This window comes from Bradyrhizobium sp. WBOS07, assembly GCF_024585165.1.
Taxonomy (GTDB): Bacteria; Pseudomonadota; Alphaproteobacteria; order Rhizobiales; family Xanthobacteraceae; genus Bradyrhizobium; species Bradyrhizobium japonicum_B.
This window is the reverse complement of sequence record NZ_CP029008.1, coordinates 56,724-170,830: the sequence shown is the minus strand read 5'-3', so window position 1 is coordinate 170,830 and position 114,107 is coordinate 56,724. Positions and strand designations below refer to the sequence as shown.

Genomic DNA, 114,107 nt, shown 5'->3' with positions numbered 1-114,107 from the left:
AAACCTGCTCCATGCCGTCACTGAGGCCCGTCAGGCCATGATCGCCCTGAACGAGCGGAACAACGCGACCGGCCGTGCGCCGCTGAACTACGGCATCGGCGTTCACGTCGGCGACGTCATGTACGGCAATATCGGATCGGCCAGCCGGCTCGACTTCACCGTGATCGGCCCCGCCGTCAACATGGCCTCGCGCTTGGAAGCGCTGACCAAGCAATTGGGACGCAAGGTGCTGCTGTCGCGCGATTTTGCGGAGCTGGTGCAGCCGAAATTCGAGCTGGAGCATGTCGGCAAGCACGAGGTGCGCGGCTTCAGCGATCCGATCGAGCTGTTTGCATATCATGGCTGAAGCGGCCATTCCGGGCGATGGACGCCGCGGGCCGAAGCCGGGCTTCCGAGCCGAGGCTCGTCTGTTGCAAACGCGGGAGTGTGCAACTACGCTTCACCGCGACCAGTCCATGGTCCCCGCGATCAGCTGCACACATGCCCAAATTCCTTCGCATCGGAGTCCATCAGTCGAACGTATCGGGGTACACGTCGAAGGCGTGGTGCGTCCGGCGGGTTGGTTCGGCCGTGTTCCTGAAGTGGGGCGCCGTGGAGGTTCATGGTGCGGGCGATGGGCGAAGGGTCTACTGGGCGCGGCTGCCGCAGGAGAAGACGGTTCGCTGCGGCACGGCGCAGCGCGCCCAGGATTACGCAAAGGCCGCGATCGCCCGGCGCCGCAATCATCGCTATGAGCCGCTGACTGGGCCGATTGCGCCCCGGCGCCGGTCGGCCGAGCGCAGTGCCGAGCTCAAGCAAGCGCGGGCCACGATCCTGATCGTCGACATCGTCGGCTCGACTGCAAAAGCCGCGAAGCTCGGCGATGCGCGCTGGACCAAGATCATGGGCCATTATTACGCCGCGGTCCGCAAGGAGCTGAAGACGTGTGGCGGCAAGGAAGTCGTGACGACGGGCGACGGCGTCTTGGCCACGTTCAGGAAACCAGACGGCGGCATCGCCTGCGCGGCTGCGATTCGGAAAGCCATGCGCACGCTGGGCCTCGAGATCCGGATCGGCTTGCACGCCGGCGAATACACCATCAGCGCCGGCGAGATGGTCGGCCTCGCCTTTCACATCTGCACCCGCGTCGCGGCGAAGGCGCGCCCCGGCGAGGTGTTGGTGTCGAGCGCGGTCAGAGAGCTGATGAAGACCCAGCCTGCGATCAGCCTGAAGGATCACGGCGTGCACCGTCTCAAGGGCGTGCCGGAACGATGGAGGCTGTGGCGGGTCGCGGGGTGAGGGCCGCGGTCACCTCATCTGCACCACGACCTTTTAAGATGGGCAAGCGCCGCGATGTTCCCGGCTGGGAACAGCGGCGGTTCCTTGTATCCAGCGATTGCGGCAGTCGCGTTAAGGGCAAAGACACCAAGCGCCTTTACGGGTCCTTCGCCCCTCTGTCCTAGCGTTTGACGTGGCTGGGACAATCTCGATGGGTTTCTTCGCGCGGCTTCGCGACGCTTTCGCGATCGGTGATACGACCGATCCGCTCGGCCGTTCGCTGCTGGTCGAGCAGTTCCGCGTGCTCCGCAAGCAGGTGCCGGTTCTCTATGCCGCACTTCTGGTCAACAGCATCAGCGTAGGGCTGCTCCTTCCGAACACGGTGTCGGCATGGCTGCGATTTGCCTTGCCGGCCGCGCTCCTGGTGGCCTGTCTGTTTCGGTTGGTGCAGTGGCTGCGGCTGAAGAAGGAGGACTTCACCGCCGAGGAGGCTTACCGAGAGCTCGTAAGGGTTCGTCTCGCCACCGTGGTGATCAGCTCCAGCTTCGTGATCTGGATCCTGGCGCTGTTCATGGTGGTCGATCCCGGCCTGCGTGTGTCGGTCTCCCTGCTGCTCTTCATGGGTTGCGTCGGGACTGCCTATTGCCTCGGCAGCTTCCCGCCGTCGTCCCGGCTGACGATGTTGATTGCCGGTGCACCGATCGCGACGCTCCTGCTGCTGTCCGGCGACGGGATGCTGATCTCGGTCGGGATCAATCTGCTGGCGCTGCTCGTCCTGCTCGCCCGGATGATCAACACCAATTTCCGCTCCTTCGTGAAGCTGGTCGAGACTCTTGCACGGCTGTCCGAGGAAGGCGATCGCGCCCTGGCCGCCAAGCAGACCGCGACCGCCTTCGCGGAGCGCTTCGACCGGGCGCTCAATAACATGTCCCAGGGGCTCTGCTTCTTCGATGCCGATCAGCGCCTGATCGTCTGCAACCGGCAATACCTCGAGATCTACGATCTCGATCCGAAACTGGTTCGGCCGGGCATGAAGCTGAGCGAGATCGTCGATCTCCGCTATTCGGCCGGCAGCGCCCCGAGGATGTCCAAGCAGGATTATCTGGTCTGGCGCAACAGCGCTCCGGTGATCGCCGAGAACTCCGATACGACCGTGGAGCTGACCAACGGCAGGATCGTGCGGATCCGGCATCGCCCTGAGGGAAAAGGCTGGGTCGCAACCCACGAGGACATCACGGAGCGCCATCGCACCGAGAGGGCCCTCGCGGAAGCGGAAGCCTCCTTCCGCCTGCTGTTCGAAGAGAACCCGCTTCCGATGTGGGTGGTCGATGCGAAGACACATCGGCTCATCGCCGTAAATGGTGCGATGTGCAGGCACTACGGCTATTCCCGGCAGGATCTCCTCGCCATGTCCGAGCATCAGCTCGCCCATGCGGAGCAGCAGGCGACAGCCGAACGCGACTGCGAGTTGCACAGGACGGCCGACGGCGAGGTGATCGAGGTCGTGATCGAATCCCGGCCGCTGGTCTATGACGGGCAGTCCGCCCATGTCTGCGTCGGCTTCGACGTGACGGAGCGGAACAAGGCCCAGCAGAGGGCGAGCTATCTCGCCGGTCACGACGCGCTCACGGAGCTGCCCAACAGGGCCGCCCTGGGCCAGCATCTCTCCGCCGCGATCGAACGCGCCGAGGTCGCCGATGGCGCCTTCGCCGTGCTCTGCATCGATCTCGACCACTTCAAGGCGATCAACGACCGCTTCGGTCACGCCGTCGGCGACGCCGTGCTGCGCGAGGCCGCAAGACGCCTGCAGGTTGTTTCGCAAGGATCCTACGTCGCGCGCGTCGGTGGCGACGAATTCATCGGCATCATCGATGAAGCGCCGCTGCCGGCAACCGCGGAGCTGCTCGCCACCAGGATGCGGGCACAGTTCGAGCAGCCGGTCGAGGTCGACGGCCATGCCCTGAAGATCGATCTCTGCGTCGGCGTCGCGCTGTATCCGAGAGATGCCGGCGATTCCGTTGCGCTGCTGGCGAATGCGGATGCCGCGCTCTATCGCGCCAAGCACGAGGGCAGGGGAGCCGTCCGCCTGTTCACCAGCGCAATGGACCAGCAATTGCGGAACCGCCGCGAGCTCGAGCACGATTTGCAGGCCGCCGTGGAGCGGGGCGAGCTCTATCTGGAGTACCAGCCGCAGCAGCATCGCGATGGCACGCTGATGGGCTACGAGGCGCTCGTGCGTTGGCGGCATCCGGTGCGCGGCATCATCCCGCCGGGCGAGTTCATTCCGATCGCGGAGCGAAGCGGCTCCATTGCGCAGATCGACGATTGGGTCCTGATGGAGGCGTGCAGGGAAGCGGCGTCGTGGGACGAGCCGATGCGGGTGGCCGTCAACGTCTCGGCGGCGCAGTTCCGCCGGGAAAACCTCGACCGGCAGGTCCGCCGGTCGCTGCGCGACAGCGGGCTTCCGGCCGCGCGCCTCGAGCTCGAAATCACCGAAGGCGTCCTGATCGAGGACATGCAGCGCGCCAAGAGGACGATGCAGTCGCTCAAGGCGCTCGGCATCCTGATCGCACTCGACGATTTCGGAACGGGATATTCGTCGCTGTCATATCTCGAAGCGTTTCCGCTGGACCGCATCAAGATCGACCGCTCCTTCGTCGCCTCGCTCGGCCAGAGCGATCGCTCGCTCGCCATCGTCCGGGCCGTGATCGGCCTCGCTCATGGGCTCGGGGTGCCGGTCCTTGCCGAAGGCATCGAGACGGAGGAACAGATGTCGCTGCTGATGCAGGAAGGCTGCGACGAGATGCAGGGATATTTGATCGGGCGGCCGCGGAGCCTCGTGTCCTCCCGGCCGAGCAAGAAGGCCTCAAGGCGCGCGGCTTCCTGACCGGCGGAGGCAGCGCGCTCTAGCCGGCCGGATCGGCCCGATCGCATTTCGGGCATCGCCCGTCCGCGGCGATCGCGAGTTGCCGGCCGATTTCTTCCCTGAGCGCGTCCGCTTCGAAAGGCGTCCCGTCGCTCTTCAGGATTCGCTTGGCGCGTTCGTAGGCATGGCTCTCGGCGGCATCATCTCCGACGCGGATGATCACCTCGCCGTGGAACGGGCAGACCGTGGTCGCGCGCGTCGTCTCGAGCGCGTAGCGCACGGCCGCAGAGAGATCGTCGAGCTTCGCGGACATCATGGCTGCTCCCCTGATCGAGGCGGTCCCGATGGTGGCCTCTTGCCGGCGGCGGCATTGGGTGGCGGGCCGGCCGGGCGAAATCAATCAACCCCGGCTTCCGAAGAGCCGGCGAAGCCTCCCCTTGCGGAGCCGGCTCCCCGGTCGCGGACGCTTGCATCCTGTCTTGCGAAGCGGTGCCCGGAGTGCCTAGGAGTCCGGGCTCCGCTTCGTGCGGCACCGGAGCGACGGCGCGTCCGATGTCGTGCAGAGAATAGTAGTTGGCGGGCCCTTCGCATTGACCCATCGCAAACCTGGGAAAGGCCCGTAAGGAATCGTCCGCAATTTCGCCGGCTCGGGTTCGGGCGCATGAAGGAAGCATGCAGCGCCAGATTCTCTTCAGGTGCCCGCGCACCGGCATGAACGTCCAGCAACGGATCGACGACGAGCGGCCCGAGGGTCGCGCGCCGGCGGACAGCTATGTCCCGGTGAGGTGCCCGGCCTGCATGTCGCTGCATTTCGTCAACACCACCACCGGCCGGCTGCTGAACGAGCCGAACGGACAGCCTGGGTCCACGCCGCGTTCCGCCTGATCCGCCCCCGGCCGATTGCGCCTGCGAGGTTCCGAAGGATGGAGCGGCCGGTGGTTCGCCCGGCATGGCCTGCCGGCCTCAGCCGGCTTGAACCATAGCCTGGCGCGCGATCACAATTCGCATGGACCGCATCGCGCTCACGCCGACCAGCGGTCCTGCTCCTCCCGGTGCGCTTGCTCGTTGAGCCGCTCGGCCAATTCGTCGGCAATCTGCTCCGACTCGGCCGAGGCCACCGGCTCGCCCTTGTGCGTCCTGAGCTTGTCCTTGTCGGCTTCGAGCGGGAAGTCGTCGGGTGTCAGTTCGGTATCCTTGTCGGTAGGCTTGGTCATGGCGCGCCTCGCTGTGTGCCCCGGAACAACGCCAATGAGGGCTGATTGTTGCGGCCGGGATGAAGCGACCGCCAGCCGGGAATTTGAATGACCGGCCGGGAACCGGGTCTTCATCCTGAGGGCCTGCCAACGGCGGGCGTCTCGAAGGATGGCCACAGGCTAGATCGGCCCCATATGCGGTTGCCCTGCCCGGGCCGGGTCGAGCTATTTCTCGACGGCCCCGGTCCAGTCCTTGAAGCCGCCGACGTTATAGACCTTGTCGTACCCCATATCCTTCAACACCTTGCCGGCCAGCGCCGACCGGCCGCCGGATGCGCAGTACAGGATCACGGACTTGCTCTTGTCGAACGCCTTGTCGTGATAGGGCGATTCCGGGTCGGCCCGAAACTCCAGCATCCCGCGCGAGACATGCAGGGCGCCTTCGATCTTGCCGCTGGCGGCAACCTCCGGCGCATCGCGCACGTCGAGGACGAGGGTGTTGCCGCTCCTGATCATCTCGGCGGCCTGGTCGGAGGTGATCTTGGGCACCGCCGCGTTGGCGGCTTCGAGCATTTGCTTGACGCTGGTGGGCATGGGGGGGCTCCGCTGGTGGCTTCGGCGCGGAGGTTAGCACATTGGCTGCGCTTGTCTTTGAGTGAATCCTTGCACGAAACCTTGCGCCGCTAATCCTGCCCCTGAGAGAACCGAACGCGATAATCCTGCGGCAGCACATTCAGGCGGCGGCGAAAGGCGCGCCGCAAATGCTCCTCGCTCTGAAATCCGGCGCGGGCCGCGATTTCCTTGATGCTCGACGCCGATTCTTCCAACGCCCGGCGGGCGGCCTCGACGCGCAGCTCTTCCACCGCCTTGCCGGGCGTGCGCCCGGTCTTCTGCCGGAAAACACGCGCGAAGGTGCGGGGGCTCATGCCCGCTCTCTCGGCCAGGCTCTCGACGCGCAGATCGCGGCTGAGATTGTCCTGCATCCAGGCCGCGATATTCTCGAAGGCCCTGTCTTCGGAGGTTTGCAGCGACAGCGGAACGCTGAACTGGGCCTGTCCGCCGGGCCGTTTCAGGAACACGACCATGCGCCGTGCGACGCGCATGGCCTCGCGGTGTCCGAGATCGTCTTCCAGCAGCGTGAGCGCGAGATCGATGCCCGCGGTCACGCCGGCCGACGTCCAGACTCCGCGGTCGTGGACAAACACAGGGTCGACCAGGACCGAGACGTCCGGATGTTGGGCGCGCAGCAGGTCGCAGGAGCTCCAATGGGTGACCGCGCTTCGTCCGTGGAGCAGGCCGGCCGCGGCCAGGACGAAGGTGCCGGTGCAAACAGAGCAGACGCGCCGGACCTTCGGCGCGGTTGACCGAAACCAGTCGACCAATCCGGCCTCGGCAGCAGCGCGATGGACGCCGGGGCCGCCACCCACGATGAGGGTGTCGATATCCTTGCGGGCACAGTCGGAGAGCGCAGTCGTCGTCACCTCCAGGCCGGACGAGGTTTTGACGGGGCCACCCTTCAACGAGCAGACCTGCCAGACATAGGGCGCGCGCCCGGCCTCCGACGTTTCGCAGGCAAGCTCGAAGGCTTGCAGCGGCCCGGCGAAATCGAGCAGCAGGCAATCCTCGAACAGGACGAAGACGACGCGGCGGGCGGCAGAACGAGCCATCAGCGAGCCTTGGCAGGAATTGCGTGTGTTCTGACATTTCGGCAAACCGGCCGGCCTGTCAACATGCCTTCGTTTCAAAGAGGAGAGCGATGCATGTCCGGCAAGCGGATCGAGATCGGAATTCTGTATTATCCCGGGATGACTCAACTGGATGTCACCGGGCCTTTCGAAGTCTTCGCCCGCCTGCCGAACGCTCGGGTGCATCTGCTGTGGAAGCGCATAGAGCCGGTCGTTAGCGACGTCGGCCTGCCGCTGCTGCCGACCACGACGTTCGCCGACTGTCCGGATCTCGACGTGTTCTGCATCGGCGGCGGGCCGGGGCAGGTCGACACCATGGATGATGACGAGGTGATCGCCTTCGTTCGCGACAAGGGTGGATCGGCACGCTACATCACCTCGGTCTGCGCGGGCTGCCTGATCCTCGGCGCCGCGGGCCTCATCGACGGATACAAGTCGGCCTGCCATTGGCTCATGAGCGACCAGCTTGCCGCCTTCGGCGCGATTGCGGTCGACGACCGCGTCGTGGTCGACCGCAACCGCATTTCCGGCGGCGGCGTGACTGCAGGAATCGATTTCGGTTTTCAGGTCGCCGCCGAGCTCTGCGGCGAGGACGTCGCCAAGAACCTCCAGCTCATGCTGGAATATCAGCCGCAACCGCCGTTCGACATCACGGTGCAGAATGCGCCGCCCGAACTGGTCGCCCGCATGCGCGCAGACGCCGAGCCCTGGCTTCGCAAGCGCGCGGCGGCCGTCCAGAAGGCGGTTGCGAAACTCAAATCAAGAGCGGCCGCTTAAGCTCGCTCGTCAGTGGGAGGAAGGCCCCAACGCCATCATTGGAAAGGTACTCGCATGAACTGCCGCGTCGCTACACTTCTGATTTTTGGGGCCTTCATCGGATCGTGCGTTCCCGCCACAGCGGGCGAAATCTCCGGCGGCGTCGTCCGGATCGGCATCATCAATGACCAGACCGGACCGCTGTCCGACTTGTCGGGACCGGGCTCCGTCACTGCCGCCAAAATGGCTGCAGAGGATTTCCAGAAAGCGGTCCCCTCGATCAAGGTCGAGATCGTGGCCGCAGACCACCAGAACAAGCCGGATATCGGCGTCGGCATCGCCCGCAAATGGTTCGACGTCGACGGCGTCGACATGATTGCCGACGTCTCCAACTCCGCGGTCGGACTGGCGATCCAGTCGCTGGCACGCGACAAGAACAGGATTGCGGTCTATGCGGCGGTGGCGACCACCGAGCTTGCGGGCAAGCAATGCGCGCGCACCGGGCTCGCCTGGCTCCACGATTCCTATAATCTGGTGTCGGGACCGATCCGCACGCTGCTCTCGCAGGGCTACGACACCTGGTACTTCATCGCCGCCGATTATGCGTTCGGCAAGAACATGGTGTCGGAATCGCAGCGCGTGCTGGCGCAAGCAGGCGGCAAGTCTCTCGGCGCCGTGTATCACCCGATCGGAAACGCCGATTACAGCTCGTTCATCCTGCAGGCAAAGGCATCCGGAGCCAAGGTCATCGCCTTCGCCAATGCCGGCGAGCAGCTCGTGACTCTCATGAAGCAGTGGAACGAGTTCGGCATGAATACGGGGAGCCAGAAGCCCGTGGCTCAACTGATGTTCATCAGCGATGTCCATGCCATGGGCCCGCAAACCGCCAAGGGCCTGACGACGCTCACGGCCTGGTACTGGGCCTTGAACGAGGAGACCCGGGCCTTCGGCGAACGCTTCTACAAGCTACGGGGCACCATGCCCACGGCGCCGCAGGCCGCAGTGTACTCCGGCGTGAGCCACTATCTGAAGGCCGTTGCAAAGGTAGGCACCGATGCAACCGATCCAGTGCTGGAGAAGATGCGCTCGACTCCGGTCGACGATTTCTACGCACGCGGGGCGACGGTGCGCGAGGACGGAAAGCTCGTGCACGACTTCTACCTCGTCCAGGTGAAGGAGCCTTCCGACGTCAAGTCGAACTGGGAATATTACAACGTGCTCGGAAAGATCCCGAGCGGCGACGTCTATGCGCCCTTGGCCGACAGTGAATGCCCGCTGGTCAAGCGGGGGCTTTGAGAATGTGGCGACCATCGGCGAAGAGCGTCAACTTGTCGGTCCATCGTGGAACAGCCTGACCTGATTGTGCGTCGTCGATTTGCCGCGTTTCGTTTGGGTTCGATCGTTTCTGGTGCGAAACTGGTGTGGTGTTGAGTGGCCGGAATCAGTTTCGGTTCTCGCATCGCGCCCAGCCGCATTTGAAATCTGACGATGAAGCGACCGCGGTTGTTGCTCTTGGTCCAGAAGTTCTGCCGTCCGCCTCGATATGGCCGATCGTGATGTTTCGCGCTCAGCGCTCGAGCGACAAGCGGCGCGGAAGTAGGTGGGGCTAATCTCGCCGCGCTCGAACGGCGCCAAGGCGGCGGCGAGGGGTGTTAACCACCCCATCTCTCGTACGGATTATAGCCTGGTTCCGGTCGATCATCATAGCGCGGGGTGGGTTGATGGCGGTCCGGCCGTGCCGGTGAATAAGCCCAGGCCGCAGCGGTCCCAGTCGTCAAAACACGAGAATGCGCCTTCGCATGGTGCCGATGGACCTGACCTGCCATTGCGGCGCTGACGGGTGCACATAAGACAATCAAAAGGCTCAGAACGACACCTGATCGCATGGTGGTTTCTCCGATAGACCGATGATGAGGAGTTAGATGAGCCTCGGTCCACGCCCTCGCAATCGACCACGCCTGCAAGATTGGTAACGTCCTCGGCATTACGCGCCGGTCGGCGGTCGAGTTCGTGCGAATCTGTAAACGCCGCACTCGGCTTCATGAGCTCGCATGGCTTCTGCACTCAGCAGCCGATTCTGGAGCGACTTTGGCGAATGTGTCCGATGTGACGCGACTTCGATATGCGGGGACGGGGTGTGCGTCACGCAATGATGAGCAAACCGGTTTGCCATTCGCGCAGCCGTGATTGTTCACCGTCTTTTTTGCGCCGAGCGCATACCCACTTAATGTTCATTCAAGAAGTTCGAAGGAAACGCATTCAACAGAGCAGCCGATACGAACCAGCGCGAATGCTCCGCACGAAAACAACAGCCGTTTGGAGCACGACCATGACTGGATTCAGGACCTTTGTTGTTGCAGCGATGATGTCGATTGGCGCAATGAGCTCTGCAAGCGCCCAGTGCCCATTGTGGGCGACTCAACATCCAGATTCGTTTCAGGCGCAATATCCCGATCGGGATGTGTTGAACGACTGCGAACTGACGCCGGCAGGCAGAATGGGCCTGGAACGCCCTGGCGGCGCGGCTCCCTTGTTTGGGCCCGGCAGCGCTTATGAGACAACGCCTGGCGTTGCCCAACACCACGGCTTTCACCACCGATCGCGGTGAGTGTCTGAAAACAGACGGTTGGTCGGATTCCGGCGGAGCCACGTTCGCCCTGGAGCAGATAGCCAAGCGCAGCTTCAAGCAGTGAGCGCGACCCCGCCATTCCAATGGATGTCCGCGGAATCGAAGGTTCGTCGCGCTTTGGTGGCGCCGAACCGGGGGCGATTGCGGCCGGGAACAAATCGGATCAGCGAACGTCATCTGGTCAGCATAAGGGAGCGGCCCAAATGACCACGACGCGGAACCGAGTGCCTCTGCATTCGTCCGAGATCGACAATCGTCGCATCAGGCGCACGATGCAGGCCAACGTCGCCTATTTCGCCGAACACCGCGATCAGATCGGCGATCGCTTACGTGAAATCGACCGGGAGTGGGATATCGAGAGAGCCATCGAGGCGAACGCAGCGGTGGTCGGATTCACCGGCACCGTGCTGGCGGCCACCAGCGACAGGCGTTGGCTCGCGCTTCCGGCGCTGGTCACCAGCTTTCTGTTCCAGCACGCCGTGCAGGGGTGGTGCCCGCCCGTTCCGGTGGTGAGGAAACTGGGCTTTCGCACCTCCTACGAAATCGAGGAGGAACGCCGCGCCCTCATGGCGCTGAGAGGCGATTTCGGCCAACGGGCCGAGAACGCGGATGCGGCCCTTCGCGCCTCACGAGGCACTGCCAACGCGCCCTTGCCGGCGTAGTCCGTCTTCGTCGTTTGCGGTCGGCTCTGGCGAATGGCGAGTCCGATCTCGCGTGTGCAAGCGCGCGCCCGATCCAGGCAGGTTTCCTCCGAGGAACCTGATGCCGAGAGGTGTCTTATGTCCCCATCAGTCTCGGAGGAAAAGCCATGGCCATTGATGCGTTCGCCGGCACCACGCCGGTGTTTCTTCCCGAGCAGTTCTTCGTCGGTCGCCTGGAAGGTTGGGCGGTGGTCGAAAGCCTCGTCGGCGGGCTTCTGAAGCGCGCGTCGATCACCGCTCATGGCGAACTGGACGCGGACACCGACACCGTCGTCCTGACAGAAACCTACACCTTCGATGACGGCCATAGCGACACGCTGCGCTGGACGATTCACAAGCTAGGCGAAGGCCGGTACACCGGCCACGAGAATCGCCTCGAAGGCGACGCCACCGGCGAGCAGGCGGGTTGCGCGTTTCATTGGACGTACACGCGCGACACGCCCCAGGGCGATGGAAAGTCGTTCAAGCTGAACTTCGATGATTGGTTTTACGCGATCGATGAGCGGGCGTGCATCGTGCGGGGAAGCGCCGGGCGTGCGGGGATTCCATTTGCGACGGGGCATGTGACGTACAGGAAGCTCTAAGTTCGCCCGACGCGGGCTGCAGCCCCGCTCGCTGCGCGCCCTTCTTCTTCACGATTAACATTTTTGAATCGCGAACGCAGCGAAGCAAACTACGGTGAGCGTTTCGCGGGAGGGGATCTTCTGGCGCTGGTTGACCAGCGCGGGGGCGGGGGCGTGAATTTCCAGGTTACGGTTCTGAAGATCCTGGTGAGCTATCCGGACGGCTTTGCCGTCATGGAAGACCTCAAGCGCGACATGGCCATCCTGGCAAGCAGTGGCCGCGATTGGGCCGACCGGACGAGGCGCCTCGCCAGCCGGGTGCCGGACCTCGACATCTTTTCACAGGGGCTGGTCGAGCGCATCAGCGGTGGCTGGAGGCTGACCTCCAAGGGGCGAGACCTCCTGGCATTCATGGAAGCCCGCCCGGCACCAGGCGAGCCAGGCTTGGCGTCCTTGGTCAGCGAGACTTCCCCACCAGTGTTAGAGATTGCCCCGGTTCCTCCGCTGCCGCGGCCTGCTGACCGGGCCAAGCCGCGGCGCGAGCGGCGAAAGCGCCGCCGCGAGGCGCGCGAGCTGGCGAGGGCGAACGCTTCCTGAACCGGGATTGGGGTCCGAGCCGAGCTAGGGGTCGATCGGGATGGACACCTGCACCTGGCAACTTCTTGCCCCGTAGAATCCGGATCGCGGCCGTCTTTCCCTGATCATCAGCCACGCGTTCATCAAGGAGACCCAGAAGACCCCGCCGGACAATCCAGCCCTTCCGGCGCAGAGGCCGCGAGCTCGAGAAATGAAAACTATCTCCCTCGCCGTCGTTCGCGAGCCCTACCAAAGTCGCTTGGCTATTGATTGCAGAGCATAAGGCAAGCTTGCCGAGTAGCAGCCCACAACGGGGATCTGCGTCCGATCCTGCCCGGCCGTCATCGTAAACACCGTCAAGAGACTAAGAAGTCACGACGGCTTCGGTTTGGTCAATGTCGTTTGAAGGAGACTGGCTGATCCTGAATCAGTCTCGGCCCATTTCCTCCTGTATAGTCAGTACGCGTTCGACCAGGCCATCAAACTCCTCAACGTGTCTAATCCCTTCGATGTGGACTGAATGCCTCAACAGCTTGTTGATCTGCTCTCGAACTGGCGGAGCAATTTCACGCCGCCCGTATTTACCGGAGAAATACAATTCGCCAAGAAACAGGCCACTAAGTGTCGCTGTAAGATTGTTTGAACTTAAGATGTTCGCTATCGCTTCGACGCGGTCGAACTGAAGCCCATCGTTGCTCGAAAGACTAACAAAAAAATCGAACACGGTACGTTCTCTCAATGGGGGGACGTACCGGAAAATATCTCCCTGCAAATAGCTGTCGATGCTGAACTCGGCAAAGTCGCGGTCAATCTTGAACGCTTGGTATAGGTCTAGCAGCCTTGCAAAGATCGCGATAGCGGCTCCTGAGAGTTCTTTCAGCTCTGAATACCGTGAAAGAAACCAGCCGGAGCCAAGCTCAAGCAATTGTTCGTCGGGTCTCGACAGTTTGTCGAGCCGGAGCCAGCCGTATGGAAATCTGAAGTCATTCCGATTTTGAGTCAGCCAAAGGCGCAGCCGAGTCAGATCCATCTCACCGAAAAAGGCATCTTGATTGAATGTCGCCGACGAGACGCGGGTAGACATCTTGATGCCATCCCAAATCTGCTTCTCGGAACCTGACGTCTTCATTTGGGAGTGCAGATAAATTTGCCTTGCCTGTTCGTCTCTAATGTATCTGTTTGCAAATTCGCGCCAGATAATGGTTTGCTCGCCTATGGGCCGCTGCAAAACGCGAGCAATATGTACCCTGGTAAGGGTTGGGAGCGAACCGATGTGAACCAGAACATTTTCCTCGAGGCCGGCAAATCCGATCCTCATCTCATCCAAGTCGGCTTCAATTAGACTTCCAGAATGATCAAAATAGGCCAGAGGGCAGTAATCTCCGACTCGAAACTCTTTGCGAGTCTCGGACGAAACGGAAAAGAAGTGTTCAAGGTCGAGGGCCTCAACGAACTCAGCGATGCGATAGTCTTCGTCAATCTGTTGGACATAAGGAATATTGTGCGGAGCCAAGCTGAATACTGGATACAGCAAGCCGGTGAATTTCGGGGATAGGGTAATGTAGTGTGTGATTTTGTAGGACGGCAGCATGACTATTTGATCCATCCTTTCGTTTGGTAAAATTTCGAAACGGCCTCATACATCGCGTAATAATAGAATTCTTTCTTCAATGGGAATGTTTGGTAAGGCAACGGGGTTGCCTTTAGGTCGTTTTCGACCCATCCCATGAATTCGTCGCTCTCGCAGTATTCTTCCGGAAAGACGACGCCGAAGACGTTGTCTGTTAAGGCTACTGTGTGTTCTGACTGCACTTCAATTGAGAAGCGTCGATCGTCATACTTTCCTGTCTTGGAAAGTATCAACTTGTATAGGGCCTTGATTTCCTCGTCCAAGATCCCGACGTCAAATCTGCGCTCGAAATCGTTGGCTGATCGCGGTCGAAGTTTGAAGTAGTTCGACGGCGAAATGAAGAAGGACCCGATGAGTCGCTCAGGGGCGTCGGAAGTATTGGTTGTCTCGAAGTCGCTACGATCCATGATCCTTATGAATTCCGGATACATGTCGAAAGCGCCAGTGTCGAAAGGATAGATCCTCTTTATTGAGACGCTTCGATAGTCGAGAATGACACAAGCCGGAAGCTCCCAATAGTCTCCCTCAACTTCGTGTTCTCGTTTGTAGGCGGGGCGGCCCACGAAGAAGTAGTTAAGCTTCTCTCCTTTAAACACGTTGCACTCGCTCTTCGCGATTATTTGCTTAGTTTGAACTATGCGGCGGATTGTGTAGGCAGCGGCGCTGTGAACGAGCGGAAGCGACGCTGCTGGTTTGATGGAGTTTCGTTGCAGAAATCGATCGAGAGGGGTCATTGTTTCAGAGCCTCAGATCAGTCCAACTACTTGGAGATGACGGCAACCTAAGCGTTTAACGTCCGAAACGGAAGAGGCGGGCGCGACTCATGCTCTGGCCAGGAATGGCCGCTCCTGGTCATAACGCGGCTTCTGAGGGCTATGAGTGTCGATACTAAAGCATGGGCGCGGACTAGGTGACAAAGCCATCATCGGTGGGCACTTCGGCGTTTTGCGAAATCCAGTCGGCCTTCGCCCTGCGGGCTTCGGCTCGACAGCCTTCGTTCGCTCCGCAGGGAATTCGTGGCGCTGGCTCGCCGAGCCGAAGCGCGCGAAGCGTGGTGGGCCCGGCAGGACTCGAACCTGCAACCAGACCGTTATGAGCGGCCGGCTCTAACCATTGAGCTACAGGCCCCGCCGCGAGGCAGCTCGCGGGAACGCGGCCGGCAACGGTGCGCGGTCCGTTTACAGGGATGGAGGCGGGGGTGCAATGTTGGCTGTGGCGGATGGAACGCGCCCAAGCGGCATCGCGGGTCAGTTTCAAATAACCGAAATCGGCGATGATGCCTGTATACTCCTGTTTTGCCCGACGAAGCAAAACCACCCCGTCGAGGCCCGTTTTTCGGGTCCGCTAACCCATTGAAATTACTGGCCTCGTCTACTGTGCATGGGGTTGTTTTGCGACTTTTGAGAGGAGGGGCCCTTCTGAGCCCCTCCTGGTGTCGTGCCGGCGGTGCCGCCAAGTCCTTCGCTAATCCACCGAGACGCCGGCGAACTCGACCACCTTGCGCCACTTCGCGGTCTCGTCGGCGACCAGCTTGCCGAACTCGGCAGGCGTCATCGGCTTGGGGATGCCGCCGGTCTCGGCGAGCTTGGCCACCAGCTTCGGGTCCTTCAGCGCTTCGCCCACGGCCTTGTTGAGCGTCTCGATCACCTCGGGCGGCGTGCCCTTCGGCGCGGAGATGCCGTAGAAGCCGACCGATTCGAAGCCCGGCACGGTCTCGGCGATCGCGGGCACGTCGGGCACGCTCGGCCAGCGCTGCGGCGAGGTCACGCCCAGCGCGCGGACATTGCCGCCCTTCACCTGCTCCATGGCCGAAGGCAAATTGTCGAAGATCAGCTGTACCTTGTTGGAGATGATGTCGGGGAAGGCGATGGCCGAGCCGCGATAGGGCACGTGCACCATGTCGCACTTGGTCAGCACCTTGAACAGCTCGGCCGACATGTGCACCGAGGTGCCGTTGCCGGACGAGGCAAAGGAGATCTTGCCGGGATTGGCCTTGCAATAGTCGACGAACTCCTGGACCGTCTTGGCCGGGAACGCGTTGGACACGACCAGCATGTTGGTGAGCTGCATGATGCTCGCGACCGGCGCGGTGTCGCGCAGGAAGTCGAACGGCAGCTTCTTGTACAGCGAGGTCGAGATCGCGTTGTTGGGCGCGACGAACAGCAGCGTGTAGCCGTCCGGCGGCGCATTGATCGCAGCGGCGGCGGCGATGTTGCCGCCGGAGCCGGTGCGGTTCTCGACGATGACCTGCTGGCCGAGCCGCTCCGACAGCCATTGCGCCATGATCCGCGCCACGATATCGACCGGGCCGCCGGCGGAAAATCCGATCAGCCAGTGGATGGGGCGGTCGGGATAGGCGGCGAAGGCTGGAGGCGTAGCGCTGAAAAGACCTGTGAGGACCGCGAGCCCGACAACACCGCACCGCAAAATTCGCAACATGATATCTCCCTATTGTTCTATTGTGCTTGGGGGCATGCTTTCACAGAATCGGGCCGCTGCCTACATCGCCGCAGGTCGCTGTTGACGCGGGCCCTTCAGGGACGACCATGCGATTTGCGATCATCCTCGTCAGCGCGGCGCTGCTCTCGAGCCCGCTTGCCGCTCAAACCGGAGCCACGGCCATTCCGACCACGACACTCAGCCTCGGCACCGCGACGCCGGGCGGCGGCTTTCCGCTTTACGGCAATGCCTTCGCCGAGGTGATGAACGCGGCCGATCCGCACCTCTCGATCGCGCCGCGCAACACCAAAGGCAGCAACGAAAACATCCCGTTGCTGGAGAAGGGCGAGCTCGATCTCGCGCTGGTCGCGGGCGAGCCGGCCTACGAGGCCTTCGCCGGCATCGGCCGCGCGCCCGTGCGCCTGAAGATCCTCACGGCGATCTATTCCAACCCCGGCATGTTCGTGGTGCGCGCGGACAGTCCCTACAGGACGATCCGCGATCTCGTCGGCCAGCCTGTCGCGTTCGGCGCCAGGGGCTCGGGCCTGCCGATCCTGGCGCGCTACGTGCTCGACGGCATCGGCCTGAAGCAGGACGAGGACTTCAAGGCCGTCTATCTCGACCGCGCCGGCGACGGCTCCGCGATGGTCGAGGACGGCCGCGTCGCCGCGCTCTGGGGCGCCGGCATCGGCTGGCCCGGCTTTGCCGCGGTGGCATCGAGCGCCGCGGGCGCGCGCTTCATCGCGCCCAGCGTTGAGGAGATGACGCGCATCCGCGCCAAGCATTCGTTCCTGAAGCCGCTGCTGGTGCCGGCGCGCAGCTATCCCAAGCAGGACGCGCCGATCGCTTCGCTGGGCTCGTGGAGCTTCGTGCTGACGCGCGAGGATCTGCCCGACGATCTCGCCTATCGCCTCGCGAAGACGCTGCACGGCGTTGAGGCGACGTTCTGCAAGAAGCTCGCCCAGGCCTGCGAGACGACCGCGTCAAACACCGTCGCCGCCGCGCCGAGGCCGGAGCTGATTCATCCCGGCGTGATGAAGTATCTTCGCGAGATCGGGATGGTGAGATAGCTCTCTTACTTCCCTTCTCCCCTTGCGGGAGAAGGTGGCGCGGAGCGCCGGATGAGGGGTTCTATCCGCGCATGCCAATGAGATTTGGACTCGCGGAGAGCACCCCTCACCCGGCTTCGCTCCGCGAATCCACCCTCTCCCACAAGGGGAGAGGGGGCACCGTCATCGCGGCCTCATACTCGCCGAGCCTATTTCTTCACCAGCGGGCACGCCGGGTCGGGCGGGCCGAACGCCTTGTCGCCGGAGATCGTGGTCAGGATCTTGTAATAGTCCCACGGATATTTGCTCTCCTCCGGGGTCTTCACCTGCACCAGCCAGAGGTCGTGCACCATCAGATTGTCCTCACGCAGCTTGCCGTTGCGGGCGAAGAAATCCTCGATCGGCTTCTCGCGCATCTTGGCGGCGACCTTGAGCGGATCGTCGCTGCCGGCCTCCTTGATGGCGTTGAGATAGTGCATCACGCTGGAATAGACGCCGGCCTGCCACATCGACGGCATCTTGTTCATCTTGGCGAAGTAGCGCTTCGACCATGCGCGGGTCTTGTCGTCCATGTCCCAGTAGAACGAGGTGGTCAGGAGCAGGCCTTGCGCAGCCTGCAGGCCGATGCCGTGGATGTCGGTGATCAGCGCCAGCAGCGCCGCCATCTGCTGGCCGCCCTTGAACACGCCGAACTCCGAGCCGGTCTTGATCTCGTTCATGTTGTTGGGGGGACCGGCGGCGATGCCGATGATCTTGGCCTTGGAGGCCTGCGCCTGCAGCACGAAGGAGGAGAGGTCCGGCGTTGCCAGCGGCGGCCGCACCGAGCCCAGCACCTTGCCGCCATTGGCGGTGACGACCGCGGAGGCGTCGCGCTCCAGCGAATGGCCGAAGGCGTAATCGTCGGTGATGAAGAACCAGCTGTCGCCGCCGCGCTTGACCACCGCGTCCGCGGTGCCGACCGCGAGCGCGCGGGTGTCGAACACCCACTGGATCGCGTAGGGCGAGCAGAACTTGCCGTGGAAGTCCGCGGTGCCGGTGGAATGGGTGATGAACAGCCGCTTCTTCTCGTTGGCGACGTTCTGCACCGCGAGGCCGACCGCGGAGACCGGCACGTCGACGATCAGGTCGACCTGCTCGACATCGTACCAGCGCCGCGCGATCGTGCCGCCGATATCGGCCTTGAGCTGGTGGTCGCCGATCACGACACTGATCGGCTTGCCGAGCACGGTGCCGCCGAAATCGTCGATCGCCATCTGCGCCGCCGTCACCGAGCCCTGGCCGGTCGGCGCCGAGGCCGGGCCGTTCATGTCGGTGAGCACCCCGATCTTGACGACGTCGTCGGATAGCTGCGCCATGGCGGCGCCCGACATCAGCGTCGCCGCCAGGAACGTTGCGGCAAAGCCGGCCGCGGCCGGCAGTCCAAATCTCGTTGGATTCACGCGTCTCCTCCCCTGGTCCGGCGCGTTGGCCGGTGTTGCCCCGGCTGTGCCGCCGGCTGAATTGGTTTCTTTTGCAACTATTTGGGGGCGGGCGTCAATGTCAGGCTGCGAACCGGATCTGGCCCGCGGCCGAGGGATCGTAGCCGGTTAGTTCCTCGGCGCGCTGGCGCAGCCGTCTTTCGCCGAGAAACCGCAGCAGGGCCTGCATGGCAGGGCGGAAATAGCTGCGGTGCCGCATCGCGAGGTCGAAATTCTCCCAGACCAGCGGCACGAAATCGAGCCCCGCCGAGCGCGCGGCCGCACGCGTCGCGATGCCGCAATCGGCCTGGCCGGCGCGGACCAGCTCGGCAAGGTCCGGGCCGGTGAGAGCCGGTGTCTCGACCCGGCGCAGATCCCGCGTCGTGGCGCCGGTGCGCTTCAGCAGCACGTCGAGAAGCATCTGCGCCCCGGTGCCCTGTTGCCGCATCGCCATCCGGGCGCCGAGCGCGAGCACGTCGGCCAGGCCGTGCAGCTGCTTGGGATTTCCTGGCGGCAGCACGAGCCCCTGCTCCCGGCGCACGAACGCCACCAGCACCGCATCATGCAGGTCGGGAGCCGCGCGCACCGCTTCGACACTGGCATCCCCGGCGACATCGTCGGAAGGGTCCCGCCCGTGAAAGTGCACCGCCGCCGCCATCACCTCGTTGCGCTGCAGGCGCTCGAGCCCGCGCACGCTGCCCTCGCTGATCGATCCCAGGCCCGAGCCGGATTCGCGCAGGCTCCAATCCAGGAGCTCGTCCTGGCTGCCGCCCACCACTGGCGGCGGCTCCGCGATCAGCATGCCGGCCGGACGCGCGAGGCCCGACAGCACCCAGAGATCGAGTTCGTGTCGCGGGAAGAGCCACTTTCCGGTCACCTTGGTGCAGGGGATCGCGCCGGTGGTGACGAGTTCATAGAGCTTGCGCTCGCCGAGCCGAAGATAGTCGGCCGCTTCGCTGGTCGTCAGGAATTCCATCCTGCATTCCTATGCAAATTCTTGCTTCTTCTTGACGTTCGACGCAGGTCGGAATTCTGCATTTCAAGAGTTCGCGGGAACCATGCCCGATCATCTCGCTGCTTTGCAACACATGCTCGCATGCGATTTCTGCTTTGGTGAATGATTCAGAAGCGCGCAGCCTTGCCGAAATTTCCCGGATTGGAGCGCGCGGAGCGCGCCAACGCGTCACGAGTGCGGCGCAATCGATCCGCATCATGATCGCGTCATAGCCAATGGGAACCTGATCATGGGCCGCCTGTCCGTTGCATTCGCGCTGTTCTGCGGCCTCACCGTGGGCGTTGCGGCGTCATTCGCCGAGGACCGCAGCATCGTCCTCGCCACCACGACCGCGACCCAGGAATCCGGTCTGCTCGACTATCTGCTGCCGATCTTTCGCGACAAGACCGGCATCGAGGTGACCGTGATCGCGCGGCGCGCCGACGAGGTGCTCGACGGGCCGCGACGCGGCGAGGCCGACGTCGTGCTGATGCATTCACGGCCGCAGGAGGAGAAATTCGTCGCCGACGGGTTTGGCGTGAAGCGTTTCGACGTGATGTACAACGACTACGTTCTGATCGCGCCGAAGAGCGATCCCGCGGCGGTGAAGGGCAAGGACATCGCCACCGCGCTGAAGGCGATCGAGGCCAAGGGCGCGCCGTTCGTGACGCGCGGCGATCGGTCGGGTACCCACGCCGCGGAGCTCGCGCTCTGGATCGTCGCCGGTATCGACATCGCGGCCGCCAAGGGCGCCTGGTATCGCGAGGCGGGGCAGGGCATGGCCTCGGCCCTCGACGCCGCGCGCGCCGCGAATGCCTATGTGCTGTCGGATCGCGGCAGCTGGATCTCGTTCAGGAATCGCGGCGATCTCGACATCGCCGTCGAAGGCGACCGGCGGCTGCTCAATCAGTATGGCGTGATGCTGGTGAATCCTGCGAAGTTTCCCAACGTGAAGAAGGATCTCGCGCAGAGCTTCATCGATTGGCTGACCTCGCCGGAGGGCCAGGCTGCGATCGCCGCCTACAAGGTCGACGGCCAGCAGCTGTTCTTCCCGAATTCGGACCGGTCCGGCGGCTGAGGCCGACATCGTCGGCGGTTGCCAAAGCGGGCGATGCATGGTCCATCATGGCGCATGACCCAGCGCCTGCCGCCTTCGCTGACGCCGCTCGACACCGCGCTCGCCGCATTGCTGAGGGGGCTCGCGCCGCTTGCGCCGGTGGAGTTGCCGCTGCGCGAAGCGGCCGGGTGCATCGCGGCGGGCACGCCGTTGCTTGCGGCCCATCCGCGGCACGACATTGCCGCGACGGACGGCTGGGCGCTCCGCGCCAATGATCTGGTCGGCGCGTCCTCTTATTCGCCGCTGCCTTTGACGACAGCCCCGGCATGGATCGAGGCCGGCGACGCGATGCCGGCGGGATGCGACTGCGTGCTCGATGCCGACGCGATGGAGGTGTCCGGGCCGCTGGTGCAGGCGCTGGCGGAAGCCGTGCCGGGGCAGGGCGTCAGGCGCGCCGGCAGCGACATCGCGGCGCGCACGCCTGCGGGGGTCGAGGGCTCTCCGGTCGGTGCGGCCGATCTGCTGCTCGCACGTGTTGCGGGCCTGGCGAAGCTCGGCGTGCGGCGGCCGCGCCTGCGCATCGTCAATGTCCCGGGTGCAACGGCAACGATGCACATGATCGCCGGCCTCGCGCGTTCAGCAGGACTGGACGTCGAACCGCGCGAAGCCGGCGGGCGCGATGAAGCATCGATTGCCGACGCGCTTGACGCCTCCTCGTGTGATCTCGTGCTGACCATCGGCGGCAGCGGCGTCGGCCGCCGCGACGCCGCCGTGCTGGCGCTGGCCCGGCGGGGCGAGGTGAAGGCTCACGGCCTTGCGCTTCAACCTGGACGTACTGCCGCGGTCGGTCGGCTCGGACCGGTTCCCGCCGTCGCCTTGCCCGGCTCGCCCGATGCCGCGCTCGCGGCCTGGCTCGCGCTGGTGCAGCCGCTCGTCGATCGCCTGGCGGCGCGCCGGACGCGCCGACGCATCACCTTGCCGCTCGCGCGCAAGATCGCATCCAGCGGCGGCATCGCCGAGGTGGTTCTGCTGGCCGAGGAACGTGATGCCTGGACGCCGCTCGCAATCGGGGAATGGCCGTTCCACGCCATCGCCGGTGCCGACGCATGGCTGCTCGTTCCCGGCGACAGCGAGGGATTTGCGGCGGGAGCGCCGGTCGATGCCTATCTGATCCGGGAGTGATATGGGTTCGGCATGACGATGATCCCCCAGCCGCAAGACCGCAGCGCCTTCGAGCAGGCGCAGTTCCTCAAGATCCTCTCGCGGGAGGACGCCCTGGCGCGCTTCGAGGCGGCGTTGTTCCCGCGTTCGATTCCAGCCGAGCCGCGCAAGCTGGCCGATGCGCTCGGCGCAGCGCTCGCCGAAGACGTCACGGCGCCGATCGACGTTCCCCCTTTCGACCGCTCCAATGTCGACGGCTTTGCCGGGCGCTCGGCGGATCTCGTCGCGGCAGGCGAAGGCAAGCCGGTGCGTCTTGCATTGAACGGCGAAACGATCCAGTGCGGCACCGCGCCAAGGCTGCAGGTTGCATCGGGAACCGCGACGGCGATCGCCACCGGCGGTCCGCTGCCGCGTGGCGCCGACGCCGTCGTCATGGTCGAGCACACCCAGCCGGCAGGCTCCGACGCGATCGAGGTTCGCCGTGCCGTCTCGCCGGGGCAATTCGTATCCTATGCCGGATCCGACATCGCGCGCGGCGAGGCGCTGCTGCGGGCCGGCACCATCATCGGCTCGCGCGAGATCGGCATGCTGGCGGCCTGCGGCATCGCCGAGGTGCAGGTCGCGCGCAAGCCGCGCGTGGCCGTGATCTCCACCGGCGATGAACTGGTCCAGCCCGGCCAGAGGCTCGCCCCCGCCGGGATCTACGACACCAACGGCGCCATCGTCGCGGCCGCGATCGACGAGAACGGCGGCGAGGCGGTCTTCCTCGGCGCCATTCCGGACGACGAAGCCAAGCTCGAAGCTGCCATGCGCGGCGCGCTCGCGGATGCCGACATGCTGGTGTTGTCAGGCGGCACCTCGAAAGGCGCGGGCGACCTGTCCCATCGCATCATCGGCCGGCTCGGCGAGCCCGGCATCATCGCGCATGGCGTCGCGCTCAAGCCCGGCAAGCCGCTGTGCCTTGCGGTGTGCGACGGCAAGCCGGTGGTGATCCTGCCGGGCTTTCCGACCTCGGCAATGTTCACTTTCCACGACATGATCGTGCCGGTGCTGCGCAGGCTGGCCGGCCTGCCGCCACGCTCCGATGCGAAGGTGAACGCGACGGTGCCGGTGCGCATCGCGTCCGAGCTCGGTCGCACCGAATTCGTCATGGTCTCGCTGGTCGAGGGCAGGGATGGCCTGATCGCCTATCCCTCCGGCAAGGGGTCCGGCGCGATCACGTCCTTCGCGCAGGCCGACGGTTTCTTGCGCATCGACGCGCTCGCCGACCAGATGCCGGCCGGGACCGCAACCGAGGTGACGCTGTTCACGCCGCATGTGCGGGTGCCCGATCTCGTCATCGTCGGCAGCCATTGCACCGGCCTCGATCTCGTTACGGCCGGGCTCGCGCATGCCGGCCTGACCGTGCGCTCGATCGCGGTCGGCAGCCTCGGCGGACTCGCGGCCGCCAAGCGCGGCGAATGCGATGTCGCGCCGATCCATCTGTTCGACGACACGAGCGAGACCTACAACACGCCCTATCTCGTCGACGGCCTCGAGCTGGTCCCGGGCTGGCGGCGGATGCAGGGCATTGTCTTCCGCAAGGGCGACCGGCGTTTCGAAGGCCTGGACGTAAAGCAAGCGGCCGCTGCTGCGCTCGCCGATCCCGCCTGCATCATGGTGAACCGCAACCAGGGCGCCGGCACGCGCATCCTGATCGACCGGCTGCTCGGCGGCGCGCGCCCGGAAGGCTATTGGAACCAGCCGCGGTCGCATAACGCGGTCGCGGCGGCGGTCGCCCAGCACCGCGCCGATTGGGGGATGACCATTGCGCCGGTCGCCGCTGCGGCCGGTCTCGGTTTCATTCCGCTCGCGGAAGAGCACTATGACTTTGCGCTGGTGACGGCGCGCAAGGACCGTCCAGCGGTGCAGGCGTTTCTCGACGCCCTCGGCTCGGATGAGGCGCGTGCGGCGCTGGAGCGGGCCGGCTTCCGGCCCGCGTAGACACTCATGAACTTGTGTGACCGCCGTCGCGACCAAGGAGCATGTGCCAAGTCGTGACCGCGCCCGCATCCCTCAATTTCCGCAAGTTCGCTGCCATCGTCGCGGCGATCGGTACGCTGTTCTGGCTCTACACCTTCTATCACATCGCCAACGTCCCGCAGGGAGACCGCAGCGGCTTTCAATGGCTCGCGGTGTTTCCGCTCGGCATGGTCTTCGGGGCGTTCTTCCTGCCGGCCTGGCTGCTGGTTGCGATCGGCCGTCTGCCGCGATTCACCACGGCCCTTGGCCTTTGCGGCTTGATCGCCTTCGCGATCATCTGGGCGCAGCTTCTCAACGAGTTTCCGAAATCGTAACGCCGTTAGGGCGCATCATCCAGCGCGGCCCGCCGCTCGGCTTCGGCGATGTCCTCGACCGTGTTGGCGTTGAAGAATGGATCGAGTGGCTCGGCCGGCCACGTCACCGTCGCCAGCGGATAGCGGGCGGTCCAGCGGTCGATCTTGCGGAGGTCTTCGACGACCAGCGCGTGGCGCAGCTCGTCGCGCAAGGCAACCTGCCACAGGCCGATCACGGGATGCGACTGCTCGCCTGACGCGGCGACGGCGAGCTGGGCGTTTTCGCGCACGCGTGCCTCGTGCAGGCGGGCAACCAGATCGCGCGGCAGGAACGGGCAGTCGCCGGCGGCGCTGAGCACCCATTCGACGCCTGTCCGGTTCGCCGCGGTCCAGTCCAGCGCGGCGAGGATGCCGGCGAGCGGGCCGGGAAAGCCGGGCACGTCGTCGGGGACGACCGGCAAGCCGAAGGCCGCGAAACGCGCGGGATCGCCGTTCGCATTGAGGATCAACCCGCTGCATTGAGGCTTCAGGCGCGCGATCACGCGGTCCAGAATGGTGCGGCCGCCGATGGTGCGCATCGGCTTGTCGCCGCCCCCCATGCGGCGGGCGAGGCCGCCGGCGAGCAGCACACCTTGCGTGGCCGGAAATTCAGTCGTCACCACCTTCACCCTTGCGCTTGTGCTTCGCCGATTCCTCCTCGACGTAAGCAAGGTTCTGGTCGTAGACGATGCGCTCCTCGCCCGCGAGCACGATGAAGCGCTTGCCGCGGGTGCGGCCGACCAGCGTCAAGCCCACCTGCCTTGCAAGATCGACGCCCCAGGCGGTGAAGCCGGAGCGCGACACCAGGATCGGAATGCCCATGCGGACCGTTTTGATCACCATCTCCGAGGTGAGGCGTCCCGTGGTGTAGAGGATCTTGTCGGAAGCGTCGACGCCGTGGCGATACATCCAGCCGGCGATCTTGTCGACGGCGTTGTGGCGGCCGACGTCCTCGGTGTAGCAGAGCGGTGTGCCCTCCTTGCACAGCACGCAGCCGTGGATCGCGCCGGCCTCGAGATAGAGCGAGGGCATGGTGTTGATGGTTTGCGTCATCTGGTACAGCCAGGATGTCCGCAGCTCCGCCTTTGGCAGCGCGACGCTCTCGACGGCTTCGAGCAGGTCGCCGAAAGCGGTGCCCTGCGCACAGCCCGAGGTCTGGGTGCGCTTCTTCAGCTTGGCTTCGAAATTGGTGTGATGTTCGGTGCGCACCACGACCACCTGGAGATCGTCGTCGTATTCGACGTCGGTGACCGCGTCGTTATATTTCAGCATGTTCTGGTTCAGCAGGTAGCCGAGCGCCAGATATTCCGGATAGTCGCCGATCGTCATCATGGTGACGATCTCCTGGGCGTTCAGGTAGAGCGTCAGCGGCCGCTCCATCGGCACCTTGATCTCGACCCTGGCGCCGGTCTGGTCGGTGCCAACCACGCTCTGGGTCAGGCGCGGGTCGTCCGGATTGGGGACGATCAGGGGCACCGGAGCTTTGTCGATCTTCATCATGGCGGCGAGGTTAGCATGACATTCGGGTCAAGCCGATATAAGCATGGGCGAGAATAGGTAAATGCCTCCGCTCGTCATTGCGAGCCAACGGGTCCGCGCGAAGCGCGGCCCGATGACAGGCTCCGCGAAGCAATCCAGGATCTTTCCACGGAGCCAGTCTGGATTGCTTCGCTGCGCTCGCAATGACGGGGTTGGACCGGCGGTTCCACCCAGGGACTGAGGCGTGCGCAGCGATGGAGCTGGAATGAAAGTCATCGGCCTTGCAGGCTGGAGCGGGGCGGGCAAGACCACGCTGTTGGCGCGGCTGATCCCGCATTTCAACGCGCAGGGCCTGCGCGTCTCGGTGATCAAGCATGCGCATCACCGGTTCGATGTCGACGTGCCCGGCAAGGATTCCTGGCGACATCGCGAGGCCGGCGCGGCCGAGGTGCTGGTTGCCTCGTCGAACCGCTGGGCCCTGATGCATGAATTGCGCGGCGCGGCGGAGCCGCGGCTGCCGGAATTATTGGGCAAGCTGTCCGCGGTCGATCTCGTCGTGGTCGAGGGTTTCAAGCGCGAGCCGCACCGCAAGATCGAGGTGCATCGCGCGGCCAACGGCAAGCCGCTGCTGTTTCCCGACGATCCCGGCATTGCCGGGATCGCGACCGACGCCGCCATTGACACGCACCTGCCGACTGTCCATCTCGACGACATCGAGGCTGCTGCGGCGCTGCTGCTGCGCGCGGCGATGCCGGTCGACGAAGTGGTGGCGGCAAGCGCCGCGATACGCTGACGAGGCACCATGGCGCAACTCTCGGACGATTGCTTTGCCTTCGGCGGCCCGATGATGTCGGTCGACGACGCCGTCGGCCTGATCACGGCGCGCGTCGCCGCGATCGCCGATCTGGAGACGGTGGCGCTCACCGACGCAGACGGGCGCGTGCTCGCGCGCGACGTCGCGGCGCCGCTGCCGTTGCCGCCCTTCACCAACTCGGCCGTCGACGGCTATGCTGTGCGCGACGCCGATCTTCCTGTTGGCGCCGAGCAGGCGTTCCCGCTGGATGGCCGCATCCAGGCCGGCGGGCTCGCCCAGGCACCGATCAAGCCCGGCCACACCGCGCGCATCTTCACGGGCGCGCCGATGCCGCCCGATGCCGAGACCGTCTTCATGCAGGAAGATGTCCGAGTCGATGCGGCCGGCAGGATCGTTCTGCCGCCGGGGCTGAAGCGTGGGGCCAATGTCCGGCCCGCAGGCGAGGACATCCCGCAGGGACATGTCGCGCTGCGCGCGGGCCAGCGCTTGCGGCCGCAGCACGTCGCGCTGGCGGCGGCGTTCGGTCTGACCAGCCTCGACGTGGTCAGGCGCATTCGCGTCGCGGTGTTCTCGACCGGTGACGAGCTGGCTTCGCCCGGCGAGCCGCGCGCGCCCTCGCAGCTGTTCGATTCCAACCGCTTCATGCTGATGGCGATGCTGCGCCGGCTCGGCTGCGAGGTCAGCGACCTCGGCATCCTGCGCGACGAGCGGACCTCGCTGGCGAACGGCCTGAAGCAGGTGGCGGGTCGCCACGACCTGGTCCTCACCACCGGCGGCGTCTCGACCGGGGAGGAGGATCACGTCAAGGCGGCGGTCGAGAGCATCGGCTCGCTGGTGCTGTGGCGAATGGCGATCAAGCCCGGCCGGCCTGTGGCGATGGGCATCATCGACGGCACGCCGCTGATCGGATTGCCCGGCAATCCGGTCGCGAGCTTCGTGACGTTCGTCCATGTGGTGCGGCCGACGGTGCTGGCGCTGGCCGGCGGCTCGCCGGAGCCGTTGACGCCGATCCCGCTGCGCGCGGCGTTCACCTACAAGAAGAAGGCGGGCCGGCGCGAATATGTGCGCGTTTCCCTGCGACGCGCGCAGGACGGCCGGCTCGAGGCCATCAAGTTTCCGCGCGAGGGCGCGGGACTCCTGTCCTCGCTGGTCGAGACCGAGGGCCTCGTCGAGCTCGGCGAGAGCATCACGGGCGTCGAGCCGGGGCAGGATGTCGGCTTCTTGTCCTACGCCGATCTGCTGTAGCGGCCTTGCGTTGACGCCATCGCTTCGTCCCGCCATGTTGCGCCCATGACCAGAACGATGCTCGATCTCACCGGACTGAAGTGTCCGCTGCCCGCCCTGAAGACGCGCAAGGCGCTCAAGCCATTGCAGCCCGGCGATCAGCTCGAGGTTCATTGCACCGATCCCCTGTCGGTGATTGACATTCCGAATCTGATCCGCGAGACCGGCGACAAGGTCGAGATCACCGAGCGCAACGAGGCCCGCATCGTGTTCCTGGTCGAAAAGGGCGCTGGCTCGTAGAAAGGTGCATATTCACGGCGGCGGCGTTTGACTATGCTGCGCCGTGGGGAGAACGGCCGGGTTTCGCTGCAATGCGAAAGGCGCCGGCTGTGGCGTGGATGGTCTCAAACCTAAGACATCGGGCATGACTTTCTCAACATCGAGGGCAAGCGCAGCCGCACCTGCCGCGGCGGGCCGCGAGCCTGCTGCCAAGCCCGGCAAGACGACTGCAGGGCCGGAGTTCGGCGCGCTGGCGCAGGCCTCCATCCTGATCGTCGACGATGAGCCGGGCATGCGCAATTTCCTGGTGCGCACGCTTGGACCGCGCTGCAAGCTGGTGGACGAGGCGGCCGATACCGACCAGGCCTCGCGCAAGCTCGATTCAAACCGCTACGACGTCGTCATTCTCGACAACATCATGCCGGGCAAGAACGGCGTCGATTGGCTCGCCGAGCAGCGCGCCGTCGGCTTCTTCGCCGATGCCATCCTGATCACCGCCTTTGCCGACCTCGACACCGCGATCCAGGCCCTGCGCGCCGGTGCGGCCGATTTCGTGCTCAAGCCGTTCCGCTCCAACCAGATCCTCAACGCGGTGGCGAGATGCCTCGACCGTGTCCGCCTCCAGCGCGAGAACTACGTCCTGCGCTATGCCTTGCAGGCCTCGTCCGACCGCACCTTTCTGCGCGACAACCTGATCGGGCAGTCGGCACCGACGCTGCGCGTGCGCGAGACCATCGCGCGGGTCGCGCCGCTGCCGACCTCGGTTCTCCTCACCGGCGAATCCGGCACCGGCAAGGAAGTGGCGGCGCGCTCGATCCACTCGCTGTCCGACCGCGCCGACAAGCCGTTCGTGCCCGTGAATTGCGCAGCGATCCCGCCCGACATGATCGAGGCCGAGCTGTTCGGACACATCAAGGGCGCCTTCACCGGCGCCGATTCGGGGCGTGAAGGCCTGTTCCTGCACGCCCATGGCGGCACGCTGTTCCTCGACGAGATCGGGGAACTGCCGCTGCCGATGCAGAGCAAGCTGCTCCGCGTGCTCGAAGACCGCCGCGTCCGCCCGGTCGGCTCCGAGCGTGAGGTTCCGGTCGATCTGCGCTTCATCTTCGCGACCAATGCCGAGCTTCAGAAGGAGGTCGAGAGGGGCCGTTTCCGGGCCGATCTGTTCTACCGGCTCAACGTGGTGCAGATCCGCCTGCCGCTCCTGAAGGATCGCGGCGACGACGTGCTGGAGCTTGCCGGCATCTTCATGAGCAAGCTGTCGGTTCAGCTCGGCATGCCGCCGGTGCCGATCGACGCCTCGGTGCGGGCGGCGCTTGCAAGCTATGACTGGCCGGGCAATGTCCGCGAGCTGCGCAATCTGATCGAGCGTACGCTGATCCTCGGCGCCTTCCCCGACGATTTCGCCGGTCCCCGCAACGACGGTCAGTCGGCGCCCGCCGACAGCCTCGCCGAGCTCGAGCGCCGTCACATTCTCGGCGTGCTGAAGGAGGTCAACGGCAATCGCGAGGAGGCGGCCCGGCGCCTCGGCATCTCGCGCAAGACCATCGACCGCAAATGCGCGTTGTGGGATGTCTGATGCTGCCGGCCGCAGCGGCGAGCTGGTGCGGGGACGCTCCGTCCGCTTCCGGCTGCTTGCGATCGCGTTGCTGCCGATGCTGGTCATCCTGCCGCTCCTGCTCGGCGTCGCCATCTATCGCTGGAACGCGAAATTCGACGCGACCCTGATCTCCAAGGTGAACGGCGATCTCACCATCGCCCATCAATATCTCGCCCGCATCCTGGAGAAGACCGGCGTCCAGGTCCGCGCGCTCGGCCTGTCGGCCCGCTTTCACGAGGTGCTGGCACCGGATGCGCGCGGTTCCTTGCGGGATCTGCTCGACGAGACCCGCAAGGAGATCGGTCTCGACTTCCTGTATCTGACCAACGATCGCGGCGAGGTCCTGGCTTCGTCGCCGCCGCTGCAGCATCAACCGCGACGCGACTGGCCGATCATCACGTCGGCGCTGTCGGGCCAGGTCGCTGCGACCGGCGTCGACATTTTCGGCAATGACGAGCTCGCCGCGATTTCGCCGGCCCTGGCCGAGCGCGCGCGATTGGACCTCGTGCCGACCCCGAACGCGGTGCCGACCGACCGCAGCACGGAGACGCGCGGCATGGTGGTGCATGCGGCGAGCCGGGCGATGCTGCCCGACGGCAGCGCCGCGGCGCTGGTCGGCGGCACCCTGCTCAACCAGAATCTCGAATTCATCGACACCATCAACGACCTCGTCTATCGCGCCGCGAGCCTGCCGGAGGGCAGCCAGGGCACCGCGACGCTGTTCCTGGACGACGTGCGGATCTCGACGAACGTCCGTCTGTTCGAGGGACGGCGCGCGCTCGGCACGCGCGTGTCGGCGGCGGTGCGCTCGGCCGTGCTGGGCGAGGGGCGCACCTGGCTCGACAGCGCCTTCGTCGTCAATGACTGGTACATCTCCGCCTACGAGCCGCTGGTCGACAGCTATGGCAAGCGGGTCGGCATGCTCTATGTCGGCTTTCTGGAGAAGCCGTTCAGCGAAGCCAAATACCAGACCTTGCTGATCATCATCGCGGCCTTCATCGCCATCACCGCCGCGACCGTGCCGATCTTCCTGCGCTGGGCGAGCTCCATCTTCATGCCGCTGGAGCGCGTCACGGCGACGATCGCCGAGGTGGAGCGCGGCAACCTGGCCGCCCGCACCAAGATGCCGGCGTCGGGTGACGAGATCGGCCGCGTCGCGGTTCATCTCGACGGCCTGCTCGACCAGATCCAGGAACGCGACCGGCAGCTGCGGGAATGGAACGAGGAGCTGAACGTCCGCGTGCTGGAGCGCACCCGGGACCTCGAGCACGCCAATCTCAAGCTCGAGGCCACCACCAAGCAGCTCGTCATGTCCGAGAAGCTGGCGGCGATCGGCGAGATCACCGCCGGCGTTGCCCACGAGATCAACAATCCGATCGCGGTGATGCAGGGCAACCTCGACGTCATCCGCAGCGTGTTCGGAGCCGATGCCGACAAGGCCAAGGTCGAGTTTCGCCTGCTCGACGAGCAGATTCACCGCATCAGCCAGATCGTGACCAAGCTGTTGCAGTTTGCAAGGCCGGAGGAATATGCCGGCTATGTCGAGCGCCATGCGCCGGCCAGCGTCATCTCCGACTGTCTGCCGCTGGTGCAGCATCTTCTGAACAAGACCGAGATCGCCGTGGTCAGGGACGATCGCGCCGATCGGCTCGTGCTGATGAACCGGAACGAGCTGCAGCAGGTGCTGGTCAATCTCATCGTCAACGCGATCCACGCCATGCCGGATGGCGGGACCCTGACGCTCCGCTCCTTCGATGCCGAGCGCGACGGCCATCGAGGCGTCGCCATCGAGGTCGCCGATACCGGCATCGGCATGAGCGAAGAGGTGATCGAGAAGATCTTCGATCCCTTCTACACCACGAAACGGCGGCAGGGCACCGGGCTCGGCCTCTCCATCAGCCAGACGCTGATCAAGCGCCAGGGCGGGCAGATCACGGCCGAAAGTCACCTCGGTTCCGGAAGCACATTCACGATGTGGCTGCCGGAAGCGAGCTGATCGGACATTTTGTCCCGGGATGTCGGACATTCTGTCCGGCGCGGCACATTGCGCTGCGGGAAGTCGTTGAATCATCACGATGTGATTTCTGGCACGCGCGTTGCTCATCTCAAGACAGGGTGTTGAGGGGGGACGAGGGCGCATAGCCGTCGCTGCAACGCTGCTTGCGAAGCGAAGAGACATCGCCCGCGACCAGTTGCTTGCTCGGCGCACATGAGGCGATGCGCGCCAGACGATTCCACTTCGGCATGAAATCCGACCGGTCATGCGCGGCTGCCAAGCCCCGCACGCGACCGGTCTTAAACCGATGTGCCCGCAAAGGCCGCGCTTGGGAGGAAATGTTGATGACGACTGCCGATACCGTCTATGCACCGGTTGGTGCTCCCGGCTTGCTCGATCGTGAACGCACGATCGCGAAGGCCGGTTTCAATCGCTGGCTGGTGCCGCCGGCCGCGCTGTGCATCCATCTCTGCATCGGCATGGCCTACGGCTTCTCGGTGTTCTGGCTGCCGCTGTCGCGCGCGATCGGCATCTCGCAGAGCAAGGCCTGCGCCGACATCTCGCTGTGGCAGGAGCTGTTCACCACCACTTGCGACTGGAAGGTCGCAAGCCTCGGCTGGATGTACACGCTGTTCTTCGTGCTGCTCGGCGTCTCCGCCGCGATCTGGGGCGGCTGGCTGGAGCGTGCCGGCCCGCGCAAGGCCGGCTTCGTTGCGGCGCTGTGCTGGGGCGGGGGCCTGTTGGTCGGCGCTTTCGGAATCTATGTCCATCAGCTCTGGATCATGTGGCTCGGGGCCGGCGTCATCGGCGGCATCGGGCTCGGCCTCGGCTACATCTCGCCGGTGTCGACGTTGATCAAATGGTTCCCCGATCGCCGCGGCATGGCGACGGGCATGGCCATCATGGGCTTTGGCGGTGGTGCGATGATCGGCGCGCCGCTCGCCAATCTCCTGATCAATTACTTCAAGAGCGCGAGCGACGTCGGAGTCTGGCAGACCTTCGTCGTGATGGGGGTGATCTATTTCGTCTTCATGACGATCGGCGCCTTCTCGTATCGGGTGACGCCGCCCGGCTGGCAGCCCGAGGGCTGGACGCCGCCGAGCGAGAAAAAGTCGATGATCACCGAGCACCATGTGCACCTCAACAACGCGCACAAGACGCCGCAATTCTGGCTGATCTGGTGGGTGCTCTGCTTGAACGTCTCGGCCGGCATCGGCGTGATCGGCATGGCCTCGCCCATGCTCCAGGAGATCTTCGCCGGTAAGCTGATCGGGCATCCGGAGCTGAGCTTCAGCCAGCTTTCGGGTGAGCAGAAGGCTGCGATCGCAGCGATCGCCGCCGGATTTGCCGGTCTGCTGTCGCTGTTCAATATCGGCGGCCGCTTCTTCTGGGCCTCGATGTCCGACCTCATGGGACGCAAGAACACCTACTACACGTTCTTCATCCTCGGCATCGTGCTCTACGCGCTGGCGCCCACCTTCGCGGCGATGGGCTCGAAATTGCTGTTCGTGCTCGGCTTCGGCATCATCCTGTCGATGTATGGCGGCGGCTTCGCCACGGTGCCGGCCTATCTGGCCGACATGTTCGGAACCCAGTTCGTCGGCGCCATCCATGGCCGGCTGCTGACGGCCTGGTCGACGGCCGGAATCATCGGTCCCGTGGTGGTCAACTACATCCGCGAGTTCCAGCTCGCTGCCGGCGTGCCACGCGATCAGCTCTACAACACGACCATGTACATCCTGTGCGCCATGCTGATCGCCGGTCTGATCTGCAATTACATGATCAAGCCGGTCGATCCGAAGTGGAACATGAGCCAGGAGGAGGTCGCCAGATTGCAGGCGGCGAGCGCCAAGAGCGCGGCGTCGATCCAGCACGGCTCGTTCGGCATCGGCAAGGGCGGTCTGGACGCCCGTGCCGCAATGTTCTGGGCCTTCGTCGGCGTGCCGCTGGCCTGGGGTGTCTGGAAGACGCTGGAAAGCGCGGTCAAGATCTTCTGATCGCACATTCATCGCGTGCTGGAGCGCGCCAAGCGCGCTCCAGCAGCTCATTGCTTGTAAAGGGGCACGTGTAGTCTCGGAGCGAAGTTCGATACGACTTCGCTATCGCAGCATAGGAAGCCTTTATTGATCTCCGGACCAATTCAGGCTTCGTTCTATCGATTGGCGCGTTGGATGAACGCAAGGCCTTGTCCGGGCAGCGATCCAGGCTGGCTTTTGGACTGCTGTTAACTGCTTCGGCGAGCATGATAATTTTCTTGGCATCTGGCATGCCAAGAGCTAGAACTGGACCTGTTCTAAAGACGAGATCGAGACGAATCGATGAGCCACGACGTGCATGAGGTCCGCCCATTCGAGCATCCCGGTGAGGGGCGCCGGCGCGCCAAGGCTACGCCCAAGGGGCGCCAGGTCGATCCGACCGCCGCGCACGAGATCGAGCAGCTGCTTGGCGACCGGCCGCGGCGCCGCGATCTGTTGATCGAATATCTGCACCTGATCCAGGACAAATATCACCAGATCTCGGCTGCGCATCTGGCGGCGCTCGCCGACGAGATGAAGCTCGCCTTCGCCGAAGTGTTCGAGACGGCGACCTTCTATGCACATTTCGACGTGGTGAAGGAGGGCGAGCCTGACATCGCGCCGCTGACGATCCGCGTCTGCGACTCCCTGACCTGTGCGATGCTCGGCGGCGAGAAGCTGCTTCAGGACCTGCAAAGCGCGTCAGGTCCCGGCATCCGCGTCGTGCGCGCGCCCTGCGTTGGGCGCTGCGATACCGCGCCTGCTGCGGAGGTCGGTCACCACTTCGTCGATCATGCGACGGTGGCGAAGGTGATGGCCGCCGCGAAAGGCGGCGACACCCACGCCCATCTGCCCAACTATGTCGGCTACGATGCCTATGTCGCCGGCGGCGGCTACAAGCTGCTGGGCCGCCTGCGCTCGGGCGAGCTGTCGACCGACGACCTGTTGAAGTCGCTCGACGACGCCTCGCTGCGCGGGCTCGGCGGCGCCGGCTTCCCCACGGGGCGCAAATGGCGCGCCGTGCTCGGCGAGCCCGGTCCGCGGCTGATGGCGATCAACGGCGACGAGGGCGAGCCCGGCACGTTCAAGGACCGCTATTACCTCGAAAGCGACCCGCACCGATTCATCGAGGGCATGCTGATCGGCGCGCATGTGGTACAGGCCTCCGACGTCTACATCTATCTGCGCGACGAATATCCGGCCTCGCGCGAGATCCTGGAGCGCGAGATCGCAAAGCTGCCGCCGGGCGGACCGACGCTGCATATGCGCCGCGGCGCCGGCGCCTATATTTGCGGCGAGGAATCCTCGCTGCTCGAGAGTATCGAAGGCAAGCGCGGCCTGCCCCGGCACAAGCCGCCTTACCCGTTCCAGGTCGGCCTGTTCGGCCTGCCGACGCTGATCAACAACATCGAGACGCTGTGGTGGGTGCGCGACATCGTCGAGAAGGGCGCCGACTGGTGGAAGGGCCACGGCCGGCACGAGCGGCACGGCCTGCGCAGCTTCTCGGTCTCGGGGCGGGTCAAGAATCCCGGCATGAAGCTCGCGCCAGCCGGCATCACCGTGCGCGAGCTGATCGACGAATATTGCGGCGGCATGGCCGACGGCCATCAGTTCTACGCCTATCTCCCAGGCGGTGCGTCCGGCGGCATTCTGCCGGCATCGATGGACGACATCCCGCTCGATTTCGGCACGCTGGAGAAATACGGCTGCTTCATCGGCTCTGCCGCGATCGTAGTCCTGTCGCAAAAGGACAGCGTGCGCGCGGCGGCGCTGAACCTGATGAAATTCTTCGAGGACGAGAGCTGCGGCCAATGCACACCGTGCCGCGTCGGAACCCAGAAGGCGGCGCAGCTGATGCAAAAGCCGGTTTGGAACCGGGCGTTGCTGGACGAATTGAGCCAGGCGATGCGCGACGCCTCGATCTGCGGGCTCGGACAGGCGGCATCGAATCCGCTGTCCTCGGTGATCAAATATTTCCCTGACGAGTTCAAGGAAGCGGCCGAATGACCAAGATTACGTTCGAGCTCGATGGCAAGCAGGTCGAGGCTAAACCCGGCGAGACCATCTGGCAGGTGGCCATGCGTCAGGGCCGCGAGATTCCCCATTTGTGTTATTCGCCGGCGCCCGACTATCGCCCCGACGGCAATTGCCGCGCCTGCATGGTCGAGATCGAGGGCGAGCGTGTGCTGGCGGCGTCCTGCAAGCGCACGCCGTCGGTCGGCATGAAGGTGAAGACCGAGAGCGCGCGGGCGGTGTCGGCGCAGAAGATGGTGATGGAGCTGCTCGTCGCCGACCAGCCGGCGCGTGAGACCAGCCACGATCCGGATTCAAAATTCTGGCACTGGGCCGAGACCACGGGCGTGACCGAGAGCCGCTTTCCCGCGGCCGAGCGCTGGGCGACCGACGCCAGCCATCCGGCGATGCGCGTCAATCTCGATGCCTGCATCCAGTGCGGTCTGTGCGTGCGCGCCTGCCGCGAGGTTCAGGTCAACGACGTCATCGGCATGGCTTATCGTAGTCACGGCTCGAAAATCGTGTTCGACTTCGACGATCCCATGGGCGAGTCCACCTGCGTCGCCTGCGGCGAATGCGTGCAGGCCTGCCCGACCGGCGCCTTGATGCCCGCCGTGATGCTGGACGAGAAGCAGACCCGCGTCACCTACGCCGACAAGAAGGTGGACTCGCTGTGTCCGTTCTGCGGCGTCGGCTGCCAGGTCACCTACGAGGTCAAGGACGAGAAGGTGATCTATGCGGAAGGCCGCGACGGCCCCGCCAATCACAATCGTCTCTGCGTCAAGGGCCGTTTCGGCTTCGACTACATCCACCATCCGCATCGCCTGACCAAGCCGCTGGTGCGACTGCCGAATGCGAAGAAGGATGCCAACGATCAGGTCGATCCGGCCAACCCTTTCACCCATTTCCGCGAGGCGAGCTGGGACGAAGCGCTCGACATCGCCGCCAAGGGCCTGGTCAAGATCCGCGACGAGAAGGGTGTGAAGGCGCTGGCGGGCTTCGGCTCGGCCAAGGGCTCGAACGAAGAGGCCTATCTGTTCCAGAAGCTGGTGCGCACCGGCTTCGGCTCCAACAATGTCGATCATTGCACCCGACTGTGCCACGCCTCGTCGGTCGCGGCGCTGTTCGAAGGCCTGAGCTCGGGCGCGGTGTCGGCGCCGTTCGCCGCGGCGATGGACGCCGAAGTCATCATCGTGATCGGCGCCAACCCGACCGTGAACCATCCGGTCGCCGCGACCTTCATCAAGAACGCGGTGAAGCAGAACGGCGCAAAACTGTTCGTGATGGACCCGCGCAGGCAGACGTTGTCGCGTCACGCGACCAAGCATCTGCAGTTCAAGCCGGGCTCCGACGTCGCCATGCTGAACGCGATGATCAACACGATCATCACCGAAGGCCTCACCGACGACCAGTACATCGCCGGCTACACCGAAGGTTTCGAGGACCTCAAGGAGAAGATCAAGGAGTTCACGCCGGAGAAGATGGAGCCGATCTGCGGCATCCCGGCGCAGACGCTGCGCGAAGTGGCGCGCACCTATGCGCGAGCGAAGTCGTCGATCATCTTCTGGGGCATGGGCATCAGCCAGCACGTCCACGGCACCGACAATGCGCGCTGCCTGATCGCGCTGGCGCTGATCACCGGCCAGGTCGGCCGTCCCGGCACCGGCCTGCATCCGCTGCGCGGCCAGAACAACGTGCAGGGCGCCTCCGACGCCGGCCTGATCCCGATGTTCCTGCCGGATTATCAGCCGGTGAGCCGCGACGATCTGCGCAGCAGCTTCGAAAAGCTCTGGCAACAGGATCTCGATCCCGTCCGCGGCCTGACCGTGGTCGAGATCATGAACGCGATCCATGCCGGCGAGATCAAGGGCATGTATATCGAGGGCGAGAACCCCGCGATGTCGGATCCCGATCTGCAGCACGCGCGCCACGCGCTCGCCATGCTCGATCATCTCGTGGTGCAGGATCTCTTCGTCACCGAGACCGCGTTCCACGCCGACGTGATCCTGCCGGCCTCGGCCTTTGCGGAGAAGGACGGCTCGTTCACCAACACCGATCGCCGCGTGCAGCTCGCGCGCCAGGTGATCAAGCCGCCCGGCGATGCGCGGCAGGATCTCTGGATCATCCAGGAGATCGGCAAGCGCATGGGCCTGCCGTGGAATTATTCCGGCCCCGGCGACGTCTTCACCGAGATGGCGCAGCTGATGCCGTCGCTGAAGAACATCACCTGGGAGCGGCTGGTGCGCGAAGGCGCGGTGACCTATCCGGTCGACGCGCCGGACAAGCCCGGCAACGAGATCATCTTCACCACGGGCTTTCCGACCGCGAGCGGCCGCGGCAAGATCGTGCCGGCCAAGGTCATCCCGCCGGACGAGATTCCGGACGACGAATATCCGATGGTGCTCTCGACCGGCCGCGTGCTGGAGCATTGGCACACCGGCTCGATGACCCGCCGCGCCCAGGTGCTCGACCAGATCGAGCCCGAGGCGGTCGCCTTCATGTCGCCAAAGGACATGCGCAGAAAGCAGCTCGCGCCCGGCGATTTCATCCGCCTGGAGACCCGCCGCGGCGCAGTCGAGGTCAAGGTCCGCTCCGACCGCGACGTGCCGGAGAACATGGTGTTCATGCCGTTCTGCTACGCGGAAGCAGCCGCGAACCTGCTCACCAACCCCGCGCTCGACCCGTTCGGCAAGATCCCGGAGTTCAAATTCTGCGCGGCCAGGGCCGAGCGGGTGGAGCTGCGGGACGCGGCGGAGTAGGGGAGAACTCCTCCTCGCGGAGCTTGGCGACACAGCGTCTCCAAGCTCCGCTGTCGTCCCCGCGAACGCGGCCTGCCACAGAAGGCGCTGTCATGCCCCGGCTTGACCGGGGCATCCAGTACGCCGCGGCCCGTGTGGTGAGAGCGAGCTCTGCAATGCAGGCCTCTGGAATACTGGATCGCCCGGTCGGAGCCGGGCGATGACACCGAGGGTGTGGTTCGCATACGTGCCCACGCCGTCATTGCGAGCGAAGCGAAGCAATCCAGACTGTCACCGTGGTAGGATTCTGGGTTGTTTCGTCGCTTGCGCTCCTCGCAATGACGGCGCAGAGATACGCGCATGTCCAAAGTCACCCCAGCCACGCGCGCGCTGACGGCGGCCGGTGTTGCCTTCACCGTCCACGCCTACGACTACGATCCTGACGCCGAGAGCATCGGGCTGCAGGCGGCCGCCGCGCTCGGTGAGGACCCCGCGCGCGTGCTCAAGACGCTGATGGCGCTGGTCGACGGCAAGCCGGTCTGCGTGGTCGTGCCGTCGGACCGGGAAGTCTCGATGAAGAAGCTTGCCGCTGCGGCAAGCGGGAAGTCGGCGCAGATGATGAAACCGCCCGAGGCGGAGCGCGTCACCGGCTACAAGGTCGGCGGCATCAGCCCGTTCGGCCAGCGCAAGGCGGTGCGTACGGTGGTCGAGCAGAGTGCGCTCGCGCAGGAGATGGTCTATCTCAATGGCGGCCAGCGCGGCTTGCAGGTGCGATTGAAACCAGCCGACGTGCGGGATGTCCTTAAGGCGGTCGTTGCGGATGTACTGGCGTGAGCAGCATGGAGCGGGGTCATGAGGCGGCTGCTTCTGCCGTGGCTCGCGGTGCTGCTCGGCATCGGTCTTCCGGCTGAGGCGCATCAGGTCAATCTCGTCACGGCACGCGTGGCGCTGGACGCCGATCGCACGGTAAGCGTCGAGCTTGGATTGAAGGGCAGCGATGTCGATCGCCTGATCGGCACGAGGATCTATGATGCGAGACGGGACGCGGTCGATCCCGCCGCGGTCGAAGCAGCCAGGTCCGCCATCCTCGCCTATATAAGCACGCACCTGGCTGTCACGGGCGGCGCCAAGCCCTGTGTGGCCCGAGATGCGGCGATCCTGGCCGACGGCGACGGCATTCTCTATCGCAACGGGTTTGCCTGCGCTGATGCCGCCGGCGACATCGTCTATCGCTCGACGGTGCTGACCGAGAAGGATCCGACTGCGCGTCAAATCGTACTGATTGCGCAGGGCCGGTCGGAGGCACAGGCCTTGCTCGACGCCGGCAATACGACAATCACGCTTTCAACAGCGCCGCCGTCGCTATCGTCGACCCTGCAGCGCTATCTGTTCACCGGCATCGAACACATCTTCCTCGGCTACGATCACGTCGCATTTCTGGTCGCCGTGGTGCTGTGGGCGAGACGGCTCGTTCCCGTCGTCAAGATCGTGACTGCCTTCACGATCGCCCATTCGATCACCTTGTCGCTGGCCGCGCTGGATGTCCTCGTCATCCCGAGCCGCATCGTGGAGCCCGCAATCGCGGCCTCGATCGTCTTCGTCGCCGTGGAGAACTTCTTCTCGCGCGACGTCGACAGGCGCTGGCGCGTGGCCTTCCTGTTCGGCTTGATCCACGGCTTCGGCTTCGCCGGCGTGCTTCGCGAGATCGGGCTGCCACCGAACGCAGTCCTGCCCGCGCTGGCAGCTTTCAACATCGGCGTCGAGATCGGACAGGTCGCGATCGTCGCGATCGCATTGCCGATCCTCCGTCTGGCCGACCGACCCAGTGTTGAAGATCGGTTCGAACCAGTGAGGGCGCCGGCGTTGGTTTACGCGCTGTCCGCGGTCATCTGCCTGCTTGGCAGCTATTGGCTGCTCGCGCGCGTTTTCGAGGCCTGATCCCGAGCCGCCAACTCCTGGCACAAGTGCCCTCCTGTTGAAGCCCCCCGCGACGGCATCGGCTCCTTGAGCATCATACCCACTTGAGTTCGGGCGGAGGCCCTGTATAGATCTGGACAGAATAGAATAGCGTTCTGAACAACAGAACAAGGGGGGTGAGGCGATGCAATCCAATCTATTTCCCGACACCGATCCACCGGGGCGGTTCGCGCCCGATGCCGTCACCGCCGCCTTCGCGATGATCCCGGACTTGCTGGCGCGCGATGCTGCTCTGATCGTCCGTGGACGCTGGCTCGACGTCGACTGCCTGCTCGGCCCGAGCACCCAGCCCTTTCACGTTGCCATCCGCGCCGGGCAGATCGTGGACATGACGCCGGCACCTGTCCTGATGCGCTCCTGGCGGTTCGCCTATCGTGCGACGCCGGCTGCCCTTGCCGCCCATTGGCAGCAGATGCCACCGGCCGGCTGGCATGACCTGCTCGCGCTGAGCAAGCGCGGACAGGCAACCCTTGAAGGGGATCTGCATCCTTTCATGACGCATCTTCAGTACTTCAAGGATCTCTTGGCGCTGCCCCGACAGAACGGTTTTGGAGGGGCGTCATGAACGGCTTCATCGAGCCGATCGTCGGGCGCTACGTGCACGTCGAAATCAACGGAGAGACCAGCCGGATCTATTTCGAGGAGAACGGCAGCGGCATTCCCTTGGTCTGCCTCCACACCGCCGGTTCTGACGCGCGGCAATGGCGGCATTTGCTGACCGATCCCGAGCTCACCAGACATTTCCGCATCGTCGCCTTCGACATGCCCTGGCACGGCAAGTCCAATCCGCCCGACAGCCAATATGGCACCGAATACCGACTGACCACCGCAAGCTACACCGCGACCATCCGCGCGTTCTGCAACGCGCTGAAGCTCGAGCTCCCGGTGGTGATGGGCTGTTCGATCGGCGGCCGTATCGTGCTCAATCTCGCCATCGAGCACGCGCGCGAGTTTCGCGCGCTGATCGGGCTCGAGGCCGCGGACTTCCAGCAGCCCTGGTACGACACGGCTTGGCTGAACCGGCCCGATGTTCATGGCGGGGAGGTCTGCGCCGCGCTGGTGTCCGGGCTGATCGCGCCCAACGGTCCAGAAGCCTCGCGCAACGAAACGCTGTGGGGCTACAAGCAGGGCGGCCCCGGCATCTTCAAGGGCGATCTTTACTTCTATCGCGTTGACGGCGATCTGCGCGGGCGCACCTCTGACATCAACGTCAACCAGTGCCCGCTTTATCTCCTCACCGGCGAATACGACTTCTCCTGCACGCCGGAAGACACGCTGCGCACCGCCGCCGGCATTCCCGGTGCCAAGGCAACCGTGATGGAGCGGCTCGGCCATTTTCCGATGAGTGAGAACCCGGAACAGTTCCGGCGCTACATCGCGCCTGTGCTGCAAGACATCCTCGATAAGCAGAATAGTTAAAAGGGAGCGTATGTTATGAAGTTGCGTTGGATGATGGCGGCGATTTTGGCTGCACAAGCGAGCACGGCGCTTGCAGCCGACAATGTGATCAGGATCGGCGTGCTCAATGACCAGTCGGGTGTGTTCGCCGACAATGGCGGGCGGGGTTCGGTCGCTGCCGCAAAGCTCGCCGCAGAGGATTTCGGCAACGAGCTGCTCGGCAAGAAGATCGAGATCGTTTCGGCCGACCACCAGAACAAGCCGGATATCGCATCGGCCACCGCGCGCAAATGGTTCGACAATGAAGGCGTCGACATGATCGCGGACGGCGCGGCCTCCTCGGCCGGGTTTGCCATCCTCGAAGTCGCCAAACAGAAGAACAAGATTTTCGTCATTTCCGGTCCAGGTTCATCCGACTTCACCGGCAAGGCCTGTTCGCCGGTCAGCTTCCATTTCAACTACGACACCTATGCGCTCTCGAAGCTCACCAGCGACGCGATCACGCGGGCCGGCGGCAAGACCTGGTACTTCGTGACGGCCGACTACGCGTTCGGTCACGCGCTTCAGCGCGACGCGACCAAGTTCATCGAGGCGGCGGGCGGCAAGGTGATCGGCTCGGCCGCGCATCCGCTAGGCACCGCCGACTTCGCGTCGTTCCTGCTGCAGGCGCAGGGCTCCAAGGCCGACGTGGTGGGCCTGGCGACGTCGGGTGCCGACGTGCAGACCGCGATCAAGCAGGCCGGTGAATTCGGCATCGTCGAGGGTGGCCAGAAGCTCGCTGGCCTGCTCGTTTTCATCACGGACGTGAACTCGCTCGGCCTGAAGGTCACCCAGGGTTTGCAGGTGACGACCTCGTTCTATTGGGATCTCAACGAGCAAACCCGGGCATGGTCGAAGCGCTATGCCGCCCTGATGGATGGCAAGGTCGCGAGCATGGTGCAGGCCGGGGTCTATAGCGGTGTTCACCACTACCTTGCCGCCGTGAAAGCGGCCGGCACCACGGACGCGACGGCCGTTGCCGCCAAGATGCACGAGTTGAAAGTCAATGATATGTACAACAAGGATGTCGCGATCCGCCCCGACGGGCGCGTGCTGCACACCATGCATCTGGTCCAGGTGAAGAAGCCGGAAGAATCCAAGTACAAGTACGACTATTACCGGGTCGTCAGCTCCAAGCCGGGCGAAGAGGTGTTCCGGCCGATGAGCGAAGGCGGCTGCCCGCTGGTGAAGTAAGCGCGGAGGCCGGGCGGGCCGCCATCCGCCCGGCCGCAGGATTTCGAGGAGAGTATGGAATGTCTGGTTCGATTGGGTTCATCGGTCTCGGCGTCATGGGCGAGCCGATCTGCCGCAACCTGTTGCGCAAGAGCGGCCGGCCGGTGTTGGCGTTCGACCTCGCCGCAGAGCCGTTGGCGCGGATCTCGGCCGATGGAGCGATGGCGGCGAAGTCGGTCGGGGATGTCGTCGCCGGCGCCGAGACGATCTTCCTGTGCCTGCCCAGCGCCAAACATGTGGTGTCGGTCTTCAAAGGCATCTTGCCGACCATCAGAAGCGGCCAGACCGTGATCGATCTCGGCACCTCCGATGTCGGCCAGACGCGATCATTCGCCCAGCAGCTGGCTGACAAAGGCGCGCTCTGGATCGACGCGCCGATCGCGCGCACACGTCAGGCCGCGCAGGACGGCACGCTCAGCGTCATGGTCGGCGCCACGCCCGAGCAGTTTGGCCGGGTCGAGCCGCTGATTCGCCATTTCGCCACGGACGTCACCCTCTGCGGCGGCACCGGGGCCGGGCAGGTCACGAAGATCCTGAACAACATGGTGCTGTTTGAAACGGTCAATGCGCTGGCGGAAGCCGTCGCGATCGCCAAGCACAACGGCGTCGAGCCGAAGCTGCTGCTTGAAACGCTGTCCAAGGGGTCCGCGGACAGCTTTGCCCTGCGCAATCACGGCATGAAGGCGATCGTCGCCGAGGAATTTCCGCTGCGGGCCTTCTCGACCGAATATGCGATGAAGGATCTCTCGTATGCGCTGGAGCTGGGCGCACAGGCCGGGCTGAGCCTGCGCGGCGCGGCGCTGATGCGCACGATCTTCCAGGAGACGATCGACAAGGGCATGGGCGATGCGTACTTTCCCGTCATCGCCAAGCTCATCGATCCCTCTGGATTCCCTGACTAGGAGCCTGCATGCCCGGTGTCGCCGCCGTCGACCGCGCCCTGACCATCCTTGCAGCCTTCGAGGAAGCGCCGGAGCCGATGACGCTGGCCGAGCTCGCCCGGCGGACCGGCATGTACAAGAGCACGCTCTTGCGGCTGATGGCCTCGTTACAGGAGTTCGGCTATCTCCTGCAGCTCGCCGACGGCCGCTACCATCTCGGGCCGACGCCCTTCCGGCTCGGCGCGATCTATCAGCGCGGCAACAACCTGTATGATCGCGTGATGCCGATCCTGCGCCAGCTCGTGGCGGACGGCACCGAAAGCCCTTCCTATCACGTGCGTCATGATGCCAAGCGCCGGCTCTGCGTCTTCCGCGTCGACTCCCAGCATTCGACGCTCGACCGGGTCGAGGCCGGCATGCTGCTGCCGCTGGACCGCGGTGCGGCCGGACGGGTCATCCTGGCCTTCGACGGTGAAAAAGGCGACGGCTATGACACGATCCGCGAGAGCTGCGTCGCCTTGTCTTTTGGCGAGCGCGATCCCGATTGCGCCGGGCTTGCGTGCCCGGTGTTCGGCCCCGGTGGCAAATGCGTCGGCGCCCTGTCGCTCTCGGGGCCGAAGCCGCGCTTCACGCGGGACAATATCAAGGCGATGACGTCGTTGTTGCTGAAAGCCGCCGCCCGCCTGACGCGCGCGCTGGGTGGCCCGACCGAGCTGCTCGACAGTGCTTTATCGGCCTCGTCTGAAGACGCGCGTCCCGCGCGCAGGGCGAGGCGCTAATTGTCGACAAAATGCGCAACGCTGGAAGGTCGAGCATGCCACTGACGGACGGAATTTCTCCAATCTCGCGTGCCGTCGGGCGGACCGCATGAGCAGCAGATACGACGTGCTGGTGATCGGCGGCGGCAATGCGGCGCTGTGCGCGGCGATCGCGGCGCGGCGCGGCGGCGCGTCGGTGCTGGTGCTGGAGGGGGCGCCAAAATTCTATCGCGGCGGCAATACCCGTCACACCCGCAACATGCGCTGCGCCCATGACGCCGCCACCGAGATCCTGACCGGTCCCTACACCGAGGAAGAATTCTGGGAGGACCTGCTGCGCGTCACCGGCGGGCAGACCGACGAGGCGCTGGCGCGCCACATGATCCGCGAGTCCAAGGACATCCTGGACTGGATCGTGGAGCAGGGCGTGCGCTGGCAGCCCTCGCTCGGCGGCACGCTGAGCCTCGGCCGCACCAATTCGTTCTTTCTCGGCGGCGGCCGGGCGATGCTGAACGCGCTGTATCTGACCGCCGAGCGGCTCGGCGTCGACGTCGAATACGATGCCGAGGTCACCGACCTCGTGATCGAGGACGGCATGTTTCTCGCCGCACGGCTGAAGCGGCCGGTCAGAGGCGAGACCGAGATCCGCGCCACCTCCCTGGTCGCCGCGGCCGGCGGGTTCGAGGCCAACATCGAATGGTTGAAGCAATATTGGGGCGAGGCCGCCGACAATTTCCTGATCCGCGGCACGCCCTATAATCGCGGCGCGATCCTGAAGATGCTGCTCGACAAGGGCGTGCAGGAGGTCGGCGATCCCACCCAGTGCCATGCGGTCGCGATCGATGCCCGCGCGCCGAAATTCGACGGCGGCATCATCACGCGGCACGATTCTGTCGTGTTCGGCATCGTCGTCAACAAGCACGCGCAGCGCTTTTACGACGAAGGCGAGGACATCTGGCCGAAGCGCTACGCGATCTGGGGCCGGCTGGTGGCGGCGCAGCCCGACCAGATCGCCTACATCATCTTCGATTCCACCGTCGTCACCAGCTTCATGCCGACGTTGTTCCCGCCGATCGCCGGCCAGACGGTGGCCGAGCTCGCCGGCAAGCTCGAGCTCGATCCGGCCGCGCTGGAGAAGACCGTGACCGAGTTCAACGCCGCGGTGCGGCCAGGAACGTTCGACCACACCATTCTGGACGATTGCGTGACCGAGGGCATCACGCCGCCCAAGACGCATTGGGCGCGCAAGATCGAGACGCCGCCTTTTCTCGCCTATCCGGTGCGGCCCGGCATCACTTTCACCTATCTCGGCACGCGCGTGAACAAGGAGGCGCGGATGCTGATGAAGGGCGGCAAGCCGTCAGGCAACATGTTCGCGGCCGGCGAGATCATGGCCGGCAACGTGCTCGGCAAGGGTTACGCCGCCGGCATGGGCATGACCATCGGCAGCGTGTTTGGACGGATCGCGGGACGGGAAGCGGCGAAACATGCACGGAACTAGAATTCTCGACGAAGCCGACCGCCTGATGACGGTCTGCAATTCCTGCCGCTATTGCGAGGGCCTGTGCGCGGTGTTTCCGGCGATGGAGATGCGCCGCGCCTTCTCCGACGGCGACCTCAACTATCTCGCCAATCTCTGCCATTCCTGCGGCGCCTGCTATGTCGACTGCCAGTTCTCGCCGCCGCACGAATTCAACGTCAATGTCCCCAAGACGCTGGCGGTCGCGCGCGCGGAATCCTATGCGGCCTATGCCTGGCCTCAGGCGCTGTCCGGTGCCTTCGCGCGCAACGGTCTCATCATCAGCGTCATCGCTGCGCTCAGCATGGCGGCGTTCATCCTTGGCTTTGCCGCCCTCAACGATCGCAGCGTGCTGTTCGGCGTGCACACCGGTCCCGGCGCCTTCTACAAGCTGATGCCGCACAACGCGATGGTCGCCCTGTTCGGCGCTGCCTTTCTCTATGCCGTTCTCGCGCTTGTCATGAGCGTGCGCGCCTTCTGGCGCGACATCGGCCCGCCCATTGACGGCCGCGCCGATGGCGGCTCGATCTTCCAGGCGATCCGCGATGCCGGCGAGCTGCGCTATCTCCATGGCGGCGGCGTCGGCTGCTACAACGAGGACGACAAGCCGACCGACCGGCGCAGGCTGTATCACCACCTGACGTTCTACGGCTTCATCCTGTGCTTCGCCGCGACGTCGGTGGCGACGCTGTATCATTATCTGCTCGGCCGCGAGGCGCCGTATCCGTGGTGGGACCTGCCCGTCGTGCTCGGCACGCTGGGCGGCATCGGCCTCATCGTCGGGCCGATCGGTCTGTTCGCGGCCAAGATGCGGCGCGATCCGGCGCTGCTCGACGAGCTCAGCTACGGCATGGATGTCGGCTTCATCGCCATGCTGTTCCTGACCGGCCTCACGGGCATGTTGCTGCTCGTCCTGCGGGAGACCGCCGCGATGGGGCCGCTGCTCGCGCTGCATCTCGGCGCGGTGTTCGCGCTGTTCATCACCATGCCCTACGGCAAGTTCGTGCACGGCATCTATCGCTTCGCGGCCCTGGTGCGCTATGCGCAGGAACGGCGGACGGCGGCGTGACCGGCGTGACGGATGAGGCGGGGTCGGCTCAACGATGAAAGTGCGCTCCTTCCCCCGCTTGCGGGGGAGAGGGTGTCTCCGCGCAGGGATTATTGAGAATAATTGAGGACGCCCCTGCGCGGCGAGAGCCCTCACCCGCCGCGCTCTGCGAGCGCGTCGGCCTCTCCCGCAAGCGGGAGAGGCGGACGAGCCGCGGCTACGCCACCTCGCGCTCCGGCGCCGAGGCCTGCTCGCGGGCCATCGTCGTCGCGGTGACGTAGTCGGTCTTGCCGGTGCCGAGCAGCGGCACCTTGTCGACCACCATGATCGCCGCGGGCACGGTCAGCTCGGAGGCGCCGATCGCCTTGGCCTGGGCCTGCATCGCGCTGCGCTCGGCGGTCTTCTCCGTGGTCAGCAGCACGATGCGCTCGCCCTTGCGCGGATCGGGGATCGACACCGCGACCGACGCGGCCTGCGGCCACAGCGCCGCTGCGATGGATTCGACCGCGGACAGCGAGACCATCTCGCCCGCGATCTTGGCAAAGCGCTTGGCGCGGCCCTTGATGGTGATGAAGCCGGCGGCGTCGATCGAAACGATGTCGCCGGTGTCGTGCCAGCCCTCGGGCAGCTTTTCGAGCACGCCGGGATTTTCGGCCCTGAGATAGCCGAGCATCACGTTCGGGCCGCGCACCGAGAGGCGGCCGCCTTCCTCGATGCCGGGGACCGGATCGAGGCGGCATTCCATCAGCGGCGAGAGGCGGCCGACGGTGCCGGGACGGTTGGCCATCGGCGTGTTCATCGCGAGCACCGGCGCCGTCTCGGTGACGCCGTAGCCTTCGAGGATGCGGATGCCGTAGCGCTCCATGAACACCTGGCGCGTGCGGTCCTTGACCGCTTCGGCGCCGGCGATCACGAGGCGCAGGGTGCGAAAGTCGTAAGCGTGCGCCGAGCGGGCGTAGCCGGTGAGGAACGTGTCGGTGCCGAACAGGATGGTGGCGCCGGTCTGATAGATCAGCTCGGGCACGATGCGGTAGTGCAGCGGCGAAGGGTACATGTAGATCGGAATGCCGGCCAGCATCGGCATCATCATTCCGCCGGTGAGCCCGAACGAGTGGAACACCGGCAGCACGTTGAACACCTTGTCGTTGGCGTTGGCATCGACCCGCGCGAGCGCCTGCGCCGCGTTGGCGAGGATGTTGCGGTGGGACAGCACCACGCCCTTCGGCGTGCCTTCCGAGCCCGAGGTGAACAGCACCACGGCGGGATCGTTGGCCTGGCGGGCGACGCGGGGCTTGGTGCCGGCGAGCAGGCCCTTGATCTTGTCGGCCGCGCCGATCGAGGCGCGAACGTCCTCGAGATAAACGACGCGCGCCTCTGCGGAGATCGCGGTCATCAGCTTGTCGAGCTTGCCCTTCTCGATGAAGGCCTTCGACGTCAGCACGGTCCTGACCTGCGCGGCCTTCATGGCGGCGAGCACGTTGACCGGGCCGGCCGAAAAGTTGAGCATCGCCGGCACCCGGCCGCTGTTTTGCAGCGCCATGAAGACAACGGCGACGCCGGCCGAATTCGGCAGCAGCACGCCGACATTCTCGCCGACGCTGGTGCCGTTCTCCAGCTTGCGGCTCAGGACCTGCGCGCCGAGGATCAGCTTGCGATAGGTCAGCTTGGAGCCGAGAGCATCCTCGATGATGACCTTGCCGGTATCGCGATCGCGATAGGCGTGTCCGAGCGCCTCGAACAGCGAGTGATCGAGCATGGCGTTCTTGACCAGGGCGTCGATCATCACGTCCTGGAGCGCGGCGCCGGCGGCATTGCGGCGCGCCTTGCCTTTGAGCGCTTCATCGACCGGGAGCTTGACCGGCGGCAGGATGGTGACCGTCACGCGCGGAAACCACGACCGCTTGATCTGGCTAGAGGTGAGATAGCTGAGATATGAACGCTGCGCGCCTTCGATGCGAACCGGCACGACCACGGCGTCGGCCTTGTCCGCGATCATCGCGGTGCCGTCATAGACCTTCATCAGCGATCCGGAGACGGTAATGCGTCCTTCCGGGAAGATCACCACGGGCTCGCCCGCGGCAACGAGCTTGATCAGGTCGCGCGCAGCCAGCGGCTTGGTCGGATCCATGGTGTAGTGCTTGACGACGCGCAGGAACGGCTTGGCCCACCACGCCTTGGCGATGCCGGTGTCGACCGCGAAGCTGGCGTCGATCGGCAGCACGGCGTGCAGCAGCGGGCCGTCGACCAGGCTGACGTGGTTGGGCGCGATCAGCATGCGCGTGCCCGGAGGCGGCAGGTTTTCCAGCCCGCGCACCTCCGTGCGGAATAGCGCGCGGAACAAGAGGCCGCCAGCATCGCGCACGCCTTCCTTGCCCCACTTGGTCAGCACGAACCAGACCGCGCCGAAGCTGGCGAGCCCGAGGCCGAAGAAGATCCAGCCGATATGGAGGCCGGCCGCCTGCAGCAGCGCGACGAACAGCGAGCCGACCACCATGAAGGCAGCCTGCAGCACGTTGCCGGCGGCGATGATGCGGGCGCGTTCGGAAGGTTGCGACCAGGCCTGGACCGCGGCGAAGGAGGGAACGACGAACAGGCCGCCGCCGAATGCGAAGGCGACGAAGTCGGCCAGCATGCGCAGGCCGGCGAACGAGGTCGCAAAGCCGAGCGCGGTGATGTCCTGCCCCTTGGCGGTGACGCCGATGGCCCAGGCTAGATCGAGACCGGCGAAGCCCATGATGATGGCCCCGATCGGCACCAGCGCCAGGTTCGGGCGGACGTGGCTGAGGCTTGCGGCAAACAGCGAGCCGATGGCGATGCCGATCGCGAAGATGGCAAGACACAGCGTCACCACGCCTTCGGTGCCGCCGACGACATCCTTGATCAGCGCGGGCAGCAGCGACAGCACGATGGCGCCGACCAGCCAGAACCAGGACACGATCACGGTGCCGTCCCACAAACGATGGTCGGCGTGCAAGGTCCTGAGCAGGCTGACCGTCGAGGTCCAGGGGTTGGCATCGACGGGGAGGTCGGGCGCGGAGGGCGTCGTCTGCGGAATGCGAGCGGCGATCGCCCAGGACAGCAGCGCCAGCGCGACCACGGCGGAGGCGACCCAGCCCATATGCGCGGAGCCGGCCACGAACTGGCCGCCGGCGACGGTGCCGAGCAGGATAGCCATGAAGGTCGCGCCTTCGACCAGCGCGTTACCGGTTGCGAGCTCGCCGAGCTCGAGCTGGTCCGGCAGCATGGCGTATTTCACGGGACCGAACAGCGCGGCGATGGTGCCGAACAGCGCCAGCGCTGCGAACAGCAGCGGCACCGAATGCAGGAAGAAGCCGGCGGCGGCAAAACAGGCTGCGAAGATCTCGACGAATTTGAGCCGCCTTGCGACGACGGATTTGACGTATTTGTCGGCGAGTTGGCCGCCGAGCCCGGACAGGATGAAATAGGGGAAGATGAAGACGGCGCCCGCCACCGTCACCAGCGCATCGCCGTGGCCGGTTGCGGCGCTGTAAAGCAGAATGATGACGAGTGCGTTCTTGAGCACGTTGTCATTGAGCGCCGAGAAGAATTGCGCCCAGAACAGCGGCGCAAAGCGGCGTGACGACATCAATTCCCTGATCATGACTAGTCCTGTCTTGGAAAGGCAGCCTGAGGTTGTTACCGGTGAGGTGTCACGACCGGAAGCGTATCGGGCCGACGAGTGCAGGGGACGAAGTTGCCTGCCTGCTCTGTCCCGTCCGTCCTTCCGATCCTGTTGGTCTCCAAATGGTCTCGTTAGGTTCGCAACTATCTGGTCGTGGCCGCGCCACCACCGACGGACGAGCCGCGCTGACCCGGGTCCAGGCGATGAGAAAACCTGAACCGCTTCACGAAGGTAAGCGAGATCGACCGCGAATGTCCGGTCATGGTGAGTCCTTCGTTGCAACCAGGTCCGGGATTCGGGCCGAACTTGAGGGGCGCGACTGCATTCGCCTCAGGTGAGATGGGAGAGGTGGCGAAAGGGCGAGAAGCGGCCGAGAACGCTAAACCTGCGTCCTTCGGAGCGTGCACAGTCGCGGCTGGCGCGCCACATCCGGAAGGCGGCCCGACGTTCGGCGAGCACGCCGGCGACGTCGCAGGCGTTGGCGATGCGATTGATCGGCGCCGTGGCGAACCGCAGCAGGGCTCGGCCAAAGCCGGTCACGAGAGCGGCGGCGTCATCGACGAAAGTCGTGGCGATATCAACAGCGAGGGTTTGCATTTTGCAGGTCTCCAGGTTAAATTGAACAATGTTCACATGAGTAGCTTGAAAATGAACAATGTTCAAGAAAAATCGCCGCGAGACCGGAAAAAAAGTCGACGGCGGCTCCAGATCCTGGAGATCGCGCGCGGCATTATCGCCACTAAGGGATTGAGATCATTAAAGGTTCGGGACGTCGCGGAGGCCGCCGGCTGTTCCGTCGGCAGCGTCTATAACGAGTTCGGCGACTTCGACGGCGTGATTCTGACCGTCAATCGGGAGACGGTTCAGGCCCTCACGGCCCGGCTTCGCGGCGTTCCCGCCGATGACCCCGTGCGCCAGCTCTACGGACTTGCCGCGACCTATCTCGACTTCTTTGCCGGGCACGCCAACCTGCTGCGCTCGCTGTTCGAGCACCGGATGGAGGATGACCGCCCCTATCCCGACGACATCCTGCAGATGGTCATGGACGCCTTCGCGTTGATGCATGCACCCCTGGTGCGGCTGCTGCCGGATGCGGATGACGTGAAGATCGCGCTGCTGTCGCGCACGCTGTTCTCCGCCGTGCACGGCATCATCTCGCTCGGTCTCGAGGAGCGCATGGTGGCCGTGCCGCCCCAGATGCTGCGCCAGCAGGTCGACCAGTTCATCGACGTGCATCTCGCCGGCCTCGGGATTCTGCCGGTGGGCGCACCGCCATCTCGATGAGGGATCGCCGTTACCAGGCGTATCGAAGGCTCGCAGTGCCGGAATATGTGGTGCTGCGGGCCGCGAACTCGCCGTCGAACTTGGCAGACAGGGAAACACCGTTCGAAAACTTCAGCTCGGCGCCGGCAGATGCGAGCGCGGCGTCCTTCGCCGGCGTCGCACCATTGACGATGAAGCTCGCGGCGGGGAGCCCCTGGAACGCGGCGAGGAGTGCCGGATCGCTGACCCAATCATGCGCCCAGGCCGCGCGGCCGCGCAACGTCAGGACCGCATTCGGTGCGATCAGTGCCGCCCGATCGAAGCGTGCGCCGAGCTCGCTCCTGGTGTGAGAGGCGGTACGGCCCTGATACGTCAGCCCAAGACCGCCGCCCGCCAGATCAGCCTCGGTGTAAGTCGGCGTGTGAAACGCCTGCGCCTGTGCCGCTGCGTAGGGCGTGAAGCCGCCGATCGGCGTCGCGAAGCGATAGCCGCCCTCGATGCGGCCGCCGAAGGTCTGCGCGTTGAATTTCGCGGTGAGCTGATTGCTGAACGGCGCGAGGCGGTCTGTCGACATCCAGTGGTTGGCCACGGCGAGCGAGGCGGCGAAATAGGCCGAGCCGGTACGCAACGCGGTATAGACGCCGGCCTGCAGCGCATCGCTCTTGCCGCCGCCCAGCGCCTGCGCCAGATCCCATTTGGTGCCGCCGCCGGAGAGCGCAAAGCCGACGATCGCGTCACGGCTGACATGATAGTCGGCTCCGGCCGCGACGCCGCCCGCGCGTGCGCTGAGGTCGTGGCTGCCGATCACGACGGGATCGCCGCCGGTGCGGTTGGCGCCGCCGAACGCCGTTCCCCAGGCGGTCCAGCGCTCCGCAAAGGTCGGCGCGGCCGGTGCGCCCAAGACCTTGTTGTAGGCCAGCGCAATATCATGGGGAAACGCGGCGCGCTCGGGGTTGAAGCCGAGCACGGTGTCGCCTGTGGCGCTGCCCAAGGTCCCGCGTCCGCTGACGAATGGATCGAGCATGAGGCCGAGGAACTGGCCCGTGAACTGGAAAGCGCCCTGCTGGGCTGCCGTGGCGGCTTCCCCCGAAAGTTGGTCCATGCTGGTGCGCAGCTGGGCATCGCTCTGGCCGGCGAACGATGCGAGGAAGGGCAGGTTGGGGCCGAACGCACTCAATGCGCCGGCCACCGCCTTCTGGTTCTGCGTTTGGGCGACGGATTGGAAGACAACCGTGTTGTAATTGAGCGTCAGGAATACGGAGAACCCGTCGTAGCTAAGGGTGGGGGTGAAGAACTGCGGGTTGTATCCGCTCAGCGTGACGTTTGCGAAGGATCCGGTGATACCGCTCGTCGTGCTGAGGATCGTGTATTGCGTCGAAGGCGCGTAGGCGCCCGCAAGCGTGGTAACTGCGACGGTGCCACCGTTCAACGTGGCGCCCACGGCGGAAATCTTGTCGGATTGACCGGCCGCGTTGACGGAGATCGCGTAGGCCGACCCGGCGTTGAATGTGGCGTTGCCGTACGCCGTGAGCAAACCAAAGCCGCCGGGCGCGACCCTGCCGCCCGACAGCACGGTGAGATCGCCGATCGCACCGTCTCCCCCGATCGTGCCGCCGCTGCTGACCGTCGTCGCAACATTGGACATTGCGCCGCTGACGACGAGGATGCCGGCCTGGACATTCATCGTCGCCGTATCCGTCGTCGAGCCCGTCAATGTCCAGGTGGAGCTGCCGGTCTTTTCCAGCGCTTCGAACTCCCGGAACTGCTGGGCCGCACCGAATGTGCCGAGATCAAAAGAGCTATCGGCTGTCCCGCCGAACCGCAGCGTGTCCGTTCCGTTACCGCCGAGGACCGCGCCCGTGATGTTCGATCCGGCATGCAGCGCGAAGACGTCGTGGCCGTCCTTGAGGTCCACGGCCGTGCTGGCGCCGGTCATGATCGTGCCGGAGTTGATGACGGAATCCTGATTGGCCGAGCCGAGGATCGCGGCGCCGGAAGCACTCGAAATCGTCCCCGCGTTGTCGATGGTATTGCCGGCGCCCGCGCCGTTGAGATCGATAGCGCCGACATTGCTGGATTGGACCACCCCGCCCAGCAGGATGTTGACCTGGTTGCTTGCCGCTCCAGTGCCGATCCCAATGCCGCTCGTTAAGGGCGCGGCGCTCCCGACCGTTCCCCCGATGACGACGATGTTGTTGCTGGAATTGGACAGGGCGAGTCCCGACGCTCCGACGGACGACGACCCGACGACGGCACCCGCATCTATCGCGATGACGTTGTTGTTGCTGCCGCTGACCAATGCAATGCCGTCGCTGTTGGCGGACGTGATCGACGCGTTGCCGGAAACATTGATCGCGCCATTGGATGCGGCTTCGAAGATGACGCCCGCAAAGGCGGGATCGTTCACGGACGTCGCGGTGCCGTCGCCGATGTTGGCGGTGACGCCGCTGACCCCCGGTGCCGTCTTGACGAGGGTGTTTCCCGCCCCGGTGCAGGTGATCGAATCGCCCGATTGAAGCGCCGTCTGCGAACCGCCACCGGTGATCACGCAGGCCGCTACTGCCGGCGCGGTCAACCAGGGCAGTGTGGCGCCTGCGGCAAGGGCACTGATCGCGGTGCTCAAGAGGAGCGCGCGTCGCGGGCGCGTGGTTGCAGCGCTGACATGCGGCGAGGTCATCCGATCATTCCAAGACAAAGCAAACTCCGTTCACAATGCGGCCCGGACGGAATCCGGCGGCAACGCGGGGCAGCTGCAATGCTTAGTGATGGAGGCCTCGGCCTTCTTGGACCGGCGCGCAAGGCGAAGTGTCGGAATGCGAAAGACGCAACGTTTTCGGGAATGATGTGGCCGGGGGACCACAACCGGGTCGTTGCGGCCTTGGCGCCTTACGCACAAACTGCTCAGGAGGCAGTTTATGCCTGGAGCGCGGCTGGTCCTCGTGGCCGGAGCGGAAGCGGCTCGCAGGCGGCGATCAGCCTCGCCCCGCCACGGCCTCGCGCGGCCGGGCTGCAACGAGCACGACGTCGGGTCTCCCGCCGTCGACCTGGACCCGGTTGCGTCCCTTCTCCTTGGCGCGATAGCAGGCGGCATCCGCGCGCCGCATCGCGTCCTCGAGCGTGGTGGTGCTGTCGGCGATGCAGGCGACGCCGATGCTGGCGGTCACCGCAAAGCAGCGATCGTCCCAGGCGAAGGTGAACATCTCGATCGATCGCCGCAGCCGTTCGGCGGTATCGACCGCGTCGTAAGGCGAGCACTGCGGCAGGATGAGGCCGAACTCGTCGCCGCCCAGGCGCGCCACCAAATCGTGCGGACGCCGGTCCTGTTGCAGCAGACGCGCGACCTGGCAGAGCAGGCGATCGCCGGCAAGATGCCCGCAGCTGTCGTTGACATTCTTGAACTGGTCGAGGTCGAGCAGGATCAGGCTGAGCGAACCCGCTGCCGCAGCGTCCAGCTCGCCCTGCAGTCGCGCCTCGAAGGCGCGGCGGTTGGACAGGCCGGTCAGCCAGTCGTGCGAAGCCAGGAAGGCCAGACGTTCCTTCTCGGCATGCAATGCGTTCTCGAACGCCTGTCGTTGCAGCACCAATCGTCTGGTGTGCCAGATCAGCAGCAGGGCGAGCACGGCGGCGGTGACGATGTTGATGCCGGTCAGCGTCAGCTTGATGGCGCGGGAGCCTTCACCGAGGACGGCCGAGAACCGCTTGGCATGCACCGTGAACTGGGTGTTGAGCTCGGAGAGCCGCGACGACAGGGCTTGCACGCGGCTTGCGTCCTGAAGAGGACCGTTCTGCCACTCGGACCGAATGACCTCGCCGAAGACGCTCAGCTCCAGCAGCATGGGATCGGTGGCTCTCCACTCCCGGATCGCTTCCTGGAGGAAGCTGACGCGGTTGAAGTAGCGAAACAGCCAGATCAATCCCGGGACGTCATCGGGATGGTTGCCGCCTTGCAGGAAGCCGATGCGGGCCGCCTCGACGTCGACCGGATCGCGCTCAAGCGCCCAGCGCGCGAACTCGTCGCCGATGGGGACGGCGAGCGAGGCCTGGTACTGCGCGAATTGGCTGGGCTCGCCGGAATGCAGATAGAGATTGAGGAAATAGACGGCGTTCTTCTGCGAACGCGACCAGAATGCTTCGCCTGCGACATAGGCGCGAACCGACGACATCACCTCCAGGCTGAATCCCGCGATCGCCGCCTGGAGCACGACGACCATCACGAAAGGCGAGACAAGCTTGATGACGTGAAGGAAGCTACGCCTCTTCATCGACGTCGCTGTTCTGCGAAACACCCTGGCGTTCCCCGAATCGCGCGCTGCCCCTAACGGAGCGCCGCGCCTGCAATGCGAAGTAGAAGCGATGGTTGCTTAACTCGGCCTGAAAGGGGCGGAGGACTGCGTCGCAGGGTAAAGGCGTCGTGAAATGATCGCCTGCAGATTGCGTCAAATGCCGTCAAATCGCCCGACCGAATTGTCGGATTCGTCGTGTGCGCCCTGCTTGGGCGAGGACGGACGTGTCCCGGGCTACACCAGCACCGGCTTGCGCACGCGCCCGGCGTCGCCGAACACGCGCAGGTACCGCTCGATCTCCGAGGGGATGCCGGTCGCCTTCTCCGGATTATCGGAGAGCTTGACGGCGGGATGGCCGTCGACCGACGACACCTTGCAGACCAGCGAGATCGGATCGAGGTTGAACGAGCCGTCCGGCGTGCAGCCGACGAAGTCGTTGGTGAGGTTGGTGCCCCAGCCGAAGGAGAGCCGCACCCGGCCGGCAAAGTGGTGATAGGTCTCCTCGATCGAGCCGACATCCATCGCGTCGGAGAAAACGAGCAGCTTGTCCTTGGGGTTGCGGCCCTTCTTCTCCCACCACGCGACGATTTCCTCGCCGGCCTGAATCGGCGGCGCGCTGTCGGGCCGGAAGCCAGTCCAGTCGGCGACCCATTCCGGCGCATCGCGCAGGAAGGCCTTGGTGCCGAAGGCATCGGGCAGTGCGATCAGGAGGTTGCCGCCATAGGTCTGGCGCCACTGGTCGAGGATGCGATAGGGCGCCCAGCGCAATTCCTCGTCGTCCTTGGCGAGCGCGGCCGCGACCATCGGCAGCTCATGCGCATTGGTGCCGATCGCCTCGAGGTCGTTGTCCATCGCCAGCAGCACGTTGGACGTCCCGATGAAGGACGAGCCGAGGCCCTCCTTCACCGCCTCGACGCACCAGCGCTGCCAGAGGAAGCCGTGACGGCGGCGGGTGCCGAAGTCGGACAGGCGCAGGTTTTCCAGTTTGCGAAGACGCTCCACCTTGGTCCAGAGCTTGGCCTTGGCGCGGGCATAGAGCACGTCGAGCTCGAAGCGGCCGCGGCCCTTGATCGCCGCACGGGAGCGCAGCTCGTTGAGGATGGCGAGCGCCGGGATCTCCCACATCGTGGTGTGGGTCCACGGCCCGTGGAAATGCAGCTCGTACTGGCCCTCGACCTTGCGCAGCTCGTATTCGGGCAGGCGGAATTCGGCCAGCCAGCGGATGAAGTCCGCCGAGAACATGTGGGTCTTGCCGTAGAAGGTGTTGCCGGCGAGCCAGATCAGCTCCTTCTTGGTGAAGCGGATGGTGCGGGCATGATCGAGCTGGGCGCGCAGCTCGCTCTCGTCGATGATCTCGGCGAGCCGCACATGGCGCGAGCGGTTGATGACCGAGAAGGTCACCTGCTGACTCGGGTAGGTCTCCCGAATCATTTGCAACATCAATAGCTTGTAGAAATCGGTATCAAGCAGGCTGCGGATGATGGGATCCAGCCGCCAGCTGTGATTGTAGGTCCGGCTCGCAATGTCGGTCACTGTCATAAACCAATTCTAGCGTGGCGGCCCGCGCGCAACCAGTGGAATTGGCCAGAGCTGGTCTTCCGAAAGACGGTATCGTTATCACGGCTTGATCACGCCTTGGCGGCCGTCGCTGCCACGGTCTCAAGCTGGTTCCTGACCCAGCGATGGGCCGGGTCCTTCTGATAGCGCTGGTGCCAGACCATGAACATCGGCAGCTCGGCCAGCGTCCGCGTGCGGGACGCCAGCGGAATCCGCGTTTGCGCGAAATCGCGCATGATCCCGGACGCCAGCAGGCTCGGCATGCTCGCCAGCATCTGCGAGCCGCGCAGGAACGACGGCACGCCGGAGAAGCTCGGCACCGAGATCGCGATGTCGCGATGAAGACCGTTGGCCGCCAGCCGGCGGTCGAAGTCGAGCCGCTCATTGTCGGTATAGACGACCGTGATGTGGCGCGCCGCGAGATAGGCGCCGCGGCCGGCCGGCGCGGTGCGCATCCTGGGATCGAAGTAGCAGACGTAATGATCGCTCAAGAGGCGCTTCTGCACGATGTCGATACCGGACGGCGGCAGCGGCGTGATCAGGACGTCGCAGCGGTTTTCGCGCAGCATCGCGGGCGAGGGCGACTGCGAAGGGATCACGCGCAGGCTCAGGTCCTTCACCTGTGCGGCGACATGAGCGAAGAACCGCGGCAGCAGCAGATCGCGCTGGAAGTCATTGGCGGCGATCGTCAGCGACAACTGCGCGCGGGCCGGCTCGAACGTGACGCCACCGGCAAAGCTCCGCATCTCGTCGATCAGCGCCCGCGCCTTGGCGGCGAGGGCCTGCGCATGCGCGGTGGCGACGATGCCGCGGCCGGATTTCGCGAACAGCGGATCGCCTGCGATCCGCCGCAGCTTGTTCAGCCCGTGGCTGACCGCAGATTGGGTCAGGCCGAGCCGGGTTGCCGCCGCGGTGACCGATCCCTCCTCCAGCACGGCTAGGAACAGTTCGAGCGCGTGGCCGTCGAGCGCCAAATGATCGATTTCTTTCATGCAATATATTATAATCGATCTATTTATCCGGGGAATAGACCGGGCCATGATCTCCCGATAAGCCGCGCGTCCGGACCGGGCGCCCCAGGGAGAGACACGATGAATGCCCAGGCGCCAACCTTGCGGGATGCCCGCCTCAACCGTCCCGAGCCCCTGACGCCGCCGCTCGGCGACGGCGGTTTCTTCCAGCGCGACCGATCCATCCATCCGCCGGCGCATGCGCCAGGCTACAAATCCTCGGTGCTGCGTTCGCCCCGGCAGGCGCTGCTGTCGCTGGAGGGCTCGATCTCGGAGATCACGGGGCCGGTGTTCGGCCACAACGATCTCGGTCCGCTCGACAACGACCTGATCCGCAACTACGCCAAGGACGGCGATCCGATCGGCGAGCGCATCGTCGTCCACGGCCGCGTGGTCGACGAGACCGGCCGCGGCGTGCCGAACACGCTGGTCGAGTTCTGGCAGGCCAATGCCGGCGGCCGCTACCGGCACAAGAAGGACACGTATCTGGCGCCGATCGACCCGAATTTCGGCGGCTGCGGCCGCGCGCTGACCGACGACACCGGTTACTACTACTTCCGCACCGTGAAGCCGGGGCCCTATCCCTGGCGCAACTACGTCAACTCCTGGCGTCCCGCCCACATCCATTTCTCCGTGTTCGGCTCGGGCTTCGCGCAGCGGCTGATCACGCAGATGTATTTCGAGGGCGATCCCCTGATCCCGATCTGCCCGATCCTGACGACGATTCCGGACAAGGATGCGCTCGACCGCCTGGTCGCACCGCTCGACCTCAACGCCTCGACGCCGTTCGACTCGCTCGCCTACCGCTTCGACATCGTGCTGCGCGGCCAGCGCTCCACCTATTTTGAAAACCGCACCGCGGGGAACTGAGCCAGGAAATCCAATCATGCCGCAGCCGCTCAACTATCTCAAGGAAACCGCCTCGCAGACGGCCGGACCCTACGTCCATATCGGCCTGATCCCGGCGATGGCCGGCTTCGACATCTTCGAGAAGAACTTCTCGAACGTGCTGACAACGCCGAACACGCAGGGCGAGCGCATCACGCTGGAAGGCAAGGTGCTCGACGGCACCGGCACGCCGCTGCGCGACGTGCTGCTGGAGATCTGGCAGGCCAATGCCAGCGGGCGCTACAACCATCCAGCCGATCGTTCGGCCGGCGCGCCGGATGAGGAGTTTCGCGGCTGGGGCCGCGCCGGCTCCGACTTCGAGAGCGGCCTCGTGACGTTCGAGACCATCAAGCCGGGCGCGATCGTCGACAAAGCAGGCCGGACATGCGCGCCGCACGTCAATGTCTGGATCGTCGCGCGCGGCATCAATATCGGCCTCAATACCCGGCTCTATTTCTCGGACGAGGAAGCCGCCAACGCCGCCGACCCCGTGCTCAATTTGATCGAGCAGCCGTCGCGGCGCTCGACCCTGATCGCAAAGCGCGGCGAGCGTGGCGGCAAGGTCGTGTATTCCTTCACGATCAATCTGCAGGGGCCGGAGGAGACGGTGTTCTTCGATGTGTGAGGCTTCAGGTCTCTTCGCCATGGAGCTGCGCGCGGAAGGCGCGCGGCGACACGCCCGTGGCTGCGGCATAGACGCGGCTGAAATAGGCGGGATCCTCGAAGCCGAGCGTGTAGGCGATCGTCGAGACCGGCAGATTGGTGTAGACCAGGTTCCGCCGCGCCTCGCGGATCAGGCGGTTGAGGATGAGGTGCGAGGCGGTATCGCCGGTCGCCGCCCGTGTGATCCGGTTGAGATGGGTCGGCGTCACCGCCAGCGCCTCGGCATAGTCGGCGACGCTCCAACGCTCCAGATGGTGCTGCTCCAATAGCGCCTCGAAGCGGCGGAACAAGCCGGATTCGACCGCATTGTTCACGCCGCTCTCGCTCGTGAGCGCGCGTGCCACCAGCCCGATCATGGCGGACGACAACGCGCGCAGCACATGCGCGCGGCCGAAATCGCGTGCGGCGTGCTCGGCGAAGATCTGCTTCATGATGGCGCGGATCTGCGGCGTGCCGCGCACCACGGCCGAGCGCGACAGCGCGCCGCGAAGGCCCTCGGCGGCGAGCAGCGCCTCGTCCAGAATCTCCGCGGCGATGGTCAGCACCCAGCCTTGCGTGTCGGGCACGAAGCGGAAGCCGTGGACGTGGCCGACCGGCACGTTGACGACCTGCATGGGCCTCAGCGGCACCACGCGTCCGTCCAGCGTGGCCTCGCCGCCGCCGCGCTCGATCAGTAGCACCTGGTGCAGCCGGGCGTGGCGGTGCACGGCCAGGGTCCAGTCATGCAGCACCGAGCGTGACGCGATGGTCTCGCAATGCACGACGTCGGGCAAGTCGCCGGACTCGCCGAACAGGTTGTAGATCCGGATCGCGGGCGCAGGGCCTTTCATGTTCGAATAGTACAAGACAATGACGAAACCCTCCATCGGTCCGCGGCATCAAATCTGCAAAAAAGTGCCGACGGGAGGACGAAAAAATGAAAGTTCAGGTCTGTATCATCGGCGGCGGGCCGTCCGGGCTGCTGTTGTCCCAGCTGCTGCACCTCAAGGGCATCGACACCATCGTGCTGGAGAAATACAGCCGTGATCACGTGCTCGCCCGCATCCGCGCCGGCGTGCTCGAGCATGGCTTCGCCAAGCTGATGCGCGAGGCGCAGTGCGGCGAGCGCATGGACCGCGAGGGCGAGATCCACCGCGGCTTCGAGATCGCGCATGACGGCGTGCTGTCCAAGATCGACCTGCACAAGCATTCAGGCGGCAATTCGGTGCTGGTCTACGGCCAGACCGAGCTGACGCGCGATCTCTACGAGGCGCGGGACCGTCTCGGCGGCAAGGTCGTGCACAATGCGGAAGACGTGGCGCCGCACGATCTGACGTCGGACCGGCCCTACGTGACCTATCGCTCGAACGGCGAGACGGTCCGCGTCGAGTGCGACTACGTCGTCGGCGCCGACGGCTTCCACGGCGTCAGCCGCAAGTCGATCCCGAAGGACATTCTGCGCGAATATGAAAAGGTCTATCCGTTCGGTTGGCTGGGCGTGCTGTCGCGCACCAAGCCGGTGTCGCCCGAGCTGATCTATGCCAAGCACGCACGCGGCTTTGCGCTCTGTTCGCTGCGCTCCCAGGTGCTCAGCCGCTACTACATCCAGGTGCCGCTGACCGACAAGGTGGAGGATTGGTCGGACGATGCGTTCTGGGCCGAGCTGAAGCGGCGCCTGCCGGATGAGGTGGCCGGCCGCCTGATCACGGGGCCATCGATCGAGAAGAGCATCGCGCCGCTGCGCAGCTTCGTTGCCGAGCCGATGAGCTATGGCCGGCTGTTCCTCGCCGGCGATGCCGCGCACATCGTGCCGCCGACCGGCGCGCGCGGACTGAACAGCGCCGCGTCCGACATCTACTATCTCTACCACGCTTTGCTCGCGCATTATCAGCGCGGCGATGAGTCCGGCCTCGAAGGCTATTCCGCCAAGGCGCTCGCCCGGATCTGGAAGGCGCAGCGCTTCTCGTGGTGGATGACGATGATGCTGCACCGCTTCCCCGACCGGATCGACTACGAGGATCGGCTGCAGCAGACGGAATTGGACTATCTGCTGTCGTCCGAGACCGCGCAGCGCCTGCTCGCGGAAAACTACGTGGGCCTGCCGTTTTAGAGACATTCGACTTCACCCTCCCCTGGAGGGGGAGGGTAGTGCCGCTACTTCCCCTCCAGCGTATTGACCGGAGTCCAATCCAGCGGCGGTGGGTTTGCGGTGAACGCCTGCGCGCGCTTGGCGAACAGGGCCGATGCCGGATCGGCCTCTGCCATCTGCCCAAAAACGTCGGTCGCCTTCGCGAAGTCCCGCGCGCGCCAGCAGGCGAGCCCTTCCGCATAGACGGCAGCCACCTTTGCCTGCTGGCCGCTCTCGGCGCCCGTCTCGGCCAACGGCTCGAACACCTTGATGGCCTCGCCGCGACCCAGCACCCTGATCGCATCGAGCTCGCGCCAGGCGAAGGCATCGCCGGTCTGCGCCATCGTGGTTTCCGACGCCATGATTGCCGTGCCGTAATATTTGTTGGCGCCCTCGAGCCGCGAGGCGACGTTCACGGTGTCGCTCATCACGGTGTAATTGAAGCGGCGGCGCGAGCCGATGTTGCCGACCACGGCCTCGCCGCTGTTCAGCCCGATGCGATGCGACAGGCCGCGCCCGGCGAAGGCAGGGTGATCGGCGTTGAGCTCCGCGAGCTTTTCGTGGCATTTCAGCGCGGCGCGAACGGCCTTGGTTGCGTGTGCGGGATCGTCGGCCGGCGCGCCGAACATGGCGACGATGGAATCGCCGATATATTTGTCGACGTAACCGCCGTGGCTTTCGATGATATCGGTCATGGCGGACAGATATTCGTTCATCAGCGTCACCAGCTCGCCCGGCGTCATGGTCTCGGCGATGGACGAGAAGCCGCTGAGATCGGAGAAGAACATGGTGACGTTGCGCATCTCGCCGCCGAGTGCCGGCATCTTGCCGGAGGCGACCATGGTCTCGATCACCTCGGGGGCGAGATAGAGCGCAAAGCTCTTGCGCAGGAACCGCTCGTCGCGCTCGGCCAGCACGAAGCGGTAGCCGATCATCATCGCGATCGCGGCAAGGCTCGCGAGCGCCGGTTCGGTCAGCGGCAGCGCCCGGGCGTGAACGAAGGCCGCGACGGCAATTGCGGCATAGACGGCGGTGAGCACGAACCAGACGATCACGGCGCCGCCGGGTGCGAGCGCGCAGGCCGCGCAGGCAATGATTGCCGCGAACGCGATCGTGACAACGGCCCGCATCGGAAAGCCGAGCTCGGTTACGGCGTCATGCTCCATCAGGTTCCGGACCGCCGTGGCGTGGACGAACACGCCCGCGACGTCGCTGCGGGATTTCTGCGGCGTGCTTGCCGGCGCGGGCAGGGCGCATCGCGCGGCCGGCGTGCCGTCACGACCGCCGGACAGGCGCATCGAGGTGAGCTTGCGGTCCTCGAAATTCAGCACGGTGCCGAGCAGCACGACCTTGCCGTCGAAAGCGCGGCGAAAGAAATCGCGGTCGCCCTTCTCGACGCAGGCGCGCAGGTCGACGAAGGAAAAGGTCGGGATGTCGCCTCCGAGCCCGCGGAAGTTGAGCGTCATCGTATTCGGCACCGCGCTCGGGATCGCGTAGCCGGACAAAGCGGTCGCGCCGGAAGGCGCAATCTCGGGCTTTGCGCCGGTCGCGCGCGCAGCGAGCTCGACCGCCATCGCGGGGACCGGCCGTCCCTCGATGGCGAAGCTCAGCGGCATTCGCCGGATGACGTCGTCCTGGTCGGTGTGGACGTTGAGTGCCCGGACGGTGTTGCGCACGGCCACTTGCTGGGCGCGATAGGGCACTTCCGGATGGTCGTTGCTGAGGATTTCGCCAAGCACCAATTTGCCGCTGTCTGAGATTTGCCGCAGCGCGAGCAGATAATCCCGGTCGAATCCTTTCATGCGGCCGCCAAGTGCGGTGTCGCCAAAGGGAATCTCCGATTGCTCGATCGAGTTCTTGAAGATGACGTCGAAGCCGATCACCCTGGCGCCGCCTTCGGTGATGCTGCCGAGCACGCGGCCGATCTCGCGCGTCCAGGTCTGCGTCGGCGATCCCTTGAAGGGCGCCGTCTCGTAGGTTTCATTGTCGATCGCCACGACGACGACCGGCGAATTGGCGGGATCGCGGCGGTCGCCGATGAGCTTGCCGCGCAGCGCCGTGAGGACGTCGAGCGAGAGGCCTTGCAGGACCTGAAGCGGCGGCGACGTGAAAATTGCGCCCGCGAGGAGCGCAATCAGAATCGCTGCAACGATGTCCCGCCCCCCGATCCGCCGCATCGCCCCGTCGCCAATTCCGCTTATTCGAGTCCGCTATTCGAGCCGCAACAGGCGGCCGATGATCGGGGTCGGCGATGCGGTGGCGCTGGCGTCGACCTGGAAGGTGTAACGCTTGCTGCCGAGGCTCGCGAGATAGCTGCCGCCCGGGGTCAGCGACTTTCCGGCCTTGGCGAAATCGTAAAATTTGCCGCGGGTCATGACGTCGCTCTTCAGCGGCACGCTGATCGTGGGCTCCTTGCCGTCGGTGCGCTCGATCACCAGCGTGCTGCCGGTCTTGGCCTGAATGAGCGGCGCGACGCCATAGATCGTCGGCAGCCTGGACGGGGCGGCCTTGGCATCGGACCGCACGGTCCGAAACGTGGTCGCGGCACTCTGGTTCGCTTCGCGCTCTGAGAGTCGCGCCGCCTTGGTGTCGCACGGCACCTTGGCGCGCTGCACGTCGCCGAGCTGCACGGTGCTTTGCTCGGCGCCGACCAGCACGACGCCTTCGCTGATCGTCTCGCGCAGGCAGGATTTGAGATAGCTGAGCGTAATGCTGGCCTTCGGGCCGAGCTTGATGATCTTGCCCGCCGCGACATAGTCCATGAATTCGATGCCATCGACCTTGCCTTGCACATCCTCGACGATGGCGGCAGGGGTCTCCGCCAAGGCGGGGGCCGCGACAAAGAAGGCGCCGACAGCAGCGCCGATCAGGCTTTTCATGCGAATTCTCATCCAGTTCGACCGACGGTATGGGTCCCCGTCCTGGTCCGGTGCTTAGCACTAGCGGTTCCAGGCAAGTGTGACCAGAATCACTGTTTGGTGTTGGTGCCATTCTAGCAGGAACAGGTTCAAGCCGGCGACCGGAGAAACCAGAGCCGCGGCAAGCTGTTGCTCGAATGGTCAGGCCGCCGGGACGGGCTCGGCCGGACGGCTCTCCGCTGCGCTCTCTGAATCGGGAACGAGCGGGGCTTCGGTCTTCTGAAACGGCGTGGCCTGCTGCCCCGCGGCGATCTCCACGACCTCGTTCCAGCGCGACAGAAACGCATCGATGCAGGCCGGGTCGAATTGCCGCCCCCGGTGCTCAATCAGGTAGTTGCGCGCCGCCTCGAGCGGCATCGGCTCCTTATAGGGTCGCCGCGTCGTCAGGGCGTCGAACACGTCGGCGACCGCGACGACGCGTGCGGCCACCGGAATCTCCTGCGCTTCGAGCCCGTTCGGATAGCCCGCGCCGTCCCAGCGCTCGTGATGACCTGCGGCAATCTGCGCACCGAGCTGAATCAGCTCGCAGCTCGAATCCGCCAGGATCCGTTCGCCGATCGTCGCATGGGTCCGGATCACCGCCATCTCCGCGTCGGTCAGCCTGCCCGGCTTGAGCAGGATGTTGTCGGGAATGGCGACCTTGCCGACATCGTGCAGCGGCGCGGCCAGATAGATGTCGCGGCAGAGCCGGGCCGGCAGGCCGAGCTGCTCGGCGATGATGCGGCTGTATCGGGCGACCCGCAGCGTGTGCTCGCCGGTGTCGTTGTCGCGATACTCGACCGCGAGCGCGAGCCGCAGGATGATCTCCTCCTCGCGCTCGCCGAGCTTTCGTGTCGCTGCCGCGACTTCACTGGCCAGATGCGCGGCACGATCGCTGAGCTTGCGCACGGCTGCACCAAGCTGAATCAAGTTCCGCAGGCGCACCGTCATCTCGACGCTTTGCGGTTGCTTGGGCAGGAAATCGGTTGCACCGGCCTGCAGCGCTTCCATCTTGACGTCGTCGGTCTGGCGCGAGGTGATCATCGCGATCGGAATGTCGGCACGGCCGGGCAGGGTACGGAAGAGGCGGATGAAGCTGATGCCGTCCATGTGCGGCATCTCGTAGTCGACCAGCACGAGGTCGAAAACGCGCTCGCGTGCGCAGGCCAGCGCTTCGACGGGATCGAGGAAGGTGGTGGCTTCGACCAGACCTTCGGCCTCGATGTGACGTTTCAGGAAGTTGAGGACGGAGCGGCTGTCGTCAACCAGGAGCGCTTGGGTCAGCATCGGTGGCCGGGGCTCTCTTCGCTGGCAAAGGCACGGACCCCACGCATAACCCGGCGGATTTAACGCGAAGCAAATGCGCTACGGCCCGCGTCGCTGGCTGTCATTTAAGCAGGCTGTGCATGCCTGCATATAACCTGCGCGAGTTCCGACCGAATGTCACCCGTAGTTGTACGGATCGTCGCGTTAGGAGTTTGCTCATGGGATTCGCGTCAAACGTGTAGCGGAATTTTAGCAAAGGCGGGGCTTTGATGGCGCTCGATCCGACGGAGCCGAAATGGTCGCTGCGGTTACCCGCCGATTGCAGCATCGCTGCTGTTCGCAGCGTTTATGATCTCATTCGCGAGGCCTTCCGGCGCGAGCAGCGGCTCGAGATCGACTGCTCCAGCGTCGACAAAGCCGACGTGACCTCGATCCAGCTGCTGCTGTCGACCGCCAAGACCGGCGAGGCCCAGGGCCGGCCGGTGGTCCTGACCTCCTTCTCACAGTCTCTGCGTACCACCCTTCGTCGCGCCGGCTTCGCCAGCGAGGCGATGATCGATCAGCATTTCCCGCAAAGGAAAGATGGCACCTGATGGCCACGATTCTCACGGTCGACGATTCCCCCAGCATCCGCCAGATGATCAAGGTCGTGCTCGAGCCGGCCGGCCACAGCGTGATCGAGGCGGGCGACGGTGCGCAAGGGCTCGCCAAGGCCCAGGCCGGCAAGCTCGACCTCGTGATCACCGACCTCAACATGCCCGTCATGAACGGGCTCGAGTTGATCCGGGCCCTGCGCAAGCTGCCGAGCGCGGTCGGCATGCCCATCGTATTCCTGACCACCGAATCGAACGACACCGTGAAGCAGGAAGCCAAGAGCGCCGGCGCCACCGGCTGGATCACCAAGCCGTTCAAGCCGGAGCAGCTGCTCGCCGTGGTCGGCAAATTGGTGCGCGCATGAGCGCGATGGACCCGACCGAGATCTTCCGTCAGGAAGCCAGCGAGCTCTTCGAGGTGCTCGAAGGAGCCCTGCTCGATCTCGGTCTGCGTCCCGACGACCGCGAGCTGGTCGATTCCGCCTTCCGCGCCCTGCATACGATCAAGGGCTCGGGCGCCATGTTCGGCTTCGACAAGGTGGCGTCCTTCACCCACGAATTCGAGACCGCTTTCGACCGCGTCCGCAAGGGCGAGATCAAGCCGACCCAGGAGCTGATCTCGGTCGCGCTCGCCGCCAAGGACTATATCCGCGCGCTGATCGAGGATCCCCAGTCGACCGACGACGTCATCGGCGAAGCCATCCTCGACGACCTCAAGCGCTTCGTCACGGCCGACCAGCCTGCCGCTCATGTCGTGGACATCGCCGAGGCGCCGCCGCTGGCGCCTGGCGCGAGCAAGCAGGCCGGCTGGCACCTGTATCTCGAATTCGAATCCCACATCCTGCGCAACGGCTCGAACCCGCTCGATCTCCTGGAAGATCTCTGCAAGCTCGGCCCCTGCTTCGTCGTGCCCGTCACCGACGGCGTCCCGTTCCTGGACGAGATGGATCCGGAAGACTGCTATCTGAAGTGGGACGTCAAGCTGCACGCGGCCTGCGACAAGGACGCGATCGACGACGTCTTCATGTTCGTCCAGGACGAGATGAAGCTGACGCTCTCGCCGCTCGAGCAGGCCGAGGCGCCCGTGCCGGCGCCGCTGTTCCAGTTGCTCGACGAGGAGCCGGTCGTCGCCGAGACGGCTGCGCCGGCGGTCGAGCCTGCGCCGGTCGTCGAACAACCCGTCGCAAAGGCGGAAGTCGAAGTCGCGCCCGAACCCAAGCCCGAGATCAAGCGTGAGGCGGCGCCCGCGCGCCGCGAGGAGGCCAAGCAGGATCGCGGCATCGCCACCGTTCGCGTTCAGGCCGAGCGCCTCGACGAGTTGATGGACCGCGTGGGCGAGCTCGTCATCGCGCAGGCGCGTCTGACCCAGCTCGCTTCGTCCGGCTCCGACCTCTCGATCAAGATGATCGCCGAGGAAATCGAACGTCTCGCCTCGTCCTTGCGCGATACCACGATGGGCGCGCGCATGGTGCCGATCGGTTCGCTGTTCGGCCGCTTCCGCCGCCTGGTGCACGATCTCTCGCGCGATCTATCGAAGCCGGTCGAATTCGTCACCTCGGGCGAGGACACCGAGCTCGACAAGACCATGATCGAGTGCCTCGCCGATCCGCTGGTGCATCTGATCCGCAACGCCATCGACCACGGCATCGAGGACACCGCGACCCGTGCGGCCAATGGCAAGACCGAGCAGGGCCGCATCGAGCTCGCCGCCGTGCATTCCGGTGCACAGGTCTTGGTCACCGTGAAGGACAACGGCGGCGGCCTCAATACCGCGCGCATCCGTGCGAAAGCGGAAGAGCAGGGCCTAATCGCGCCCGGAGCCGTGCTGACCGATCACGAAATCCATCAATTCCTGTTCCACCCCGGCTTCTCGACCGCGCAGACCATCTCGGCGCTGTCGGGCCGCGGCGTCGGCATGGACGTGGTCAAGCGTACCATCGAGAACATGCGCGGCTCGATCGACCTGTCGACCAGGCCCGGCGAGGGGACCACCGTGACGCTGCGTCTGCCGCTCACGCTCGCGATCATCGAAGGTCTGCTGATCCGCGTCGGCGAGGGCCGCTACATCATTCCGCTGTCCGCGGTGGAGGAATGCATCGAGCTGACCGCCGAGGACGAACGCTCCCGCGGCCGAAATTTCCTCAATGTGCGCGGCAATCTGGTGCCCTTCCTCCGGTTGCGCGAGATCATGACCGCATCGGGCGCGCCCGACCGGCACCAGAAGACCATCATCATCTCGACCGGCGAGACCCATGTCGGTCTCGTCGCCGACCAGATCATCGGCAACCACCAGACCGTGATCAAGTCGCTCTCCAAGCTGCACTCGGACGTCACGATGTTCTCGGGCGCGACGATCCTGGGTGACGGCACGGCGGCGCTGATCCTCGACGTCGCGCAGCTGGTCGCGCTGGCGCAGTCGAAGGTCGAAAAGCAGCACATCAGCGAGGCGGCGTGATGAACGACGGTTTGACTGACGAGCGTCAGACGGGCGCGATGCAGGTCGTCATGATCGGCCTCGGCGAGGAGAAGTTCGCGCTCGATGCCGGCCTCGTGCGCGAGATCATCGATCCCGTTCCCGTGACCAGGGTTGCGGGTGCGCGGGCCTTCGTTCCCAGCGTGATCAACGTGCGCGGCAACGTCATTCCGCTCGCCGACCTGCGCATCCGCTTCGGCATGCCGCAGCTCGACGACACCGCCGATACGCGCATCGTCGTCATCGAGCTGGAGCTCGACGGCGAGCCGGTGCTGGTCGGCGTCACCGCCGACAAGGTCTACGAGGTCACCGAGATATCGCAGACCGACGTGCAGCAGACGCCGCGGGTCGGCATGCACTGGAAGCCGGAGTTCATTCGCTTCATCGCCAAGTGGCGTGAAGAGTTCGTCATCGTTCCGAACATGGAACGCATCCTGAATTGAAGTTGGGGTCTCGGGGCGAGACCTGTGGGGGCTGGAAATGAGATTTACGGTCAAGGCCAAGCTGGCCAGCGCGTTTGGTGTGCTCCTGGTGCTCTCGATGGCGGCAGGCGGCCTCGCCTATGTGAAGCTGACCGAAATGATCGAGACTGCCGATAATCTGGTGTCCCGCGCCGGCCGGATGGAGCGTGCGGCCGAGATCGAGAGGGGGATCCTGACCCAGGTTCGGTCCGAGAAGAATCTGCTTCTGGCGCCCGATAGCGAAGCGGATGGCTTCGTCGCCGAGATCGCAAAGCAGCGCGAGGCGCTTCTCAAGCTGAAAGAGGAGATTCACGCCGCAGCGTCCCCGGAAGGCAAGAAGCTGATCGAGAATTTCGCCGCCGCCTACGCCCGGATGAATGCCGTTCAGGACGACGCGCTCAGGACCGCCCGAACGAACAGGCCGAAAGCCGTCGAGCAGTCCGCGGTCGAGGTTCGTAAGGCGGTCCGCGAAGCGATGGACGCCGCCCACGTTTATATCAGCAACGTCAAGAAGAACATGGCGGACCGGGCCGCCTTGGCGCATGAGGACGGCAATCGCGCCCACGTCATGCTGGTCTCGGCGGTGGGTGCATCGCTCGTGATCGGCCTGATCGCAGCGATCTGGATCTCTCTCAGCATCTCCCGCGGGCTCGGCCGTGCGGTCGGCCTCGCCGGTGCCGTGGCGGGCGGCGACCTGACCCAGACCATCAACGTCGCCAGCAATGACGAGATCGGTGATCTCGTGAAGTCGCTGAACACGATGGTCGCGAAGCTTCGTCAGGTCGTCGAGGAGGCTCTCACCGCGGCCAGCAACGTCTCCGCCGGCAGCCAGGAGCTCTCCGCCAGCGCCGAGCAGCTCTCGCAGGGCGCGACCGAGCAGGCTTCGTCCGCCGAGGAAGCCTCTTCCTCGATGGAGGAGATGGCCTCCAACGTGAAGCAGAACGCCGACAATGCCAACCAGACCGAGAAGATTGCGGCGCAGTCGGCCAAGGACGCCGAGGCCAGCGGCGTTGCCGTCGGCCGTGCCGTCGAGGCGATGCAGACCATCGCCGAGAAGATCACCATCGTGCAGGAGATTGCGCGTCAGACCGACCTGCTCGCGCTCAACGCGGCGGTGGAAGCCGCCCGCGCCGGCGAGCACGGCAAGGGCTTTGCGGTGGTCGCTTCCGAAGTGCGCAAGCTCGCCGAGCGCAGCCAGGCGGCTGCGGCGGACATCGGCACGCTCTCGACGGAAAGCGTCAAGGTCGCGCAGGAGGCGGGCCAGATGCTGTCCAAGCTCGTGCCCGACATCAAGAAGACCGCGGAGCTGGTGCAGGAGATCACCGCGGCCTGCCGCGAGCAGGACGTCGGCTCGGCCCAGATCAACCAGGCCATCCAGCAGCTCGACAAGGTCGGCCAGCAGAACGCGAGCGCCTCCGAGCAGGTGTCCTCGACGTCCGAGGAGCTCGCCTCGCAAGCCGAGCAGCTGCAATCGACCATCTCGTTCTTCCGGATCGAGGACGCCGTGCGCAAGGACAAGGCGGCTGCCGAGCCGATCGACCGCGCCGTCGGCCAGCTCCGGGCCAAGGCCGCGCATATGGCGGCGGCCGACCGCGGCACGAAGAAGCCGGTGCCTGCCCGCAAGCCGGCGCGTGCGATGAAGGTCGCCGGCGGCGGTGGCTTCGCCTTCGACATGGATGACGGCGACGACGATCGCGACGCCGAGTTCCAACGCTGATCAACCGGTCCGGCCTCGTGCCGGACCGCGCTCATTTCCAATCTTCGGAACCCCGGACCGCATCATGGCCGCAACCTCGCAATATCTGACGCTCGGGCTCGCCGGCGAGACGTTCGGCATCAGCATCCGCAACGTCCGCGAAATCCTGGACATGCGGCCGATCTCGCGGCTTCCGCACGCGCCGGACTTCCTGCTCGGCATGATCGACGTGCGCGGCAGCGGCTATCCGATCGTCGATCTCCGCACCAAGCTCGGCCTGCCGGCCGTGGCCGCCACCGAAGCGACCCGCATCATCATCCTGGACGTGCCGATGAAGGATCGTCTGGTCGGCGTCGGCTTCGTCGCCGACTGCGTATTCGAGGTCACCGACATCGACGAGCAGGCGATCGAGCCGGTGCCCGAGGTCGGCGGCAAGTGGCAGTCCGACTATGCCGCCGGCATCGGCCGCAAGGGCGAGAAGTTCGTCGTGATCTTCGATCTCGCCAAGCTGATGGCGAACGACAAGTTTCCGGAAGGGCGCGCCGCCGGCGCGGATGCGCCCCGCGCCGCCTGAGTTACGAGCGTAAAGCGTTGCCGAATAGCAATCCCAAATTTGAACCGATGAGATCGACCATGAGATTCACCGTCAAGGCCAAGCTCGCAAGCGCGTTTGGCGTCGTCATTCTGCTCTCGATGATCGCAGGCGCCGTCGCCTATCTGAAGCTCAACGACACCGTCAACACGGCCGAGCATCTGTCCCAGCGTGCGGCCCGTCTTGCAAAGGTTGCCGAGCTGCAGGAGAGCGTGCTGCTCCAGGTCCGGGCGGAGAAGAACGCGATCCTCGCGTCGTCTGAGGCAGACCAGGAGAAGTTCACCAGCCAGATTACGCAGCTTCGCGAGAGGGCGCTGAAGGTCAAGGACGAAGCCTATGTCGGCGCGAGCGAGACCGGCAGGAAGATGATCGATGCCTTCGCCACCACCTATGCTGCCTCGAATACGGTCCAGGACGAAACCCTTCGGATGGCGCGGCAGGAGAAGGCCAAGGCCGCCGAGCATTCGATGAATCAGGGCCTGAAGTCGACCACGCTGGCTCTGAATGCCGCGACCGATTACATCAACTACGTCAAGAAGTCGATGGCCGAGGAGAGCGCCGAAGCGCGGCATGAAGGCAGCCGGGCGATCATCATGCTGCTTGCGCTGGTGGCCACATCGCTGCTCATCGCAGTGGTAGCCGCGGTCTGGATTGCCCTCAATATCAGCCGCGCGCTGGCACTTGCAGTCGGACTCGCCGATGCCGTTGCGATTGGCGATCTCTCGCAGAAGATCGAGTCATCCAGCAATGACGAGATCGGCGATCTGATCAAGTCGCTCAACACGATGACCACAAACCTGAACCAGACCGCGGCCGTCGCCAACGAGATCGCGCAGGGCAATCTCACGGTCGAGGCCAAGCCGCTGTCGGACAAGGACACGCTGGGCCTGGCGCTCGAGCGCATGGTGGAGAAGCTCCGCCAGATTGTGTCGGAAGCTCTGACCGCGGCGCAGAACGTCTCGGCCGGCAGCCAGGAGCTCTCCGCCAGCGCCGAGCAGCTCTCGCAGGGTGCGACCGAGCAGGCTTCGTCCGCCGAGGAAGCCTCCTCCTCGATGGAGGAGATGGCCTCCAACGTGAAGCAGAACGCCGACAACGCCAACCAGACCGAGAAGATCGCCGCGCAGTCGGCGAAGGACGCGGAAGCTTCCGGCGCAGCGGTCGGCCGCGCGGTCAACGCGATGCAGACCATCGCCGAGAAGATCACGATCGTGCAGGAGATCGCGCGCCAGACCGATCTGCTGGCGCTCAACGCGGCGGTCGAAGCCGCCCGCGCCGGCGAGCACGGCAAGGGCTTTGCGGTGGTCGCCTCCGAGGTGCGCAAGCTCGCCGAACGCAGCCAGGCCGCCGCGGCGGAGATCGGATCGCTGTCATCCGAGACCGTGAAGGTGGCGCAGGAGGCCGGCGCCATGCTTGCCAAGCTGGTTCCGGACATCAAGAAGACCGCCGAGCTCGTCGAGGAGATCACCGCGGCCTGCCGCGAGCAGGACGTCGGCTCGGCCCAGATCAACCAGGCGATCCAGCAGCTCGACAAGGTCGGCCAGCAGAACGCCAGCGCGTCCGAGCAGGTGTCCTCGACCTCGGAGGAACTCGCCTCGCAAGCCGAGCAGCTGCAGTCCACGATCGCCTATTTCCGCATCGAGCAGGCCGCGAAGAGCCAGGCGCCGGCGCCGATCGACCGGGCGGTGAGCCAGTTGCGCGCCAAGGCGGCCACCATGGCCGCTGTCGAGCGCCCGGCGAAGAAGGCCGTGCCGGCCAAGCCGGCGCGCGCCGTGAAGGTGGCCGGCGGTGGCTTCGCCTTCGACATGAACGACGGCGGGGACGATCGGGACGCCGAATTCCAGCGCTAGATCGCGACTCCCGCGGACCGGCTCACCGCACGGCGGGTGAACCGGTCCGCCTACAACGACTTCGCCAACGCTTAGGATCGAAGATGGCCCGTACGGCCCGACATTCAGGACAGGCGGCCATCCCGGACCGGGGCACGCGGCCATGATGCCCGCCGTGCAGGATACGGCCGTCCATCTGTCGGACCGGCACTTCCGGACCATCGCCGAACTCATCGAGGGGCAGGTCGGCATCAAGCTGCCGCAGGGCAAGCGGCTGATGCTGGAGGGGCGGCTGCACAAGCGCGTGCGCGCGTTGAACTTCTCCGACCTCAACGAATATGTCGAGAACCTGTTCGAGCCGGATCATTTCGACAGCGAGCTCACCCATCTCATCGATGTGGTGACGACCAACAAGACCGACTTCTTTCGCGAGCCCCAGCACTTCACCTTCCTGCGCGACGTCGCGGTGCCCGCTCTGCTCAAATCCCATCGGCGCAACAACGCGAAGCTGAAGATCTGGAGCTCGGCAAGCTCCACCGGCATGGAAGCCTACACGACCGCGATGGTGCTGGACGACATGACGCGGAACGGCTCGCGCTTTCAGTACCGCGTCCTCGGGACCGACATCTCGACCGCCGTGTTGCGGCTCGCCAAGACCGCCATCTACACCAGGGACGTGCTCGCCCCGGTGCCGGAGCCCTTCGTGAAGCGATATTTCCTGTCGTCGCGGGACAAGTCGCGCGGCGAGGTGCGGGTCGTGCCGGAATTGCGGCGGATGACGCATTTCATGAGAATGAATCTCATGGACGCGTCCTATCCGGTCGACCGCGACGTCGACATCATCTTCTGCCGCAACGTCCTGATCTATTTCGAGCGCGAGACGCAGCGCAAGGTGATCGAGCGGTTGTGCAGCCATCTGCGGCCAGGAGGCTATCTCCTGGTCGGCCATTCCGAATCGATGATTCACAGCGCCGTGCCGGGTCTGAAGCAGGTCCAGCCCACCATCTTCCAGGTTTGATCGGAGCGCCGCACACAATGCCGAAGGAGAAAGTTCGCGTGCTGATCGTGGACGATTCGGCGTCGGTGCGCCAAATCCTGCAGACGATCCTCAACGATGACCCCGATATCGAGGTGATGGCAACGGCCTCGGATCCGTTCGTGGCGGCGCGTCGTCTCCAGAACGAGATTCCCGACGTCATCATCCTCGACCTCGAGATGCCGCGCATGGACGGCATGACGTTCCTGCGCAAGATCATGGCGCAGCGTCCGATCCCGGTGATCATCTGCTCCTCGCTGACCGAGGAGGGCTCGAACGTGATGTTCGAGGCGTTCGAGGCCGGCGCGGTCGACATCGTGCCGAAACCGAAGATCGACACGCGGCAGGCGCTGCTCGAATGCTCGACGCGGCTCCGCGAGGCCGTGAAGTCGGCGGCGCGCGCGCGGGTGCGCCCACGCGCGGAACGCCGGGCCATCGAGAAGAAGCTGACCGCCGACGCCATCATCCCGCCGCCGGTGCAGAGCCGGGTGCGGCCGACGACGGAGCGCATCGTGTGCATCGGCGCCTCGACGGGCGGGACTGAAGCGCTCAACGACGTGCTGGAGATGCTGCCGGCGCACTCCCCGCCGCTCGTCATCGTCCAGCACATGCCGGCAGGCTTCACCGCGGCCTTCGCCAGGCGGCTCGACGGCGTCTGCCAGATCAGGGTCAAGGAGGCTGAGGACGGCGAGCCGGTGCTGCCGGGCAGCGCCTATATCGCGCCCGGGGCCCGGCACATGCTGCTCCAGCGCATCGGCCTGCGCTATCAGATCGCGATCAAGGACGGTCCGCCGGTGTCGCGGCATCGCCCCTCGGTCGACGTGTTGTTCCGCTCGGCGGCCCAGCATGCCGGCGCCAATGCGCTCGGCGTCATCATGACCGGCATGGGCGATGACGGCGCGCGCGGGATGCTGGAAATGCGCAAGCTCGGCGCCTCGACGCGGGCGCAGGACGAAGAGAGCTGCGTGGTGTTCGGCATGCCCAAGGAGGCCATCGCCTATGGTGGCGTCGAGAAGGTCGTGTCGCTGCATCAGATCCCGCGCGAGATCATGCACTGGTATCAGGCCGGGCACGCGGCGGTGGCGGGTTGATGGCCATGTCCCTCGTTCCGGCCAATACGCTTGCTGAGGCGACCGCGGCGATCGAGGACGTCTCCTCGCGCATCGAGGAGGTCTTCGCGCGCGTCGGTCACGACCTCGGGCGCGGCCACCTCATCTTCCAGGAACTGAACCAGGGCTTGGCTGCGCTCTCGGGCGAGCTCTCCGGCGCCGAGATCGAGGGCGCCGCGACGGCGCTGCAGGAGATCGCCGCGCGGCTGAGCGAGCTGGCGCGGGCGCTGCCGGCGGAAAGCGCGCTGCTGGAGACGATCGGCAAGAGCGCGGCGGAGGCGTCTTCGCTGCTCAAGCCGCTGTTCAAGCACATCCAGATGATCACCATCATCGCGCGCAGCGCGCGGATCGAGGCTGCCTCGCTCGACGGCGACCGCGAGGGCTTTCTCGCCTTCACCCAGGAAGCCTATGATCTCGGCAAGGCCGTGCAGGGCTCGATCGAAGGCTGCGCGCGGGACCAGCAGCGCCTGTCGGAAGCGGTCGCCACCGCCTCCGGACGGCAGAGGGAGTTCGAGAGCCGCTACCGGGCCCAGCTGATGTCGGAGAGCGCCGAGCTCGGCGCCGCCCATTCCGGCCTGCGCGACCAGCGCAGCAAGAGCGGCCATCTGGCCGAGCGCGCCAGTTCCAGCACCCGGAAGATCGCCGACGCGGTCGGCAGCGCGATCATCTCGCTGCAGGCCGGCGACAGCACGCGTCAGCGTCTCGAGCACGTGTGCCACGGTCTCGGCCTCGCGCCGGCCGCCGCGCCGAGCCTCGTTCCGGAGCCTGTCCCGGGCGACGACGTCATGCGCGCGATTTGCCGATTGCAGGCGGCTCAGCTCAGGGATGCCCAGCGCGAGTTCGGCGGCGACATCGGCCAGATCGTCGGCGCGCTCACCGCCATCCTGCGCGACGCGGGCAGCGTCGCCGGCCATGGCCGTACGCTGTTCGGCGGCGAGGAGGACGGCTCGTCGTTCCTGACGCGCGTCAAGCAGGCGCTGGCGCACGCGTCGAACCTGATCGCCACCTGCGACAGTGCGGGCCGCTCGGTCGACGAGGCGCTCGCGATCCTCGAGGACACGCTGGCAAAATTTCGCCAGGCGATCGCCGGCCTCGCCGAGGCGACGGTCGACATCACGCTGATCGGAATGAATGCCGGCCTCAAGGCGAGCCATCTCGGCAGCCGCGGCAGCGCCTTCGTCGTCATCGCCAACGAGCTCAAGGCCACCGCCGATCTGGTCTCGGCGGGGGCCGCGCGTCTGAGGCCCGTGCTCGACGGGATCGAGCGCTCGGCCCGGGAGCTCAAGGAGCTGCGCGTGCAGGGTGATCCCACGCAGCTTGCCAAGCTCGAGCCGCAGATCCTGCTGGCGCTGCGCGAGGTCGAGGCCGGCAATGAGCGGCTCGGCAAGCAGATGAGCCGGCTCGTGAACGAAGGCGCGGAATTCGAGAGGCTGATGAATTCGGCCCAGGGCCTGATGACCACGCTCGGCGAAAGCTCGGCGGCCTTGCCCGCGGTCGCGACGCGGCTGGAGACGGCGGCGGCGGGTGCGCAGCGGCTTCAGGTGGAGGTGCAGGATCAGGCAATCCTGGACGATCTCTTCGCGCGCTACACGATGGAGCGCGAGCGCGACGTTCATCGCGACTTCCTGCAAACGATCGGGCTTGAGTCGGCCGCCGCATCGCGCCGGGTCGAGGCGGCCGAGACCGCGGACGACGGCATAGAATTGTTCTGACGTGCCGCAGCGATCGTCTCGCGCGGCAAGGTCAATTTGACGGGTCGGCTTTGCAGGGCATTAACCGTGGCGGAATGCTCGCCGCATCGGTCATTGTCGCGCCGCAGACTTGGGTTGCAGATACCGGTGAAATCTACGGTGGATGCTTCCATGATGCGAGACGGCAAATACGCGGCCTGGTTCAGGACCCCGCGCGGCCAGGGCACGGGCATCGTGCATCTGGCGGATGGACGGATCTTCGGTAGCGACAGCTTCTTCACCTATGGCGGCTCCTATCGGTTCGCTGACGACCAGCACTTCACGGCGGTTCTGACCACGCGGCGATATGCCGAGGGCCCGCCGACCGTGTTCGGTCCTGATGAGGTCGAGGTCGAGCTCGCGGGCGTGTGCAGCGGCGCGCTGGCGACCTGCTCCGGAAAAGCCAAGCAGGCGCCCGACGTGCTATTCGAGGTGACGCTGATCTTCTGCCAGGAAGACGCGCCGGCCGTGGAAACGCGGTCCGCTGTCGTGAAGCTCAATGACAAATTGCCCAAGGGGCTCGACAGCCGTTCGCGGTCGCGCCAGTTCCCGCTGCCTCCGAGGCCTCCCGCGTCTTAGCCTTGCGTTGACGCTATCGCAGCGAAGCGGGCTGCGAATGCGCCGCGGCAACGGTGCATTTAGGGGCGGAACGTTACGATGAGGCCGCAATGAAGGACGGACGAACATGCCTCAGATCTGGATGACATACGACGAACTGGCGACGCTCAGCGATTGTACGCCCGCGGAAGCCAGAATGCGGGCCATCCATCTGTCGCTCGACCGCCGCAAGAGCCGCGACGGCGCAACGCGCGTCAAGCTTGACCTGGCGCTGACGGCCAAATTCTTCGCCTCCGTCCGCGAAGCGGATTTCGATCTCGACGGCGCCATCGCCGCGCTCCAGAGCACCCACAGGCAAATGGCCGAACTCCTGACACCGACCGGGTTCCGCGAACGCGGTGCAGCCTGAGCGCTGCGCCTTATATTGCCGGGCTCACCGCAAGAGCGGCGCCCGTTGATCTCCGCTGTCTTTTCGAATCAGGCATAGTCCTGTCTCCGGAATTTTGAGCCGGGGGCCGGGGTTTCAACCGCAACGGGCCGTAGAGCCCGCGAGGAGAATGCCATGAGGAAAGCCAAGGATCGGATCGGCGTGACGCTGTGGGGAACGGCGCTGCTCGGTGGGCTGCTGATGGTCGCAGCCGCGCCGTCGCGTGCGGAGATCGTCAAGCTGCAGGCCGAGCTCAAGGGCAGCAATGAAGTCCCGCCGAACAATTCCCAGGGTTCAGGCAGGGCTGAGGCCACGTTCGATAGCGAGACCAAAGTCCTGACCTATACCGTCACCTTTACCGATCTGTCGGGGCCGGCGATGGGTGCTCATTTCCATGGTCCGGGTGAAGCGGGCAAGAACGCCGGCATCGCTTTGCCGTTCAAGACGGTTCAAAGCCCGATCCAGGGCAGCGCCACGCTGACGGACGCTCAGGCGGCCGATCTGTTGGCCGGGAAATGGTACGCGAACATCCATACGGCCGCCAACCCGGGCGGCGAATTGCGCGGACAGATGATGAAGTAGGGATGATGTCCCGGCGGCGCTGAAGAGGTTGTCGGCGCCGCGTTCGTTCAGGCTGGCGGCCGGGGCAGGAAGGCCAGGATCGTCTGGGCGAGGAGGACGCCGACGGTGCCGCCCGCCGCCTTTTGCAGCACGTCGAGGAAGCCCGGATCGCGATCGGGGATCAGTGTTTGCAGGACTTCCAGCCCCATGGCGACGGCCACGACGAGCGAGCAGGCCAGAGCGAGCCGGCCGGGCAACAGGAAGGACAGCAGGAATCCCAACAGGCCGTAGGCGCTGAAGCGCTCGATCACGACGATCCAATAGGCCTCGTGATGCCCCATCAGCGCAGGCCGTCCCGCCAGCCTTGCCAAGGTGGCATAGACGATGAGGGCGAGGCAGATGGCCGCGGCTGCGATGAGGTGATTTCGACGCATGGCCTACCATAGCCGCCCGGATGCGATCCCGCCTTCGAAAGACGCGAACATCGTTAAAGCGCCTGGTTGGGCGCCGGCGGGGATGGTCAGGCGACCAGGACGTCGCCAGCCGGTGCCGCGGCTGCGGAATGGCGGCGCGACTCGACCAACTCGCTGAACTTGCCGAATGGGAGCGGGGCGGCGACGAGATAGCCCTGTCCTTCTTCGACACCGGACGCGATCAGGGCGCGGCGCTGCTCCTCGGTCTCGATTCCCTCCGCGACGACCGTCATCCGAAAATCCCTGGCGAGCGCGACCAGCATCTCGACGATCGTCGTGGTCGATGCATCCACGGTGATGGTGTCGACGAAGAACTTGTCGATCTTGATTGCGCTGGCGCCGAGCCCCTTCAGCCGCGACAAGCCGCTATGGCCGACACCGACGTCGTCGATGGCGACGCGGAAGCCATGGTCACGCAGCTCCGCCACCACGGTCGCGGCGTGCGCGAGATCGTCGAGCTCGTCGCGCTCAGTCACCTCGACCACGATCTGGCGTGCGGAGATTCTCGCCGTCAGGACCGTGCGCCGCAGCGTCTCGACGAAGCCGGCGCTCAGCAGGTGCTTCGGCACGACGTTCACGGACATCTTGAAGCTCTTGTCCGCTTTCAGCACGACTTGCAGATCGGCGAGCGCCGATCGCAGGATCTGCCAGGTCATCGCCTGGATGCGCCCGCTGGATTCGGCCAGCGGAATGAAGTTCACCGGCGGCACCACCGAGCCGTCCTTCCGGACCCAGCGCGCCAGCACCTCGCATCCGGTGATACGGCCGGTCCTGAGGTCGAAGATCGGCTGGTAGTACGGCTTGAATTCGCCGGCTGCGAGGGCGCGATCGAGGTCGGCGACTGGCCCTTCCGTCCGGCGGCTGCGTGCCAGCAGGATGCCGAAGAGTGCACCCAGCCAAAGCGCGACCGCGAGCGCCGGCCAATACGCCTCGCTGTTCCAGCTCGAAAGCACCGCCTGCTCGAGCCGGATCGTGGCGTGAAGCGGCAGGCGCGCGGACCGCCTGTCGAAGCTGATCGGCCCGGGCAGCGGCTTGTCGGCATCGAGCCGGAACTCGCCGAGCTTCTCGCCATTGCTCAGGGCGAGGATCACCTCGCTATGCGCGCGCAGCTCGGCGGGCATCAGATCGAACAGGCCGGAATTGATGCCGACGATCGCGACCAGTGCCGAGTTGGGATTGACGTCCCTGAGCACCCCCAACGCGTCACCGCCGAACTGCTCGACGCGGAATAAAGCGAGCTGCTTGTCCTGCGAGGGCAGCATGTCGCGGCGATCCGCCCATCCCTTGTCGAACTCGAGCGTCTCGGAATAGGCCGAGCAGATCACCGATCCGTCCGGATTGACGAGACGGACGTCCTTGATCGCCGAGCGCTGGTAGACGTGGAGCCGGATGGCTTGCAGCGCCGCCGGCGCGCAGCTGGCAAGATCGCGCTTGGCGAGCTCGTCGAGGCTTGCTGCGGCGAAATCAACCGCAAGTTCGGATCGGCGCAGAACCACCTCGGTCAGCTCGTTCAGCTGGTGCACCTGCTGGTGGCGAATGACGGCCTCTGCCGCGAAATGGCCCGCCAGCCCAAACGCCATCATGCTCGCAAGCACGAGCGCCACAAACGGAAGGTTCGGTCGCTGGTGTCTCATCCGGTCCGGGCGGAATTCAGGAGAGGCAGGGACTGATCTTGGCAATGACCTTGAGAATTATCTTGGGAATTGTCTTGGCAATTGATCCTAGCCAGCGAGGGCTAAGATAGGGTTTAACGGGCGGACGGCCCGGAAGGGCGACCGCGTAACTTGCCTGACCGATGGCCGGCGCGGCCCAAGCATGAAAGTTGAGCAGTATGATCAGGACGTTAAGCCTTCTCCTGTCGTTGGTCCTCGGAACCGCAATGGCCTCCGCGCAGGGGACCAAAGACCAGCCAGCGGGCAATCAGCCCACCAGCCGCAGCGGCGCTGCGACGAATTCCGGCTCGGACAGCATGGGCGGAGCTTTCAAGGGGACGGGGACACCGAACTACGGAACCAGCCCCGGGATGGGCTCCCAGAAGAAGACGCGCAACTAGGTCTGAACGGCCGGGCGGACTGAAAGACGGGACGCTTGGTCGCGTTCACCGGAGGCGGGCGGAGACGGCCTCCGGCTGGTTGCCTTGGTTCCGCCCCTCACGGCGAGAACTGCACGGCGTTCGGAAGGAAGGAGATGCTGCGCTGGCGGGCAAAGCTGCCGTCGGCGGCGAGCTGTTTCCAGGACTAGCCCTTCTTGCCGGTCTTCGACTTCAACGAAAGACCAAGCCGCAAAGCCATGCGCTTGATCGCATCCGGCGAGCGGCCGAGAAGTTTCGCCGCCTGCTCCAGCGAAGCCGAAGACTTGGCCAATTCCATGAGTCGGCGGTCTTCCTTGAACGACCAGGGCTTGCGCGCCATAACCGAAATGATCCTCTTGTCGACACAATGACAAAGCCGCCAAGCGACCCATGTTCGCTCGACGGCTTTGCTTGGGTGGGGCCAGGCTTGGGGGAGCCCGGTGCGAAGATGGATATGCGTTTGGTGAGACTTCGCAACAAACAACGCGGATTAAGCTAACCGCTCAACCTTACCGCGACAAAATCGGCGGCGAGGCACCGTATGACTCGGGTGAACGAGGGTTCATGGTGTCGGCGGGTCGAGCTCTGGTAAGAAGAACTGGAGCCTCTTCACCGCACTCGTGCCGATCAATCTTCAAGCACCACGTTGCACAAACTTCATCTTCGTCTGACGAAAGTTTCGGCGCTGCCGATCTTGAAGTCGGCGCAACGAAAAGATGAAAATGAGCGCGGGAGGAACGTTCCGGCAAACGTGGGACATTCCAAATGACGGCAGTCTTGGTCTTGGTTTCGATTTTCGCGGCGGGCTTTGGTTGCGGCTATGGTGTGAGGGCATGGCGCTCGCGGAGGCGATCGGCGCGATATCGTCTTTACGCGCCCTATACCCCCGCCTCGATGGCGACCGGCCGAACCCAGCCGCCATCATCGTAGACGACGCGCGCCCCAACTCGAAAGTCGTGGCGAATTCGAAATAACCATGTGCGGTTAGGTTAACTCGTCGCCTTCCTTGAGCGTTTCGGAAAGGCAGCCTAAGACGGGGCAATTCATGGCGAGCGTTTGGCCGCCTCTGTTTTTTCGGAGGCGCGCAGGTGGACATAGATGACGTATCTCATTGCGTTGCTGGGCGCGACGATCTGCGTCCTCATGATTGCGTTTGTTTGTAGTTATGGCCGGCATCTGAAAGATCTTTCAGGTCCCTGGATCATGAACGAGAGTCGTTCGAATGATTGATCAACGGCACAACGCGCCTCGCAGGTATTTCGTCGACGCGCGGGGGCACCGCGTTCTGGTCGGCCTTTCGCTGGAGGAGACGGCGGAATTCGAGGCGCTGGATCTTGCGCCGACGGAGACGGTGCAAATCGCGGCCGAAGCCGGCTTCGGCAAGGGAACGGGTGCGGTTGACGACGTTCGGTGGCTCGAGCTCTATTCCAAGCACGAAGCAGCCTGGCGGGCATGGATCGCACGAAGCCAGGCAGCGGCCGCAGGATTTAGCCTTTGTTAACTATGCCTGACCGATGGTAGCGGCTTAAATCTCGAATATGGGGATAGCCCAAATGTTTCAGCTGTTCCTGAGAGCGCGCGCGCATAATCTTCTCGGCTCTCGCCGCGAGGACAAAGGGTTCAAGGCGCGCTCCGTCGAGCGCGATGCCGAGACCGACCGGGTCCGGATCGGTGCGGTCCTGGCGGCGATCGAAACGGCATTGCAGGAGGCGGAGCGGGAGCAGGCCGGCCTCAACCGGCGCGTCGATGACGCACTTGCACGTGCATCCGTCACCTTCGGAAACGGCACCGACGAATATCTCGAGCGGGAGGCGCTCGACAATCATCACCAGGACCTGTTCGCCGCCGACATCTCCAACGGCCAGCGCCGGCTCAAGGAATTGGCGAGCAGCATTGCGCATTTGAAGTTCGTCAGGACTGCAATGCTGACGCGCTTCCCGGATTTCAAGCCGCCGCAGCTCAACAGCTAGACTTGAGGGCTGCGCGCTCTGCGGCCATCCTTCGAGACGCGCTCTTCGAGCGCTCCTCAGGATGAGGACCGATTGCGTTGCCCCAGATTGAACGAGTACCGATGCCGCTTAGCCTCATCCTGAGGAGACCGCGAAGCGGTCGTCTCGAAGGACGAGGCGCGCGCTCAGGTCGAGCAGCACGCGAGGCAGGCCGCGTAGCAATTTCGGCACCGCTTTGCCGTTTGGCGCCTCCATCCTTTTTGCTATGGTCCGCAAACGTTCACGGTTCGAAGGAGCAACGACGTGCCGGTCAGAAATATACGAAGGTTGATCGGATTGGCCTGCGTGCTGACGCTGGCTGCGCCGGCGACGGCGTCGGCCATTACCGCCGAAGTTGCGCGCGCATGCGACGCGGCGGTGGCCAAGGCCTTTCCGCCGAGGCAAATCGGCAACCCGGCGGCTGGTACCCTGAAGGGCACCGCGAAGGACAAGCGCGAATACTACCAGAAATGCGTCGCCAACAACGGCAAGGTCGATGATCCTCCGGCGGAGGCATCCAAGGACAGCAAGCCGGCCAAATAGGAAATCGAGGCTCGCTAGCGACGCGGCGGCGGACAGGGCGAGTAGAACGCGCCGTTCGCCGCATTGATGCGTTCGACGCATTGATTGGGATCGGTGACCGTCCCGGCCACCGTGAAGTCGTAGCCCATGCCCTTGATCACCACGACGTAGCGGCCGGGAGCGAGCGTGAAGCCATCCTGCTCCGGTTGCAGCAACAGCATTCTCGGCTGGTCGTCGACCGGGCCTACCTTGTAGGGGTAGGACATGCTGCGGATGACCCAGGAATCGCCCGCGCTGACCATGGAGGCTTTCCCGCTGGCATCGACGCCCATGGCTCGCGAGACCTTCGCGACGACCCGAACTTCGGTCCCGGTTGCATCGACACCGCCGTCGGGTCTGAACACGATGAACCTGACGTCGCCGTCCATCAACGTGGTCGCGCTCGGCGTGGTGATGGCCGCCGAGATCGCGACGCGGCGGTCCGGAATCTTGCCCGGCACCGACTTGAGCTCATGGAGCTGGCCCTCGCTCAAGGCGTAGACTCCGAACGTCGTCGGCAGAGGCATCGAGGGTTGTGGCGCTTGCGCCGGCTCTTTCGCGCTATCCGGCGTCCGTTCGACCGCCTCGCCGACGGCGGCAGGCGGGCTGGGGCTCGGTTGAGATCCCGGGCTGCTCGGTGCCCGCTCAGGCGGCGGCGCCATCTGCGACAATGCGGTCAGTTGCGACCGCAGCCGAGGCCAATAGACAGCCGCGGTCACGCCTGCGCCAATGAGCAGAAGGATGACCGCCAATCGAACCAGAACGGTGAAGGCGCTGCCGCGTTTGCGTGGATCGGGCGATTGCGGCGCTGCCACGGGACGGCGCGGTGCTCCCGCGTCCTTGGCGGTCGGTGTCGCAGCGGAAGCGGATGGCGACGGAATGGGCGGAGGAGAGGGAGTTTGGACCGGCGGGGGCGCCGGGACGGCGGTTGCCGCCACACCATTCTGTGGCTGCGAGGCGGCGCTGCGCGCGAAGGAACTTTCCACCTCCTTGATGGCGCGTTCGAGCACCTGCAGAAGCTCGCGGGATTCCCGCGCGTCGGCGTGCGTGAATTGCTCGAGCAGCTTGACGCGTGCCAGCTCATAGACGATCTCCCGCATCTGCTGGGGATCGTCGGAGACGGCGCGGATGCGGCTCGACAGGAGACGGATAAACCCGGCCTTGATCTGTTGCGTCGAGGGGGCGTTGGCCGCAGTTTCAGCGGAGTCGGTCATCAAGGGCGACCAAGTAGCCCGAATGAGGCCATTTCGCTAGGCTTTTCCGCTCAAGATGCCACGACCGAGGAAGCCCTCCCGCTGGTTGCCGGGTCTGTCCGCGCCCCTATCGGTCGTTCGAAGGCGCTTGCTTTTAGGGGAAAACCTGTGACATTTCGCGGAGCTCCTCATTCCGGTGTTCGATCATGCGCGGCGTTCTAGCAGTCCTCACGGCTTTGACATTCCTGGCTTCGCCTGCCGTTGCGCAAGGGACCAAGGATCAGGCCAACACCACGAGCTCCAGCATCATCACGACGCCCACGAAGAAGGCGCAGACCAATCAGCCGGCGTCGCGGCCGACCGCCGTTCGAAACCTGTCAGGCAGCCTGCCCGCTGGAAAGTCGGCGCAGGGCGTCTGGCGCGACGGCAAGCTGGTCGCCGTTCCCCGCTGAGGCGGCCCAACGGAACCGTGAAGGAACGGTGATCGCCTCCCTGACGTTATTGCTCGGGAGATAATTATGAAACGACCAGTTCTGATCGCCATCGCGTTGCTCATGCCCGCCGCTGCCGGGGCCCAGGGCGTCAACGATCCTTCGACGCCCAACCGCAGCGTGACCATCGTCAATCCGTCGCAGCCGGCACCCCCCAACGCGACGCGGAACATCCCGAGCAGGATTGAGCCCCCCGTGACGACGCGGGGACACGCGCGGCCCTATTACGGGAATAGAACCCGGGGCAGCGGGTCGAGCCACCGCTAGCCCTTGTTCACCGGGCGGCGACCTCCTCGGCTGTGCTATTGCGGGTTGACCTCGACCTCCAAGGTCGAGGTCCCCGCGTCGTGTCGGTTCTTGCCCGAGATCAGCAGCGTGAACTTGTCAGTGCCGTGCGTCTGGCTCTCGGCCGAATAGCGGAAGCCGGAGCCGACCACGGCCAACTGGCCGCGGGAAGGTCCGCTCACGACCGATACGTTGAAGATCTGCATGTACGACCAACGCAGGCCCTGGATGCACTCCGCGCCAGGCGCGATCGACATCGTCCATCTCACCGTATCGTGCGACAAGGCAAACGGTGTTCGCTCCTTGATGCAGAGCGGGCTGGCGTGAGCCGCGACGCCTGACATTGCGGACGCGGCAACGCCCAACAGCAACAATGATCCTGCACGCATGGTCGGCCACTCCAGAGGGGAAACCAGAAGCTAGCAGCAATGAGCTAATGAGGTCTTAGATCGAGCTTTGTTCCCCTGCGGTCTTCTGGCGCGGATATCGAGCAACAGCACTCATCCGTCGGTCGAGTTCGGAACGATGCGATGCTTTGCCCGACCAATCAACCTGTATTTCGGAAAATTCGCAAGTCTTTGATTTGGTTGGGGCCGGCTACTGTGCATGGGGTTGTTTTTCGATTTTTAAGGGGGCTCGAAGGTCCAAGGGCCGATGCAACCGACTGCGAACCACCTTCTTGCAATTCGGAACCTTATGAGCTGAAGTTGCAATGGCCTCTGACCGCTGTGGCCCAACCTTGGAGACATCGGAGTGCAACCCACTCGCCGCAATTCCGTGTCAGGTCGCCGGATACCGGGGGATGCATCGGTCAAGGTGCTGTTGGCTGCCGCTGTCGGATTGGCCGTGTATGGGGCCGGTCCGCTCGCATGTCTTGCCCAGAGCGAACCCGAGCCCTCGCTCAGCGACTATCTTCCGCCAAGCGAGCCGGAAGTCTCGCGCGATGAATGGCGGCAACGCATCGAGGACGCGCGGCGCCGGGCCAAGGAGGTCTCGCGCGAGCGGCGGGAGCATCCCGAGCTCTACAAGCCGATTCCCGAAGATCGGGACCTGGTCGCGACCGAACGTCTGCTCCGCGACGACAGCCTGCAGCGCGGCGACATCGTCACGACCAAGAAGGGCATGTTCGTCTACCAGGGCAGGTCCGACCAGCCGCGCCGCGATCAGGACTTCGTGCCGGTCGCCCCGAAATCGGTGCGCTGAGTCAGTAGCGCCGCAAGATCTCGTTGAACTTGGGATCGGACACTTTCGTGGTCTCGAGCAGCAGCGACTTGCCTTGCGGCGTTGCCTGCACGTAAGCCGAGACCAGCAGCGGCTCGTATCGGGAGCGATTGGCGAGCGCGGAGCGGATGTCGGATTGCGCCAGCAGCCTGATCTCCTCGTCGCTCGCGGCGGCGCCCGAGGTCACGGTCCGGACGCGAGACATCGCAACGTCGATCGGCACCGCTCCGGTCAGGTAGGACATCTTTACCGCCGGCGTCGCCGCTTCGCCGGACTGGGCCTGCAGGGTGCCGAGCGTGAGCCAGAGCGCAGGCCTGATCGGCGAGACTTTCAAGGCCGCGACGACGGCGGCTTGCGCGGCCTTGTTCTCGCTGGCCCTTCCGAGCGCATCGGCCGCAGGACGATGAAGAACGTCAGTGGCCATCGCCGCTGCATAATTGGCAAGCAGATCGCCATCCCATGAAAAGGACGCCAAGCCGCCGGCGGCTGCCAGCTTGGCCTTGTCGGGCGGAATCTCGCCCGAGAACAAATCGCTCGCGCGGAAGTTCGGCCGGACCAGATCGGCATAGAAGCTCATGCTGGCATGGAGCGCCAGCACGATCGCAGTTGAGATGCCGACGAGCCGAAGCAGGATCATGTTCATGGTGAAATCGACAAGGCCTGTGAGGGCGAAGCAAACGAGCAATTGAATGGAAGGCAGGAGCCTCAAACCGCCATCAGACTATCGCCCTGGATCGTCAGCAGCGTCAAGTTTCCGGTCGCGTAAGCGCCGGTGTCGATGTTGATGCGGTTCGGGCGAATGTCGGGCACGCTGACCGGCGTATGACCGTGGACGATGTACTTGCCGAAGCGTTCTTCGGAGGCCAGGAACTCCTCGCGGATCCAGAGCAGGTCCTCGTCCTTCTGGCGCTCGAGCGCGATGCCGGGCTTGACGCCGGCGTGCACGAAGAAGAAATCGCCGCAGGTAAAGGACGATGGCAATTGCTGCAGGAAGGCGAGGTGCTCGGGCGGCAGCGCCCGCCTCAGTCCTTCGATTAGCTCGACCTGTTGCTCCGCCGAGGGGTTCATGGTCGGCGTGATGCCGTAGGAGACCAGCGTCAGGAGGCCGCCATAATGGCGCCATTCCTGCAGGCGGGCCGGGTCCTTGAGGACCTCGAGCAGGAAGACCTCGTGGTTGCCTTTCAGGCAGACCGTCTCATGTGACTTCGAGCGCGCGATCAGCAGATCGAGCACGGCGCGCGAGTCCGGGCCGCGGTCGACATAGTCGCCGAGGAAGACCTGAATGGCGCGCTCGGGCGCGGAACGGGCAAGATCGGCGTCGATGACGGTTAACAGCGATTGAAGCAGGTCGGCGCGGCCATGCACGTCGCCGATCGCATAGACGCGGACGCCGTCGGGAAGCCGCGGCTTGGTCTTCTTTCGAAAGCGTGAGGAAAGGCCCATCAGGTCGGTCGAATCGCATCCAGCGTCACGAGCGGAACGTCGTGACCGCTCTTAGCAGAACAAGTCACACATCGGTATTCTTAATTGTTTCCGACCAAGTCGCCCGCATTTTGATTAAAGGATCGCGCGGCCTTTGAGCCGTATTTCAAGAGGTCTCGCGTAGCGTCTCCCCAACAAGAACGGGGAGCGCGACATGCGCAAAGTTGTAAAGTTCCTGGCGGCGACGGCCGCCATCGTGGTTGCTGCGGGGGTGCAGCAGCGCGCCGAAGCCGCTTTCGTCGGCGCCCCCTTGGGGCTGCGCGGCGCCATCCAGTACATCAAATTCGACCAGCCGACGCTGGCGCCGATGGCCTTCACGCTGTTCTGCCTGAAGTACAAGGACGAGTGCAAGCCGCGGCCGCAGCAGATCGTGTTTAGGGGCGGCCGGCTGAAGCTCACGGCCGAGCGGCTGGCGCAGATGCAGGATGTTAACCGGCAGGTCAATACCGCCATCCGTCCCGAGGCCAATCTGGAAGGACTGCGCGGCGAGAAATGGCTGCTGCATCCGACCAGCGGCGACTGCAACGACTACGCCGTGACAAAACGCCACGAACTGATCGCCAAGGGCTTTCCGGCCCGCGCGGTGCTGCTCAGCGAGGTCGTGACCACCTGGGGCGAGCATCATCTCGTCGTCGTGGTGCGGACCTTCTCCGGCGATCTCGTGCTGGACAATCTGTCCGGCCACATCCTGCCGTGGTCGAAGAAGCCTTATCGCTGGGTCCGCATCCAGTCGCCCAAGAACCCGAACTACTGGGCCTCGCTCGGCGACCGCTCGGTCTGATCACCGGCGCTCTATCGTGATCCGGACTGGCTGACGCTCTGCGACAGGCCCAGTCCAACGATCACCGAAAGACACAGGATTGCTGCGGGCCGCAGCAGTCCGGGACCTGCGAAGCTCTGGACCAGCGCAAAGAGCAGACAGGCCGCGGCCGCCGCCGGGAAGAACGAGTCGCGTCCGCGCTTCAAAGCGCCGACGACCAGGCGCACCAGAGCGAGCAGGCTCGCCGCGATCAGGGCCGCCAGACCGAGCCATCCCATCTCTGCAAAGACGGCCGTCGCTGCCGAGGGCGCCGTCAAGATCGCTGCAGCGTCGCTCTGATAGATCCTTCCCACCGCGGCAAAGGTCCCTGCGCCCGCGCCGAACCAGCGCGTGTCGGCCAACATCCGCTCGAGGGCTGCCCTCGTCTCGGCTCCCATCTCCGGCACCAGCCGCAGCAGGACCGGTCCGGAGCTCTTCTCAAACAGGAAGGTCAGGACGATCGCTGCTCCAATTAGAGCTGCCAGCGACAGCGCGCCCGCGGCCAACGGCGAAAGATCGAGCCTGCGGATGACCAGGATCAGCAGGATCAGCACGATGCCGAAGCTTGCGGCCACCGCGCTGCTCGTGCCTGAGAGGCCGAAGATCGCAAGCGCGCTGATCAGGGCGCCCACAAGGCCCAACAGGCCAAGCACGATCGAGCGAAGCAGCGAATGATGCGTTTCCGCCCGCTCCGCGGCAAGCTGCATGATCGCCAGGTTCAGGACGAGGCCGAAGCCGGCCAGGGTCGTTGCAAGTTCGGACGTTGCGGCGGCCTGTGCGCCGGCTGGTGACAGCCGATGCAGATCCAGGGTCAGGGCGGAGACTGCGGCGATGCCAGCGAGGACGAAGAGGACCAGTTCGGCGCGGCCGCGGTCACGCACCACCAGGATGGTCACGCCGAGCGCCGAGACCGCTGCAACCGAAAGGAGCAGGGCGCTGACGGTGAGGCCGATATCGGCGGTGATCGGGCCGAGTGACAGGCCGCCCAGGACGTCGTGGGCGCTCGCCCAGATCGGATGCGCCAAATTCAGCGGAAGCGGGACGAGTTGAGCCGCGATGCAGAGCAGCATGGCAATCAGGATCCAGCGGCCCCACGAGGTCGCGCGAACATAATGGTCGGCATCGGCTTTTCGCGCGGTTGCTGTGGCCGCCAGCAAGCTCAGCGCGGCGGTCATCGTCCCGAGCTGTGCACCGAACTTGGCGCCGGCGATTTCGAGAGCGGAAGCGGAAACGATGCAAACGATGAGGGCAAAATAAGCGAGGGACAAACGGCGCGCTCGATGCGGAATCCTGAAACGGTCAGGTCACCATACAAGCGAGCGGGTGGTTTTCAAGCAAAGGTCGGTGCGGGCCAACAACTTGCCCGTTGGCCTTTCCGTCTGTGCGCCAAAGTCTATCGAGCCGGAAGATCAGCGCGCGCTCTTGACCGGGCGCGCAAACACGCGCGCGGCGCGGGCAGCGGCAAGGCTGAAGCGGGCGGCCGAGCCGAAGAGGTAGCCGCCCTGGAGTGCAACGGCCGCAAAGGCCGCGGCCTTCAGGCCTTCGAGGGCGCCAAGACTGGTCATCAGGCTGACCGGCAGCACGGTGAGCAGCAAGGCGAACGTGACGGGCAGCAGCACCAGGACGCGAAAGCGTTGGCCCAGCACGGCACCTACCAGGAAGCTGAAGATCAAAAGCGCGGTCATCCGAAACACTCCGTGCTTCGGACCCTAAGTTCCCCACCCTAAAAAGACCCTTAAGTTGTATGGCTAAATTTGGCCTATTGGCTGCAATTGGCCAGCAGCGAATGATAGGCCTCGCGCAAGCCGTTCAGCGCAACCGTACCCTTGATCTCGCTGTCGCTTTCCCTGACCACGACGGACAGCGAGGCCGTCGTCTGCCACCTGCCGGCGGCAAAGGCCGAGACCTCGTCGGGCAGCAGCACCGCCGCCCCCGCGGCGGCCATGCTGGCGTCAAAAGTCAGGGTGCCGCCGCCGCTGGCTGCGATTGTGACCTTGGGGTGGCTTCTGGGCGGGAAGGGCCGGATCAAGGCCACCAGCACGTCGATCTTGCCCTTGGGCGCACAGCGCACGATCAGGCCGGCGAAATCCGGGTCGGATTGGGTGGTGTCCGCGGTCTTCATGATGGCCGCGAAGCTTTCGCCGTCCTTGGCTCCTTGGGTGCGGCTGAACTTCCAGACGGAGACGGGGGAAGCCACCTCGACTACGGGGGCGCTCAGGCACGAGGATCGCGCGCAGGGACCGGCCGGGTCCAGGAAATGGTCGGCGGGGCGGTCTGTGGCGCCAAGAAGCGATCCCGCCAAAACAAGGAACAGAAGGAGGCCAGACACGGGGTTTCCTGCTCTTAGCGAACTCAGAAAATAGCAGAGGGCGGCGCGGCCAAGAAGCCTCGCTCTCGACACACCGAATCCCGGAGTGGGGCGGTTTGCCCTCGAACGGAGCACACCAAATACAATAAATAGTCACAATGGGTTAAACCAAGCCCCAAAACGTGTCCCACACGCAACAGTAGCCGACGGATCGCTCCGTTAACCACCGGGAACCCTTGTCGCACCTCCCCCCAAGCCGTACCAATCTACGTCGATTGGGGACTCCTGGGCGCGATTCATGCATTCATTTGCCAAGACCTATGTGTTGATGCCTGCGTTGCTGGCGGCCGCTTTGGCGCTCGGGGCATGCTCGACCAATCCCGGCTCGGGACCGCTTACCGACGACGTCAACAACAAGATCCAGACGGAAAACGCGCCGGCCTATGAGCTGGTGCCGCTCAATCCGGCCACGGTGAACATCCTGCACACGCATGAGCCCAAGGGACTCGCCGGCGTGTTCACCGATCGCCGTCCTCCCGCCAGCATCGTGTTCGGCATCGGCGACGTCGTCAGCGTTACCATCTTCGAAGCCGCGGCCGGCGGTCTGTTCATTCCGGCTGAAGCCGGCGTCCGTCCGGGTAACTATGTGACGATCCCGGATCAGTCGGTCGACAACGACGGCTTCATCACAGTGCCCTATGCCGGCCAGATCAAGGCTGCGGGCCGTACGGCGGTGGAGATCCAGCGCTCGATCATCGAGAAGATCGGCAACCGCGCCATCGAGCCGCAGGCGGTCGTGGCAATGTCCTCGCAGCGCACCCAGCTGATCAGCGTGCTCGGCGAGGTCAATTCGCCGGCGCGTTATCCCGCGAGCGCGGCCGGTGCGAAGGATCGCGTGCTCGACGCCATCACCCGCGCCGGTGGCATCAAGGGTCAGGGCTTCGAGACCTGGGTCATGCTTGAGCGTGGCGGCAAGCGGGCCACCGTGCCGTTCGAGAATCTCGTGATGGCGCCCGAGAACAACGTCTATGTGCGTCCCGACGACAGCATCTACGTCTATCGCGAGCAGCAGAAGTTCATGGCGTTTGGCGGCAGCGGCCAGAGCGGCGAGTTCAACTTCGATGCCTGGCGCATCAATCTCGCCGAGGCCGTCGGTAAGGCCGGTGGTCTGCTCGATGGTCAGGCCGATCCGTCTGCCGTGTATCTCTATCGCCGCGAGCCACGCCAGGTCGCTGCCCAGCTCGGCATCGACGTGAGCAAGTACACGTCGGAGACGATCCCGGTCATCTTCAACGTGAACCTGCGCGATCCCGGCGGTTTCTTCCTGACCACCAAGGTCATGATGAAGAACGGCGACATCATCTACGTCTCGAACTCGCGCAACGTCGAAGTTGCCAAGTTCCTGAACTACCTGCGGGTGATCATGGCGACCGGCGGCGATGCCGTGAACCTCAGCAACGACGCGCTGATCTTCCGCAACAACATCAAGCTGGCGCCGTAAGACGCCGACTTGATCGACCAAAGGCGATGGCACCGGGGCTTTGTCCCGGTGCCATTTTCGTTTCGCGATCCCATCGGTATTGTCGGGGTCGCGGGGATATTGCTGGGATCAAGGCGCCACTGAGTACGTGCCGGTCAGCCGCTCACCCGCAGCGTTGCAAGGGGCTTCAGCTTCATGCGCTTTCGAACGTTTCGCCGCCTTCCGGCTCTCGTCTTGGTCGCTCTCGGGCTTGCACCGGCCGGAACGGCGCTGGGCGCTGCTGCCGAGCTCGGCGTCCGCCACCGCATCGACGTGACGGTCTCCGCCGAGCCTGATGCTCCAATCCTGTCGCGCCTCAAGGGCGCCAAGGGCGAGCTGTCGTTTACGGTCCGGCTGTCGGCGAACTCCAAGGAGAGCAAGTTCTTCGGCATGCTGCGTCCGTCTTTTCCGGATATCGTCGTCCCCGATGGCGCGGGCAAGCCGCTGGTTCAGCAGACCAAGCTGTGGGAGGAGGAGGTCTGCCATCAGCGCCGCGGCCTGCCGAAGGTCACCGTGACCCAGCTCGGCGGGCATTTTGCGGAAGGCGAGGGCCGGATCGAGATCTCGGCTATCAACCGTCACATCGGTGTGCTGGTGCCGCCCGACGAATTAACCCCCGGAATAAAACTCGATCCGGGCAGTGATGGCTTTGGGCTATTCTACGCCTTCCGGGCCCAGACCCGGAACAGCCGCCTCAACGTGGATGTGAAGATCTATCCGATCGATTGCTTCCTCTAGGCCCAGAGCAAGGCTCGCAAGAACGATGCGCCTTCGGCTTCCCGAGATTCGCTGGTCATGGAGCCTGCCCGCGACTGCGATCCTGTACTTCGTGGCAGCCGGCGCGCCGTTTCCGTTCGGCTCGACCAATGATCTGTCGATCGCGTTCTGGTGCCTGTGCCTCGGGATCGCGGTGATGTTCGCGCCGACGCGCGATCTGCGCGGGCCGCATCTGTGGCTGCTCGCCGGCATCGGCATCATCGTCGCCGCCTACGCCTTCGTGCTGCATGAGCAGCTCTCCGACCATCCCTGGGTGGCGCCGTTCCAGCCGATCTGGAAGCAAGCCTCGGATCTCCTGGGCGTGCCGATCGCGCCGTCCGCTTCGATCGTGAAGAACGAGGCGTTCTTCGCGCTCGGTGCGCCGCTCGCCAACATCCTCGCCATCGTGCTCGGTCTCACCGTCGGCGCCGACCGGATGCGCGCACGCCGCCTGCTCTGGGTGATCGCGATCTCCGGCGCCGCCTACGCGCTCTACGGCGTGCTCTCGTTCCTGATCGAGCCCACCATGATCCTGTGGCGGGACAAGACCGCGTATCTCGGCAGCGTCACCGGCACCTTCATCAACCGCAACACGGCGGCGGCGTATTTCGGCTCCTGCGCGGTGATCTGGATGCTGCTGATCCTGGAGGACGTCCGCCGCCGGCTGCCCGAGCGGCACATCGAATGGCGGCGGCTGTCGCTCGACCTGCGCGCGATCCCGCCGAAACAGATCCTGCCGCAGCTCGGCGGCCTCCTGATCTGCCTGATGGCGATGTTCATGACGACCTCGCGCGCCGGCGTCGGCCTGTCGCTGCTGGCGATGATCGTGTCGTTCACGCTGTTCCTGCGCAAGGACCTGCCACCGCGCACCGGCATCTGGATCTCGCTCGGCTCCGGCGCCGCGGTCGCGCTTGGGCTGCTGCAGTTCTTGGGCGGCCGCGTTTCCAGCCGGTTCGACAGCCTGGGCCTGGCCGACGAGGGCCGCATCGAGGCCTGGAAATCGACGCTCAAGATTATCGCCGACAATCCCTGGTTCGGCACCGGGATGGGCACCTTCCAATGGGCCTTCCCGCCGTACCGCAGCCCCAACATCTCGACTCGCGGGGTCTGGGATGCCGCGCATTCGACGCCGCTGGAGCTTGCCTCCGAGGTCGGCATCCCGATGGCGCTGCTAGTGGCGCTGGGCTGGGCCGTCATGCTGCTGGTTCTGGCGAAGGGCGTGTTCGGCCGGCGCCGCGATGCCATCATTCCGCTGGCAGCAGTGGCGACCGCGACGCTGTCGCTCTTGCATTCGTGCCTGGACTTTACCCTGCAGGTGCCCGGCTACAGCATTCCATTCTTTGCGCTTTTCGGCGCGGGCGTGGCGCAGTCCTTCCGCGCCAAGAAGGGCCAACCCCTGCGGAGGCGGGCGCCACCAGTCGTCGAGGGGAGGCCGCCAGACAACCGCAAGCAAGGCCCCGAGCCGCGTGCGGCAGCTTCACAAAAGTGTCTAGGTTTGAAGCAGTTGCGCCATTTACGAAGTCTTTAGAATAAATGGACAGCCCTTGGCTCTTCGGATAAATTCCTGCACTGCACAGCCATTGCCCGGGCCGAGGAAGTTACATCGGGGCAGCTGATTTTTGGAGGTTCGTTTATGAGCATTATCAAAATTGCGATTCGCATGGCTGCCGCTGCGGCGCTCGCCGCGACGATCACCACGGCCGCCAGCGCCGCCGTTTATCCGCCGCAGCGCCAGCTGCCGGCCACCGTCATTTCCGACTTCAAGGCCTCTCCCAACAGCCTGCTGCAGCAGTATCCGACCGGCGGTCCGCAGCTGATCTCGCGTGTACGCGACCTAGGCGCCTCCGACCCGACCACCCTGCCCGGCCTGATCGCGCTGCTAAAGGATCCCGCGACCACCAAGGACCAGATGCAGGGCATCGTCGCCGGCCTTGCCCAGGTCGCCCGCATGGCTGCCCAGTCCGATCAGGCCTATGCAAATGAAATCCAATCCGCGATCGCTGGCACGGGCAACCAGGACGTCATCGCCGCCTACCAGGCAGCGACCGGCGACGTAGCGATCGCCGCGACCGGCGGCGCGGGCGGCGGCGGCACCGGCGCGGGTGGCCCGACCGGCAACGGCTTCCCCACCGGAGGCGGTGGCAGCACTCTGATTCGCTTTGGCAACAACACGACGAACAACAACGCGCCCAATACCGGCAGCGGCGGTGTGGGCGGCACCACCAGCAGTGTTAGCCCGCGGCGCTGACCAGAACCGTCTCTCGCAGCTGGCCCATAACACTTTTCGGCAGCGGCGCCAGTGGGCGCCGCTTTGTTTTTGCGCCGTTAAGCTTCGTGTAAAAAGTCGCGCGAAGCGCACGTTACGATGCATCGGCCCCGTTCATTGCAGGTGAACTTGTGCTAGGGTGCCACGCAGCGCGGTCCATTGGCATTCGGTTTGCTCCGGATAGCCGGCAGGCTCTTGGCCAGTATTTATCCCAAGACAACAGATCGATCCATTTCAGGAATTGCTAGATGTTGCAGGTGAACAAGCCCACCTCGGAAATCAACCGTGACTTCATCGAGGCCGACAGCTCCTCATCACAGACTCTAGCCTCCTACATCGAGATGGTTCGTCGCCAGTTTCCGGCCATGTTGGCGATCGTCTCAGCCTGCTTAATCCTGGCACTGCTTTATTTGTTTACGGCTGCGCCAAAGTTCACGTCGGCTGCTTCAATGGTGATTGACACGCGCAAAGTACAATTGTTCCAACAGCAGTCGATACTTGGTGATATCGCTGTCGACTCGGCTACCGTGGAGACTCAAGTTGAGATTTTGAAGTCCGAGAACATTAGTCTTGCGGTTATCCGAGACCTGCATTTGATTAATGATCCTGAGTTTATTGGAGGCGGTGGTGGGTTATTTGGCGCGGTGATCGGCTCGATCGCTGCACTATTTTCAACCGAGGGGGCGCCTTCCGAATTCGAATTGACACGTAAAGCTCTCCAACGATTTGAGAAGAACCGTACGATCAAGCGTCTCGGTCAAACTTATGTTATGGAGATAGGCTTCACTTCATTCGATCCGGCGAAGGCTGCAAAGATTGCTAATGGGATCGCGGACGCTTACGTCGTTGATCAGCTGGAGGCGAAGTACCAAGCGACCCGTCGTGCCAGCGTTTGGCTGCAGGATCGCATTAAGGAGCTACGTACCCAGGCCTCCGCTGCGCAGAGATCAGTCGTCGATTTTAAGACCTCCAATAATATTGTCGATACAGGCGGTCGGCTCATGAATGAGCAGCAAGTGGCGGAGGTCAATAGTCAGCTGATATTGGCGCATGCGGCGACGGCGGAAGCCAAGGCGCGGCTTGACCGCATGAACGACATTCTTAAGCAGGACATCCCGGATGCCAACGTTGCGGACGCGCTGAAGAATGACACGATCGTCAAACTTCGAGGCCAATACGTCGATATGGCCTCGAAAGAATCGATATGGTCGGCCAAATATGGGAGTGACCATCTTGCAGCCGTTAACCTTCGTAGGCAGATGGCGGAAATTCGGAAGAACATCCAGGACGAGCTCAAGCGCATCCAGGAGTCCTATAAAAGTGATCACGACATCGCGGTCACGCGTGAGGAGGCAATCAAGTCAAGCCTTAACAGCGTGGTCTCGGAGTCGCAGCTCACCAATCAAGCGCAGGTGCAGCTACGAGAGCTTGAGAGTAACGCGCAATCTTACCAGGCGATGTATGACAATTTCCTGCAGCGTTACATGGAGTCTGTTCAACAACAATCGTTTCCCATCACCGAAGCGCGGGTGATCAGCGCGGCCACGACCCCGTTGGTGAAGAGTCACCCCAAGTCTCTAATTATTCTCGGGATAGCCGCACTAGGCGGCATAATATTTAGCTTTGGCGTAGCCATGGCTCGCGAATTTAGTGACGATGTTTTCAGAACAACTGCTCAGGTGGAGCAATTGTTAGGTGCGAGCTGCATCGCGATTCTTCCGTCTCTTGGTGCAGTCCCTTCTTCAGCAAAGGTGGGTGTCAGATCTGTTAGAAAGTCAGGTGATCCATCGCCAAATCTCTTGCGCTATATTGTAGAATACCCGCTATCACGCTTCTCGGAAGCGGTGCGTTCTTTAAAGGTAGCAGTGGATCTGAATTCGGTTGCGCGTGAGAGCCGAATCCTGGCGGTGACGTCGACGATGCCGAACGAGGGAAAGAGTACGCTATCAACGAACCTTGCTCAGCTCATTGCTCAAAGCGGAGCACGGGTAGTCTTGATCGACGCCGATTTGCGTAATCCGTCTTTGTCGCGTGCAGTTGCTCCGGAAGCGCAAGTAGGTCTTGTTGATATATTGGCACAGAAAGTGCAGCTGGAGGATGCGCTGAAGGTAGATCCGGACACAAAGCTATCCATCTTACCTGCCGGAATAACCTCAAGTCTTCTTCACACAAACGAGATTTTGGCTTCGAAAGCTATGCTGACCCTCGTTGGCGAGCTACGTTCGAAGTTCGATTACGTTTTGTTCGATATGCCGCCTATGGCGCCGGTAGTCGATGTACGTGTAACGTCGCTTTTTGTGGATTCGTACATTTTCGTGGTGGAATGGGGTAAGACAAAGATCAATGTTGTTACGCACAACCTGCGCGGATCGCCGGAGATCCGAGAAAGGCTGTTAGGAGTCGTTCTGAATAAGGCCGATACCAAGGTGCTAGCCCGCTACGAATCCTACCACGGCCAGTATTACTATCGGAAATACTACGCTCGCTACGGATACGTCGAATAGCGAGTCCTTCCGGTTGTCTATGTTAGTGCTCAGATCTCTGGCGATATTGGGAGCTATCTCAATTCTCTGGTCCTTGACCGCTGTTCCATCGTTCTGGGTTGTGGCGACTGCCAGGGCTACGTCGGCGCGAGTGATGGCGGATGATCGGTTCAGGCCGGGTGTGTTGGCTGAATTGCTCAAGCGGATGGAAGTTGCTCATGAGGGATTTATAGAGCAGTCAGAAATTGCTCATTCAAAGGCTCTTTTCGGATTTCGCATGGCCGAAGAAGCGATGCAGCGAAAGGACTCGCAGGAGCTAGAACGGGACGTAACCATGGCGGCTGACAAACTGAGACACAGTCTTTCAATGCGTCCATACGATTCTTTTCTTTGGCTTATGCTCTACTCGCTTGAGACGAATCGCAAGGGCATTGACCTAAACGCTCTCGGATACATTGAGCAGTCCTACTCTCTAGCGCCTCTAGAGGCCTGGATTGCGTTAAGGCGAAACAAGTTGGCCCTTGCAGCTTTTTCGATGCTCAACGAGAACGTTCAGCGACACGCAGTCAAGGAGTTTAGTGCTCTAGTCGAGAGCGGATTCATCGAAGATGCTGTGATCATTTTGATGAGTGTGGGGTGGCCGGAGCGAAATAGACTGGTGAACGAGATTGGTCGAGTTGACATCGTACCACGTGAAGCCTTCGCTAGAAGACTGGCCCGCGAAGGTACCCATCTCAATGTGCCGGGTGTCGAAATTGGCGAACGCCCATGGCAATAAAGGTACAGTTTCTCCTCGGCGCTACGATTATCTATGCAGCCTTGATGGTTTTACCATCGCTCGTGCTCGACCATTCTGGTGCTCATGCGCAAACTGGCGCTTCAAGTCCGAGGAGAGCTACCTTGCAGGGGCCAGCAGAGCAGTCCGCTTCGTCAATCATTCGCGATCCGTTGAATCGACCGTGCTTACAAGTTGAGGCTATTGCGCGACCGCATGTCACCAATCCGAATGTCCTTGATCACGTGGTAAGCATAAGAAACACTTGTCCGAGAAAGATTAGGGTCAAGGTGTGTTACTCAAATTCGGATAACTGTAAAGAAACCTCTGTGGCCGGATACGCTAGGGAAGACACCATTCTAGGGTCACTCACGGGAATACGGTACTTTCGCTACTCGATAACTCAGCACTAATATGGCGGAGCTAATAAGCATTGGATCGCCCAAACGCGACCGCCGTTGTGCGGATCAAGATTATGAGGTCAAGGAAAAGATTCCAGTTGTTAATGTACCACAGATCGAGTTCTACCCGCTTTTGCATTAGACCAACCGTCTGGGTCTCGCCTCTGTAACCATTGATCTGAGCCCAGCCGGTGATGCCTGGCTTGACGTGGTGGCGGAAGGCGTAGTTGCCAATGATCTGCTCATATTCGGTGTTGTGGGCGGCCGCGTGCGGGCGGGGACCGACCAGCGACATGTCGCCCTTGAGCACGTTGAAGAGCTGCGGCAGCTCGTCGATCGAGGTCTTGCGCAGCCATTTGCCGATGGGCGTGACGCGCGGGTCGTTCTTCTGCGCCTGCACGATGGTCGGGCCGTCCTCCAGCACGCGCATGGTGCGGAACTTGAAGATCCGAAACGCGCGCCCGCCGAAGCCGTGGCGGGTCTGGCGGAAGAACACCGGGCCCTTCGAGCTCAGCTTGATGAGGATAGCGGTCACCAGCATCACCGGCGCGAACACCATCAGCGCAAGGCTGGCGCCGGCGAGGTCGAGCGTCCGCTTCAGCGCGCGCTCCTTCCAGGACAGCGGCGCGCGGCGCAGCTCGGCGGTGAAGGTGTTGCCGGTGGAGACCAGCGGATAGCGCAGGAACCGCGCCGCGTTGGGGTCCGGCACCAGATGCACGGGGATCGGCAGGATCTTCAGCGCGTCCAGAATGCTGTCGATCGCGTGCTGCCGGCTCCAGTTCATCAGCAGGAAGACGTGCTCGATCCGGTTCTCGCGCGCGAACGCGATCAGCTCCTCGAAGCGCGGCGCCAGCTGCGACAGCAGCAGCGGCGAGGCGAGGTCCTTCGGCGCGATCTCCATCACCCGCACCAGGCGGTAGCCGTGCTGGCCGAGGTCGTCGACCGCGTTGGAGGAGCTGGCAAGGCCGAACTCGGCGATCAGAAGCGCGCGGCCGTTGGCGAAGGCGCCGGTGCGCAAGGCATGCGCGGTCCAGCGCGCCGCGATCGCTTTCCAGGCGAGGAGGAGGGTGAGGCCGACCAGGTAGAACGAGATCGTGGTCCCGCGCGAAAACTCCTCGCTGACCTTCATCGTGAAGGCGATCGCCAGCAGCGCCCCGAACAGCCCGGTCCAGGTCGTCAGCGTCAGCCGGAAGGTGCGGGGCAGGTTGGTGATGTTCTTCAAGCGGTAGCCGTGCTGCACGGTCGTCAGCAGCACGAAATTGATCGCAACTAGGACGCTGGCCGCCGCATAGACATCGATTTTGCCCAACGTGCCCGCTGTCGCGACGTGATAGCCGCCCGCGCAGCCAATGCCGCTAATCAGGACAAGCGCCGCGTCGACCACAGCCATCCCCCGTTCAACAGCTACAGGGCGCATCCATCTGGATGAAAAGCCTTTAGCTGTGTCCGGAACCTGCTCGGCTACACCAGTTTTGCTCGCAGAACCAGCGACGGGCAGCGGCCGTGTGGAAAGAATTGTCATCCTGAAAAAACCATTGACGCAAAATTCATTTACCCGAACAGGCCGTGCTATCGATCAAAATCGCTGTCAAAACAAGGCGAAGGAAAAATTAACCTTACCCCATAAGTTGCAGTGTAGCCCATCTCGCCTCGACTGATATATTAAATTTTGCAAACCGTTAGGGAAGTTCTCAGTGCCTCGAATCCAGTCCCGGCGGCGAACCGGGTCGAAAGGAAAGCGCACCCTCGCCATCAGCCTCGCTGCATTGGCCTTGGTCGGAACTGCGCTTCTCCTTCTCCGCCCCGACGTGGCACCCGTCCAAACCCCGACGGCTCCGACTGCTGCCGCGGTCAGGCTCGTGTTGGACGGACCATATGGCGCGCGGTTTGCGGGCGAACTCTGCGCATCTCGGCAGGGATATTTCTCCTCCCGCATTGATGTGGCGGCCCAACCCGACCCAGACTTCGTCCAGACGATCGCACGTCAACATGCCGTCGGCGTGACCAGCGGCCACAAGTTCTTGCTGGCAACTTGGCGCGGTGTTCCCGTGACGGCGTTTGCCGCGAGCTTCCTCGATACCTCCGTCGCGATCTTTACGCTTGAAAGCTCGGGTTTGCGGCGGCCGGCTGATCTGGTCGGAAAGCGAGTCGGATACCAAAGAGCGAGCGAGGGCGACGTGGTTTTCGATGCCATGATGGCGCAGCTCGGACTTCCCCGCAGCCAGATCACCAAGATGCCCGGCCGCGACGGCTTCGAAGCCCTGCGGGCCGGCGAAGTGGACGCCATCATCACCGCAATCGACGGGCAACCGGATCCCGCCAGTCCGGTTTTCGTGAAGCTGAATGTCATCAAACCGCAAGATTACGGTATCCACGTTCCAGGGTTGGTCTACTTTGCGAGCAACGCTCTCGTCCACGAACAGCCGTCTATGATTGCCGACGTTCTTCAGGGGCTCATTCGAGGGTGGCAATTCACCTACGCGGACTATGCACGGAGCGTGCCTGTTCTCGCTGGTACCGGACCGGGCAGTCCGAATCCGGAGCGGCTCAAATTCGAGCTGCAGCTGCAGCGCCCGCTGGTGCTGCCGACGGGCGGCCGCATCGGCGACTACGACGAAAGCCGCTGGCGGACGCTCCGGGATATCCTCCTGTTCGCCAAGCTCGGGGAGGAGGACGTGCCTCTGGCCCAGACGGTCAACTACCAGTTTCTCCGGGACGTCTACCGCCGATCGCCCGATCTCGCCGCCCCAGGCGCCTGGAGCGAGGAAAAATAGGACCAGGAAGCCACACTTGGGCGCCATATCGCTCTAGAAGGCCCTCTGCTGCACTTGCATCGGTTGCATTTGCGCCGGCCGCCTTGGTAAAGTTCGGTTCACTATTTGGGCTGGTCGTGGAGCGGCCTTACGAACTGGCGATGTCGGCGGGCCGGGATCCGACGGGCGCGTTCGGGAATCAAATCCGCAAGCGCGAGGAGCTATTTTGAATGTTTAAGACGTTGACGCGAGGAGGCCTTTTGGCCGCGACTGTCACCCTCTGCGCGCCGAGCGGAGCGAGCGCGGCGATGCAGGTGCCCGCACCGGCAGCCCTGCTCGCGGGCGAAAGCCAGGCGACGCCCGTGACGTTCTGGGCGCAGCCCTATCCCTACCGGTATGCGCCGTGGCGCCGTTGCCCGCTGGTGCGGGTCGAAACGCCATATGGCTGGTATATGGATCGGGTTTGCGCGCCTGCCGGGCCTGTCTTGCGCCGTGCCTATTAATGTTAGGATGGAGTTGTTAGCCGTAAGTTTGGAAGGATCAGCCGGCAATGGCGGTCTCTATAGACGGAGATATTCACGTAGGTCTCTGCCGCCGAGGCTGTGAGGCAGCGTCATCAAAGTTGAACAGGCCTGCTCACTAGCGGGTCCGAACCCCATGACGCGCTCGATTGAACGAATCGAATCGGGCTAGCGATTGCTATTTGGACGAGTGCCGTGCGCGGGCCCTCCGATCTCGTGAGACGAGGTCATCGCTATTGCGAGGCTGCAGCCGTTACCGTCTCTGCGTGGCAAAAGGCACTCCATTAGCCTCATCGGTGATCAGAGCTATTGATGAAACGCCACGAGTTATCGACTCCTCAGCAAGCACTGCTCCGCAATTCAAAGCCGATCAAATTGTTGGCTTCGCCGAAGCGGGATTTTTTGGCGGAAACTCTTTTCATCTTCATGCTTTGCATGGTTCTCTTCGGCTTGAATATAGTTGCAGCCCGGAAGGAAGCTTTGTCGACGGGAGAGGGCGATGTGTTTCGTCAACTCGTATATGGAGGCATCTTCGTCGGGCTGCTCCTCACATCGGATTCTCTGAAGGCGGCCGGTCGGATACATATCCCTCCGAGCTATGTAATTTTGCCGCTTGCGTATTGTTTGACGAGCGCCGCGTGGGCGATCGAACCAGGCGCTACGATTCGGCGCCTAGGGCTGACTGCATTAATCATCTGGAGTGTGTTTGAAGCCGTACGAAGGGTCGGCTTCCTGCGGGCGGTTTCAGTCACGGAAGGGGTGCTAAGTCTGGCGGTGTTTCTCAGTTACGCCGTTGTGTTGCTTTTGCCGCAAGAGGGGATTCATCAGGTCGCCGATGCTGCCGATCCTGGCATCGTTGGCAGTTGGAGAGGCATTCTAGTTCAAAAGAATTTCGCGGGGGCTGTCTGCGCAGTGCTGATCCTTTTTCTGCTCTTCGATATTTCGAAGAAGTCGACATTGTGGCGCTGGCTTGTCGTATTAGGTTCGGCATACTTTCTCTATCGCACTAATTCAAAAACATCCCTGGGCCTTCTCGTCGGCGCGCTCCTCGGGGGCCTCGCATTTTCTCGGTATCGAGTGGCGTACAACAGCGTTGCGTTGCTTGGGTTAGCAGCAGTTTGTCTCGGGGCGTTGCTAACCTTGTCAATCTACTGGGACGAACTAACAGGAATCCTAGAAACCAAGGAGGCTTTTACCGGCCGGGCTCAAATCTGGTCTGTGCTACTAGCCTATGCTCAAGACAATTTACTCTTCGGTGCGGGGTACGGTTCGTTTTGGAATATTGGTGCACAAAGTCCAGTGTTTCACTATATTTCATCGAACAGCTGGATTTCAAAGATCGCCAGCGGGCACAACGGTTACTTGGACCTGTTGGTTCAGCTGGGGCTTCCAGGTTTGCTGCTGGTCGTAGTTTCGCTCATCGTGGTTCCGATTAAGGCGGTTCTGATCGAAGCGAGCCTTAAGCCTCGCGAACGAGGGCTGCTATTCGCACTCCTTGTCTTTTGCGTCGGTCACAACTTCACGGAGAGTAGTCTGCTTGACCGAGATATGATGGTCGAAGTCTTCTTCATGTTGAGCTTGGCGTTCTTGCACGCAGCAAAGCGCGAGCACAAAGATCGATTTATCCGAAGATTAGACGACGCAAGATCGCTCTTTCAGTCTCAAAGCTGCGGAGAGTCTCCATGAGCGATAGGTCATACGTCTTCGCCATCCGAGTTTACGGCGTTTGCATCTCGCTTCTTTTTTCTGCAAGTTTATGCGTCGCCACGGAAGCGGTTTCCACAGCCCACGCAAATCCTGCAGATACTTATATCTGGAGACGCGTCGCGATTGGGGGGGGAGGATTTATTACCGGATTCGATGTCGATCCCCATGGGCGGACTCGGGTTGTCCGCACTGATGTCCATGGCGCATATCTTTGGCTTCCGGATCAAAATAGGTGGACGCAACTGGTGACTGCCACGAGTATGCCCGCTGCGGATCGCAAGCAGAATGGCGTAAACGAGGGTGTATACGAAATCGCTGTTGCGCCCTCGAATGCTGATCGCATTTACATGATAGTCAAAGGTCTTATGTATCGTTCGGACAACAGAGGCTTAACTTTCTCTCTTGCATCTAACTCTAGCCCTTTTCCAATCTACGCAAACCCCAACGGTAAGTTTCGTACCGCGGGCCCGTTCTTGGCCATCGATCCCGATGATCCTGAGATCGTAGTCTTGGCTGCGCCGAAGAGTGGAGTTTGGCGGAGTAAAAATGGAGGAGCAACTTGGACGCAATTATTAGCTGCCTCACCTACAGTCGAAGACCCAGCAATCGTTTGGTTTGAACCACGGAAGAGGAGGCGGGCAGCGCTTCGCGTGATGTCGCCGGGTGCGGGCCTCCTTGAGGACGAGGGGAGCGGCCTGATCTTCGTGGGTGGAGGGGACCAGTCGCAACCAAGAACTGCGCGACAAATAGCGCCCGCTAACAATGGTCGGCTCTTCTTGGCAGACAGCACAACTCAGTCGCTCTGGCGATTCCATGATAGTCAGTGGAGCAATCTTTCTAATAGTCCTGCGCTAGGGCATCGTCTATTTGGTGCAGTTGCCGTAAATCCGGCCACGTCGCAAGTCTACGCATTCGATATTGGAGGTCGGGCTTTTCGATCGGACGACTATGGGGACACTTGGATTCAACTTTCGCGTCGCTCAAAACCGGGCGATGACGATCCGCCCTGGCTTCGTGTAGCTAACGTTTCTTATTTTGCCACGGGACGCGTGACGTTCGATCCGGTTGTCACAAACAGGCTATGGGTCTGTGCTGGTACCGGTATCTATTACGCTGACATAACGGACAGCGGCCGGGAAATTGTTTGGAAAAGCCAAGCTCGCGGAATTGAGGAGTTAGTGGCTACGGATGCCGTTCAGCCGCCAGGGCAAGCCCCGCTATTTGGGAACTGGGATTTTGGCATCCATCGGAAGGCTGATCTAAATTTGTATTCCACGACGTTTGGACCCAGAGAGCGAATGATCATCGCCGCTCAACAGATGGATTGGAGTCCTTCTAGCCCAAGCTTCGTGGTGACTAACTCTTCGGACACGCGGATAGGCTGCTGCTACCAAGATGGCGACGCAGTGATGGCCGGCTACAGCGAAGACGGCGGGCGAACGTGGCAAAAGTTTACCCAGCTACCGCAGCCGCCGGGCACGCAGGGTAATGATCCCTGGAAGATGTCGTTTGGTACGATTGCGGTCTCCTCGTCAGACACTTCAAACATCGTTTGGGAGCCTTCGTTCGATAGAGCGCCCTTCTTTACCAAGGATCGTGGAAAGACTTGGAAGCGTGTTTCGTTTCCGGGCGAGAAGTTGCCGAACACTGGCTCGCATGAAAAGTACTACTACACTCGCAAAACTCTAGCGGCAGATCGCGCGCGCGGAGGAGTATTCTATCTTGTGCATAGCGGAGGTGGCTCAAACCAATCCTTGATAGGGCTTTGGAGAACTGAAGACGGTGGTGAAAGCTGGGCAAAGGTCTTTGACAGGGAGGTCGCCCCTCGAAGCGGTTTCTCTGCTAAGCTCCGTGCAGTGCCCAATCGTGCGGGCCACCTGTTCTTTACGTCGGGCTTAAATGGTGGTTCCGACACAATACTCCGACGGAGCATTGATGGAGGGGTGAATTGGACATCGCTGTCCGACGTGAATAGGGTGGATGATATTGCATTTGGGAAGGAAGCGACAGGGGCCCAGTATTCAGCGATCTACATCTCTGGCCAAGTGCGTGGCGAGTATGGAATCTGGCGCTCAACAGACAATTGTGACAGTTGGCACCGATTAGTCCAATTTCCGATGGGGGCGCTTGACCAAGTTACTTCAATTGAAGCGAGTAAGGACACCTTCGGCTTAGTCTATATCGGCTACATGGGGTCTGGCTGGATCTACGGTCAGCCGGGCATCTGTAATCCAGCGGAGTATCACCGTGATCAAGTCCTGCAATGCTCGAAAGTTGACTGAAGTTTGAGCAGTTTCTATACCCTGTATGTTTAACCCTGTGATCGCAGGGCTGTTTTGCGAAGCTAGGTTATGTCTGGTCCACGTAGGAAAGTGTAAAGTACTAACAGACGCAAGTAGTAGAATTGCATCTTCGCCCGCAATGATCTCGGGCATGGATTCACCACGTTGAACAACAGTTCTCTGAAGGTAAGGCTGACTGGTGGCGCTTGCTTGACCGGCCACTAAGAAGGAACTACGAGTTTTTATGTAAAATTCATATTATTGGGTGCGCCCTGACTTTGGGTGAAAAGTTATGCATCTCGAGAAGATTAACCGGGCGGCTCGTCTAGATGCCAAAGAAGAGTTCTGTCTGTATTTCGATGCAGCACTAGAGCAGCCCACTCCTTATTCTGCAAAGAGCTCCTATTTGAAGGACGCTCAAGCTCGTATGGATCGAACTGTCGAGCTGATAAGACCTTACATTGCCGGCAGCCGTATTCTCGATATTGGCGCTTCTCCATTTTACCTATTGTACAAGGCTAAGCTGCTTGGTGCTCGCCAGTGTACGGGTGTCTATTTTGCGAATGATAGTCATCCTTTGAAGGATTTTTCGGCTGTGCATTCCGCGTACGGTCCGATCGAACTTAGCCATGTAGATATTGAGAGATGCCCACTCCCTTTTGAGGATAACAGCTTTGATGTCGTTACAGCCTGCGAAGTTCTGGAACATCTGGAGTATTTTCCAGCTCGTCTTGGCGCTGAGATTCGTCGGGTTCTTCGCCCAGGTGGGACGCTTTGCATCACTGTACCCAATGCTTGTAGGGTCGCGAACATCGCGAAATTAATCCTGCAGAAAAACATCTACATGCCCTATCGTGCCGATCCCACCGGGCGCCATAAACACGAATTCACAATAAGAGAGCTGGAAGCATTCGTCGAATTTCTTGGGATCGCTGTTGCTCAGAGTGGATTTCTATCCATCCCGACGTCCAATCGAAAAGTGCTTAGGATGTTCTATCGCGTCGTCGGAGCGCTGCCCCTCATCCGGAATTACAGCCCCGTAATCTACGTCGTCGGCAAACAAGAGATCCCCAAGTCGAGGGCTCCGCTGAATGATTTCCCTAAAATTCTGTACTCTGACGCTTTATCCATAGAGGACTAGATTGATGACCCGAAGAGTTCTCGCCATTGCCTCAGGCGGAGGGCATTGGGTGCAATTGCGTCGCTTGCAGGACGCGTTTCAGGGGATAGATGTCGCATTCGCGACTGTCTATCCTGATTACGCCTGCGAAGTGGTAGATCATCGATTCTATTCGGTGCCAAATGTCAGTCGGCGCAACAAGTGGCACGCAGTCAAGCTCATTGCCAAAATCGCTGAGGTTCTTTCACGAGAAAGGCCCGACGTAATCGTCACAACAGGAGCATTTCCAGGGCTTGTTGCGATCGCGCTAGGGAAGATGCTCTTCGGTTCAAAGACAATATGGATCGATAGCATTGCGAATTGCGAAAAACTCTCAACCTCAGGGAAGACTGCCAAGTACTTTGCTGATGTCTACTTAACTCAGTGGCCCAATCTAGCAAACCAAGGTAGCCCAGATTTTTGGGGCGCGGTGCTGTGATATTTGTAACCACCGGTTCGATGGTGCCATTCGATCGGCTTATCCAGATTATGGATGGTTGGGCGGCAGATCACCCAGCCGAAGCTGTCTTTGCCCAGATCGGCACAGGAAGGTATGAGCCTCGCGCCATGGAGTTTAGTCGGATCTTGTCGCCTCAGGACTTCGCCGAACGAGTGGCTTCATGCTCACTGGTCGTGGCACACGCTGGGATGGGCAGTGTTATAAGCGCGGCTCAGGCGGCGAAGCCAATCGTTTTGTTTCCAAGGAGACAATCACTGCGTGAACATAATACGGATCATCAATTGGATACAGTCAAATGGTTGGCGGACCGCCCTGGAATCTACGTCGCTACTGACGAAGTCCAAATTCGGGAACAAATAGCTAGAGCTCGGCGAGAGAGTGTAAGCGCCGCACCTTTGTCGGCCACAGCGCCTGCATCCTTTGCGCAGAGGATTCGGAGAGCAATCATCGAATTGTAGAAGCTGGCCTCTAAGCCAAAGCTTGGTCATTCGCTGAAAGCAAAACTTACATGCCCTCAATAGCGTTTATTGTCTCACACTCCTCCGCCGGTGGGGCGCAGGAACTGTGGTCAAACATAGCGGAAACATTCGCCGCGCGAGGTCACCAAGTATTTCTAGTTGCATTCTATCCCTATAAGGGCGAAGTCAGAAAAACCCAAACTATCTCGTGGAAGTATATCCTTAAGCGTAAGCCGGTCGGTATAGCTGATCAAATCGCAGCATTTCTCAGACTGGCGCGCTTTCTACGCAGTACGAACGTAGAGTATGCATTTACAGCATTGCCTGCTGCGAATGTGGTCGTTCCTCTTGCCGCTGCGTTCGCGCGCTGTCGTACGAAAGTCATTACATCGCACCATGGTCCTGCTGAGACATATAATCGCCTGCTAAGGAAAGCGGATGCGGTAGTAAGTAAACTAACTAGAGTATCAAAGATCGTCTGTGTGTCGAACACCGTCGCTGAATCCCTGGTTGTAGAACGCGGCGATTGCCGAAAGCGGATTGTTATCAAGAATGCGCTCTCCGTGCCCATTGAAAGCCTAATCAGTTCCCTGCTTGAAAAGTACCCTCCTAATGCAAGGTGTGGACGAACGGTCGTTGCTACAGGCCGACTGGCCAGGCAAAAGAACTACAAAATGCTACTGCGCGCAGCCGTTCACATGCCGGACGTGCGGATCCGCATCGTCGGTACCGGACCGGAAGAGGCTGATCTCAAGGATCTAGCGGAGACGCTTGGTGTGGCGAACCGCATTGAGTTTCTCGGGTTTCGACAACGCGAAGACGCAATTTCCATCCTTGCTCAAGGAGATGTCTTCGTCCAACCGAGCCTTTACGAGGGGCACAGCCTTGCGCTCGTCGAAGCGGCAAAGCTTGGAATACCTCTTGTGGTGACAAATGTGCCGGTGCAAGTCGAGGCCATTACGGCTTCTGACGGCAGTCGATGCGGAATTGCTGTAGAGCTTAATGATGCCCGAGCGTTGGCCGAAACTATTCTTGATCTGCTCCGACGCAAAGATCTGTACAATCAATACGTCGCGCGCGCTCAGCAGCTTGGCGAAGAATTTAGCTTTGGGACAATGATAGCTCAATACGAGCGATTGCTTGCCTAGCTTCGTGATCAAATCCAAGACCATGGGTTCAAAAGTGTGGATCCGAGAAGTTGCTCGGAGCGTGCTTGTCTTTGGCAGACTAAGAGCGCTAATCGTGAAGGTCATGGATTGCTGTGGTGAACAGGCCAGGTATTGACGGAGCTGCTTCGTGTCTGCACTCAGATGCGCTTATGTATCAAGTGGAGTTTTGCCGTGAAGGTCACGATAGGCATAAAAACTCTAAACGAAGAGGCCAGAATCGCTGCGGCGATTAGGAGCGCATTAGCTGCGGTTGAACGGGTCGGGGGTGACGTGGTTGTGGCCGATTCCGGCTCTGCCGATGCCACGGTAGCAATTGCAAAGAAGTTTCCTGTCCGGATAGTTCAACTGGCAAACCCGACTGAACGCTGCTGTGGCGCAGGCGCCCAGCTGGCCTATCAGCAAAATCGGGGCGAGTACTTCTATCTTCTCGACGGAGATATGGTGCTGGACCCGGACTTTCTTCCTGCCGCGATCAAATATCTGGAGGAGAATCCAAAGTTTGCAGCCGTTGGAGGCCGCGTAAGAGAGGTAAATACCAGCGCGCTTGAGTTTCAGATAAGAGCGCAAAAGGTTCAAACGGCACGCAATTGGCTGCCAGGTACGGTGGATCGGTTAGACTGTGGAGGCCTTTACCGACGCAGCGCTTTGCATGAGATTGGGTACTTCGCAGACCGCAATTTGCATGCGTTCGAAGAGTATGATCTCGGTGTGCGGCTTCGTGAACGGGGGTGGCTTTTAGCTCGGATAGATCGGCACTCGATAGATCATTTTGGCCACGCGACTGAGGGGTATGCATTGCTTTGGCGGAGGATCAGGTCTGGCCACTCAAGCGCCGCGGGAGAAGTTGTTCGTGCGTCTTGGGATATGGGATATTTTTGGACAGTCTTGAAGGAGTTTTCGCATCTCCGGCTCGGACTGGCAGTAATGCTATGGTGGGCATCCTTGATCTCAATTCTTGCTTTGCCAGGCGGAGCCAGTTCGAGGCTTGCGATATTCGGAGGGGGAATCTTGCTTCCATTGGCCGGGCTAACGTGGCGAAGGGGCAATGTTCGATTGGGCTTCTATTCGTTTGTTATTTGGAACGTAAGTGCTTTTGGTCTCCTCATCGGATTCTTTCGTAGGAGGGCCTCCTCAAAGGAGATGCTTAAATCAATCGTCATCGCTGGTGATGCGTGAAAGCATATTGGGGTAAGCAGGTGCGCGGCTTGCCACGACACCTATCGTCCGATGGTGGATTGATCAGGATCTGTATTTCCACATGAATCGTCGGCCATCCTTGTTGTTAAATCGAGCTTTTTGGACGATCGGTAGTTACGCCGTTTCAATATCACTTCGGCTGGGCACGAATGTTGTTGTTTCTCGGCTCCTTGCGCCAGAGCTGCTCGGCATTATGGTCATTGTGAATAGCATCAAAACGGGTGTTGAACTTCTAACAGACGTGGGGATCGAACAAAACATTGTTTCAAGCCCCTCAGGCCTGAATCCAAAATTTCTAAATACGGCGTGGACCATACAAGTAATTCGAGGCGCTTGTCTCTGCTTACTAATGCTCGCTTTGTCGATACCCCTGTCCGGCTTCTATCAGGTCGATGCTGTTATTTTTGTACTAATGGCTTTTGCGCCCTTCCTAAACTCGCTCCATTCGACTTCGATCTTTGTTCTGGTAAAGCAATTGGAGGTCAGAAAGCGAAATCTATTCGAGTTAGGCGCGGAAACGATTGCATCAACACTCAATGTGCTTCTCGCACTGCTTAATCCGACTATTTGGGCGCCCTTATTCGGTGTCTTGGGTGGGATAAGCGCTCGGTCGACTCTTAGTCATCTGCTGAGGCGCGGAATGCCTCGCTTTACTATTGATAAGTCCAGCGCGAAGGAAATCTTTCGTTTTGGCAAATGGATCACGATGTCTTCGTTCGTCGTGTACACAGCAAGCAATTTAGATCGGATCTATCTTGGTAAGGCCGTGGACCTTGGGATACTTGGCGTGTTCGGATTGGCGCGTACGATAGCTGACTTGGCGCCGGCCCTTTCTAGTAGACTTAGCTATCAAGTGTTGTTTCCCGCACTATCCGCAATGAGAGCGGAGCGGGGAAACTCAGTTGGGCCGGGCTTTCGTTCGCTCAGGCGGAAGTTCGTATTCTCGGCGTCGGTTTGTCTAAGCTTCGCGATCGCATGGGCCGATATGGCAGTAACTTCACTGTACGATCCAAGGTATCACGATGCGAGCTGGATGTTGTGCGTCCTGCTTGTCGGTTCTTGGTTTGGTGTGCTGTCGAATCTCAATGAAGCTACGCTGCTTGGACTGGGTAAGCCCGCCTACAATACAATATCGAACACTATCAAGCTCGGGGTGATCGCCGTGGGTATTCCTATCGGTCTGGTATATCTTGGGCTGCTGGGTGCAATTCTCGCCATTGTAATGGGTGAGTTATTCAGACTTTTCTTTATTGTCATGATTCAAGAGTCGATCGGGGAGGGCTTTGCTCGACAAGATGCTGGCGCCACTACG

General features: G+C 63.4%; 101 protein-coding genes and 1 tRNA gene (2 of these 102 cut by a window edge). 70 read left to right on the top strand and 32 right to left on the bottom strand.

Annotation, left to right across the window (positions count from 1 at the left end; all coding sequences use genetic code 11):
- From DCM79_RS00765 to DCM79_RS00755, 3 genes are all read left to right on the top strand, one after another.
- Nucleotides 1-346: the 3' portion of an adenylate/guanylate cyclase domain-containing protein gene (locus DCM79_RS00765; protein ID WP_257178083.1), read on the top strand. 845 nt of this gene lie to the left of the window's left edge; only the last 346 of its 1,191 coding nucleotides appear in the window; its start codon lies off the left edge, out of view; it ends in the stop codon at nt 344-346.
- Nucleotides 347-480: 134 nt separating this feature from the next.
- Nucleotides 481-1,278, top strand: coding sequence for an adenylate/guanylate cyclase domain-containing protein (locus DCM79_RS00760; RefSeq protein WP_257178082.1), 798 nt, complete (start codon nt 481-483; stop codon nt 1,276-1,278).
- A gap of 190 nt (nt 1,279-1,468) precedes the next feature.
- Entirely contained in the window at nt 1,469-4,144 is a 2,676-nt protein-coding gene (locus tag DCM79_RS00755) for an EAL domain-containing protein (protein WP_257178081.1), read from the top strand.
- 19 nt (nt 4,145-4,163) lie between these two features.
- Here DCM79_RS00755 and DCM79_RS00750 read toward each other — a convergent pair whose 3' ends face one another.
- The gene (locus DCM79_RS00750) at nt 4,164-4,439 is read right to left on the bottom strand and encodes a hypothetical protein (RefSeq protein WP_257178080.1); all 276 of its coding nucleotides are present in this window, start codon (nt 4,437-4,439) and stop codon (nt 4,164-4,166) included.
- Between the two features lie 356 nt (nt 4,440-4,795).
- Between DCM79_RS00750 and DCM79_RS00745 the strand changes: the two genes are divergently transcribed.
- The gene (locus DCM79_RS00745) at nt 4,796-5,008 is read left to right on the top strand and encodes a hypothetical protein (RefSeq protein ID WP_257178079.1); all 213 of its coding nucleotides are present in this window, start codon (nt 4,796-4,798) and stop codon (nt 5,006-5,008) included.
- Between the two features lie 137 nt (nt 5,009-5,145).
- On the opposite strand, the gene DCM79_RS00740 is transcribed toward DCM79_RS00745, so the two are convergent.
- The 3 genes from DCM79_RS00740 to DCM79_RS00730 form a co-directional block, all read right to left on the bottom strand.
- On the bottom strand, nt 5,146-5,337 hold the full coding sequence (locus DCM79_RS00740) for a hypothetical protein (RefSeq protein ID WP_257178078.1): 192 nt from the start codon (nt 5,335-5,337) through the stop codon (nt 5,146-5,148).
- A 204-nt stretch (nt 5,338-5,541) separates the two neighbouring features.
- Complete coding sequence (locus tag DCM79_RS00735; protein WP_257178077.1) at nt 5,542-5,910, bottom strand: rhodanese-like domain-containing protein; 369 nt, start codon at nt 5,908-5,910, stop codon at nt 5,542-5,544.
- A gap of 89 nt (nt 5,911-5,999) precedes the next feature.
- Nucleotides 6,000-7,130: a GlxA family transcriptional regulator gene (locus DCM79_RS00730; protein WP_257178076.1), complete on the bottom strand. Its 1,131-nt coding sequence runs from the start codon at nt 7,128-7,130 to the stop codon at nt 6,000-6,002.
- On the opposite strand from DCM79_RS00730, the gene DCM79_RS00725 reads away from it, so the two are divergent.
- From DCM79_RS00725 to DCM79_RS00705, 5 genes are all read left to right on the top strand, one after another.
- Nucleotides 7,077-7,778, top strand: a complete 702-nt coding sequence (locus DCM79_RS00725) for a DJ-1/PfpI family protein (RefSeq protein WP_257178075.1) — start codon at nt 7,077-7,079, stop codon at nt 7,776-7,778. The two genes, DCM79_RS00730 and DCM79_RS00725, sit on opposite strands and share 54 nt — an antisense overlap.
- 54 nt (nt 7,779-7,832) lie before the next feature.
- The gene (locus DCM79_RS00720; RefSeq protein ID WP_257178074.1) at nt 7,833-9,053 is read left to right on the top strand and encodes an ABC transporter substrate-binding protein; all 1,221 of its coding nucleotides are present in this window, start codon (nt 7,833-7,835) and stop codon (nt 9,051-9,053) included.
- Nucleotides 9,054-10,589: 1,536 nt separating this feature from the next.
- On the top strand, nt 10,590-11,048 hold the full coding sequence (locus DCM79_RS00715; protein WP_257178073.1) for a hypothetical protein: 459 nt from the start codon (nt 10,590-10,592) through the stop codon (nt 11,046-11,048).
- Between the two features lie 146 nt (nt 11,049-11,194).
- Nucleotides 11,195-11,671 (top strand): DUF3833 domain-containing protein, encoded by a 477-nt coding sequence (locus tag DCM79_RS00710; RefSeq protein ID WP_257178072.1) that lies wholly within the window; start codon nt 11,195-11,197, stop codon nt 11,669-11,671.
- 153 nt (nt 11,672-11,824) lie between these two features.
- Entirely contained in the window at nt 11,825-12,247 is a 423-nt protein-coding gene (locus DCM79_RS00705; protein WP_257180915.1) for a hypothetical protein, read from the top strand.
- A 406-nt stretch (nt 12,248-12,653) separates the two neighbouring features.
- Here the strand turns inward: DCM79_RS00705 and DCM79_RS00700 are convergent, their stop codons facing one another.
- The 4 genes from DCM79_RS00700 to DCM79_RS00685 form a co-directional block, all read right to left on the bottom strand.
- Nucleotides 12,654-13,817 carry a hypothetical protein gene (locus DCM79_RS00700; protein ID WP_257178071.1) on the bottom strand — a complete coding sequence of 388 codons (1,164 nt, stop codon included), beginning with the start codon at nt 13,815-13,817 and terminating at the stop codon, nt 12,654-12,656.
- 2 nt (nt 13,818-13,819) lie between these two features.
- A complete protein-coding gene (locus DCM79_RS00695; RefSeq protein WP_257178070.1) occupies nt 13,820-14,590 on the bottom strand; it encodes a hypothetical protein in 771 nt (256 codons plus the stop codon).
- Nucleotides 14,591-14,908: 318 nt separating this feature from the next.
- Nucleotides 14,909-14,984, bottom strand: a tRNA-Ile gene (locus tag DCM79_RS00690).
- A 336-nt stretch (nt 14,985-15,320) separates the two neighbouring features.
- Nucleotides 15,321-16,295: a tripartite tricarboxylate transporter substrate binding protein gene (locus DCM79_RS00685; protein WP_257178069.1), complete on the bottom strand. Its 975-nt coding sequence runs from the start codon at nt 16,293-16,295 to the stop codon at nt 15,321-15,323.
- A 107-nt stretch (nt 16,296-16,402) separates the two neighbouring features.
- Between DCM79_RS00685 and DCM79_RS00680 the strand changes: the two genes are divergently transcribed.
- A complete protein-coding gene (locus DCM79_RS00680; RefSeq protein ID WP_257178068.1) occupies nt 16,403-17,365 on the top strand; it encodes a TAXI family TRAP transporter solute-binding subunit in 963 nt (320 codons plus the stop codon).
- 188 nt (nt 17,366-17,553) lie between these two features.
- Here DCM79_RS00680 and DCM79_RS00675 read toward each other — a convergent pair whose 3' ends face one another.
- Together DCM79_RS00675 and DCM79_RS00670 are read right to left on the bottom strand one after the other, a co-directional pair.
- Nucleotides 17,554-18,783, bottom strand: a complete 1,230-nt coding sequence (locus DCM79_RS00675) for an ABC transporter substrate-binding protein (protein WP_257178067.1) — start codon at nt 18,781-18,783, stop codon at nt 17,554-17,556.
- Nucleotides 18,784-18,883: 100 nt separating this feature from the next.
- On the bottom strand, nt 18,884-19,777 hold the full coding sequence (locus tag DCM79_RS00670; protein WP_257178066.1) for a helix-turn-helix transcriptional regulator: 894 nt from the start codon (nt 19,775-19,777) through the stop codon (nt 18,884-18,886).
- 268 nt (nt 19,778-20,045) lie between these two features.
- On the opposite strand from DCM79_RS00670, the gene DCM79_RS00665 reads away from it, so the two are divergent.
- Genes DCM79_RS00665 through DCM79_RS00650 form a run of 4 tightly spaced genes read left to right on the top strand, consistent with a single transcriptional unit; the run spans nt 20,046 to nt 24,349 of the window.
- Nucleotides 20,046-20,873, top strand: coding sequence for a substrate-binding domain-containing protein (locus tag DCM79_RS00665; protein WP_257178065.1), 828 nt, complete (start codon nt 20,046-20,048; stop codon nt 20,871-20,873).
- A 54-nt stretch (nt 20,874-20,927) separates the two neighbouring features.
- Nucleotides 20,928-22,034 (top strand): molybdopterin-binding protein, encoded by a 1,107-nt coding sequence (locus DCM79_RS00660; protein ID WP_257178064.1) that lies wholly within the window; start codon nt 20,928-20,930, stop codon nt 22,032-22,034.
- 12 nt (nt 22,035-22,046) lie between these two features.
- Nucleotides 22,047-23,996 (top strand): molybdopterin biosynthesis protein, encoded by a 1,950-nt coding sequence (locus DCM79_RS00655; RefSeq protein ID WP_257178063.1) that lies wholly within the window; start codon nt 22,047-22,049, stop codon nt 23,994-23,996.
- 53 nt (nt 23,997-24,049) lie between these two features.
- On the top strand, nt 24,050-24,349 hold the full coding sequence (locus tag DCM79_RS00650) for a hypothetical protein (protein WP_257178062.1): 300 nt from the start codon (nt 24,050-24,052) through the stop codon (nt 24,347-24,349).
- A 5-nt stretch (nt 24,350-24,354) separates the two neighbouring features.
- Here DCM79_RS00650 and mobA read toward each other — a convergent pair whose 3' ends face one another.
- Nucleotides 24,355-24,996: a molybdenum cofactor guanylyltransferase MobA gene (gene mobA, locus DCM79_RS00645; RefSeq protein WP_257178061.1), complete on the bottom strand. Its 642-nt coding sequence runs from the start codon at nt 24,994-24,996 to the stop codon at nt 24,355-24,357.
- Nucleotides 24,977-25,867, bottom strand: a complete 891-nt coding sequence (fdhD, locus tag DCM79_RS00640; protein ID WP_257178060.1) for a formate dehydrogenase accessory sulfurtransferase FdhD — start codon at nt 25,865-25,867, stop codon at nt 24,977-24,979. Before fdhD ends, mobA begins: the two co-directional genes overlap by 20 nt.
- Before the next feature lie 244 nt (nt 25,868-26,111).
- Between fdhD and mobB the strand changes: the two genes are divergently transcribed.
- The 17 genes from mobB (at nt 26,112) to tcuB (ending at nt 47,399) form a co-directional block, all read left to right on the top strand.
- The gene (gene mobB / locus DCM79_RS00635; protein WP_257178059.1) at nt 26,112-26,639 is read left to right on the top strand and encodes a molybdopterin-guanine dinucleotide biosynthesis protein B; all 528 of its coding nucleotides are present in this window, start codon (nt 26,112-26,114) and stop codon (nt 26,637-26,639) included.
- Between the two features lie 9 nt (nt 26,640-26,648).
- Complete coding sequence (glp, locus tag DCM79_RS00630) at nt 26,649-27,905, top strand: gephyrin-like molybdotransferase Glp (protein WP_257178058.1); 1,257 nt, start codon at nt 26,649-26,651, stop codon at nt 27,903-27,905.
- A 45-nt stretch (nt 27,906-27,950) separates the two neighbouring features.
- Complete coding sequence (locus tag DCM79_RS00625; RefSeq protein WP_257178057.1) at nt 27,951-28,184, top strand: sulfurtransferase TusA family protein; 234 nt, start codon at nt 27,951-27,953, stop codon at nt 28,182-28,184.
- A gap of 124 nt (nt 28,185-28,308) precedes the next feature.
- Nucleotides 28,309-29,742, top strand: a complete 1,434-nt coding sequence (locus DCM79_RS00620) for a sigma-54 dependent transcriptional regulator (RefSeq protein WP_257178056.1) — start codon at nt 28,309-28,311, stop codon at nt 29,740-29,742.
- Nucleotides 29,735-31,759, top strand: a complete 2,025-nt coding sequence (locus tag DCM79_RS00615; protein ID WP_257178055.1) for a cache domain-containing protein — start codon at nt 29,735-29,737, stop codon at nt 31,757-31,759. Before DCM79_RS00620 ends, DCM79_RS00615 begins: the two co-directional genes overlap by 8 nt.
- Before the next feature lie 344 nt (nt 31,760-32,103).
- Nucleotides 32,104-33,756: an OFA family MFS transporter gene (locus DCM79_RS00610; protein WP_257178054.1), complete on the top strand. Its 1,653-nt coding sequence runs from the start codon at nt 32,104-32,106 to the stop codon at nt 33,754-33,756.
- 321 nt (nt 33,757-34,077) lie between these two features.
- Nucleotides 34,078-35,781: an NADH-ubiquinone oxidoreductase-F iron-sulfur binding region domain-containing protein gene (locus DCM79_RS00605; protein WP_257178053.1), complete on the top strand. Its 1,704-nt coding sequence runs from the start codon at nt 34,078-34,080 to the stop codon at nt 35,779-35,781.
- Nucleotides 35,778-38,546 carry a formate dehydrogenase subunit alpha gene (fdhF, locus tag DCM79_RS00600; RefSeq protein ID WP_257178052.1) on the top strand — a complete coding sequence of 923 codons (2,769 nt, stop codon included), beginning with the start codon at nt 35,778-35,780 and terminating at the stop codon, nt 38,544-38,546. Before DCM79_RS00605 ends, fdhF begins: the two co-directional genes overlap by 4 nt.
- Before the next feature lie 339 nt (nt 38,547-38,885).
- On the top strand, nt 38,886-39,359 hold the full coding sequence (gene ybaK / locus DCM79_RS00595) for a Cys-tRNA(Pro) deacylase (RefSeq protein ID WP_257178051.1): 474 nt from the start codon (nt 38,886-38,888) through the stop codon (nt 39,357-39,359).
- Between the two features lie 18 nt (nt 39,360-39,377).
- Complete coding sequence (locus DCM79_RS00590; RefSeq protein ID WP_257178050.1) at nt 39,378-40,463, top strand: HupE/UreJ family protein; 1,086 nt, start codon at nt 39,378-39,380, stop codon at nt 40,461-40,463.
- Between the two features lie 163 nt (nt 40,464-40,626).
- Nucleotides 40,627-41,067 carry a hypothetical protein gene (locus tag DCM79_RS00585; RefSeq protein WP_257178049.1) on the top strand — a complete coding sequence of 147 codons (441 nt, stop codon included), beginning with the start codon at nt 40,627-40,629 and terminating at the stop codon, nt 41,065-41,067.
- Nucleotides 41,064-41,921, top strand: a complete 858-nt coding sequence (locus DCM79_RS00580) for an alpha/beta fold hydrolase (RefSeq protein ID WP_257178048.1) — start codon at nt 41,064-41,066, stop codon at nt 41,919-41,921. Before DCM79_RS00585 ends, DCM79_RS00580 begins: the two co-directional genes overlap by 4 nt.
- 15 nt (nt 41,922-41,936) lie before the next feature.
- Nucleotides 41,937-43,133, top strand: coding sequence for an ABC transporter substrate-binding protein (locus tag DCM79_RS00575; RefSeq protein ID WP_257178047.1), 1,197 nt, complete (start codon nt 41,937-41,939; stop codon nt 43,131-43,133).
- Between the two features lie 59 nt (nt 43,134-43,192).
- Complete coding sequence (locus tag DCM79_RS00570; protein ID WP_257178046.1) at nt 43,193-44,074, top strand: NAD(P)-dependent oxidoreductase; 882 nt, start codon at nt 43,193-43,195, stop codon at nt 44,072-44,074.
- An 8-nt stretch (nt 44,075-44,082) separates the two neighbouring features.
- Nucleotides 44,083-44,832, top strand: coding sequence for an IclR family transcriptional regulator (locus DCM79_RS00565; protein WP_257178045.1), 750 nt, complete (start codon nt 44,083-44,085; stop codon nt 44,830-44,832).
- A gap of 88 nt (nt 44,833-44,920) precedes the next feature.
- Nucleotides 44,921-46,312 carry an FAD-dependent tricarballylate dehydrogenase TcuA gene (gene tcuA / locus DCM79_RS00560; RefSeq protein ID WP_257178044.1) on the top strand — a complete coding sequence of 464 codons (1,392 nt, stop codon included), beginning with the start codon at nt 44,921-44,923 and terminating at the stop codon, nt 46,310-46,312.
- The gene (tcuB, locus tag DCM79_RS00555) at nt 46,299-47,399 is read left to right on the top strand and encodes a tricarballylate utilization 4Fe-4S protein TcuB (RefSeq protein WP_257178043.1); all 1,101 of its coding nucleotides are present in this window, start codon (nt 46,299-46,301) and stop codon (nt 47,397-47,399) included. Before tcuA ends, tcuB begins: the two co-directional genes overlap by 14 nt.
- A 196-nt stretch (nt 47,400-47,595) precedes the next feature.
- On the opposite strand, the gene DCM79_RS00550 is transcribed toward tcuB, so the two are convergent.
- A complete protein-coding gene (locus tag DCM79_RS00550) occupies nt 47,596-51,000 on the bottom strand; it encodes an acyl-[ACP]--phospholipid O-acyltransferase (protein ID WP_257178042.1) in 3,405 nt (1,134 codons plus the stop codon).
- 669 nt (nt 51,001-51,669) lie between these two features.
- Here DCM79_RS00550 and DCM79_RS00545 point away from each other — a divergent pair.
- Nucleotides 51,670-52,305, top strand: a complete 636-nt coding sequence (locus DCM79_RS00545; protein ID WP_257180914.1) for a TetR/AcrR family transcriptional regulator — start codon at nt 51,670-51,672, stop codon at nt 52,303-52,305.
- 10 nt (nt 52,306-52,315) lie between these two features.
- Here the strand turns inward: DCM79_RS00545 and DCM79_RS00540 are convergent, their stop codons facing one another.
- The 4 genes from DCM79_RS00540 to DCM79_RS00525 all read right to left on the bottom strand — a co-directional run bounded on the left by DCM79_RS00540 (nt 52,316) and on the right by DCM79_RS00525 (nt 59,116).
- Nucleotides 52,316-54,961, bottom strand: coding sequence for an autotransporter domain-containing protein (locus DCM79_RS00540; protein WP_257178041.1), 2,646 nt, complete (start codon nt 54,959-54,961; stop codon nt 52,316-52,318).
- Nucleotides 54,962-55,256: 295 nt separating this feature from the next.
- Entirely contained in the window at nt 55,257-56,570 is a 1,314-nt protein-coding gene (locus DCM79_RS00535) for a GGDEF domain-containing protein (RefSeq protein WP_257178040.1), read from the bottom strand.
- A gap of 231 nt (nt 56,571-56,801) precedes the next feature.
- Nucleotides 56,802-58,106 (bottom strand): nicotinate phosphoribosyltransferase, encoded by a 1,305-nt coding sequence (gene pncB, locus DCM79_RS00530; protein WP_257178039.1) that lies wholly within the window; start codon nt 58,104-58,106, stop codon nt 56,802-56,804.
- A gap of 89 nt (nt 58,107-58,195) precedes the next feature.
- Complete coding sequence (locus DCM79_RS00525; protein ID WP_257178038.1) at nt 58,196-59,116, bottom strand: LysR family transcriptional regulator; 921 nt, start codon at nt 59,114-59,116, stop codon at nt 58,196-58,198.
- Between the two features lie 99 nt (nt 59,117-59,215).
- Here DCM79_RS00525 and pcaH point away from each other — a divergent pair, with 99 nt between their 5' ends.
- Together pcaH and pcaG are read left to right on the top strand one after the other, a co-directional pair.
- Nucleotides 59,216-60,004, top strand: a complete 789-nt coding sequence (gene pcaH / locus DCM79_RS00520; RefSeq protein WP_257178037.1) for a protocatechuate 3,4-dioxygenase subunit beta — start codon at nt 59,216-59,218, stop codon at nt 60,002-60,004.
- Between the two features lie 16 nt (nt 60,005-60,020).
- A complete protein-coding gene (gene pcaG, locus DCM79_RS00515) occupies nt 60,021-60,647 on the top strand; it encodes a protocatechuate 3,4-dioxygenase subunit alpha (RefSeq protein WP_257178036.1) in 627 nt (208 codons plus the stop codon).
- Nucleotides 60,648-60,651: 4 nt separating this feature from the next.
- Here pcaG and DCM79_RS00510 read toward each other — a convergent pair whose 3' ends face one another.
- The gene (locus DCM79_RS00510; RefSeq protein WP_257178035.1) at nt 60,652-61,551 is read right to left on the bottom strand and encodes a helix-turn-helix domain-containing protein; all 900 of its coding nucleotides are present in this window, start codon (nt 61,549-61,551) and stop codon (nt 60,652-60,654) included.
- Nucleotides 61,552-61,601: 50 nt separating this feature from the next.
- Here DCM79_RS00510 and pobA point away from each other — a divergent pair, with 50 nt between their 5' ends.
- Nucleotides 61,602-62,774: a 4-hydroxybenzoate 3-monooxygenase gene (pobA, locus tag DCM79_RS00505; protein WP_257178034.1), complete on the top strand. Its 1,173-nt coding sequence runs from the start codon at nt 61,602-61,604 to the stop codon at nt 62,772-62,774.
- Nucleotides 62,775-62,818: 44 nt separating this feature from the next.
- On the opposite strand, the gene DCM79_RS00500 is transcribed toward pobA, so the two are convergent.
- From DCM79_RS00500 to DCM79_RS00490, 3 genes are all read right to left on the bottom strand, one after another.
- Nucleotides 62,819-64,969, bottom strand: coding sequence for an adenylate/guanylate cyclase domain-containing protein (locus DCM79_RS00500; protein WP_257178033.1), 2,151 nt, complete (start codon nt 64,967-64,969; stop codon nt 62,819-62,821).
- A 33-nt stretch (nt 64,970-65,002) separates the two neighbouring features.
- Nucleotides 65,003-65,671, bottom strand: coding sequence for a hypothetical protein (locus DCM79_RS00495; protein ID WP_257178032.1), 669 nt, complete (start codon nt 65,669-65,671; stop codon nt 65,003-65,005).
- 180 nt (nt 65,672-65,851) lie between these two features.
- On the bottom strand, nt 65,852-66,976 hold the full coding sequence (locus DCM79_RS00490) for an HD domain-containing phosphohydrolase (protein WP_257178031.1): 1,125 nt from the start codon (nt 66,974-66,976) through the stop codon (nt 65,852-65,854).
- Nucleotides 66,977-67,224: 248 nt separating this feature from the next.
- On the opposite strand from DCM79_RS00490, the gene DCM79_RS00485 reads away from it, so the two are divergent.
- The 13 genes from DCM79_RS00485 (at nt 67,225) to DCM79_RS00425 (ending at nt 80,038) form a co-directional block, all read left to right on the top strand.
- Nucleotides 67,225-67,548, top strand: coding sequence for a lipid asymmetry maintenance protein MlaB (locus DCM79_RS00485; RefSeq protein WP_257178030.1), 324 nt, complete (start codon nt 67,225-67,227; stop codon nt 67,546-67,548).
- A complete protein-coding gene (locus DCM79_RS00480; RefSeq protein WP_018317043.1) occupies nt 67,548-67,913 on the top strand; it encodes a response regulator in 366 nt (121 codons plus the stop codon). Before DCM79_RS00485 ends, DCM79_RS00480 begins: the two co-directional genes overlap by 1 nt.
- Nucleotides 67,910-70,003, top strand: coding sequence for a chemotaxis protein CheA (locus DCM79_RS00475; protein ID WP_257178028.1), 2,094 nt, complete (start codon nt 67,910-67,912; stop codon nt 70,001-70,003). The genes DCM79_RS00480 and DCM79_RS00475 overlap by 4 nt, the downstream gene beginning before the upstream one ends.
- The gene (locus DCM79_RS00470) at nt 70,003-70,464 is read left to right on the top strand and encodes a chemotaxis protein CheW (RefSeq protein WP_257178027.1); all 462 of its coding nucleotides are present in this window, start codon (nt 70,003-70,005) and stop codon (nt 70,462-70,464) included. Before DCM79_RS00475 ends, DCM79_RS00470 begins: the two co-directional genes overlap by 1 nt.
- Before the next feature lie 37 nt (nt 70,465-70,501).
- Entirely contained in the window at nt 70,502-72,199 is a 1,698-nt protein-coding gene (locus DCM79_RS00465; protein WP_257178026.1) for a methyl-accepting chemotaxis protein, read from the top strand.
- 64 nt (nt 72,200-72,263) lie between these two features.
- Nucleotides 72,264-72,752 (top strand): chemotaxis protein CheW, encoded by a 489-nt coding sequence (locus DCM79_RS00460; RefSeq protein ID WP_257178025.1) that lies wholly within the window; start codon nt 72,264-72,266, stop codon nt 72,750-72,752.
- Nucleotides 72,753-72,811: 59 nt separating this feature from the next.
- Nucleotides 72,812-74,617: a methyl-accepting chemotaxis protein gene (locus DCM79_RS00455; RefSeq protein ID WP_257178024.1), complete on the top strand. Its 1,806-nt coding sequence runs from the start codon at nt 72,812-72,814 to the stop codon at nt 74,615-74,617.
- A 142-nt stretch (nt 74,618-74,759) separates the two neighbouring features.
- Nucleotides 74,760-75,614, top strand: coding sequence for a protein-glutamate O-methyltransferase CheR (locus DCM79_RS00450; RefSeq protein WP_257178023.1), 855 nt, complete (start codon nt 74,760-74,762; stop codon nt 75,612-75,614).
- A gap of 17 nt (nt 75,615-75,631) precedes the next feature.
- Nucleotides 75,632-76,723 carry a chemotaxis response regulator protein-glutamate methylesterase gene (locus DCM79_RS00445; protein WP_257178022.1) on the top strand — a complete coding sequence of 364 codons (1,092 nt, stop codon included), beginning with the start codon at nt 75,632-75,634 and terminating at the stop codon, nt 76,721-76,723.
- A 5-nt stretch (nt 76,724-76,728) separates the two neighbouring features.
- Nucleotides 76,729-78,453 (top strand): chemotaxis protein, encoded by a 1,725-nt coding sequence (locus tag DCM79_RS00440; RefSeq protein ID WP_257178021.1) that lies wholly within the window; start codon nt 76,729-76,731, stop codon nt 78,451-78,453.
- A 150-nt stretch (nt 78,454-78,603) separates the two neighbouring features.
- On the top strand, nt 78,604-79,050 hold the full coding sequence (locus DCM79_RS00435; protein ID WP_257178020.1) for a hypothetical protein: 447 nt from the start codon (nt 78,604-78,606) through the stop codon (nt 79,048-79,050).
- 106 nt (nt 79,051-79,156) lie between these two features.
- Nucleotides 79,157-79,438, top strand: a complete 282-nt coding sequence (locus DCM79_RS00430; RefSeq protein ID WP_106951322.1) for a hypothetical protein — start codon at nt 79,157-79,159, stop codon at nt 79,436-79,438.
- A gap of 153 nt (nt 79,439-79,591) precedes the next feature.
- Nucleotides 79,592-80,038 carry a CHRD domain-containing protein gene (locus DCM79_RS00425; protein ID WP_257178019.1) on the top strand — a complete coding sequence of 149 codons (447 nt, stop codon included), beginning with the start codon at nt 79,592-79,594 and terminating at the stop codon, nt 80,036-80,038.
- 47 nt (nt 80,039-80,085) lie between these two features.
- Here DCM79_RS00425 and DCM79_RS00420 read toward each other — a convergent pair whose 3' ends face one another.
- The 3 genes from DCM79_RS00420 to DCM79_RS00410 all read right to left on the bottom strand — a co-directional run bounded on the left by DCM79_RS00420 (nt 80,086) and on the right by DCM79_RS00410 (nt 82,901).
- A complete protein-coding gene (locus DCM79_RS00420) occupies nt 80,086-80,451 on the bottom strand; it encodes a VanZ family protein (RefSeq protein WP_257178018.1) in 366 nt (121 codons plus the stop codon).
- An 86-nt stretch (nt 80,452-80,537) separates the two neighbouring features.
- A complete protein-coding gene (locus DCM79_RS00415) occupies nt 80,538-82,124 on the bottom strand; it encodes an EAL domain-containing protein (RefSeq protein WP_373568096.1) in 1,587 nt (528 codons plus the stop codon).
- A 603-nt stretch (nt 82,125-82,727) separates the two neighbouring features.
- Nucleotides 82,728-82,901 carry a hypothetical protein gene (locus tag DCM79_RS00410; protein ID WP_164718874.1) on the bottom strand — a complete coding sequence of 58 codons (174 nt, stop codon included), beginning with the start codon at nt 82,899-82,901 and terminating at the stop codon, nt 82,728-82,730.
- 882 nt (nt 82,902-83,783) lie between these two features.
- On the opposite strand from DCM79_RS00410, the gene DCM79_RS00405 reads away from it, so the two are divergent.
- The 3 genes from DCM79_RS00405 (at nt 83,784) to DCM79_RS00395 (ending at nt 85,092) form a co-directional block, all read left to right on the top strand.
- Nucleotides 83,784-84,062: a hypothetical protein gene (locus DCM79_RS00405; protein ID WP_257178014.1), complete on the top strand. Its 279-nt coding sequence runs from the start codon at nt 83,784-83,786 to the stop codon at nt 84,060-84,062.
- Between the two features lie 52 nt (nt 84,063-84,114).
- Nucleotides 84,115-84,531, top strand: a complete 417-nt coding sequence (locus DCM79_RS00400) for a hypothetical protein (RefSeq protein ID WP_126259844.1) — start codon at nt 84,115-84,117, stop codon at nt 84,529-84,531.
- A gap of 324 nt (nt 84,532-84,855) precedes the next feature.
- Nucleotides 84,856-85,092 (top strand): hypothetical protein, encoded by a 237-nt coding sequence (locus tag DCM79_RS00395; protein WP_257178013.1) that lies wholly within the window; start codon nt 84,856-84,858, stop codon nt 85,090-85,092.
- Nucleotides 85,093-85,106: 14 nt separating this feature from the next.
- On the opposite strand, the gene DCM79_RS00390 is transcribed toward DCM79_RS00395, so the two are convergent.
- Nucleotides 85,107-86,324 (bottom strand): hypothetical protein, encoded by a 1,218-nt coding sequence (locus DCM79_RS00390; RefSeq protein WP_257178012.1) that lies wholly within the window; start codon nt 86,322-86,324, stop codon nt 85,107-85,109.
- Nucleotides 86,325-86,509: 185 nt separating this feature from the next.
- Here DCM79_RS00390 and DCM79_RS00385 point away from each other — a divergent pair, with 185 nt between their 5' ends.
- Together DCM79_RS00385 and DCM79_RS00380 are read left to right on the top strand one after the other, a co-directional pair.
- Complete coding sequence (locus DCM79_RS00385) at nt 86,510-86,755, top strand: hypothetical protein (RefSeq protein ID WP_257178011.1); 246 nt, start codon at nt 86,510-86,512, stop codon at nt 86,753-86,755.
- 66 nt (nt 86,756-86,821) lie between these two features.
- Nucleotides 86,822-87,061 (top strand): hypothetical protein, encoded by a 240-nt coding sequence (locus DCM79_RS00380; RefSeq protein WP_257178010.1) that lies wholly within the window; start codon nt 86,822-86,824, stop codon nt 87,059-87,061.
- Nucleotides 87,062-87,096: 35 nt separating this feature from the next.
- Here DCM79_RS00380 and DCM79_RS00375 read toward each other — a convergent pair whose 3' ends face one another.
- The gene (locus DCM79_RS00375; RefSeq protein WP_257178009.1) at nt 87,097-87,336 is read right to left on the bottom strand and encodes an Ig-like domain-containing protein; all 240 of its coding nucleotides are present in this window, start codon (nt 87,334-87,336) and stop codon (nt 87,097-87,099) included.
- A gap of 496 nt (nt 87,337-87,832) precedes the next feature.
- Between DCM79_RS00375 and DCM79_RS00370 the strand changes: the two genes are divergently transcribed.
- Nucleotides 87,833-88,282 (top strand): hypothetical protein, encoded by a 450-nt coding sequence (locus DCM79_RS00370; protein ID WP_257178008.1) that lies wholly within the window; start codon nt 87,833-87,835, stop codon nt 88,280-88,282.
- 1 nt (nt 88,283) lies between these two features.
- On the opposite strand, the gene DCM79_RS00365 is transcribed toward DCM79_RS00370, so the two are convergent.
- Both DCM79_RS00365 and DCM79_RS00360 read right to left on the bottom strand, forming a co-directional pair.
- Nucleotides 88,284-88,943 carry a hypothetical protein gene (locus DCM79_RS00365; RefSeq protein ID WP_257178007.1) on the bottom strand — a complete coding sequence of 220 codons (660 nt, stop codon included), beginning with the start codon at nt 88,941-88,943 and terminating at the stop codon, nt 88,284-88,286.
- Nucleotides 88,944-89,005: 62 nt separating this feature from the next.
- Nucleotides 89,006-89,743 carry a metallophosphoesterase family protein gene (locus DCM79_RS00360; RefSeq protein WP_257178006.1) on the bottom strand — a complete coding sequence of 246 codons (738 nt, stop codon included), beginning with the start codon at nt 89,741-89,743 and terminating at the stop codon, nt 89,006-89,008.
- Between the two features lie 193 nt (nt 89,744-89,936).
- Here DCM79_RS00360 and DCM79_RS00355 point away from each other — a divergent pair, with 193 nt between their 5' ends.
- Nucleotides 89,937-90,563 carry a transglutaminase-like cysteine peptidase gene (locus DCM79_RS00355; RefSeq protein WP_257178005.1) on the top strand — a complete coding sequence of 209 codons (627 nt, stop codon included), beginning with the start codon at nt 89,937-89,939 and terminating at the stop codon, nt 90,561-90,563.
- A gap of 11 nt (nt 90,564-90,574) precedes the next feature.
- Here the strand turns inward: DCM79_RS00355 and DCM79_RS00350 are convergent, their stop codons facing one another.
- The 3 genes from DCM79_RS00350 to DCM79_RS00340 form a co-directional block, all read right to left on the bottom strand.
- Entirely contained in the window at nt 90,575-91,849 is a 1,275-nt protein-coding gene (locus DCM79_RS00350; RefSeq protein ID WP_257178004.1) for a hypothetical protein, read from the bottom strand.
- Nucleotides 91,850-91,990: 141 nt separating this feature from the next.
- Nucleotides 91,991-92,266 carry a hypothetical protein gene (locus tag DCM79_RS00345; RefSeq protein WP_257178003.1) on the bottom strand — a complete coding sequence of 92 codons (276 nt, stop codon included), beginning with the start codon at nt 92,264-92,266 and terminating at the stop codon, nt 91,991-91,993.
- Between the two features lie 74 nt (nt 92,267-92,340).
- A complete protein-coding gene (locus tag DCM79_RS00340; RefSeq protein ID WP_257178002.1) occupies nt 92,341-92,778 on the bottom strand; it encodes a hypothetical protein in 438 nt (145 codons plus the stop codon).
- Nucleotides 92,779-93,187: 409 nt separating this feature from the next.
- Here DCM79_RS00340 and DCM79_RS00335 point away from each other — a divergent pair, with 409 nt between their 5' ends.
- The 6 genes from DCM79_RS00335 to DCM79_RS00310 all read left to right on the top strand — a co-directional run bounded on the left by DCM79_RS00335 (nt 93,188) and on the right by DCM79_RS00310 (nt 100,691).
- Nucleotides 93,188-94,390 (top strand): polysaccharide biosynthesis/export family protein, encoded by a 1,203-nt coding sequence (locus DCM79_RS00335; RefSeq protein ID WP_257178001.1) that lies wholly within the window; start codon nt 93,188-93,190, stop codon nt 94,388-94,390.
- Nucleotides 94,391-94,564: 174 nt separating this feature from the next.
- Complete coding sequence (locus DCM79_RS00330; RefSeq protein ID WP_257178000.1) at nt 94,565-95,146, top strand: hypothetical protein; 582 nt, start codon at nt 94,565-94,567, stop codon at nt 95,144-95,146.
- Nucleotides 95,147-95,171: 25 nt separating this feature from the next.
- The gene (locus tag DCM79_RS00325) at nt 95,172-96,692 is read left to right on the top strand and encodes an O-antigen ligase (protein WP_257177999.1); all 1,521 of its coding nucleotides are present in this window, start codon (nt 95,172-95,174) and stop codon (nt 96,690-96,692) included.
- Nucleotides 96,693-96,797: 105 nt separating this feature from the next.
- Nucleotides 96,798-97,412 carry a hypothetical protein gene (locus tag DCM79_RS00320; protein WP_257177998.1) on the top strand — a complete coding sequence of 205 codons (615 nt, stop codon included), beginning with the start codon at nt 96,798-96,800 and terminating at the stop codon, nt 97,410-97,412.
- A 266-nt stretch (nt 97,413-97,678) separates the two neighbouring features.
- Nucleotides 97,679-99,934: a polysaccharide biosynthesis tyrosine autokinase gene (locus tag DCM79_RS00315; RefSeq protein ID WP_257177997.1), complete on the top strand. Its 2,256-nt coding sequence runs from the start codon at nt 97,679-97,681 to the stop codon at nt 99,932-99,934.
- Between the two features lie 133 nt (nt 99,935-100,067).
- On the top strand, nt 100,068-100,691 hold the full coding sequence (locus DCM79_RS00310) for a hypothetical protein (RefSeq protein WP_257177996.1): 624 nt from the start codon (nt 100,068-100,070) through the stop codon (nt 100,689-100,691).
- Nucleotides 100,692-101,111: 420 nt separating this feature from the next.
- Here DCM79_RS00310 and DCM79_RS00305 read toward each other — a convergent pair whose 3' ends face one another.
- On the bottom strand, nt 101,112-102,611 hold the full coding sequence (locus DCM79_RS00305; protein ID WP_257177995.1) for an undecaprenyl-phosphate glucose phosphotransferase: 1,500 nt from the start codon (nt 102,609-102,611) through the stop codon (nt 101,112-101,114).
- A gap of 337 nt (nt 102,612-102,948) precedes the next feature.
- On the opposite strand from DCM79_RS00305, the gene DCM79_RS00300 reads away from it, so the two are divergent.
- The 9 genes from DCM79_RS00300 to DCM79_RS00265 form a co-directional block, all read left to right on the top strand.
- A complete protein-coding gene (locus DCM79_RS00300) occupies nt 102,949-103,863 on the top strand; it encodes an ABC transporter substrate-binding protein (protein WP_257177994.1) in 915 nt (304 codons plus the stop codon).
- Between the two features lie 812 nt (nt 103,864-104,675).
- Nucleotides 104,676-106,049, top strand: coding sequence for an O-antigen ligase (locus DCM79_RS00295; RefSeq protein WP_257177993.1), 1,374 nt, complete (start codon nt 104,676-104,678; stop codon nt 106,047-106,049).
- 1,319 nt (nt 106,050-107,368) lie between these two features.
- Nucleotides 107,369-108,352, top strand: a complete 984-nt coding sequence (locus DCM79_RS00290; protein WP_257177992.1) for a sialidase family protein — start codon at nt 107,369-107,371, stop codon at nt 108,350-108,352.
- Nucleotides 108,353-108,644: 292 nt separating this feature from the next.
- Nucleotides 108,645-109,493: a bifunctional 2-polyprenyl-6-hydroxyphenol methylase/3-demethylubiquinol 3-O-methyltransferase UbiG gene (locus DCM79_RS00285; protein ID WP_257177991.1), complete on the top strand. Its 849-nt coding sequence runs from the start codon at nt 108,645-108,647 to the stop codon at nt 109,491-109,493.
- Between the two features lie 4 nt (nt 109,494-109,497).
- Complete coding sequence (locus tag DCM79_RS00280) at nt 109,498-109,950, top strand: UDP-N-acetylglucosamine transferase subunit ALG14 (RefSeq protein ID WP_257177990.1); 453 nt, start codon at nt 109,498-109,500, stop codon at nt 109,948-109,950.
- Between the two features lie 20 nt (nt 109,951-109,970).
- On the top strand, nt 109,971-110,429 hold the full coding sequence (locus DCM79_RS31810; RefSeq protein ID WP_373568095.1) for a glycosyltransferase: 459 nt from the start codon (nt 109,971-109,973) through the stop codon (nt 110,427-110,429).
- Between the two features lie 50 nt (nt 110,430-110,479).
- A complete protein-coding gene (locus DCM79_RS00275) occupies nt 110,480-111,577 on the top strand; it encodes a glycosyltransferase (RefSeq protein ID WP_257177989.1) in 1,098 nt (365 codons plus the stop codon).
- A 192-nt stretch (nt 111,578-111,769) separates the two neighbouring features.
- Nucleotides 111,770-112,774, top strand: coding sequence for a glycosyltransferase family 2 protein (locus DCM79_RS00270; protein WP_257177988.1), 1,005 nt, complete (start codon nt 111,770-111,772; stop codon nt 112,772-112,774).
- A gap of 82 nt (nt 112,775-112,856) precedes the next feature.
- Nucleotides 112,857-114,107: the 5' portion of an oligosaccharide flippase family protein gene (locus DCM79_RS00265; RefSeq protein WP_257177987.1), read on the top strand. 96 nt of this gene lie beyond the right edge of the window; only the first 1,251 of its 1,347 coding nucleotides appear in the window; it begins with the start codon at nt 112,857-112,859; the stop codon falls past the right edge of the window.

Excerpts from the sequence above, each read along its gene's own strand:
- DCM79_RS00735 (WP_257178077.1), bottom strand. The coding sequence starts at position 5,910 with ATGCCCACCAGCGTCAAGCAAATGCTCGAAGCCGCCAACGCGGCGGTG.
- DCM79_RS00320 (WP_257177998.1), top strand. The coding sequence starts at position 96,798 with ATGAGCATTATCAAAATTGCGATTCGCATGGCTGCCGCTGCGGCGCTC.
- DCM79_RS00390 (WP_257178012.1), bottom strand. The coding sequence starts at position 86,324 with ATGACCGACTCCGCTGAAACTGCGGCCAACGCCCCCTCGACGCAACAG.
- DCM79_RS00510 (WP_257178035.1), bottom strand. The coding sequence starts at position 61,551 with ATGGAGGGTTTCGTCATTGTCTTGTACTATTCGAACATGAAAGGCCCT.
- DCM79_RS00345 (WP_257178003.1), bottom strand. The coding sequence starts at position 92,266 with ATGACCGCGCTTTTGATCTTCAGCTTCCTGGTAGGTGCCGTGCTGGGC.
- DCM79_RS00470 (WP_257178027.1), top strand. The coding sequence starts at position 70,003 with ATGAACGACGGTTTGACTGACGAGCGTCAGACGGGCGCGATGCAGGTC.
- DCM79_RS00490 (WP_257178031.1), bottom strand. The coding sequence starts at position 66,976 with ATGCTGACCCAAGCGCTCCTGGTTGACGACAGCCGCTCCGTCCTCAAC.
- DCM79_RS00755 (WP_257178081.1), top strand. The coding sequence starts at position 1,469 with ATGGGTTTCTTCGCGCGGCTTCGCGACGCTTTCGCGATCGGTGATACG.
- DCM79_RS00725 (WP_257178075.1), top strand. The coding sequence starts at position 7,077 with ATGTCCGGCAAGCGGATCGAGATCGGAATTCTGTATTATCCCGGGATG.
- DCM79_RS00495 (WP_257178032.1), bottom strand. The coding sequence starts at position 65,671 with ATGAAAAGCCTGATCGGCGCTGCTGTCGGCGCCTTCTTTGTCGCGGCC.
- DCM79_RS00375 (WP_257178009.1), bottom strand. The coding sequence starts at position 87,336 with ATGTCGATCGCGCCTGGCGCGGAGTGCATCCAGGGCCTGCGTTGGTCG.
- DCM79_RS00475 (WP_257178028.1), top strand. The coding sequence starts at position 67,910 with ATGAGCGCGATGGACCCGACCGAGATCTTCCGTCAGGAAGCCAGCGAG.
- DCM79_RS00750 (WP_257178080.1), bottom strand. The coding sequence starts at position 4,439 with ATGATGTCCGCGAAGCTCGACGATCTCTCTGCGGCCGTGCGCTACGCG.
- DCM79_RS00315 (WP_257177997.1), top strand. The coding sequence starts at position 97,679 with ATGTTGCAGGTGAACAAGCCCACCTCGGAAATCAACCGTGACTTCATC.
- DCM79_RS00685 (WP_257178069.1), bottom strand. The coding sequence starts at position 16,295 with ATGTTGCGAATTTTGCGGTGCGGTGTTGTCGGGCTCGCGGTCCTCACA.
- DCM79_RS00385 (WP_257178011.1), top strand. The coding sequence starts at position 86,510 with ATGCGCGGCGTTCTAGCAGTCCTCACGGCTTTGACATTCCTGGCTTCG.
- DCM79_RS00710 (WP_257178072.1), top strand. The coding sequence starts at position 11,195 with ATGGCCATTGATGCGTTCGCCGGCACCACGCCGGTGTTTCTTCCCGAG.
- DCM79_RS00585 (WP_257178049.1), top strand. The coding sequence starts at position 40,627 with ATGCAATCCAATCTATTTCCCGACACCGATCCACCGGGGCGGTTCGCG.
- DCM79_RS00575 (WP_257178047.1), top strand. The coding sequence starts at position 41,937 with ATGAAGTTGCGTTGGATGATGGCGGCGATTTTGGCTGCACAAGCGAGC.
- tcuA (WP_257178044.1), top strand. The coding sequence starts at position 44,921 with ATGAGCAGCAGATACGACGTGCTGGTGATCGGCGGCGGCAATGCGGCG.
- DCM79_RS00430 (WP_106951322.1), top strand. The coding sequence starts at position 79,157 with ATGCCTCAGATCTGGATGACATACGACGAACTGGCGACGCTCAGCGAT.
- DCM79_RS00670 (WP_257178066.1), bottom strand. The coding sequence starts at position 19,777 with ATGGAATTCCTGACGACCAGCGAAGCGGCCGACTATCTTCGGCTCGGC.
- tcuB (WP_257178043.1), top strand. The coding sequence starts at position 46,299 with ATGCACGGAACTAGAATTCTCGACGAAGCCGACCGCCTGATGACGGTC.
- DCM79_RS00465 (WP_257178026.1), top strand. The coding sequence starts at position 70,502 with ATGAGATTTACGGTCAAGGCCAAGCTGGCCAGCGCGTTTGGTGTGCTC.
- DCM79_RS00415 (WP_373568096.1), bottom strand. The coding sequence starts at position 82,124 with ATGAGACACCAGCGACCGAACCTTCCGTTTGTGGCGCTCGTGCTTGCG.
- pcaH (WP_257178037.1), top strand. The coding sequence starts at position 59,216 with ATGAATGCCCAGGCGCCAACCTTGCGGGATGCCCGCCTCAACCGTCCC.
- DCM79_RS00280 (WP_257177990.1), top strand. The coding sequence starts at position 109,498 with ATGACCCGAAGAGTTCTCGCCATTGCCTCAGGCGGAGGGCATTGGGTG.
- pobA (WP_257178034.1), top strand. The coding sequence starts at position 61,602 with ATGAAAGTTCAGGTCTGTATCATCGGCGGCGGGCCGTCCGGGCTGCTG.
- DCM79_RS00680 (WP_257178068.1), top strand. The coding sequence starts at position 16,403 with ATGCGATTTGCGATCATCCTCGTCAGCGCGGCGCTGCTCTCGAGCCCG.
- DCM79_RS00305 (WP_257177995.1), bottom strand. The coding sequence starts at position 102,611 with ATGACAATTCTTTCCACACGGCCGCTGCCCGTCGCTGGTTCTGCGAGC.
- DCM79_RS00620 (WP_257178056.1), top strand. The coding sequence starts at position 28,309 with ATGACTTTCTCAACATCGAGGGCAAGCGCAGCCGCACCTGCCGCGGCG.
- DCM79_RS00290 (WP_257177992.1), top strand. The coding sequence starts at position 107,369 with ATGATCATCGCCGCTCAACAGATGGATTGGAGTCCTTCTAGCCCAAGC.
- DCM79_RS00445 (WP_257178022.1), top strand. The coding sequence starts at position 75,632 with ATGCCGAAGGAGAAAGTTCGCGTGCTGATCGTGGACGATTCGGCGTCG.
- DCM79_RS00400 (WP_126259844.1), top strand. The coding sequence starts at position 84,115 with ATGTTTCAGCTGTTCCTGAGAGCGCGCGCGCATAATCTTCTCGGCTCT.
- DCM79_RS00325 (WP_257177999.1), top strand. The coding sequence starts at position 95,172 with ATGCGCCTTCGGCTTCCCGAGATTCGCTGGTCATGGAGCCTGCCCGCG.
- DCM79_RS00330 (WP_257178000.1), top strand. The coding sequence starts at position 94,565 with ATGCGCTTTCGAACGTTTCGCCGCCTTCCGGCTCTCGTCTTGGTCGCT.
- DCM79_RS00410 (WP_164718874.1), bottom strand. The coding sequence starts at position 82,901 with ATGGCGCGCAAGCCCTGGTCGTTCAAGGAAGACCGCCGACTCATGGAA.
- DCM79_RS00525 (WP_257178038.1), bottom strand. The coding sequence starts at position 59,116 with ATGAAAGAAATCGATCATTTGGCGCTCGACGGCCACGCGCTCGAACTG.
- DCM79_RS00420 (WP_257178018.1), bottom strand. The coding sequence starts at position 80,451 with ATGCGTCGAAATCACCTCATCGCAGCCGCGGCCATCTGCCTCGCCCTC.
- DCM79_RS00590 (WP_257178050.1), top strand. The coding sequence starts at position 39,378 with ATGAGGCGGCTGCTTCTGCCGTGGCTCGCGGTGCTGCTCGGCATCGGT.
- DCM79_RS00715 (WP_257178073.1), top strand. The coding sequence starts at position 10,590 with ATGACCACGACGCGGAACCGAGTGCCTCTGCATTCGTCCGAGATCGAC.
- DCM79_RS00335 (WP_257178001.1), top strand. The coding sequence starts at position 93,188 with ATGCATTCATTTGCCAAGACCTATGTGTTGATGCCTGCGTTGCTGGCG.
- DCM79_RS00455 (WP_257178024.1), top strand. The coding sequence starts at position 72,812 with ATGAGATTCACCGTCAAGGCCAAGCTCGCAAGCGCGTTTGGCGTCGTC.
- DCM79_RS00625 (WP_257178057.1), top strand. The coding sequence starts at position 27,951 with ATGACCAGAACGATGCTCGATCTCACCGGACTGAAGTGTCCGCTGCCC.
- DCM79_RS00440 (WP_257178021.1), top strand. The coding sequence starts at position 76,729 with ATGTCCCTCGTTCCGGCCAATACGCTTGCTGAGGCGACCGCGGCGATC.
- DCM79_RS00740 (WP_257178078.1), bottom strand. The coding sequence starts at position 5,337 with ATGACCAAGCCTACCGACAAGGATACCGAACTGACACCCGACGACTTC.
- DCM79_RS00615 (WP_257178055.1), top strand. The coding sequence starts at position 29,735 with ATGTCTGATGCTGCCGGCCGCAGCGGCGAGCTGGTGCGGGGACGCTCC.
- DCM79_RS00745 (WP_257178079.1), top strand. The coding sequence starts at position 4,796 with ATGCAGCGCCAGATTCTCTTCAGGTGCCCGCGCACCGGCATGAACGTC.
- pcaG (WP_257178036.1), top strand. The coding sequence starts at position 60,021 with ATGCCGCAGCCGCTCAACTATCTCAAGGAAACCGCCTCGCAGACGGCC.
- DCM79_RS31810 (WP_373568095.1), top strand. The coding sequence starts at position 109,971 with ATGGTGCCATTCGATCGGCTTATCCAGATTATGGATGGTTGGGCGGCA.
- DCM79_RS00550 (WP_257178042.1), bottom strand. The coding sequence starts at position 51,000 with ATGATCAGGGAATTGATGTCGTCACGCCGCTTTGCGCCGCTGTTCTGG.
- DCM79_RS00570 (WP_257178046.1), top strand. The coding sequence starts at position 43,193 with ATGTCTGGTTCGATTGGGTTCATCGGTCTCGGCGTCATGGGCGAGCCG.
- DCM79_RS00610 (WP_257178054.1), top strand. The coding sequence starts at position 32,104 with ATGACGACTGCCGATACCGTCTATGCACCGGTTGGTGCTCCCGGCTTG.
- DCM79_RS00275 (WP_257177989.1), top strand. The coding sequence starts at position 110,480 with ATGCCCTCAATAGCGTTTATTGTCTCACACTCCTCCGCCGGTGGGGCG.
- glp (WP_257178058.1), top strand. The coding sequence starts at position 26,649 with ATGGCGCAACTCTCGGACGATTGCTTTGCCTTCGGCGGCCCGATGATG.
- DCM79_RS00565 (WP_257178045.1), top strand. The coding sequence starts at position 44,083 with ATGCCCGGTGTCGCCGCCGTCGACCGCGCCCTGACCATCCTTGCAGCC.
- DCM79_RS00655 (WP_257178063.1), top strand. The coding sequence starts at position 22,047 with ATGACGATGATCCCCCAGCCGCAAGACCGCAGCGCCTTCGAGCAGGCG.
- DCM79_RS00760 (WP_257178082.1), top strand. The coding sequence starts at position 481 with ATGCCCAAATTCCTTCGCATCGGAGTCCATCAGTCGAACGTATCGGGG.
- DCM79_RS00295 (WP_257177993.1), top strand. The coding sequence starts at position 104,676 with ATGAAACGCCACGAGTTATCGACTCCTCAGCAAGCACTGCTCCGCAAT.
- pncB (WP_257178039.1), bottom strand. The coding sequence starts at position 58,106 with ATGACAGTGACCGACATTGCGAGCCGGACCTACAATCACAGCTGGCGG.
- DCM79_RS00605 (WP_257178053.1), top strand. The coding sequence starts at position 34,078 with ATGAGCCACGACGTGCATGAGGTCCGCCCATTCGAGCATCCCGGTGAG.
- DCM79_RS00450 (WP_257178023.1), top strand. The coding sequence starts at position 74,760 with ATGATGCCCGCCGTGCAGGATACGGCCGTCCATCTGTCGGACCGGCAC.
- DCM79_RS00310 (WP_257177996.1), top strand. The coding sequence starts at position 100,068 with ATGGCGGATGATCGGTTCAGGCCGGGTGTGTTGGCTGAATTGCTCAAG.
- DCM79_RS00355 (WP_257178005.1), top strand. The coding sequence starts at position 89,937 with ATGCGCAAAGTTGTAAAGTTCCTGGCGGCGACGGCCGCCATCGTGGTT.
- DCM79_RS00460 (WP_257178025.1), top strand. The coding sequence starts at position 72,264 with ATGGCCGCAACCTCGCAATATCTGACGCTCGGGCTCGCCGGCGAGACG.
- DCM79_RS00500 (WP_257178033.1), bottom strand. The coding sequence starts at position 64,969 with ATGCGGCGGATCGGGGGGCGGGACATCGTTGCAGCGATTCTGATTGCG.
- DCM79_RS00660 (WP_257178064.1), top strand. The coding sequence starts at position 20,928 with ATGACCCAGCGCCTGCCGCCTTCGCTGACGCCGCTCGACACCGCGCTC.
- fdhF (WP_257178052.1), top strand. The coding sequence starts at position 35,778 with ATGACCAAGATTACGTTCGAGCTCGATGGCAAGCAGGTCGAGGCTAAA.
- DCM79_RS00480 (WP_018317043.1), top strand. The coding sequence starts at position 67,548 with ATGGCCACGATTCTCACGGTCGACGATTCCCCCAGCATCCGCCAGATG.
- DCM79_RS00425 (WP_257178019.1), top strand. The coding sequence starts at position 79,592 with ATGAGGAAAGCCAAGGATCGGATCGGCGTGACGCTGTGGGGAACGGCG.
- DCM79_RS00540 (WP_257178041.1), bottom strand. The coding sequence starts at position 54,961 with ATGACCTCGCCGCATGTCAGCGCTGCAACCACGCGCCCGCGACGCGCG.
- DCM79_RS00485 (WP_257178030.1), top strand. The coding sequence starts at position 67,225 with ATGGCGCTCGATCCGACGGAGCCGAAATGGTCGCTGCGGTTACCCGCC.
- DCM79_RS00360 (WP_257178006.1), bottom strand. The coding sequence starts at position 89,743 with ATGGGCCTTTCCTCACGCTTTCGAAAGAAGACCAAGCCGCGGCTTCCC.
- DCM79_RS00380 (WP_257178010.1), top strand. The coding sequence starts at position 86,822 with ATGAAACGACCAGTTCTGATCGCCATCGCGTTGCTCATGCCCGCCGCT.
- DCM79_RS00665 (WP_257178065.1), top strand. The coding sequence starts at position 20,046 with ATGGGCCGCCTGTCCGTTGCATTCGCGCTGTTCTGCGGCCTCACCGTG.
- DCM79_RS00285 (WP_257177991.1), top strand. The coding sequence starts at position 108,645 with ATGCATCTCGAGAAGATTAACCGGGCGGCTCGTCTAGATGCCAAAGAA.
- DCM79_RS00720 (WP_257178074.1), top strand. The coding sequence starts at position 7,833 with ATGAACTGCCGCGTCGCTACACTTCTGATTTTTGGGGCCTTCATCGGA.
- DCM79_RS00580 (WP_257178048.1), top strand. The coding sequence starts at position 41,064 with ATGAACGGCTTCATCGAGCCGATCGTCGGGCGCTACGTGCACGTCGAA.
- fdhD (WP_257178060.1), bottom strand. The coding sequence starts at position 25,867 with ATGATGAAGATCGACAAAGCTCCGGTGCCCCTGATCGTCCCCAATCCG.
- DCM79_RS00365 (WP_257178007.1), bottom strand. The coding sequence starts at position 88,943 with ATGAACATGATCCTGCTTCGGCTCGTCGGCATCTCAACTGCGATCGTG.
- DCM79_RS00435 (WP_257178020.1), top strand. The coding sequence starts at position 78,604 with ATGATGCGAGACGGCAAATACGCGGCCTGGTTCAGGACCCCGCGCGGC.
- DCM79_RS00545 (WP_257180914.1), top strand. The coding sequence starts at position 51,670 with ATGAACAATGTTCAAGAAAAATCGCCGCGAGACCGGAAAAAAAGTCGA.
- DCM79_RS00695 (WP_257178070.1), bottom strand. The coding sequence starts at position 14,590 with ATGACCCCTCTCGATCGATTTCTGCAACGAAACTCCATCAAACCAGCA.
- DCM79_RS00700 (WP_257178071.1), bottom strand. The coding sequence starts at position 13,817 with ATGCTGCCGTCCTACAAAATCACACACTACATTACCCTATCCCCGAAA.
- DCM79_RS00405 (WP_257178014.1), top strand. The coding sequence starts at position 83,784 with ATGATTGATCAACGGCACAACGCGCCTCGCAGGTATTTCGTCGACGCG.
- mobB (WP_257178059.1), top strand. The coding sequence starts at position 26,112 with ATGAAAGTCATCGGCCTTGCAGGCTGGAGCGGGGCGGGCAAGACCACG.
- ybaK (WP_257178051.1), top strand. The coding sequence starts at position 38,886 with ATGTCCAAAGTCACCCCAGCCACGCGCGCGCTGACGGCGGCCGGTGTT.